General features: G+C 43.4%; 115 protein-coding genes, 4 tRNA genes and 1 rRNA gene (1 of these 120 running past the window's edge). 52 read left to right on the top strand and 68 right to left on the bottom strand.

Annotated features, from left to right (window positions below):
* Positions 1–130, bottom strand: partial view of a 50S ribosomal protein L40e gene (locus BM008_RS11705; RefSeq protein ID WP_091937207.1) — the 5' portion only. Its footprint begins 17 nt before the window's first position; 130 of the gene's 147 nt are visible here — the first part of the coding sequence; the start codon lies at positions 128–130; its stop codon lies beyond the left edge, outside the window.
* 216 nt (positions 131–346) lie between these two features.
* Here BM008_RS11705 and BM008_RS15130 point away from each other — a divergent pair, with 216 nt between their 5' ends.
* On the top strand, positions 347–1,018 hold the full coding sequence (locus BM008_RS15130) for a winged helix-turn-helix domain-containing protein (RefSeq protein WP_245748025.1): 672 nt from the start codon (positions 347–349) through the stop codon (positions 1,016–1,018).
* 125 nt (positions 1,019–1,143) lie between these two features.
* Here the strand turns inward: BM008_RS15130 and gatB are convergent, their stop codons facing one another.
* The 3 genes from gatB to gatC are packed head-to-tail and all read right to left on the bottom strand — an operon-like array spanning position 1,144 to position 4,284.
* Entirely contained in the window at positions 1,144–2,565 is a 1,422-nt protein-coding gene (gene gatB / locus BM008_RS11690; RefSeq protein WP_091937205.1) for an Asp-tRNA(Asn)/Glu-tRNA(Gln) amidotransferase subunit GatB, read from the bottom strand.
* Entirely contained in the window at positions 2,565–3,992 is a 1,428-nt protein-coding gene (gatA, locus tag BM008_RS11685) for an Asp-tRNA(Asn)/Glu-tRNA(Gln) amidotransferase subunit GatA (protein WP_091937203.1), read from the bottom strand. Before gatA ends, gatB begins: the two co-directional genes overlap by 1 nt.
* Before the next feature lie 10 nt (positions 3,993–4,002).
* Positions 4,003–4,284, bottom strand: a complete 282-nt coding sequence (gatC, locus tag BM008_RS11680; RefSeq protein ID WP_091937201.1) for an Asp-tRNA(Asn)/Glu-tRNA(Gln) amidotransferase subunit GatC — start codon at positions 4,282–4,284, stop codon at positions 4,003–4,005.
* 339 nt (positions 4,285–4,623) lie between these two features.
* Between gatC and BM008_RS11675 the strand changes: the two genes are divergently transcribed.
* From BM008_RS11675 to BM008_RS14945, 3 genes are all read left to right on the top strand, one after another.
* Positions 4,624–4,956, top strand: coding sequence for a YkvA family protein (locus BM008_RS11675; RefSeq protein ID WP_091937199.1), 333 nt, complete (start codon positions 4,624–4,626; stop codon positions 4,954–4,956).
* A 41-nt stretch (positions 4,957–4,997) separates the two neighbouring features.
* Entirely contained in the window at positions 4,998–5,675 is a 678-nt protein-coding gene (locus BM008_RS11670) for a class I SAM-dependent methyltransferase (protein WP_091937197.1), read from the top strand.
* A 506-nt stretch (positions 5,676–6,181) separates the two neighbouring features.
* Positions 6,182–7,372: a PEF-CTERM sorting domain-containing protein gene (locus BM008_RS14945; RefSeq protein WP_091937436.1), complete on the top strand. Its 1,191-nt coding sequence runs from the start codon at positions 6,182–6,184 to the stop codon at positions 7,370–7,372.
* Between the two features lie 171 nt (positions 7,373–7,543).
* On the opposite strand, the gene BM008_RS11660 is transcribed toward BM008_RS14945, so the two are convergent.
* Positions 7,544–8,425, bottom strand: coding sequence for a transglutaminase-like domain-containing protein (locus tag BM008_RS11660; RefSeq protein WP_091937194.1), 882 nt, complete (start codon positions 8,423–8,425; stop codon positions 7,544–7,546).
* Positions 8,426–8,920: 495 nt separating this feature from the next.
* Here BM008_RS11660 and BM008_RS11655 point away from each other — a divergent pair, with 495 nt between their 5' ends.
* The gene (locus BM008_RS11655; protein WP_091937192.1) at positions 8,921–9,514 is read left to right on the top strand and encodes a hypothetical protein; all 594 of its coding nucleotides are present in this window, start codon (positions 8,921–8,923) and stop codon (positions 9,512–9,514) included.
* Between the two features lie 422 nt (positions 9,515–9,936).
* Positions 9,937–11,763: a hypothetical protein gene (locus BM008_RS11650; protein ID WP_177188053.1), complete on the top strand. Its 1,827-nt coding sequence runs from the start codon at positions 9,937–9,939 to the stop codon at positions 11,761–11,763.
* A gap of 69 nt (positions 11,764–11,832) precedes the next feature.
* Here the strand turns inward: BM008_RS11650 and BM008_RS11645 are convergent, their stop codons facing one another.
* Together BM008_RS11645 and BM008_RS11640 are read right to left on the bottom strand one after the other, a co-directional pair.
* Entirely contained in the window at positions 11,833–12,411 is a 579-nt protein-coding gene (locus tag BM008_RS11645; protein WP_091937188.1) for a TetR/AcrR family transcriptional regulator, read from the bottom strand.
* A gap of 56 nt (positions 12,412–12,467) precedes the next feature.
* Positions 12,468–13,694, bottom strand: a complete 1,227-nt coding sequence (locus BM008_RS11640) for an aldo/keto reductase (RefSeq protein WP_091937185.1) — start codon at positions 13,692–13,694, stop codon at positions 12,468–12,470.
* Between the two features lie 296 nt (positions 13,695–13,990).
* Here BM008_RS11640 and BM008_RS11635 point away from each other — a divergent pair, with 296 nt between their 5' ends.
* The gene (locus tag BM008_RS11635; RefSeq protein ID WP_091937183.1) at positions 13,991–14,809 is read left to right on the top strand and encodes a nitroreductase family protein; all 819 of its coding nucleotides are present in this window, start codon (positions 13,991–13,993) and stop codon (positions 14,807–14,809) included.
* A gap of 109 nt (positions 14,810–14,918) precedes the next feature.
* Here BM008_RS11635 and fae read toward each other — a convergent pair whose 3' ends face one another.
* Positions 14,919–15,422 carry a formaldehyde-activating enzyme gene (gene fae / locus BM008_RS11630; protein ID WP_091937181.1) on the bottom strand — a complete coding sequence of 168 codons (504 nt, stop codon included), beginning with the start codon at positions 15,420–15,422 and terminating at the stop codon, positions 14,919–14,921.
* A 146-nt stretch (positions 15,423–15,568) separates the two neighbouring features.
* Between fae and BM008_RS11625 the strand changes: the two genes are divergently transcribed.
* Positions 15,569–15,946 (top strand): winged helix-turn-helix transcriptional regulator, encoded by a 378-nt coding sequence (locus tag BM008_RS11625; protein WP_091937179.1) that lies wholly within the window; start codon positions 15,569–15,571, stop codon positions 15,944–15,946.
* A gap of 66 nt (positions 15,947–16,012) precedes the next feature.
* Here BM008_RS11625 and BM008_RS11620 read toward each other — a convergent pair whose 3' ends face one another.
* From BM008_RS11620 to BM008_RS11560, 14 genes are all read right to left on the bottom strand, one after another.
* Positions 16,013–16,324 (bottom strand): hypothetical protein, encoded by a 312-nt coding sequence (locus BM008_RS11620; protein ID WP_091937177.1) that lies wholly within the window; start codon positions 16,322–16,324, stop codon positions 16,013–16,015.
* A 307-nt stretch (positions 16,325–16,631) separates the two neighbouring features.
* Complete coding sequence (locus tag BM008_RS11615) at positions 16,632–17,672, bottom strand: hypothetical protein (protein ID WP_091937174.1); 1,041 nt, start codon at positions 17,670–17,672, stop codon at positions 16,632–16,634.
* Positions 17,673–17,683: 11 nt separating this feature from the next.
* Positions 17,684–18,640, bottom strand: a complete 957-nt coding sequence (locus tag BM008_RS11610; protein ID WP_177188052.1) for a hypothetical protein — start codon at positions 18,638–18,640, stop codon at positions 17,684–17,686.
* A gap of 155 nt (positions 18,641–18,795) precedes the next feature.
* The gene (locus BM008_RS11605) at positions 18,796–19,911 is read right to left on the bottom strand and encodes a chymotrypsin family serine protease (protein WP_091937170.1); all 1,116 of its coding nucleotides are present in this window, start codon (positions 19,909–19,911) and stop codon (positions 18,796–18,798) included.
* A 138-nt stretch (positions 19,912–20,049) separates the two neighbouring features.
* Entirely contained in the window at positions 20,050–21,096 is a 1,047-nt protein-coding gene (locus BM008_RS11600; RefSeq protein ID WP_091937168.1) for a transglutaminase-like domain-containing protein, read from the bottom strand.
* A 151-nt stretch (positions 21,097–21,247) separates the two neighbouring features.
* Complete coding sequence (locus BM008_RS11595; protein WP_091937166.1) at positions 21,248–22,513, bottom strand: ABC transporter permease; 1,266 nt, start codon at positions 22,511–22,513, stop codon at positions 21,248–21,250.
* A 2-nt stretch (positions 22,514–22,515) separates the two neighbouring features.
* Positions 22,516–23,859, bottom strand: a complete 1,344-nt coding sequence (locus BM008_RS11590) for a COG1361 S-layer family protein (RefSeq protein WP_245748024.1) — start codon at positions 23,857–23,859, stop codon at positions 22,516–22,518.
* 25 nt (positions 23,860–23,884) lie between these two features.
* The gene (locus BM008_RS11585; protein WP_091937165.1) at positions 23,885–24,634 is read right to left on the bottom strand and encodes an ABC transporter ATP-binding protein; all 750 of its coding nucleotides are present in this window, start codon (positions 24,632–24,634) and stop codon (positions 23,885–23,887) included.
* Between the two features lie 105 nt (positions 24,635–24,739).
* A complete protein-coding gene (locus BM008_RS14940; protein WP_177188051.1) occupies positions 24,740–24,907 on the bottom strand; it encodes a hypothetical protein in 168 nt (55 codons plus the stop codon).
* Positions 24,908–25,335: 428 nt separating this feature from the next.
* Entirely contained in the window at positions 25,336–26,226 is an 891-nt protein-coding gene (locus BM008_RS15125) for a DUF7343 domain-containing protein (RefSeq protein ID WP_245748023.1), read from the bottom strand.
* Between the two features lie 23 nt (positions 26,227–26,249).
* Positions 26,250–27,155 (bottom strand): hypothetical protein, encoded by a 906-nt coding sequence (locus BM008_RS11575; protein WP_091937163.1) that lies wholly within the window; start codon positions 27,153–27,155, stop codon positions 26,250–26,252.
* A gap of 199 nt (positions 27,156–27,354) precedes the next feature.
* On the bottom strand, positions 27,355–27,552 hold the full coding sequence (locus tag BM008_RS11570) for a hypothetical protein (RefSeq protein WP_091937161.1): 198 nt from the start codon (positions 27,550–27,552) through the stop codon (positions 27,355–27,357).
* Positions 27,553–27,941: 389 nt separating this feature from the next.
* Positions 27,942–28,733 carry a DUF7343 domain-containing protein gene (locus tag BM008_RS11565; RefSeq protein WP_091937159.1) on the bottom strand — a complete coding sequence of 264 codons (792 nt, stop codon included), beginning with the start codon at positions 28,731–28,733 and terminating at the stop codon, positions 27,942–27,944.
* A 20-nt stretch (positions 28,734–28,753) separates the two neighbouring features.
* On the bottom strand, positions 28,754–29,662 hold the full coding sequence (locus tag BM008_RS11560) for a hypothetical protein (protein ID WP_091937157.1): 909 nt from the start codon (positions 29,660–29,662) through the stop codon (positions 28,754–28,756).
* Positions 29,663–30,355: 693 nt separating this feature from the next.
* Between BM008_RS11560 and BM008_RS11555 the strand changes: the two genes are divergently transcribed.
* The 5 genes from BM008_RS11555 (at position 30,356) to BM008_RS11535 (ending at position 34,845) form a co-directional block, all read left to right on the top strand.
* Positions 30,356–31,135 (top strand): hypothetical protein, encoded by a 780-nt coding sequence (locus tag BM008_RS11555; protein ID WP_091937155.1) that lies wholly within the window; start codon positions 30,356–30,358, stop codon positions 31,133–31,135.
* A gap of 115 nt (positions 31,136–31,250) precedes the next feature.
* Positions 31,251–31,856 (top strand): hypothetical protein, encoded by a 606-nt coding sequence (locus BM008_RS11550; RefSeq protein ID WP_091937152.1) that lies wholly within the window; start codon positions 31,251–31,253, stop codon positions 31,854–31,856.
* Positions 31,857–32,116: 260 nt separating this feature from the next.
* Positions 32,117–32,836: an NAD(P)-binding domain-containing protein gene (locus BM008_RS11545; RefSeq protein WP_091937150.1), complete on the top strand. Its 720-nt coding sequence runs from the start codon at positions 32,117–32,119 to the stop codon at positions 32,834–32,836.
* A gap of 173 nt (positions 32,837–33,009) precedes the next feature.
* Complete coding sequence (gene glnA, locus BM008_RS11540; RefSeq protein ID WP_091937148.1) at positions 33,010–34,338, top strand: type I glutamate--ammonia ligase; 1,329 nt, start codon at positions 33,010–33,012, stop codon at positions 34,336–34,338.
* Between the two features lie 3 nt (positions 34,339–34,341).
* The gene (locus BM008_RS11535) at positions 34,342–34,845 is read left to right on the top strand and encodes a GNAT family N-acetyltransferase (RefSeq protein ID WP_091937146.1); all 504 of its coding nucleotides are present in this window, start codon (positions 34,342–34,344) and stop codon (positions 34,843–34,845) included.
* 218 nt (positions 34,846–35,063) lie between these two features.
* On the opposite strand, the gene BM008_RS11530 is transcribed toward BM008_RS11535, so the two are convergent.
* The 5 genes from BM008_RS11530 to glnA (BM008_RS11510) form a co-directional block, all read right to left on the bottom strand.
* The gene (locus BM008_RS11530; RefSeq protein WP_091937432.1) at positions 35,064–36,086 is read right to left on the bottom strand and encodes a Coenzyme F420 hydrogenase/dehydrogenase, beta subunit C-terminal domain; all 1,023 of its coding nucleotides are present in this window, start codon (positions 36,084–36,086) and stop codon (positions 35,064–35,066) included.
* Positions 36,087–36,091: 5 nt separating this feature from the next.
* Complete coding sequence (locus tag BM008_RS11525; protein WP_091937144.1) at positions 36,092–36,835, bottom strand: GltB/FmdC/FwdC-like GXGXG domain-containing protein; 744 nt, start codon at positions 36,833–36,835, stop codon at positions 36,092–36,094.
* Positions 36,836–36,837: 2 nt separating this feature from the next.
* Positions 36,838–38,346, bottom strand: a complete 1,509-nt coding sequence (locus tag BM008_RS11520) for a glutamate synthase-related protein (RefSeq protein WP_091937142.1) — start codon at positions 38,344–38,346, stop codon at positions 36,838–36,840.
* On the bottom strand, positions 38,343–39,395 hold the full coding sequence (locus tag BM008_RS11515) for a class II glutamine amidotransferase (RefSeq protein WP_091937140.1): 1,053 nt from the start codon (positions 39,393–39,395) through the stop codon (positions 38,343–38,345). The genes BM008_RS11520 and BM008_RS11515 overlap by 4 nt, the downstream gene beginning before the upstream one ends.
* 208 nt (positions 39,396–39,603) lie before the next feature.
* Positions 39,604–40,944 carry a type I glutamate--ammonia ligase gene (glnA, locus tag BM008_RS11510; RefSeq protein WP_091937138.1) on the bottom strand — a complete coding sequence of 447 codons (1,341 nt, stop codon included), beginning with the start codon at positions 40,942–40,944 and terminating at the stop codon, positions 39,604–39,606.
* A 359-nt stretch (positions 40,945–41,303) separates the two neighbouring features.
* Here glnA (BM008_RS11510) and hdrC point away from each other — a divergent pair, with 359 nt between their 5' ends.
* From hdrC to BM008_RS11490, 4 genes are all read left to right on the top strand, one after another.
* Positions 41,304–41,825, top strand: coding sequence for a CoB--CoM heterodisulfide reductase subunit C (gene hdrC, locus BM008_RS11505; RefSeq protein WP_245748022.1), 522 nt, complete (start codon positions 41,304–41,306; stop codon positions 41,823–41,825).
* A complete protein-coding gene (hdrB, locus tag BM008_RS11500; protein WP_091937136.1) occupies positions 41,822–42,712 on the top strand; it encodes a CoB--CoM heterodisulfide reductase subunit B in 891 nt (296 codons plus the stop codon). The genes hdrC and hdrB overlap by 4 nt, the downstream gene beginning before the upstream one ends.
* Positions 42,713–42,848: 136 nt before the next feature.
* Positions 42,849–42,923: transfer RNA gene (locus BM008_RS11495), tRNA-Arg, on the top strand.
* A gap of 36 nt (positions 42,924–42,959) precedes the next feature.
* Positions 42,960–43,412, top strand: coding sequence for an N-acetyltransferase (locus tag BM008_RS11490; protein ID WP_342707577.1), 453 nt, complete (start codon positions 42,960–42,962; stop codon positions 43,410–43,412).
* Between the two features lie 18 nt (positions 43,413–43,430).
* On the opposite strand, the gene BM008_RS11485 is transcribed toward BM008_RS11490, so the two are convergent.
* Together BM008_RS11485 and BM008_RS11480 are read right to left on the bottom strand one after the other, a co-directional pair.
* Positions 43,431–43,868, bottom strand: coding sequence for a GNAT family N-acetyltransferase (locus tag BM008_RS11485; protein ID WP_091937134.1), 438 nt, complete (start codon positions 43,866–43,868; stop codon positions 43,431–43,433).
* On the bottom strand, positions 43,865–45,055 hold the full coding sequence (locus BM008_RS11480; RefSeq protein ID WP_091937132.1) for a M20 metallopeptidase family protein: 1,191 nt from the start codon (positions 45,053–45,055) through the stop codon (positions 43,865–43,867). The genes BM008_RS11485 and BM008_RS11480 overlap by 4 nt, the downstream gene beginning before the upstream one ends.
* Positions 45,056–45,254: 199 nt before the next feature.
* On the opposite strand from BM008_RS11480, the gene BM008_RS11475 reads away from it, so the two are divergent.
* Positions 45,255–46,196, top strand: a complete 942-nt coding sequence (locus BM008_RS11475; protein ID WP_091937131.1) for a nucleotidyltransferase domain-containing protein — start codon at positions 45,255–45,257, stop codon at positions 46,194–46,196.
* A gap of 54 nt (positions 46,197–46,250) precedes the next feature.
* On the opposite strand, the gene BM008_RS11470 is transcribed toward BM008_RS11475, so the two are convergent.
* Both BM008_RS11470 and mptA read right to left on the bottom strand, forming a co-directional pair.
* Positions 46,251–46,568 (bottom strand): DUF2098 domain-containing protein, encoded by a 318-nt coding sequence (locus BM008_RS11470; protein WP_091937129.1) that lies wholly within the window; start codon positions 46,566–46,568, stop codon positions 46,251–46,253.
* A gap of 57 nt (positions 46,569–46,625) precedes the next feature.
* Positions 46,626–47,582: a GTP cyclohydrolase MptA gene (gene mptA / locus BM008_RS11465; RefSeq protein WP_091937127.1), complete on the bottom strand. Its 957-nt coding sequence runs from the start codon at positions 47,580–47,582 to the stop codon at positions 46,626–46,628.
* Between the two features lie 430 nt (positions 47,583–48,012).
* On the opposite strand from mptA, the gene BM008_RS11460 reads away from it, so the two are divergent.
* Both BM008_RS11460 and argB read left to right on the top strand, forming a co-directional pair.
* Entirely contained in the window at positions 48,013–48,303 is a 291-nt protein-coding gene (locus BM008_RS11460; protein ID WP_091937125.1) for a non-histone chromosomal MC1 family protein, read from the top strand.
* A gap of 169 nt (positions 48,304–48,472) precedes the next feature.
* Positions 48,473–49,366, top strand: a complete 894-nt coding sequence (argB, locus tag BM008_RS11455) for an acetylglutamate kinase (RefSeq protein ID WP_091937123.1) — start codon at positions 48,473–48,475, stop codon at positions 49,364–49,366.
* 44 nt (positions 49,367–49,410) lie between these two features.
* On the opposite strand, the gene BM008_RS11450 is transcribed toward argB, so the two are convergent.
* Both BM008_RS11450 and guaA read right to left on the bottom strand, forming a co-directional pair.
* On the bottom strand, positions 49,411–50,451 hold the full coding sequence (locus BM008_RS11450) for an archaeosine biosynthesis radical SAM protein RaSEA (RefSeq protein ID WP_091937121.1): 1,041 nt from the start codon (positions 50,449–50,451) through the stop codon (positions 49,411–49,413).
* A 27-nt stretch (positions 50,452–50,478) separates the two neighbouring features.
* Entirely contained in the window at positions 50,479–51,393 is a 915-nt protein-coding gene (guaA, locus tag BM008_RS11445) for a glutamine-hydrolyzing GMP synthase (protein ID WP_091937119.1), read from the bottom strand.
* A 246-nt stretch (positions 51,394–51,639) separates the two neighbouring features.
* Between guaA and recQ the strand changes: the two genes are divergently transcribed.
* Positions 51,640–53,718 (top strand): DNA helicase RecQ, encoded by a 2,079-nt coding sequence (gene recQ / locus BM008_RS11440; protein WP_091937425.1) that lies wholly within the window; start codon positions 51,640–51,642, stop codon positions 53,716–53,718.
* 25 nt (positions 53,719–53,743) lie between these two features.
* On the opposite strand, the gene BM008_RS15240 is transcribed toward recQ, so the two are convergent.
* The 4 genes from BM008_RS15240 to hxlA all read right to left on the bottom strand — a co-directional run bounded on the left by BM008_RS15240 (position 53,744) and on the right by hxlA (position 56,730).
* Positions 53,744–53,869, bottom strand: coding sequence for a hypothetical protein (locus tag BM008_RS15240; protein WP_281246278.1), 126 nt, complete (start codon positions 53,867–53,869; stop codon positions 53,744–53,746).
* A gap of 88 nt (positions 53,870–53,957) precedes the next feature.
* Positions 53,958–54,497, bottom strand: coding sequence for a hypothetical protein (locus BM008_RS11435; protein ID WP_143072345.1), 540 nt, complete (start codon positions 54,495–54,497; stop codon positions 53,958–53,960).
* Positions 54,498–54,701: 204 nt separating this feature from the next.
* Positions 54,702–55,460, bottom strand: a complete 759-nt coding sequence (locus BM008_RS11430) for an A24 family peptidase C-terminal domain-containing protein (RefSeq protein WP_091937115.1) — start codon at positions 55,458–55,460, stop codon at positions 54,702–54,704.
* A 1-nt stretch (position 55,461) separates the two neighbouring features.
* Positions 55,462–56,730, bottom strand: a complete 1,269-nt coding sequence (hxlA, locus tag BM008_RS11425; RefSeq protein WP_342707579.1) for a 3-hexulose-6-phosphate synthase — start codon at positions 56,728–56,730, stop codon at positions 55,462–55,464.
* A 97-nt stretch (positions 56,731–56,827) separates the two neighbouring features.
* Between hxlA and BM008_RS11420 the strand changes: the two genes are divergently transcribed.
* The 3 genes from BM008_RS11420 to pyrI are packed head-to-tail and all read left to right on the top strand — an operon-like array spanning position 56,828 to position 58,727.
* Positions 56,828–57,274 carry a DUF5788 family protein gene (locus BM008_RS11420; RefSeq protein WP_091937111.1) on the top strand — a complete coding sequence of 149 codons (447 nt, stop codon included), beginning with the start codon at positions 56,828–56,830 and terminating at the stop codon, positions 57,272–57,274.
* 59 nt (positions 57,275–57,333) lie between these two features.
* Positions 57,334–58,260: an aspartate carbamoyltransferase gene (gene pyrB / locus BM008_RS11415; RefSeq protein ID WP_091937109.1), complete on the top strand. Its 927-nt coding sequence runs from the start codon at positions 57,334–57,336 to the stop codon at positions 58,258–58,260.
* Positions 58,257–58,727, top strand: a complete 471-nt coding sequence (gene pyrI / locus BM008_RS11410) for an aspartate carbamoyltransferase regulatory subunit (RefSeq protein WP_091937108.1) — start codon at positions 58,257–58,259, stop codon at positions 58,725–58,727. The genes pyrB and pyrI overlap by 4 nt, the downstream gene beginning before the upstream one ends.
* A 204-nt stretch (positions 58,728–58,931) precedes the next feature.
* Here pyrI and dapB read toward each other — a convergent pair whose 3' ends face one another.
* From dapB to BM008_RS11390, 4 genes are all read right to left on the bottom strand, one after another.
* On the bottom strand, positions 58,932–59,723 hold the full coding sequence (dapB, locus tag BM008_RS11405; RefSeq protein WP_091937106.1) for a 4-hydroxy-tetrahydrodipicolinate reductase: 792 nt from the start codon (positions 59,721–59,723) through the stop codon (positions 58,932–58,934).
* Positions 59,720–60,595 carry a 4-hydroxy-tetrahydrodipicolinate synthase gene (dapA, locus tag BM008_RS11400; RefSeq protein ID WP_091937104.1) on the bottom strand — a complete coding sequence of 292 codons (876 nt, stop codon included), beginning with the start codon at positions 60,593–60,595 and terminating at the stop codon, positions 59,720–59,722. The genes dapB and dapA overlap by 4 nt, the downstream gene beginning before the upstream one ends.
* 25 nt (positions 60,596–60,620) lie before the next feature.
* The gene (locus BM008_RS11395; RefSeq protein ID WP_091937102.1) at positions 60,621–60,815 is read right to left on the bottom strand and encodes a 30S ribosomal protein S17e; all 195 of its coding nucleotides are present in this window, start codon (positions 60,813–60,815) and stop codon (positions 60,621–60,623) included.
* A gap of 117 nt (positions 60,816–60,932) precedes the next feature.
* Positions 60,933–61,151, bottom strand: a complete 219-nt coding sequence (locus BM008_RS11390; RefSeq protein WP_342707576.1) for a hypothetical protein — start codon at positions 61,149–61,151, stop codon at positions 60,933–60,935.
* 188 nt (positions 61,152–61,339) lie between these two features.
* Here BM008_RS11390 and dinB point away from each other — a divergent pair, with 188 nt between their 5' ends.
* Positions 61,340–62,428 carry a DNA polymerase IV gene (gene dinB, locus BM008_RS11385; RefSeq protein WP_091937098.1) on the top strand — a complete coding sequence of 363 codons (1,089 nt, stop codon included), beginning with the start codon at positions 61,340–61,342 and terminating at the stop codon, positions 62,426–62,428.
* Between the two features lie 415 nt (positions 62,429–62,843).
* Positions 62,844–63,746: a pirin family protein gene (locus BM008_RS11380; protein WP_091937096.1), complete on the top strand. Its 903-nt coding sequence runs from the start codon at positions 62,844–62,846 to the stop codon at positions 63,744–63,746.
* A gap of 21 nt (positions 63,747–63,767) precedes the next feature.
* Here BM008_RS11380 and BM008_RS11375 read toward each other — a convergent pair whose 3' ends face one another.
* The 4 genes from BM008_RS11375 to BM008_RS11360 all read right to left on the bottom strand — a co-directional run bounded on the left by BM008_RS11375 (position 63,768) and on the right by BM008_RS11360 (position 66,660).
* Positions 63,768–64,514: a heparan-alpha-glucosaminide N-acetyltransferase gene (locus tag BM008_RS11375; RefSeq protein ID WP_091937094.1), complete on the bottom strand. Its 747-nt coding sequence runs from the start codon at positions 64,512–64,514 to the stop codon at positions 63,768–63,770.
* 24 nt (positions 64,515–64,538) lie between these two features.
* Positions 64,539–65,006, bottom strand: coding sequence for a Zn-ribbon domain-containing protein (locus tag BM008_RS11370; protein ID WP_091937092.1), 468 nt, complete (start codon positions 65,004–65,006; stop codon positions 64,539–64,541).
* Positions 65,007–65,080: 74 nt separating this feature from the next.
* Entirely contained in the window at positions 65,081–65,944 is an 864-nt protein-coding gene (mtnP, locus tag BM008_RS11365) for an S-methyl-5'-thioadenosine phosphorylase (protein WP_091937423.1), read from the bottom strand.
* 17 nt (positions 65,945–65,961) lie between these two features.
* Positions 65,962–66,660 (bottom strand): phosphoribosyltransferase, encoded by a 699-nt coding sequence (locus BM008_RS11360; protein ID WP_091937090.1) that lies wholly within the window; start codon positions 66,658–66,660, stop codon positions 65,962–65,964.
* Positions 66,661–66,838: 178 nt separating this feature from the next.
* Here BM008_RS11360 and BM008_RS11355 point away from each other — a divergent pair.
* The 4 genes from BM008_RS11355 to BM008_RS11340 all read left to right on the top strand — a co-directional run bounded on the left by BM008_RS11355 (position 66,839) and on the right by BM008_RS11340 (position 69,459).
* Positions 66,839–66,913: transfer RNA gene (locus BM008_RS11355), tRNA-Met, on the top strand.
* A gap of 123 nt (positions 66,914–67,036) precedes the next feature.
* Positions 67,037–67,111 (top strand) — tRNA-Met (locus BM008_RS11350).
* Positions 67,112–67,223: 112 nt separating this feature from the next.
* A complete protein-coding gene (locus BM008_RS11345) occupies positions 67,224–68,057 on the top strand; it encodes a DMT family transporter (protein ID WP_091937088.1) in 834 nt (277 codons plus the stop codon).
* Positions 68,058–68,139: 82 nt separating this feature from the next.
* The gene (locus BM008_RS11340; RefSeq protein ID WP_091937086.1) at positions 68,140–69,459 is read left to right on the top strand and encodes a signal recognition particle protein Srp54; all 1,320 of its coding nucleotides are present in this window, start codon (positions 68,140–68,142) and stop codon (positions 69,457–69,459) included.
* 33 nt (positions 69,460–69,492) lie between these two features.
* On the opposite strand, the gene BM008_RS11335 is transcribed toward BM008_RS11340, so the two are convergent.
* On the bottom strand, positions 69,493–70,062 hold the full coding sequence (locus BM008_RS11335) for a GMP synthase subunit A (RefSeq protein WP_091937084.1): 570 nt from the start codon (positions 70,060–70,062) through the stop codon (positions 69,493–69,495).
* Between the two features lie 267 nt (positions 70,063–70,329).
* On the opposite strand from BM008_RS11335, the gene BM008_RS11330 reads away from it, so the two are divergent.
* From BM008_RS11330 to BM008_RS11305, 6 genes are all read left to right on the top strand, one after another.
* Entirely contained in the window at positions 70,330–71,697 is a 1,368-nt protein-coding gene (locus BM008_RS11330; protein ID WP_091937082.1) for a DUF7125 family protein, read from the top strand.
* A gap of 159 nt (positions 71,698–71,856) precedes the next feature.
* Positions 71,857–72,654 carry a 2-amino-3,7-dideoxy-D-threo-hept-6-ulosonate synthase gene (locus BM008_RS11325; RefSeq protein WP_091937080.1) on the top strand — a complete coding sequence of 266 codons (798 nt, stop codon included), beginning with the start codon at positions 71,857–71,859 and terminating at the stop codon, positions 72,652–72,654.
* A gap of 35 nt (positions 72,655–72,689) precedes the next feature.
* Entirely contained in the window at positions 72,690–73,832 is a 1,143-nt protein-coding gene (locus BM008_RS11320) for a 3-dehydroquinate synthase II (RefSeq protein WP_091937078.1), read from the top strand.
* A 14-nt stretch (positions 73,833–73,846) separates the two neighbouring features.
* Positions 73,847–74,551 carry a type I 3-dehydroquinate dehydratase gene (gene aroD, locus BM008_RS11315; RefSeq protein WP_091937077.1) on the top strand — a complete coding sequence of 235 codons (705 nt, stop codon included), beginning with the start codon at positions 73,847–73,849 and terminating at the stop codon, positions 74,549–74,551.
* Complete coding sequence (aroE, locus tag BM008_RS11310) at positions 74,548–75,363, top strand: shikimate dehydrogenase (protein WP_091937075.1); 816 nt, start codon at positions 74,548–74,550, stop codon at positions 75,361–75,363. Before aroD ends, aroE begins: the two co-directional genes overlap by 4 nt.
* Positions 75,364–75,365: 2 nt before the next feature.
* Positions 75,366–76,697, top strand: a complete 1,332-nt coding sequence (locus BM008_RS11305) for a prephenate dehydrogenase (RefSeq protein WP_091937073.1) — start codon at positions 75,366–75,368, stop codon at positions 76,695–76,697.
* 39 nt (positions 76,698–76,736) lie between these two features.
* Here BM008_RS11305 and tpiA read toward each other — a convergent pair whose 3' ends face one another.
* The 3 genes from tpiA to BM008_RS11290 all read right to left on the bottom strand — a co-directional run bounded on the left by tpiA (position 76,737) and on the right by BM008_RS11290 (position 79,611).
* The gene (gene tpiA / locus BM008_RS11300) at positions 76,737–77,405 is read right to left on the bottom strand and encodes a triose-phosphate isomerase (protein ID WP_091937071.1); all 669 of its coding nucleotides are present in this window, start codon (positions 77,403–77,405) and stop codon (positions 76,737–76,739) included.
* Positions 77,406–77,593: 188 nt separating this feature from the next.
* Positions 77,594–78,772 (bottom strand): bifunctional 5,6,7,8-tetrahydromethanopterin hydro-lyase/3-hexulose-6-phosphate synthase, encoded by a 1,179-nt coding sequence (locus tag BM008_RS11295; RefSeq protein WP_091937069.1) that lies wholly within the window; start codon positions 78,770–78,772, stop codon positions 77,594–77,596.
* A gap of 227 nt (positions 78,773–78,999) precedes the next feature.
* Positions 79,000–79,611: an endonuclease III domain-containing protein gene (locus BM008_RS11290; protein ID WP_091937067.1), complete on the bottom strand. Its 612-nt coding sequence runs from the start codon at positions 79,609–79,611 to the stop codon at positions 79,000–79,002.
* 108 nt (positions 79,612–79,719) lie between these two features.
* On the opposite strand from BM008_RS11290, the gene BM008_RS11285 reads away from it, so the two are divergent.
* Positions 79,720–81,186: a DUF4139 domain-containing protein gene (locus tag BM008_RS11285; RefSeq protein ID WP_091937065.1), complete on the top strand. Its 1,467-nt coding sequence runs from the start codon at positions 79,720–79,722 to the stop codon at positions 81,184–81,186.
* A 6-nt stretch (positions 81,187–81,192) separates the two neighbouring features.
* Here the strand turns inward: BM008_RS11285 and BM008_RS11280 are convergent, their stop codons facing one another.
* The gene (locus BM008_RS11280; protein WP_091937063.1) at positions 81,193–83,484 is read right to left on the bottom strand and encodes a PAS domain S-box protein; all 2,292 of its coding nucleotides are present in this window, start codon (positions 83,482–83,484) and stop codon (positions 81,193–81,195) included.
* Between the two features lie 185 nt (positions 83,485–83,669).
* Between BM008_RS11280 and BM008_RS11275 the strand changes: the two genes are divergently transcribed.
* Positions 83,670–84,134 carry a YqaA family protein gene (locus tag BM008_RS11275; protein ID WP_091937061.1) on the top strand — a complete coding sequence of 155 codons (465 nt, stop codon included), beginning with the start codon at positions 83,670–83,672 and terminating at the stop codon, positions 84,132–84,134.
* Positions 84,135–84,277: 143 nt separating this feature from the next.
* Positions 84,278–84,478, top strand: coding sequence for a hypothetical protein (locus BM008_RS11270; protein ID WP_091937059.1), 201 nt, complete (start codon positions 84,278–84,280; stop codon positions 84,476–84,478).
* A gap of 168 nt (positions 84,479–84,646) precedes the next feature.
* Here the strand turns inward: BM008_RS11270 and BM008_RS11265 are convergent, their stop codons facing one another.
* Positions 84,647–86,599 (bottom strand): PAS domain-containing sensor histidine kinase, encoded by a 1,953-nt coding sequence (locus BM008_RS11265; RefSeq protein WP_143072344.1) that lies wholly within the window; start codon positions 86,597–86,599, stop codon positions 84,647–84,649.
* A 286-nt stretch (positions 86,600–86,885) separates the two neighbouring features.
* Complete coding sequence (locus BM008_RS11260) at positions 86,886–87,101, bottom strand: hypothetical protein (RefSeq protein WP_091937055.1); 216 nt, start codon at positions 87,099–87,101, stop codon at positions 86,886–86,888.
* A 234-nt stretch (positions 87,102–87,335) separates the two neighbouring features.
* Here BM008_RS11260 and BM008_RS11255 point away from each other — a divergent pair, with 234 nt between their 5' ends.
* The 4 genes from BM008_RS11255 to BM008_RS11240 all read left to right on the top strand — a co-directional run bounded on the left by BM008_RS11255 (position 87,336) and on the right by BM008_RS11240 (position 93,240).
* Positions 87,336–87,848: a deoxyuridine 5'-triphosphate nucleotidohydrolase gene (locus BM008_RS11255; protein ID WP_091937421.1), complete on the top strand. Its 513-nt coding sequence runs from the start codon at positions 87,336–87,338 to the stop codon at positions 87,846–87,848.
* A gap of 53 nt (positions 87,849–87,901) precedes the next feature.
* Positions 87,902–88,696, top strand: a complete 795-nt coding sequence (locus BM008_RS11250; RefSeq protein WP_091937053.1) for a 2-amino-3,7-dideoxy-D-threo-hept-6-ulosonate synthase — start codon at positions 87,902–87,904, stop codon at positions 88,694–88,696.
* A gap of 436 nt (positions 88,697–89,132) precedes the next feature.
* On the top strand, positions 89,133–90,881 hold the full coding sequence (gene glyS, locus BM008_RS11245; protein WP_091937051.1) for a glycine--tRNA ligase: 1,749 nt from the start codon (positions 89,133–89,135) through the stop codon (positions 90,879–90,881).
* 88 nt (positions 90,882–90,969) lie between these two features.
* Positions 90,970–93,240, top strand: a complete 2,271-nt coding sequence (locus BM008_RS11240; RefSeq protein WP_091937049.1) for a DEAD/DEAH box helicase — start codon at positions 90,970–90,972, stop codon at positions 93,238–93,240.
* 41 nt (positions 93,241–93,281) lie between these two features.
* On the opposite strand, the gene BM008_RS11235 is transcribed toward BM008_RS11240, so the two are convergent.
* Positions 93,282–93,752 carry an Sjogren's syndrome/scleroderma autoantigen 1 family protein gene (locus BM008_RS11235; protein ID WP_091937047.1) on the bottom strand — a complete coding sequence of 157 codons (471 nt, stop codon included), beginning with the start codon at positions 93,750–93,752 and terminating at the stop codon, positions 93,282–93,284.
* Between the two features lie 117 nt (positions 93,753–93,869).
* Between BM008_RS11235 and BM008_RS11230 the strand changes: the two genes are divergently transcribed.
* From BM008_RS11230 to BM008_RS11215, 4 genes are all read left to right on the top strand, one after another.
* Complete coding sequence (locus BM008_RS11230) at positions 93,870–94,136, top strand: stationary phase-response protein (protein WP_091937045.1); 267 nt, start codon at positions 93,870–93,872, stop codon at positions 94,134–94,136.
* A gap of 145 nt (positions 94,137–94,281) precedes the next feature.
* A complete protein-coding gene (locus BM008_RS11225; RefSeq protein ID WP_091937043.1) occupies positions 94,282–94,914 on the top strand; it encodes a translin family protein in 633 nt (210 codons plus the stop codon).
* A 63-nt stretch (positions 94,915–94,977) separates the two neighbouring features.
* Entirely contained in the window at positions 94,978–96,597 is a 1,620-nt protein-coding gene (sepS, locus tag BM008_RS11220; RefSeq protein ID WP_091937041.1) for an O-phosphoserine--tRNA ligase, read from the top strand.
* A gap of 206 nt (positions 96,598–96,803) precedes the next feature.
* Positions 96,804–97,433: a DUF169 domain-containing protein gene (locus tag BM008_RS11215; RefSeq protein ID WP_342707575.1), complete on the top strand. Its 630-nt coding sequence runs from the start codon at positions 96,804–96,806 to the stop codon at positions 97,431–97,433.
* A 9-nt stretch (positions 97,434–97,442) separates the two neighbouring features.
* Here BM008_RS11215 and BM008_RS11210 read toward each other — a convergent pair whose 3' ends face one another.
* Positions 97,443–97,832: a DUF473 domain-containing protein gene (locus BM008_RS11210; protein ID WP_091937039.1), complete on the bottom strand. Its 390-nt coding sequence runs from the start codon at positions 97,830–97,832 to the stop codon at positions 97,443–97,445.
* Positions 97,833–97,837: 5 nt separating this feature from the next.
* Entirely contained in the window at positions 97,838–98,584 is a 747-nt protein-coding gene (locus tag BM008_RS11205) for a proteasome assembly chaperone family protein (protein WP_091937037.1), read from the bottom strand.
* A 166-nt stretch (positions 98,585–98,750) separates the two neighbouring features.
* On the opposite strand from BM008_RS11205, the gene BM008_RS11200 reads away from it, so the two are divergent.
* On the top strand, positions 98,751–99,344 hold the full coding sequence (locus BM008_RS11200; protein ID WP_091937035.1) for a pyruvate kinase alpha/beta domain-containing protein: 594 nt from the start codon (positions 98,751–98,753) through the stop codon (positions 99,342–99,344).
* Positions 99,345–99,446: 102 nt separating this feature from the next.
* On the opposite strand, the gene BM008_RS11195 is transcribed toward BM008_RS11200, so the two are convergent.
* Together BM008_RS11195 and BM008_RS11190 are read right to left on the bottom strand one after the other, a co-directional pair.
* Complete coding sequence (locus tag BM008_RS11195) at positions 99,447–99,626, bottom strand: hypothetical protein (RefSeq protein ID WP_091937033.1); 180 nt, start codon at positions 99,624–99,626, stop codon at positions 99,447–99,449.
* A 31-nt stretch (positions 99,627–99,657) separates the two neighbouring features.
* Entirely contained in the window at positions 99,658–100,479 is an 822-nt protein-coding gene (locus BM008_RS11190) for a F420-dependent methylenetetrahydromethanopterin dehydrogenase (RefSeq protein ID WP_091937031.1), read from the bottom strand.
* A gap of 412 nt (positions 100,480–100,891) precedes the next feature.
* Here BM008_RS11190 and serB point away from each other — a divergent pair, with 412 nt between their 5' ends.
* Both serB and BM008_RS11180 read left to right on the top strand, forming a co-directional pair.
* A complete protein-coding gene (gene serB / locus BM008_RS11185) occupies positions 100,892–101,509 on the top strand; it encodes a phosphoserine phosphatase SerB (RefSeq protein WP_245748021.1) in 618 nt (205 codons plus the stop codon).
* Between the two features lie 70 nt (positions 101,510–101,579).
* The gene (locus BM008_RS11180) at positions 101,580–102,440 is read left to right on the top strand and encodes a coiled-coil protein (protein ID WP_091937028.1); all 861 of its coding nucleotides are present in this window, start codon (positions 101,580–101,582) and stop codon (positions 102,438–102,440) included.
* Between the two features lie 87 nt (positions 102,441–102,527).
* Here the strand turns inward: BM008_RS11180 and BM008_RS11175 are convergent, their stop codons facing one another.
* The 8 genes from BM008_RS11175 to tgtA all read right to left on the bottom strand — a co-directional run bounded on the left by BM008_RS11175 (position 102,528) and on the right by tgtA (position 111,316).
* Positions 102,528–103,673, bottom strand: a complete 1,146-nt coding sequence (locus BM008_RS11175) for a radical SAM/SPASM domain-containing protein (protein WP_091937026.1) — start codon at positions 103,671–103,673, stop codon at positions 102,528–102,530.
* A 3-nt stretch (positions 103,674–103,676) separates the two neighbouring features.
* The gene (locus BM008_RS11170; protein ID WP_091937024.1) at positions 103,677–104,834 is read right to left on the bottom strand and encodes an NAD(P)/FAD-dependent oxidoreductase; all 1,158 of its coding nucleotides are present in this window, start codon (positions 104,832–104,834) and stop codon (positions 103,677–103,679) included.
* A gap of 16 nt (positions 104,835–104,850) precedes the next feature.
* Positions 104,851–105,795 (bottom strand): UbiA family prenyltransferase, encoded by a 945-nt coding sequence (locus BM008_RS11165; protein WP_177188050.1) that lies wholly within the window; start codon positions 105,793–105,795, stop codon positions 104,851–104,853.
* Positions 105,796–105,930: 135 nt separating this feature from the next.
* The gene (locus BM008_RS11160) at positions 105,931–106,338 is read right to left on the bottom strand and encodes a SufE family protein (RefSeq protein ID WP_091937023.1); all 408 of its coding nucleotides are present in this window, start codon (positions 106,336–106,338) and stop codon (positions 105,931–105,933) included.
* A complete protein-coding gene (locus BM008_RS11155) occupies positions 106,335–107,546 on the bottom strand; it encodes an aminotransferase class V-fold PLP-dependent enzyme (RefSeq protein ID WP_245748020.1) in 1,212 nt (403 codons plus the stop codon). The genes BM008_RS11160 and BM008_RS11155 overlap by 4 nt, the downstream gene beginning before the upstream one ends.
* A complete protein-coding gene (egtD, locus tag BM008_RS11150; RefSeq protein WP_091937021.1) occupies positions 107,513–108,475 on the bottom strand; it encodes an L-histidine N(alpha)-methyltransferase in 963 nt (320 codons plus the stop codon). Before egtD ends, BM008_RS11155 begins: the two co-directional genes overlap by 34 nt.
* Positions 108,472–109,707 (bottom strand): rhodanese-like domain-containing protein, encoded by a 1,236-nt coding sequence (locus BM008_RS11145; protein ID WP_245748019.1) that lies wholly within the window; start codon positions 109,705–109,707, stop codon positions 108,472–108,474. The genes egtD and BM008_RS11145 overlap by 4 nt, the downstream gene beginning before the upstream one ends.
* A 142-nt stretch (positions 109,708–109,849) precedes the next feature.
* Positions 109,850–111,316 carry a tRNA guanosine(15) transglycosylase TgtA gene (gene tgtA / locus BM008_RS11140; RefSeq protein WP_091937017.1) on the bottom strand — a complete coding sequence of 489 codons (1,467 nt, stop codon included), beginning with the start codon at positions 111,314–111,316 and terminating at the stop codon, positions 109,850–109,852.
* A 146-nt stretch (positions 111,317–111,462) separates the two neighbouring features.
* On the opposite strand from tgtA, the gene BM008_RS11135 reads away from it, so the two are divergent.
* Together BM008_RS11135 and BM008_RS11130 are read left to right on the top strand one after the other, a co-directional pair.
* Positions 111,463–112,920 (top strand): TrkH family potassium uptake protein, encoded by a 1,458-nt coding sequence (locus tag BM008_RS11135; protein ID WP_091937015.1) that lies wholly within the window; start codon positions 111,463–111,465, stop codon positions 112,918–112,920.
* Positions 112,917–113,576 carry a potassium channel family protein gene (locus BM008_RS11130; protein ID WP_091937013.1) on the top strand — a complete coding sequence of 220 codons (660 nt, stop codon included), beginning with the start codon at positions 112,917–112,919 and terminating at the stop codon, positions 113,574–113,576. Before BM008_RS11135 ends, BM008_RS11130 begins: the two co-directional genes overlap by 4 nt.
* A 96-nt stretch (positions 113,577–113,672) precedes the next feature.
* Here the strand turns inward: BM008_RS11130 and BM008_RS11125 are convergent, their stop codons facing one another.
* The 3 genes from BM008_RS11125 to BM008_RS11115 all read right to left on the bottom strand — a co-directional run bounded on the left by BM008_RS11125 (position 113,673) and on the right by BM008_RS11115 (position 115,299).
* Positions 113,673–114,812: a hypothetical protein gene (locus tag BM008_RS11125; protein WP_091937011.1), complete on the bottom strand. Its 1,140-nt coding sequence runs from the start codon at positions 114,810–114,812 to the stop codon at positions 113,673–113,675.
* Positions 114,813–115,076: 264 nt separating this feature from the next.
* Positions 115,077–115,198: ribosomal RNA gene (gene rrf / locus BM008_RS11120) — 5S ribosomal RNA — on the bottom strand.
* A 29-nt stretch (positions 115,199–115,227) separates the two neighbouring features.
* Positions 115,228–115,299 (bottom strand) — tRNA-Cys (locus BM008_RS11115).
* Positions 115,300–115,343: the final 44 nt, after the last annotated feature.

The following is a 115,343-nucleotide window of genomic DNA, read 5'->3' as shown; positions in this document are numbered from 1 at the left end:
TGGATTTCATACGCAGGCCTTTGCTACCGCATTTCCTGCATCTTGTTGCACGTACTGCATTGCGTGCATTGCACTCCATACAGATCTTCTTGATCAGTATTCTGTTTTCAGCTTCTGGGAATCTTGCCATTATTTTCACCTAAATGATTGTAATATGTATTATTAGAATAATAGGCTGCTTACATGATGCTCAAAACATATAATTGTTTTGCCAAATCCATGCTCATTTTCACGTCCTATTGAATAATCCAGTCACTATCTTCTATGGTATAAACATTGTCATTCATCTAAGTTCATGCGGGACAAACTTTATAAGAAATATAATCATTAATAATGATTGATTGATATGAGCGATGATGATCAAATAAAGAGAAGACAGGAATGGTATGAGAAAGCAAAAAAAGAGGGGAAGCTCAACAGGGATCCTAAAGAGGACCATGATGCAAAACTGAAGACCCTGCAAAATCCTGTCAGAAGGAATATCATCAAAAGCCTTAATGAAAAGAAGATGACATTCGACGAGCTAAAGGCAGAGTTCGACCTTGATAACATGCCGCTGAAACTACATCTTGGAATGCTGGAGGATACTCTCTACATTGAAAAAGAAGATGAGAATACATATGTGATCACCCCACGTGGCGAGGAATACCTTGAGAGCATTGAAACCAAACCCGCATCAAAGGATGAAAAACTGGACGACCTGAAGAAAAGAAGGGACGAATGGTACGAGAAAGCAAAGAAAGAAGGCAAGCTCAAGAGAAACCCAACCGAGGACCACAGAGCAGGCCTGAAAGCCATGCAGAATCCTGTCCGCAGGCACATGCTTGAAGCTTTTGGTGAAGGGAAGATGAACTACGATGAGGTCAAGGAAAAGTTCGAACTGAATGATGTACAGACCAAACTGAATCTCGATATGCTCGAGGATACCCTATACATTGAGAAAGAGGGGGAGAGAACCTACGTAATCACTCCACGCGGTGAAGCATTCCTTGCGAATGTAGATGAACATCATCTGTAACCATGAAATGTTGTTGTGCTGATCACAATAATACCAATATCCACCTGAGTAGTAGATTTTAGTCAGATATAGAAAAAGATCGAAATGGGGTATAACCCCATTCTTTTTTAGTTTCAGTTCTTAATTCACTCATTGAGCTTTGCAAGCACTTTCTCTCTTGCTTCACGGGCGTCAGCTCTTCCCTTTGTTTTCTGCATGACCTTACCTACAATGAAGTTCAGGGATTTTTCCTTTCCTCCAAGATAATCTGCCACTGCTTCAGGGTTCTCAGCAATTGCCTCGTCCACTGCTGTTGCAACGATATCATCCTCTACCTTGAGAAGACCTTTCTTTTCGACGATCTCCTGTGGCTTGCCACCATCATCAAGGACTGTGCGTATGACATCAACAGCACTCTTTTCCGTGATCTTGTTAGCTGTTACAAGTTCGACAACAGCAACCATGTCCTCCACTGTGAAAGCATCAATGCTAAGTTCACGGTAGTTGAGCTCACCCTTGAGGATATCAGATACCCAGACAGCCGCATCCTTTGGATCGACCTTTTTTGCTACCTCTTCAAAGAAGTTAGCTACCTTTATCTCGGTGGTCAGTGCCCTTGCATGGGTCTCGCCAAGACTGTACTCCTCCATGAAACGTGCTCTCTTTGCATCAGGAAGTTCCGGCAGTGTCTCACGTACCTTTGGCACCCAGTCGGCAACTCGCATAGGTACAAGATCTGGCTCTGGGAAGTAACGGTAATCCTGTTCATCTTCCTTAGTACGCATGGAAATTGTCACACCTCTTGCCTCGTCGAAGTGCCTTGTTTCCATGACGATCTCTCCTCCACGTCTGATCTGGTTCTTCTGCCTCATGATCTCATAGAGCAGAGCCCTCTCGACACCCTTGAAGGATGATATGTTCTTGATCTCAACACGTTCGCCCCAGAATACGGAAACGTTCGCATCCGCTTTCATTGCACCTTCAAGATCACCATCGAACACGCCAAGATAATCAAGAATGCTTCTGAGCTTCTCAAGATAACGTCTTGCTTCCTTTGGGCTTCTCATATCAGGCTCACTGACGATCTCGATAAGTGTCATACCTGAACGGTTGTAGTTAATGAGCGTACCCTTGGACTTGTCAATGGTTCCCATGTGCTGCAACCTTGCAGGATCTTCTTCGATATGAGCACGGGTGATACCAACGTTATGTTCTCCATCCTCACCTTCGATGATGATCTTTCCCTCAGCTGCGATAGGATAATCGTACTGCGTTGTCTGGAAGTTCTTTGGAAGATCAGGATAGTAGTAATTCTTCCTGTGGAACTGGGTCTGCTCCACGATACTACAGTTAAGTGCAAGTCCTATCTTTATTGCAAATTCCACTGCCCTCTCGTTAAGAACTGGCAGTGAACCAGGAAGTCCCAGGCATATCGGACATACATGAGTGTTTGGTTCAGAGTCATGGTAGTCTGTGGAACAGCCACAGAACAGCTTTGTGTTAAGCTTGTTCAACTGAACGTGGACCTCAAGTCCGATCCTAATTCCGTCAGGGTTCTCGTAAACCATTATGCCACCTCCGGAGGTCTTCTGGTGTGATGATCGGTATTCTGCTCAAAGCTGTAAGCAGCTTTGATGATAGCATTCTCATCGAAGTGTTTACCTATTATCTGAAGTCCCACTGGCATATCACCTGAGAAGCCACATGGAACTGATATGGATGGTACACCTGCGAGGTTGATAGGTACTGTATTGACATCTGCCAGATACAGGGAAAGAGGATCATCTATCTTCTCACCGATCTTGAATGCAGGTGCAGGCATTGTTGGCGCCATGAGCACATCAACATTATCAAGTGCCCTGTCAAAGTCCTGTTTAACAAGAGTTCTGACCTTGAGTGCTTTCAGATAGTATTTGTCATGGTAACCTGCTGAAAGTGCATAGGTACCGAGCAATATCCTGCGTTTGACCTCTTCGCCAAAGCCTTGTGCACGGGTCCTTGATGCCATAACGTGCCAGTTCTCACCTTCTGCACGGTATCCGTATCTTGTACCGTCAAAGCGTGCAAGGTTCGATGATGCTTCGCTCATGGCTATAATATAATATGATGCAAGAGCATATTTTGTGTGTGGCATGGATACCTTCTCGTAAGTAGCTCCCATGTCCTCGAATTTAGATATCGCATCCCATACTGCCTTTTCGACCTTCTCATCGATACCCTCTCCGAAGTACTCTTCAGGCACACCGATCTTCAGTCCGTTCACATCGTCCTTCAGGGCATCGCTGTAAGTGTTCTCCCTGTTGATGGATGTGCTGTCCCTGCTGTCATATCCTGCTACAACGTCCATGATGGTTGCGATGTCTGCAACATTGGTTGCAAGAGGTCCGATCTGCTCCAGTGAGTTTGCATAAGAGATAAGTCCGTATCTTGAAATGCATCCGTAGGTTGGTTTAAGTCCAACCACACCACAGTATGCTGCCGGACACCTGACAGAACCACCTGTATCTGATCCAAGAGATACCGGCACTTCACCTGCTGCAACTACTGCTGCACTTCCACCGGATGAACCTCCCGGTACCCTGTCCATATCCCATGGGTTAAGTGTAGGTCCGTAGTAACTTGATTCGGTGGAAGTTCCCATGGCAAATTCGTCCATGTTGGTCTTTCCAAGAATTACCGCACCTGCTTCCCTGAGCCTTTCAATGACATGTGCATCGTATGGTGGCACATATCCCTGAAGTATCTTTGATGAACAAGTAGTGGAGAGTCCCTTTGTGGATATGTTCTCCTTGATCGCTATTGGTACACCTGCAAGAGGTCCTTCATGACCTTCAGAGTCGATCTCACGAGCTACATTGATAGCTTCGTCCCACATTGTTGTGAAACCGTTGATCTTGCTCTTGCCGATAGTCTCAATGTAAGAAGCAGTGACCTCTTCGGCTGAAGAGTCTGCAATTTTCTGTTTAATGCCTGAAATGTCTGTCCATGCTGCCATTTTGTACACCTCACATGATCCTTGGAGACTTGAAATTGCCTTCCTGTTTGTTCTCGGTGTTTGCCAGCACATCTTCCTGTGACATCGATTCGGTTACCTCGTCCTTCCTGAACACGTTAACAATGTCCGCAACGTGGTATGTTGGCTCTACGCCTTCGGTGTCGACCTCATCGAGCTGTCCGAAATAGTCCAGTACGGAGTTAAGCTTCTCTGCATAAGCATCGGATTCTTTTTCATCGATCTCGATACGTGCGAGCCAGCCTACGTGTTCTACTTCTTCTTTAGTGATCATCGTAAGTTCCTCTGATTTGAAATAGAGTATAGTTATAATATGTAATAATTTAAGTCTTAGAAAAGCAGGCGATTATATTAAAAATGTTGGTTAAGCAGTTCGTTCATGTCTGGCAGGATCGAGATATTATTTATCATGGGTCATGAATATACGGAGTGAGACCGAAGGGTCCGGCAAAGCCGGCGTTTTCCCACAAGAAGAAACAAGTGATCTGCATAATACCTTGTACTTTTGTCTCTGGAATTATATAATGCCAATTTCTAGTTCCGATCGATATATTAATTCTGAAAACTAATATTAGTTAATTAATTTCTGTAAAACAACCGGGAGCCAGATCAAGTGGGCATAATAACGTTCATCCTGAAAGCAATACTGAAGGAACGGTTCTACAAGCTGCAATTGCATACAAAGACATTATCCATTGCCAGCAAACGCTCCGACCTGCCGATCCATACAAGGTTGCTCGCAGCTTTTGTCACTATCTATATTCTTAGTCCCATTGACCTTATTCCGAGTTTTGTCCCTGTCATTGGCGTTATGGATGATATACTATTGATCCCCCTGGCATTGATACTTGCAATAAAGATGATCCCTAAGCCTATTATGAATGAGTGCAGGCATACGGCAGAATGTGAACTTTCTGCTAAGAGCTCACCAGGTTCTGCCTTATAAGACCATTTTTCGTCACCGATATCAAGGAGTACTGTGGGACCATGAATGAACATGAGAGAACGTGGATCGATGTGGTCGGCAAGGATATTCCTGCAACCATCGAACTTGACCCTGTCATCTTCAGGTACACAGATCCTGATGCCCGTATCCTTGATGTAGGATGTGCAACAGGTAAGGTGAGCATAGAACTAGCATCACATGAGTTTTCAGTCACAAGCATTGACATCAACCATGATGCTCTGAATATAACAGCAAAAGCTGCTACAGATAATGAACTCTCAACCCTCCCGTCATTTACAAGAGCTACAGCCGTTGCTCTCCCATTTTCAGATGAGAGTTTTGATGTAGTTATAATGCAGGCTTTTCTTACAGTAGTAGTCTCAAAAGAAGACCGCTCCCGCATCGTGCGTGAAGCCTGCCGCGTTCTTAAACCGGATGGTCATCTCTACATTGCAGATTTCGGACAGACATGGCATTCAGAGATCTATCGTGAACGTTATCTCAGGGATCTGCCGGTGACAAAGGAAGAGGGCTCATTTTTGGCTTATGATGAGAATACCGGCGAGGTTGCTTATACTGCTCATCACTTTACTGAGAAGGAACTGGTATTTCTGCTGATCAAGAATGGATTTGGGGTCGAGTTTTTCAAAAGGGATACTTTTGTGACGAGAACAGGGAATCGGGTCAATGGATTTGTGATCGTTGGGAAGAAAGTCTGAATTATGATGCCTGGTGTGATAGTGTCAAGTTTGCCAGATCATAGTTGCGCTAAATATTGTGCTTTTGTTACTGCGTTGTGCATCAAATGATATTAATTCGATAAAAATCCTTCAAAATGCCCTGACTACTTCTATATATTTTTAGTATTGCGTAATATAGTTCAGTAACTTTATTAAGTACATAATCTTTTTATTTTAAAAATACGCATATATTTTAATTTTTTTTGTATATACTCAATATAGATGAATATACTAGTACATAATTTTTATTAAAATCATATTTTATTTTACTGTATGATTATTATCAAAGACATAATTTCATGCACAATCGGTGCAATTATATATCAGGTTCATCCCTTTTTTATATAGGGAAAGTTTGAATGCCCTAAATTTAATTTTTGCATACGTGGGGTATGGAAGTGGGAAAAATTGCTACACATATAGCTTATGCTGTATATACACAAATTTCTTCGCCTCACTGATCGCAAAACCAAGAAAGAGGTGGTATGATGAATAGCAAGAAATTAAGATTCGGATCAACTATTACCACGATCCTGGTAATAGCTGTGTGTTTGTGTATGCTGGGTCAGTCAGCATCGGCCCTGCCAAGTTCTTCAAACGTTGCAATAATCGGAGGACCTACAGTGGTCAATGGAGGTACACTACCAACTACTGGTCCAACCTACGCTGCTTTTACATTCACAACTGTGGACCCTGCAACTGTCAATGCTGCGACCCTTGCACCATATGATACTGTTGTATTGAACATGGCAGGTAGTGTGGGGATGCTGTGTAACGCCAATGCTCTGAGCCCATCTCAGAAAGCAGACATCGTGGCTTTTGTTGGAAACGGGAACAAGCTCATAATCTATGACAGTGAATGTTCAGCGATCGATTATAGCTGGCTGCCATATCCATTCACAACAGCCAACCCTGGTGCACTTGGTGCAACTGGTACGCTTACCATAGTAGAGGAGAACACTTTGTCCACGGCCCTTCCAGGCCCATATTACATTGATGCAGCAACCCTTGCTTCAACTACGGATGCTGTTGGTGATATGAATGTCATGACAACCTACGATCCAAACTGGTGTCTTGATATGTCCGGTACAAATGCTATTGCAGCAACAGGCCCTGTTCATACATATGCAAAGTACCCTGCTGGAACTGATAATGGACTTATCATCTACAACGGACTTGATGTGGATTACATGGGATGGTCAATTACAGAGCTCGACCAGATCTGGCTCCAGGAACTGCAGCAGCCATTCAGCCCATCTAACCTCCCATGTGGTGTAACAGTAGTTGGTATTAGCCTTAGTCCGGCCTCTGATGTCAATCCTGTAGGCACACAGCACACAGTAACGGCAACAATTACTGATCTGCTTGGTACCCCTATACCCGGTATTGACGTAACATTCAATGTTACATCAGGACCTAATGCCGGGGAAAGTGGAATTGACACTACAGATGGAAGTGGAGAAGCAACATTTACCTACACAGGTGATGGCGGCGTTGGAACAGACCAGATCGTAGCTTCATTCTATGATTCACAAAGACAGACAACTGTTGAATCACAGACAGTTACTAAGGATTGGGAAGAAGGAGGAAACGGCGAGATCCCAGAATTCCCAACAATTGCAGTTCCGGTAATTGCAATAATTGGTCTGGCACTGTTCTTCCAGAGACGTAACTAAAAGTAAGGGATAACCTTACTTCTCTTTTTTTCTAATTTTATTTTTGAGATATCGGATGCACATGGCATTCAGCAGTTTACCGCGAACACTACATCAGAGACCTGCCGATGACAAAGGAAGAGGGTTCATTCTTTGCTTATGATGAGAAGACTGCCGAGAGAAGATGAAAGATCAATAGTAACTGGAAGGAACAGAATACCAATTATCAGGTGCGTTTCCTGTACCTGAACTTACATCAAGGCTGTATTCATTGTTATAATAATACCAGAGATATACCACAGAATAATTCTCATCCCGGAAGTGATCGAAGCCAATATCTTCGTAATTGTCAGGATAGACCACTTCCCCAAGGTCATCGTCATAGCGTGGACCTACTGTGGCATCCACAGGGAACCATTCCCCATCCTCGTAGACTTCGACCCATGCATGTCCGCCATTAACGTTACTGCTGGTCACCTGACCCATAACAACCCTTAAGGTATCTTCATCATATTCACCGGAGCCGATCAGTAACGATGCAAGAGTATTGGCCTGTTCGGTACAATCACTTACGATCTCACCTGGCACAGGGTTTGAATCGAAATCAGGAGTATCTTGCAGGAACTCCGCAGGAGTGAGCCAACCATCCGGCTGGTCGTTCAGGGTAGTATCAGACACCCATATCCATGAAATTGCAGTCTCATATATCTCATCTGTGTCATTAAGATCTTCTTCCTTAAGATAGTCCTGCACAGCATCAGCATATGGTGTTACATATTCCTGAACCCGTAAAACACCTGTCGTTTCAGGAGGATCCACCGGAATGAAATCTCTGATGTCTTTTTTGACAGCTATTTCCTGCTGTACCTGTGGAACCGGATCCATACTGATATTTTCAGAAAGATTTGAAGGAACAGCATTTATTGTATCTTCTAACCTCATAATGTATGAAATATTTTCCTTAAGAGAAACAGAAGAAAAAGATGTAGCTGGACCATCATCCTCATCAAATACAGCATAAACCGAGAACATCAGTATTGCTACCAGGAAAATAAGAAGTATCGATCTTTTCATAGTATTTAGCCCTATTTTGCCACATGAATTCTGTTTGGTATGTCACCTATAGTACTCTTCATTTTATATAATTTTAGTAGTCACCATAATAAATTAGTAACCAATAACTAAAATTGGTCATGTGAAGCGTTTTGCAGCTTCACATTCTACATCACCCATATCTGGAGGATTTCGGACACACATGGCATTTGCAGATTTGCCGTGAACGTTACATCAGAGACCCATCGGTAACAGAAGACTAGGGAAGTTGCTTACGTTGTCCACCATTTTACTGAGAAGGAGATTGTTTTTTTGCTAATCGATAATAGGTTCAGTTTTGATTTCTTCAAGTGGAGTGGATTTGTGACAAGGACTGTGAATCGGATGAATAGGTTTGTGATAGTGGGGAAGAATGTGTGGTCATTGATACTTTAATCTTAATTGCACCAGAATCCTTAAAAACAATGGATATTACCTAAATATATACTAAAAGTTTATGTTTGTGCAGGTGCAAAAATGATTTCTCTTTTTAAAAGCAAAGAACAGAAATTCTGGTCATGGTTCCAGAAGAACGAAGATAGATTACCGAATTTCGAACAGGGTCAAGAGGCAATTTTCAAGGAACTTCATTCCCAGATTATGCAGGTAAACAAAGATCTTGTTTTTGAATTTGGTCCAGTTGTTAATGGTAAAAGGGAGTTCATTTTAAGCGCAGGCGGAATTCTTTCGGTATTTCCTGATCTTGAAAAACTCTATTCAGCTGCGCCTCAACTGGATAAGTGGTCTGTTATTAAGTTCAGACCGAGAAGAGAACCATGCGATTTGGTGTATGGGGGAAAGAATGTCAAATTTGAAAATATCAATTATGTATTGATCAAAGACGAATCTCCTGACAAAGTAGGTATAGTTCTGTTCTTTAACGAGTTTAATGAAGCTGAATATGACCTCTGGCTGGGTGCAGGATTCCTGTTCCTCGATCAGGTTCTCGGTGAATATGATGTTGCCACAAAACTGGGAAATATACTGGTAACTTCTCCACAATCTGAGCACTTTTCAAATGCACGTCCTTTGAGAGAATTGACAGCTGATTTTGATAGCTATTTTCAGTGAATCTCTCTGAAAAATTACTAGAATAGGTGTTCACTCTTTCACAATACCATAAAGCACAAGCTCAATCTACTGCTCCAACACCTCACGCTGCACCTTTGGGTCACTTTCACGTGCAGCCATAAGAACAGGATCCATTAGTGCGAAGGAAACAATTGAACGTATAAGTTCCAGAGGATAGTCCCGGAGCAATCCTTATTATATTCCAATTAATCATACATTTCGTTTTTCAGAGATCTCAATAATCCATTCACATTTATAGTTTAAACATTGGCCATAATTTATATCTATTTTTAATAAAATATGCAATGTTATATGCAATCTGATAAAGAATAGATTTCTTTCTTTTTCTTTTCAGTGCTCTAAGCAAGCTTCTAATGTGGGGACCAATTATGAACCGGACGTTAAAAATCAGTCTTTTGATTATGTTATTCTTGGTGTCGATCATAGGTGTAGCCGGAACTTCGGCTGCATTAGAGGAACAAACAGTGAACTCTCTTGAGGTTTCAGATATAATTTCAATTTCCAACGTAACAGACATTTATTTTGATGAACTCGCCAGAGATGAGAATGTTTCTTATAACTACAGGTCTCTGCTTGAATGCTGGAATCCTGACGGCAGCAAGGTTCTGGTGCTGACAAGATACGCTCCATTAGGTGAGCCCGAACTGGATGCATTATATTTTTTGAACGCAGATGGTACTGAGCCCAGGGAGATCATAGCGACAAGAAATAACACAATGGAGCGGTCACTGGAATTAACAGCCAATGAACATTTCGAAATTGCCCGCTGGAACTCTGCAGGTGACCATTTTGCATTTTATGGAAATGTTGTTAATGTTAGTGATACTATGATGGTTGTAGGCGATGATACTTTTATAGGAGCTGCAGGGGTGAGTGTTGTCGGTATTGCTGATATCAATAGAAATTCAGTGGAAGTTATAGGTGTAAGGAACCTCTCCAATATTTCGATATGGAACTGGATCGATCATGAAAGAGAATTTGAATGGGAACCCAATGGAACGGATGCAATAATGATTCTCAATGGTGACATATGGGTGGTGCAGAAATATGATTCCTCTTCGAACCAAATTATCGACAGTGAAAAAGGTGTATCTGAATGTATGTGGAATCATAAAGGTGACCAGATCGCCTTCGTCGAAGATGGTCTCTGGACGACAGACAGGTATACTGGAGATGATCTGAAACAGCTTGCATCAAATGCAGACAGGCTCATTGGCTGGAGTCTGGATGATAGTATGATCTATTATTCGAGCTATGAGGATGAAAGCTGTTCACATTTTGTCGTGCAGCTGAATGACAGCAAAATAACAAAGATTAGTACCGGGAGTTTGAGTGATTATATGTCAATTGGTCCGGATGGAAGACTATTGTTCACGAACTCAACCTATCAAGATGGCAAGCTGATCTCTTCCTGTCTTAATATTGCGGATGCAGATGGTACACATATAAATATACTAGATGAGAATGCCTCTGAATACGCGTATCTGATATCAAAAGCTTCTTGGAGTCCCAAAGGCGATAAAATTGCAACTGCATTCAACATAATAGATGCCAATGGAAGTGAGAAACATGAGATCGTGCTTGGTGATACATTCTCATGGCATCCTTCTGGTGATTATATTGCATTTGAAGTTGATCATCCTGTAGGTGACATGTATGCCACCAAAGTATATGTTGCAAATTCAGATGGCAGTGGAGTCACTCAGGTATCTCCGGATGATAATTACAGCTATTCATTAAATGACTGGCTTCCTCATGGAAGTGTCTCAAATGACTGGAGTCCTGATGGAAGCAGGATGCTTATAAAACGAAACGGCCTGAACCATAGCTCGGAGGAATTGCTTGTTGTCAGATTCAGTGGATTTGATGAGATAATGTCTCTGGATTTTAAAGACTATACCACAGTTAGAAAGGATGTCCATATATCAGTCACGAGTATGTCACAACCTGTACAACATGCACTGATAACTCTGGATGGCAGGGAGATTGGTGTCACTGATGAAAATGGTTCCTTTACCTATTATATCATTGATGAACCGGGCACTCATATGCTGAATGCTTCAAAGGAAGGATATCTTGATTCTGGAAAAGAGTTGACAGTTTATGGTGATGCTTATTCCTCTGTGAAGGACGATGAGATTTCAGATCAAGTAGATGATACTGGAGGTTCAATGTCCACTATTCTAACTCCTATCTGGGATTGGTTGAATGGTATTACAGGGAATTGATCACTTCCCTCTTCTTTTTCTTTTAATGAGCACACAAGAAGTAATCTCTATCCTCTGATCGCGGATACATCATTCATTTACAATCCCATGAAGCACCAGCTCAATTGACTGCTTCAACACCTCGCGCTGTACCCTCGGGTCACTTTCACGTGCAGCCATAAGAACAGAATCCATTAGTGCGGAAGAAACAATTGAACGTATTAGTTCCGGAGGATAGTCCCGCAGCCATCCTTCTTTTATTCCTGTTCTTATCAGGTCGGTGAGAAATGCAAAGTTAGCGACTCCTTCTTCCTGGGCAGTAGAGGAGATGTATGGTGAATAGCAGAACTGCTGCATGAAATATATCTTCCGGGGATTATCGAGTCCCCAATCTGCGAGTGCATTGGATACATTATCAAGCTTTTCCCTGCAGCTATCTCCACAGCTGGCTGCATCTTCAAGCACTGATCCGGATTCTTTCTTTATTTCAAGATAAAGGGTGTCGATGAGTTCCTCTTTTGTCTTGAAATAATGGAAAAGCGTACCTGTGGCAACTCCTGCTTCCTTTGCGATCAGCGATGTGGGAGTGCCGTGAAACCCCCTATCTGTAAAGAGGATCAGGGACGCATCGAGGATCGTCTGTCTTTTGTTGCTCTGCTTCTCTGCCATGGAATCTCTTTTATTGTATCATTCTCTGTTATTTAAAATGTCCTTATGGCCCATTTTTAGCTTCTGTTTTTCAGCAGGCTGAATTGCCTTATCACAGGCAGGAAATTCCTCATTATCCTGGCGGTGAGCTTTGTCCTGGAGCTTTCGAACTGTGATTCCACTTCCTTGAGCTTTTCAGGTATGTCAATCTGCTGTGGGCATTTCTCCTTACATTTCCCGCAATTGACACAGAGCGAGGCAGACGAGTTCTTCCCCAGTACTCCCATCTGGTGCACAAGGTACCTGTATTGTGTGTCGTGGTCACTTATACCTTTGAATATTCGCTTGCTGTTGTAAAGGTCAAAGCATCCGGGGATATCCACGCCCACAGGACAGGGCATACAGTAATTGCATCCTGTGCAGGGAACTGCCATGAGATCTCTGTACTTTTCCGCTACTCGGTGCACTATATCCCGTTCTTTTTCTGTAAGTGAGTCAGGCTCTGCTTCGGATGCGGTGCGTATATTCTCATCAAGCTGGGACATCTCATTCATCCCTGAAAGGACGACAGTCACTTCTGGATGGTTCCATACCCACCTGAATGCCCATTCGGCAGGACTTCTTTTGACATCAGCCTCGTTCCATATGTCTTCGATTTCAGGCGGTACGTTCCTGACAAGATTCCCGCCACGGAGCGGTTCCATGACCATGACCGCAATATTCCTTTCGGCTGCATACTTCAAACCTTGAGTGCCTGCCTGATGATTCTCATCAAGGTAGTTGTACTGTATCAGGCACATGTCCCAGTCATAGGCACCGATGATCTCCTGGAATACCTCTGCTCTGTCATGAAATGAAAAACCGACATTCTTTATGCGTCCATCCTTCTTTGCCCTGTTAAGGAATTCCAGCACACCTTTATCCCTTATCTTTTTCCATCCACCTTCTGTCAGGGAATGGATTAGATAGTAGTCAATATGGTCGGTGTTCAGTCTTTTTAACTGGATCTCCAGGAACCTGTCCATATCGGTCTGGTCTTTGACAAGCCAGTGAGGCATTTTGGTAGCAAGCCTGATCTTTTCCCGGTATCCGCCAGATAGTGCTTCCCCAAGGAATACTTCACTCTTCTCATTATGGTATGGCCAGGCAGTGTCGACATAGTTCACTCCGTTGTCAATTGCATGGTGCAGAAGGGCTGTAGCTTTCTCATGATCAATGGTTCCGTCCTTTTCGGGAAGGCGCATGGCTCCCAGTCCCAACGCTGATAATTTGTCTCCTGTTTTGGGTACTTCTCTGTATTGCATAGTTATACTTCACTCTTTCAGCCACTAGACTGAGTAGTCAATCTATTAATCTATTTTAAAAGTATATAGTACTTTTGTAGATTCACCACATATTCAAGCTCATGACAATGTCCAGAGCTTGCTGGTGTGTATTCCAAAAGAAAAAGGTGTCTCTTATCTTTTGATATCTCATGACCTTGAAGTATTGATTCTGGGTTGTGTCAGGATTGCTTTTTTGGAGAAGGCAGGATTGTTAGGGTGAAAAATACTTAAAAGGAAAATGTATAATACCTTGAATAAATCAGGATTTAGTACTCATGACTCTTATTATTGTTGATAAAAACCTTTGCACAGGTTGTGGTATTTGCACAAAAGTATGTACAACGCGTATAATCGAGTTGGCTGAAGAATCAAATCTTCCACAGGTGCAGGAGGCAAACGTACTTCGCTGCATCAAATGCGGACACTGCGAGGTTTTCTGTCCTTCTCAGGCACTGCTTCTAAACCTGCTTCCGGATGAAAAAGTCATCCTGCCCGCCGGTGCCGGTGATATCTCTGCTGAAGATATAGATCTTTACCTTAAGAAACGCAGGTCAGTACGGCATTTTACAAAAGAACCCGTGCCACGGGAGAAGATCATGGAGATCCTCGACGTTGCCCGTTACGCTGCATCAGGAACCAATGGTCAGCCGGTTCAGTGGCTTGTTGTTCATGACCCGGAGAGAGTCCAGAAGATCGCAGGGCTCACGATCGAATGGATGAAGAGCCTTGTGAACACCCCTCACCCCATGAGTGGCTACGTACCTTCACTGATCGCAGCATGGGAGAGTGGAAATGATGTTATTTGTAGGGATGCTCCTCATTTGCTTTTCGCACACATTCCCGAAGATAGTCCGATCGCGCCTGTTGATGCCATAATTGCCCTCACCCACTTTGACATCACAGCACCTGCATATGGGATAGGCACTTGCTGGGCAGGCTTTGTTGCTGCTGCTGCCACATCCTATGAGCCACTTCAGCAAGAGCTCGGCTTGCCTGAAGGAAGAAAAACTGCTTATGCAATATTGTTCGGGAATCAAAAATATGAGATATACGGCATCCCCCGCAGAAAACCACTTGAAGTTATGTGGCAGTGATATTATCTTGAAATTATCCCCAATGCATTGAAAAGAACTTCTATTCCACAAATCGAACTGAGGATACAAAAAGAAGTAAGTCCTGCAATCATCTTGCAGGATAGTTCATTTAAGCAAATGGATGTGCTGCACTGTCCTTTTTAGCAAGTGCATCATCTACGGTAGGAGTTCCATCAACAGCACGCTTAATTGCAAGTTTTGTTGCTTCGTAGTTGAACTCGTAGATCTTGTCCTTGTCCTCTGCATCCCATTCGATGAACACTGATACAATGATCAGGAGATCTTCAGCTTCTTCTTTTGGAATAACTCCTTCTTCTACACTGTCCATCACAGCTTTTGCAATGGATGCCTGAGCAGGACCGAACATCAAGGAAGCCTGAGCTGCATTCTTCATTGTCACTTTGTTCACAAGTAATGTTGCAGGTTTTGGTGTAACATTTGGTTCAAGTACAGCAAGTAAAGGAGAGTGTCCCTGCCTTGGCATTGCAAGGGAATTCATAAATGCAGTTTCAACAGCACTTCCTTTTCTTCCGATCACAAGGTCTATGTGAGCAACTTCCGGTCCTTCACCAACCAGGGCTTCGCCTATCAGACTATTTACTATTTTTGTCATATGATAACCTCAATTTGAACTTTTCAGAAATGCCTGCATGATCTGAGTGTGCAGGACATTTCTACTGTTCATGATTTTCAATCCGATACATATCAGGAGAACACGTAAATACTTATTCTAACCATTTGGTAACCTGGTGAGATATCATGGGAGACCTGGAACACAGCCCTATAGACAGAGCAATAAAACTAATAAGCAAAAAATGGACGCTCAACATCATCAGGGATATGTTCTGTGGAAAGAAACAATTCAATGAGTTCCTGAAATGCAACCCGAACCTTAGCAGCAAAGTGCTGTCCGGGAAATTACGCCAACTTGAACAGGACGGGTTAATAGAGAAGATCATTGTATCCAAGACACCCGTGACTATAGAGTATCACCTGACCGGAAAAGGCAGGAACCTGAACAAGGTCCTTTATGAGCTTTCAGGATTTGCCTACAAGGAATGTGCGGACGAGTCTACTCCAACATGCACAGAACATAGCTATGAGCTGACCAAAGAACTGTTGAAGATAGATGATTGAAAAGAGATTCTCATCCTTAAAAAACAGATAGAAAATATTATGTCACGAAAACAGGAACACACGATATTAGATAGTCCCCTGCAACAAAGCTACTAAGGCAACGATCACAAAGACAACAAATGTAACTACCATTGCCGTAATGGCTCTTTTTTCATCTTTAGTATTCAAGTTCCGGGTATTTGGATCAGCTATAAGCAGTACCCATATTGGAAGGCTTAATGATATCATCCAGCCTAAATATCTTCCAGCTTCATAACTTATCATGCCAGTGGCATTAGCAGCAATCAGTGCAATGAATAACCAGCCAACGGCAAGAAAGGATGTTATTACTATTTTCTTGTTGATAGAAGGTAGCCACGATAAAGTAGGAGTTGACATTGGATATTAATTTAAATTATAACTATAAAATATTACCTGCATATTAACTCTGTTTCACAACAAATGGTTTCCATTTGGTCATCTAATGTAGATGTCAGATAGCAGTAAAAAAGAAAGAAGAGAGGAGAAGAAAAAGTGATTCAGTAACTGGATGGTGCATCATCCCAGTTATCCGGAGCATCACCTGTTCCAGAACTTGCATCAATGAAGTATTCTTTTGTAATAGTACTCTCGACCACTAAAGAATCCTCATTATGAGATTCTGATACAGCTATTACTGAGAACGTATCATCCTGCAGGAGATCCCTCAGTCCTTCTCTGTTTTAGTGAACCGGGATATTATCGACATACAAAGAATGAGCATGATAGAAGTGAAACCCGGTGTAGTGTGCGTATTTGATTCAGAGGACTCATCTATAGTGGAATTATCTTTAAGAGCGTATTTTCCATTTTCATCGATATAGACAGCATCTTTGTCTACATCAATATAAGTTCCATTTTCATCTTTTATAGTAACCAGACCACTATCACTAGTAGAATCGTCTGTTTCCAGGTCTATTTCTTCTTCATGTTCCCACATAAACACAGCAGGAACATCATTCACTCCCTCTTCTTGAGCTGCTTCATCTATTGTCTTGTATATTTCATCGATCACAGAATCATTTACTCTTTCCGGAGTGGCTGAATCAAGACCTACTTTCAAATAGCCATCAATATACGTCCCGAAACTACTCACGGGACCACCGGATGACACAAAATAATTGTCAATCTTGTCATTAGCACGACTACAATGGACTAGCAGATCGGTCCAGTCTCTTTTCTCAGTTGCATCTGTGATTATAGGCATGGTACCCCTGGCAGCTACAAACTCAGAACTATTTGCAGCTTTTTCAAACATCTCGTAACCGTAATCAGGCAATGCCATATCTTCTTCATCTTCATCCCACAAGAAAACTACCGGAACATCATTTATTCCACAGTTTTCTTCACAATAAGATCCAATATTCTGGTACATTTCATCGATTCTTGAATCGTTGATCTGTCCCTTATAAGCAGAACCAACATACACATTTAATATATTATTTCCCACTCCAATGTTATTAATGGAGCTGTCAAATTCAGAATAAGACGGACCAACTTTCTTTATAATATTTAGCCAGCAATCTCTTAATGCATTTTTCCATTCCTGATCAATAGTATCAGGTACGTTTCCTCTACTGGCGATATAGTGGGAGTCTTCTGCAAACTCTTCAAATACATCAGTTGCAGCACTTGCAAAACCTATTGATGTAGACAACAATGCTAATGCTAGCAAAAACAATATTCTATATTTGTACCATTTCCACATGCAATTTCCTCTTATTTTCTAAATCTTGCCAGTATAAGAATGCACATGACAAGCATAACGGAGGTGAAACCTGGCGTGGTTTGTGAAGATTCCTCATTGTCTGACACATTGGTATCTTCAGAATGATATTCTATTGGAGGTTCACCTATTGCCATTTCATCGATCTGTGGCACTTCCTCCCATACAAATACAACCGGAATATCAGTAATGCCTACTTCTTCATAGTGATTATAAACAATCTGGTAAATTTCATTAATAGAAGAATCATTCACTCTTTCTGGAGTATCTTTGTTGACTCCTACTTTTACATATCCTCCATATCTTTGGAAACTATAAGATATAAGAAGCGGTCCTTTCTGAGAAGTAAAATATGGACTTAACTCCTTGATGGAGCCTGCTTCAAAAACGTCATCTGTCCATTGCAATCTTTCATTTTCATCTGAAAATGTCGGTACGTTTCCTCGAGAAGCTACAAAGCTTGAACTGTTTTTTGCATTCTCAAATGCATCTGAATCATATACCATTATCAGGTCTTCCTCATCTTCTGCCCACATGAAAACAACAGGAACATTACCTACACCCACATTTTCTTCACAATAGGTTTCTATTTTCTGATACATCTGATCAATTCTTGAATCATTTACTTCTCCTTTGTAGGCAGAGCCCAAATACACGATTAATAATTCGCTGTTAGATCCAACGCTTTTTATCGACTTATCAAATTTGTAATAAGATGGTCCTGTGAGATTCAGCCAGCAATCTCTAATTGCATTCTTCCATTCCTGGTCAATAGTATCTGGTAGATTTCCTTTATATCCTATAAAATGAGAATCATTTCTAAACTCTTCTAAATATGAGTTATGACTATCGATTGATTCATTGTATTCGGCACTTGCGAATATGGGTATCAATGTATTCACAAGTATTATCAATATCAGTATTATTCTAATTCTTATTGTCCGATTCATTGCTCTTTAATCCTTTAATAATGCTTTATTATTCTTGATTAATGATGGTGCTATTTCCCATGTAGTAGTGAGTTTTTACTGAACAATTATATATTTAAAAAAAGAAAGCTGACAAATTAGAGATCACTAATTTGTCATTACTTTAAAATATCTGTTTAATATAAGGGAGTTATACCTAAATCTGCAATCACTCCGCTTATAGGGGAAAAGTATGTAGCTGTTCCTTGATGTCCCCAATGTACACCTACAATTTTAACTCCTCCTAGTGTCTTTTGGAATATGGGTGCACCACTATCGCCCCCATCAGCCTCATAATCAGCAGAGAACTGATAATAAAGATCCTGATCAAAGTACGGGTTATATTGAGTAATATAATCATCTGTTACGTATCCATAGTTTGTTTCAGACGTAATGCCTGAGATGTATACCTTTGCTCCTTGGCTAGTATCTCCATAACCAGTTACATCTTTTAGTACGTCGGTGTCCGCATAATATATGTCATCTGCAACATTGATATTAGTTGCTTCTACCCAAGCAGCATCTGCAAAGTAGGGGTCATAATAAGTAACTTCTCCGACTTGTACGTTGGTGTAATACTGTGCAATGAATGCACCAATACCTCCAGCGTCATCGACTGAATGTGCAGTCATCACAAATCCTTCGTTACCGTTGCTGTCTTCTGCAGCAAAGGATAGTGTTGAAGAATACCATAGATTATCATCTGTACTTCTATGTTTTAGTGCAATTCCTCCAACTAAATCACCTGAATAAACGGTTCGTGAGTCAAGAGTGGCTTCTTTATTTGTTCTATATACAATTGGAACATCATACAAGCCAATTTCTTTTGCATTTTTAGTAATCGTGTCGTATATATCATTCATGACAGATTTGTCTACTAAATCAATAGATTCCTCATCGAATTCTACAAAAATATATCCCTCATAGTTAGTTCCAAAACCGAGAAGAGGCCCACCATGTGATTTCATATAAGGTAGAAGATCTTCTTTAGAATTATTGATGCAAGGTCGGATAGTGGCTAACCAATCAACTTTTTCTTTATCGTCTGTAATTTCAGGTACAGTTCCCCAAGTTGCAATAATATTTGAATCTTGATTTAGTAATTCAAATGAATCCGGACCATAGTCTGGTAAGTAGTATTCGCCTTCAAACAACTCATATTTATCTGAATCAGTAGATTCAGCTCCCACAGTTCCTATGAGCATGATTGATACAACAAGCATACTAAGGAATATTTTGAAAATTTCTTTCATTTTATTCACTCCACATGCTAAAGTTTACTTACTTTAACACACATGCGTTTATACCCAGTCTAAAAAAGATATACAACCATATAAAAATAACTAACATCCAGAAGAATTATTTAATAAAATAAAAAAAGAAGAAAATACTCAGTTATAACTGGACGGTACATCGTCCCAGTTATCCGGAGCATCTCCTGTTCCTGAGCTTGCATCAATGAAATATTCATTGTTGTAATAGTACCATACTTCGACCACTGAGTAATCCTCATCCAGGAAATAATCAAAGTCTATATCCTCATAGTCATCAGGATAGATCACTTCTTCCTCGTCATCGTCGTAGTAAGGACCAACTGTAGCATCCACAGGGAACCATTCATCATCCTCATAGACCTCTACCCATGCATGTCCACCGGCGCTGCCATCGAAGTTCACAATACCTATGGCAACCCTTACATCGCTCTCGTCATATTCACCGGAGCCTATAAGCAGTGATGCCAGAGTATTGGCCTGATCCTCACAGTCACTTACGATCTCACCAGGAACCGGGTTTGAATCGTAATCCGGGGTTTCCTCAAGGAACTCGGTCGGGGTCAGCCATTCTTCCTGCTTGCCGATCAGGGTTATATCAGATACCCATATCCATTCGACTGCAGCCTCGTATATCTCATCTTCATCATCAAGGTCCTCATCATCAAGATAATCCTGAACCGCATCTGCGTATGGAGTTACATATTCCTGGAATTCAGAGATATCTGTTACAGAGAAAGTGTTCTCTTTAAGGAAATCTCTCAGTTCTTCCCTGTCAGTCATTTCCTGTTGCATCCTTGGGACAGGCCCAATGGGAACATTCTGGGCAGGCAAATTTGAAGGAGCTGTATTCATTTCTCCCTGCTGTCCCTGTTGTCTCATATTCTGCATATCGTTCTGTTGTAGGACTTGTGGTGTCTGCATGTTCTGAGCATTCTGCATTTGACCCTGACCAAAGCCTAATCTCTGGGCCATATTGGAACTCAGGAATTGCTGGCTGGCTGTAAAGGCCATCTGCTGAGCTTTTGCTCTCATGTTACCTGAAACACCATCCTCGATCAGAGAGGAAGAAAAAGATATATTCGCATCATCATTCCCATCGGCCACTGTATATGCCGAGAACATCAGTATCAATGCCATTATAGTAGACAGTACCAATTTTGTCATCGCATTTCACCTTATTTATTCTATACGATCCTCTATTCAATTGATCATCTTCCACCCACTTATTCTAAAGATAAAGGGATCATATGAAGCACTCCCACAGCTTCACATGAAACCTGCCAATTCCTTTCAGGAGAGGAATTTCGTTCGTTCTTTATTCGTATCTCAATGCATCCACTGGTCTCATCTTTGAAGCATTGTATGCCGGGATGATACCTGACAGCACTCCTATGAACACCGCAATGGCAATACCCATCACCATCAGAGATGGAGCAACGGTCATACCCATGGATGAACGTGTCATGGAAATTCCCAGATACGGCATCAACGACGTCAATGCAAGACTTAGCAATATACCAAGCACGCCTCCTACAAAGCCCACAAGTGCCGAGTTGAACAGGAATATCATGAGAATATCTCCGTTCTTAGCACCGATAGCCTTCATCGTACCGATCTCCTTGGTTTTCTCCATTACTGATGTAAGCATCGTATTTGCAATACCCACAGAACCCACAAGAAGTGAAACTCCTGCTATGGCTCCCAGGAATATTGTCATGGATTCCATCATCTCACTGGCAGATTCTGCCTGTGAAAGTGAATCTGAAACAGAGAAGTCCCTGTCATCTTCGTCCATGATACCTCTGGATAACATCAGACGTTCTTCGACATCTTCAACGACCGTTTCAACATAGTCGGTATCCGATGCCTTTACGACAATGGTATCGTAAACATCATCTTCTGCGTCTTCTACGATCTCGACTGCTGAATCTATCGGCATGATGATCGCGTTGTCACTTTCGTCCTCTGCCAGTATACCTACTACCCTGTATGATTTGCCTTCGATGGTCAACACACGGTTCAGGCCTACTTCATCATCAAACATATCGTGAGCTATACCATAACCTATAACCACAACGTTAGTGTCAGAGGCATCCAGCAATCTGCCGGATTCCAGTTCATAGGTTACTGTGTACTGCCAGACCTGTGGGTCAACTCCTGTCACTGAAAGATCCGCAGTCTCACCCATGAAATACACTTCCAGATCACTGCCGGATATCTGTCCATAGATGTAATCTATATTGTCAACCGCTTTTAGGGCCTGTATGTCCTTTTTGGTCAACTCAGGATCATCGTCATCAGAGGATGAAGAAGAACTTGAGGATCCACCTGAGCCTGGCGGACCTCCTCCTCCTCCTGGCCCTCCCATTGATGCATGGGAATAACCAGGAGTTACCTGGATCAATGTAAGGTCCATATCAGCAAATTGTTCTTCCATATCAGCAGACATACTGTCACTTAGTGCCATAATGGTGACAACTGATCCAACACCGATGACGATACCTATTATAGTGAGCCAGCTTCTGATCTTACTGTGGACCAGGATGTTAGTAGCGAGCTTAATATAGGTGCTTCGTCTCATTTTTAGTCCTTCTTCAATATTTTAGCCTTGAGATTTCTTAGCTCAACGTTAAGTGGAACATAGTTGCCTTCTTTGATCATCTTCTTCTTTCTGTAATTGAGTCCTACAACTACGACTACAAGTGCAACTGCACCGTACAACAGATAGCTGTTAGATGATGAGCTCTGACCTGGTCCGCCGGACATGTCTCCCATTGTGCCACCAGTCAATTCCTCGATCTGAACAGCCTTTTCCACGGTGTGTCTCTGACCTGCAGAGTCTGTGTATTCAATGTTGACAAGAAGTTCGGTCTTTGCTTCCATTTCTTCCTGCATGGCTTCCATGTCCTCTTCTGTCATCTCGGAAGGCTCTGCATCTGCTGTACCAGATGAACCTTCATCCATTGATGGCATTGAACTTGTCTGGCTTATTGAGAATGATGTGATAGTGTAATCGCCCTTCTCAAGGTTACCGACGATCGTAGAGGTACTTCCTGTAGCTTCAAAATTGTCCTGTTCAGGTATTGATACTTTCACAGAGTAAGCCTCATTATTACCTACATTCGCAAGGGACAGAGAAACCTCTCCTTCGTCACTTTCTGAGTAGCTCAGATCAAAGTCAGTGGTTCCTCCAACAAACATTCCAGCTTTGGTTTCTATCAAAGTTGTGTTGGAATTATAATCCTGGAACTCAAGTGTGATATCAAGTTGATATAATCCGGGATCTGCATCTACATCAGCCATTACAGAGTATACTACTGCGACTGATTCATCGACATCCAGAGAAGTTATGTACTTGGTGTTAGAGGAATATACAGGTAAGATCGTACCGGTTGATTCTTCCCATGAGACCGCCATGTTCTGTAGTGGTGATGAACCTGTATTGGTTATGACAAACTCAAGAGGTTCTACAGTTGCAACATCAATGCTGGAATCACTTATTGTGACGATCTGAGCATATTCCTTACCCTGTACTTCAACTTCAAGGGTTGTTACGGAGCTAGAGTCAGACTCACTGTCCTTTACAATAACATCTATGTCATAAGTTCCATCTGAAACATCAGAATCTACTTTTAACTTGAATTTTACAGTTGTTGCATCTTCCTCATCCTGACGAGCTTCCATGTAGGATATCGTCTTTGTCAGTGACTGTCCGGAGACCTGACTGAAAGGATAATCAGCATCTATACTTACAACGACATCAGAGAGGTCATTGCTTCCTTCGTTCTGGAGACTGAGAGTTAATTCTACGGTCTCACCAGGCCTTGCAGGATACGGACTCTGGGTCATCAGATCCACATTCACCCCTGATGCACCTGCATTCAAGCCTGCTGCTGCATTGGTTATTGGCAGCAGTAGTATTAACATTAATATCAATAATTTTCTCATATTATCACATTGCTTCACGCTTTATTATCTCTATATTATCGACCATTCCATCTTTGATATGAACCACACGATCTGCATATTTGGTTAGTTCCGGATCGTGGGTGATCATTATGATAGTTTTACCTTCCTTTTGGTGAAGGTTACTTAAGAATTCAAGAATGTAATTTCCTGTTTCACTGTCCAGATTACCTGTTGGTTCGTCCGCAAGGATGACCTTGGGATCAACTGCCAAAGATCTTGCGATCGCAACTCTTTGCCTCTGTCCACCAGACAATTGTGAAGGAAGATTGTATTTTTTATCACCGAGAGAGACTATATCGAGTAGTTGTTCTGCTCTCTTCCATGAATGATCGGGATCAGCTTCCTGAAATTCAAGAGGAAGCATTACGTTTTCTATTGTGTTCAGTGTCGGTAGCAGATTGAATGTCTGAAAAATGAAACCAATTAATTGACCTCTTATCTGGGCAAGCTCTGATTCCTTCATCTGAGCGATGTCCCTGTTGTTCAGTTCTACAACACCTTTGCTTGGTATGTCAAGACATCCAAGAAGGTTCATCATTGTACTCTTGCCACTTCCACTGGGTCCAAGTATTACTACGAACTCGCCATGGAGGATCTCCAGGTCAACGCCCTTCAATGCTGCAAACTCGACATCTCCCATTTTGTATATCTTCCATACGTCGGTCAGACGCATGAGAGTGTCAGGTCCGTCCCCTGCAAGTTCCTGTTCTACATTAGTGTGATTCTCGTCCATAATTCACCTCAATGATATTCCCCGGATAATTTGAATTCGTTTTTTATAGGCCGGTATTATATATATACTGGCTTATTGCGCCTATGAATAACTCATCTAACAACATCAACCCAGTCGGGATATGTGTGACAGACGGTTCATCTGTTCAGGACTCAATTTTCCTTCCAGAGCTGAAACAATGGAGATCGAACCTGATCTGCTTTCAGACGTCCTTTGCATGCTGCGAACCAGTGTTCCAACATATTTCTTCTTTGTATCGTTAATATCTGTCATTTTTTCTCCTCCTGTTTCGGATAAGAGACACCTGGTGGATAGGAAACAGGTGTCCCTTATACGAAGGGTTGGTTGTTGGTACATTGGTGACACCGGGCTGGATGTGGTTGGGGGTTGGTGCCACCAATTGGGTGGTACCTGTCAGAGCAGTAGTGCCGACAGGCAATTCCCTAATTCGTAGTTTTAAATAAAAGGATACTTATTATGAAAAGGCATAAAATAAGCCACAATTAAAAAATAAAGCTTTATAGAGACTTAAATAGTTATAAAATACCACATAAGTATCTTAAAAGCTTATTATCTAATTAATAGCAGAGATATCTTAAAAATAAAAGTCCATAAATAATATCCAAATAAAAAGATAGTTGCTCCTATTGACAAATAATTACTCTGTTAAACTTCGAAAAATAGAGATCAATAATAAAGGATCATTCATCAGGTTCCACAAGGAACAGAACATTCCCACGACCCTTCTTGAACTTCTGTATCTTGCCCCTCTTCTCAAGATCAAGCAGCATCAGGCTTACTTTTCCCTCGGAGTATTTGAGACGTTTACGCATGTCCTTCTGGGTCATCCTTCCACCCTGCGACTTAAGGATGTCAAGGATCTCCTGAAGATCAGCAGGCACCGGTTCATCTGAAGGTACCGGAGCAGGGGCAGGTTCTTCCTTTGTAATAGGCTCTGCAACAGGAACAAGGGGTTCAGATACCTCATCGAGAACCTCCTCTATTACTGACTCATCCTGAGGCTCTTCCTTTGAAGTAGCAGGAAGCTTTTCTGTAACTTCTGGTGTCACCGGTGGATGGGACATTGGTTTTGCCTTCCTGGAAGCAGCAGGAGCTTGTGGCCTTTGCTTCATCTGAAGTGCAAGAATAGCAAGAAGAACGACAACAACCAGCAATGCACCGATAATTAATGGATTACGGTCCTCTGTTGTAGAGGATGTAACATCCTCTGATGTAGTTGTAGCCGTTGTATTAACGGAACTGGAATACGAAGGCAAGAGTAAAATATCCAGAACATAGCTGCCTTCATCCGAGACAGTGATAAGGTCATCTGCATAATACGTAAGCTGATCATCCTCATAATAACTTGCAGTTATCTGATATGTGCCATTGGGCAATTCAAAGGAATAAACACCGTATTTTGCTACCATTGATTGTGCGGGGGTAGAGTTCACTGCTACAATTGCATTGTCCAGTGGTTCGAACGTACTCCATTCATAGGCTACGCCATGTACAGTTGCAATATCTGCCGCTGCAACTCCTGAGAACATCAGGATCATGGCAATAGGAACAATGATGGATATTAGTTTCATTTCACACAACCTGGTCCATTATATCAGTTATTATCAAATATTGGCCCTGCCCAGACATTTTCGTTTCCATCGGAAGAAACACCATCTAAATAGTAGGTCCCATTTCCGATCAGTTCAGCCTCACCTGTACCGGACACTGATATTTCCATATCTTCAGCCATGACTGCAATAGAGAATGCTGAACCGGACAAGGATACATTACCTGTGACCCCTACATATGAATACGTATTTTGGGGCTTAATAAGAGTTCCACTGGGAGCTCTGTCAGGCATAGCTTCCTGATCAAATTCATATTCCATATCTATCAGAAGGTCTCCTGAAAAGTCAACTGCAGAGAACTTGCCTGTTGAAATGAAAATACTGGCATCAAGGTCGCCAGACAATATAGCAATACCACTTCCTTGAGCTACCAGAACATCATTGTCACCAATAGGAACTGGCCCGGGAAGATGTGCCTTTATGATACCGAATATTGGCTTTAGCTCATCGTTTGCACGAATAATACTTTCCCTTGAGAGTTCAAGGTATTTCTGCCTGTCTGCTTCCGAAGAGGAACTTTCAGCCATTGTTATGTAGTCCCTTGCCTCAGCAACGAGAGCAGAGTAATTTGAAGCCTTCTGTTCAAGTTCAGAAACATCCTTACCTTCCTCATTCAGGCGAGCTATAACATCGGCAAGACGTAACACTATCTCTTCTGACTCTTCTATATTATTTTCAAGGAAAGTATCCACATCCGCAGATGGACCGGATACTATTGGAATTACAAGGATCTGCCCTTCATGTGGGCCTCTTGTATCAAGATGAGGAAAAATATCATTATGCTTATCCCTTTCATCAGGATATTGGGGCATATCCTCAGAACCCACCATGCCGGAAATAACAACAAGCAGCATGAGGAAGATCAATAATATAAGAGGCATACTTTTCATTGACGATCACATCTGAATAGATACATGATAAATATATCAGGTTCAAGACAGATTAACAGATATTAATGTATCTTAAACGTTTTCTTTGATTTAATGATATCAAATAATATATAAATTCATGCCTCTGATAATGATGAGAAGAGTTATTCAATGCTAATTTCACCGTATTGGTCACTGCCCATAGGACAAATTGGACCAATTACCATTTAAAATCAGTTTTAGAACATAACAATTTATTTCCAGAAGCTTCTGATAACTGCTCAATTTGCCCCGGGTCGAGTTTCCTGACAAGACCTGATGCAACATATAAGTTACTGGGACATAGTGCCTGAGACCGGATCGCTTCCTGAAGTCTTGAATCAATGAATTGTTTTAAAGAATCCCTTATATTTTCCATATTCTCACCTGTATCGATCAAGAGATGCCCAGGATAGGTTGGGCATCCCTTAAGCGAGAGGGGGTTGTTGGTACAGTGGTGGCACCTTAGGCTGGATGTGGTTGGGGGTTTAGGTGCCACCTAAGTGGGGTGGTACCCGTCAGAGCAGTATGACCGACGGGCAATTCACTAATTCGCTATTTCAAATAAAAGGATACTTACAGAAAAATAGATAAAGAATAGACTAAAACGATGAATGAAGCTTTATATTAGACATAATTCCTAAAAAAGAGCACATATTAATCTTTAAAACTTATTAAAGGCATTAAAACTTAATATATCTAAAAATATACCGTATTATCCGGTTTAAAATATACAGCATGAAAATAACTCGCAACCGGAGGTAGATGTCACTCATCTAGAAGAAAAATAATATTGCTCCGACCTTTTCTGGTCTTCCTTATCATACCACAATTCTCAAGCCCAAGTAGCATAACACTGACCTTACCTTCAGAATAGGTCAATAACTTACGAAGGTCCTTTTGTGTCATGGTCCCTCCATGAGACCTTATAATATCAATGATCTCCTGCTGCTCAGAGGACAATAGTAATTCACACTGCATTTCGTAAGCAACATCTGGAGTAATAGGATGATACCCCATTTCATGCATATCATCAGATGTCACCCCAGATGCAGAAGATACAAGGCATCCATCATTTGCCTTTTCTTCAACTGTATCCGAGGGCCTTTTTCTAAATTCATGCATCAATGAGATCAAAAGAATAAGGACAACTGAAAATGAGAATATGTAAAGATGGGTGAACGAGATATCATTCTGGTGGACAGCGGAAGTATCACTTACAGTATCCTGATAAACAGGCACAAGCAACATATCAACTACATAGTTACCTTCATCGGACACAGTGATAACCTCATCTCCATAGTATGAGAGACGATCATCCTCATAAGAACTGGCAGTAATGAGATATGTGCCATTTGGAAGGTCAAAGGAATATATACCATATTTTGCAACCATAGATTGCATAGGAGTAGAATTTACCTCGATCACAATGTTATCGAGTGGCTCGAACGTGTTCCATTCATATGCGACCCCATGGACAGTGGCAGTGCCCTCAGCAGCAGCAATATATGGAAAAAATAGAAGAATAGTAACGCAACCTGCATAATATGCCAGTCTCATGCCACATTACCATCGGATCATCATTTCATTTCAAATATAGATGGGATCCAGATACCTTCCTCTTGCGAACTGGAATTCTCAAGTGAATAGGTACCGTTACCGAACAGTTCAGCTTCACCTGTACCCTCCACAATGAGGGACAGATCATTGCCCATTACAGCTACAGTGATCAGTGAACCAGATACTGTCACATTACCACTTGCATCATTATATGATACCATATTGTGTGGTGACTCCTGAGAATCTGGAATTACTACTTGATCAGGCATTGTTTCATAGCTTGAAAGCTGATCTGCGTCGACCATCAGGTCACCTGAAAAATCAACTATCGAGAACTTGCCTTCAGACAGACCAAGGTCAACATCAATGTCACCTGAAAGTATCACGATACCATCACCTTCAAGAGTAAGGGTCTGATCCTCTGACAGTTCTACTGGTCCTGGAAGATATGAATGGATTATGTTGAATATATCCTTTAGTTCCTTATCAGCCAGAATTATCTTGTCCCTCGACATTGCAAGGTATTTTATCTCATCTGAACTGGATGATGAAGCATCTGCTTTGGAAAGGTAATCATTTGACTCAGATACAAGTGAAGCGTAATCATTTATCATCTGTTCCAGTTCCTGTACATCGTTCCCATCTCTTTCAAGAGCAGCAACTGTAACTTCCAGGCGCTCTACCATCTCAGTCGATTTTGCAATGTTCTCGCTCAGAAAGACCTTTTCATCCTTTGAGATATCGAGGTCGGACTGTGTTGGAGAAGGCTTGTCATCTGAGATATCTTTCTCACTTATATAGCTAGAGTACTGGGACAGGATGTCGTGTTGTTTTCCATGGACATCGGAATGCCTCACCTGATCCGCCATACCGGATATCAGTACGATCGCCACAAGGAACCCTATCAGTACAAGTGGTAGCTTTTTCATTATATATCACCTCACTCCGGGTGTTCCCATATAGCTTGACATATTATTGAAAATGAACATATTACATGCACCTTACGTTTTTATTACAAACCCAGAAAAGAGAGATTTAAATATAAACATACTTAGGGATAAGCCATTTTTCTGGCAAATAAAAAATAGATATAAATGGCTTTCAAACTTTATGAAGCTTTTTTAATGATTAAAATGATTAACAGAAGTATAAAAGCAAATAAAAGTTCTAAATAACTACGATATCAACTTTATTGTCTAATATAAACAGAAATAAGGCAAATTCAAAGTGATATTTTTACCGGCCAGAACCGCAATGTCAGAGAACTCCATAGTACGTATGGACCGATACCACCTGTACCTTATTGAACAGATAACTGATACGGGGATCTACCATATGAACATGTACAGAATTACTTGACCTTGGAGATCAGGTATGAGATAATCCATAAATGTCACATGAAAATAAGAGTATGATAGACTGTAATACCACATTTAAGGATTTCAAAGATTTCATCAGCAAATAAACCTTTATTGAAGTTTTATTTTTTAATTTGAAGCCATAATATCATCTTTTTTTGTTAAGTATGCTTATATTAAAGTCTGATAATCTTGGAATTGTCAGAGAGCGCTGACCAATATACCAGTGTGACCTGACTGAGAAAATAATGATGGAGAAAATGAATGAAACACAGATTCATGAAAGTTCTGGCCTGTCTTTCATTAGTAGTAATGGTACTTGGTGCTGTGACACCCGGTGCCCTTGCTGATGATGCAGGAACCACAGAAGATGCGAAAGAATTTGGTGATCATCCGATGATGCATGGGCCAAAGGGTGACCCGGGAATGAGCGATGACGGAACCATAGAAGCAATGGAGTTCGATTCAGAAGAAGAAGAACTGGCATTCTTTATAGAAAAGGGAACCGAGTCTATCAATAATAGGATCGAAATGCTTCAGGAGATGCTTGACAATATCGATGAGATAGAGGATGAGAACATCACAGAAGAAACGATCGAAGAAGAAATATCTGAACTTGAAGCACTTCTTGATGAGATAGAGAATGTAACTACAATGGATGAGCTCAAAGAGATCATGCAGGAAACAAGAGGATCCATGTCGGACATGAAGGGTGACAGACCTGAAATGGAGGAGATGGTATTCGATTCAGATGAAGAAGAGATGGCATTCCTTGTAGAAAGGGAAACAGAATCTATCAACAAGAAGATCGAAATGCTCAGTGAGATGCTTGAGAACATCGATGAGATAGAGGATGAGAACATCACAGAAGAGATCATCGAAGAGCAGATAACCAACCTTGAAACTTTGCTTGAGGACATCGAGAATGTAACAACACTTGATGAGCTCAAGGAGATACTGGAAGAGTACAGAGAAAGCAACCCTCAACCACGCGGACACAGAGGAGAGCACAGACCAGGGAGTGAGGGATCCGGGGAAGAGTGAACACAGAGTAGGCAACAGAGAGTTTCTGTAAACTATCCAATACCACCAACCACGAGATAGGATGATACATCCTATCTCACAAAACCTTGCTTACCGATTTTTAAGGAGATATATTATGAGAAGAGAGATCACGATATCATTCGCATTATTAATGATACTGTTCAGCACTGCAATACCAGGCGTTTATGCCCTGGAGGATGATAGCGGCATGGATATGCCTGAAATGAATGCTGACCAGATGAAAGAGATGACACTCGAAATGATCGAGAACAATATAGATTCACTGACCTCCCTGCAGTCAGAACTTGAAGATGAGGACGTACTTGATTCTGTTGACAGTCTTCTCGACCAGATGGAGACCTGGAAAACAGAACTTGAAGATACTGACGACGAAGATGAGATAACAGCGATCATGGAAGAGTTCAGAAGTTCAATGGAAGAAGCACCTGAAGAGGTTCGTGAAGCAATGATGCAGAACGGCCAGATGGAAGGAGAAGCTCGGGGCCCAATGGACGGGAACGGTACCATGATGGAAGGCAGCGAAGATATGCAGCCACATGAAGGCGACTTCCAGGGAAATGGAACTACGAACGGTGAAGCTCCCATGGACAGGACCACCGACAATGACGACACGACCCAGGTATCAGATGATACAAGTTCATCTGAAGAAAGTACAGGACTCCTTAGCAGTCTTATCAATATGATCAAAGGACTCTTTTGAGCCTTTGGACATTCACATTGACCCCTCCGGTCAAGCGGGCCAGAGCACACTGGTCCGCATCCTCTCTTTTACATATTATCAGCTCACTGGCAGCAGATAAATACTCCTTATTGCCATAGTAGATAAAAGGAGTTACTTTTTATACCATGACAATGATTAACACAGTCAAATATAACGTCAGCCACGGACGGAATATAATACCAAAAACGTTAACATACAATAGATTATCATAATCATCCTCACAGAGCAGGAGAAATGTCATGAAGATAGCAATACTTGGAGGCACAGGCAATATAGGCAAAGGCTTTGCACTTCGATGGGGCCAGAAACATGAGATCATCATCGGATCCCGAGATATTGATAAAGCCGAAGCTGTAGCTGCAGAATACAACGAAGTACTTGAGACACATGGATACAAACCGGTGATAACAGGTACTGATAACAGGACAGCTGCCGAAAAAGCCGAGATAATAGTTGTTGCTATCAGGTACAATCAACTCGCACCTGTTATGGAACTGATATATCCGGTGATCAGTGACAAAGTAGTTATCAGTGTAGTTGTTCCAATGGAAAAGAATTCATGTTACATCAGTCCCGGCAGCAACTATCCAAGAACACCTATCGAGAGTGAGGAATTCAATACCGAGTATTTCTGTTTCTCAATACCTGAAGCGGGAAGTGCAGCTCAGGAAATATTCACAATGATACCAGAGAGCACAGAGCTTGTTGCTGCTTTCCATACAGTTCCTGCTAAGAAGCTGGCGGATCTTGATATGGAACTGGATTATGACATAGGGGTCTGCGGCAACTCAATGCATTCCAAGGAACTGGTTTTCGGTCTTGTCAGGGACATATCCAACATGAGACCACTTGATATCGGACCTCTGGAAACTGCTGGTATGGTCGAATCCCTTACACCATTGTTGATCAATGTGGCTGCAAGGAATAAGATGAGAGACGTAAGTCTCAAGTTCATCTGACCTCAGGCCTAATTTTTTATTTCATACTTTTTTGATCGATCTAATTTTTGTTATTGACATTTTGATGATTTATCTTTATTTTTATAGCAAGCTTTAATTGCATGAACTTAGATAGCCTAAAATAATTTTGCATTTTCTGTGCAGAATATAGAGGAAGAATAGCAGGCGATCTAATGATAATATGCAATAAGGAAGACGTTATCAAAGCCATTGAAACCAATAACGTAAAATTCATACGTTTGCAGTTTACGGATATACAGGGAGTGGTCAAGGATGTTGAGATCCCGGTCACACAGATAGAAAAGGCCCTGACAACAGGAATATCCTTTGACGGATCATCCATAGAAGGGTTCGTGAGGATCGATGAATCTGATATGGTATTAAAACCGGATATCAGAACATTTGCGATACTCCCATGGAGCAAGGACAAAGGTGGTGTTGCAAGACTGATATGCGACATACACATGCCGGACGGAAGACAGTTCGAAGCGGACCCACGTTACGTCCTTAAGAAGGTCATGAAAGAAGCGGAAGAGATGGGATATACACTTAATGTGGGTCCTGAACTGGAATTCTTCCTTTTCGAAAAGGTAGATGGTAAAGCCACGACAACACCACATGACTACGGAAGATACTTCGAGTTCGCCCCCACTGACCTTGCAGAGGACATCAGAAGAGATATCGTCCTGACATTAACCGATCTTAATTTCGATATAGAGGCATCTCACCATGAAGTTGCTTTCGGACAGCATGAGATCGATTTCAAATACGGAGATGCACTGGCAACAGCAGATAATGTCATGACATTCAAATATGTCACAAGGACCATTGCAAAGCTTTACGGCCTGCATGCGACCTTCATGCCAAAACCCATTGCTGTTGAGAACGGTTCCGGAATGCACATTAACCTTTCACTTTCCAGAGGAGAGGAGAATGCATTCTATGATCCTGAAGCAGATATGGAAATAAGTGAGACTGCAAAACAGTTCATAGCCGGTGTATTAAAACACATCAAAGCTATTTCATGCATTTCAAATCCACTGGTTAACTCCTATAAGCGACTCATACCAGGATATGAGGCTCCGGTCTACATCACATGGTCAGGTGCAAACCGAAGCTCTCTGATACGTATACCTTCTGCAAGAGGAAAGAGCACAAGAGTGGAATTAAGAAGTCCTGATCCATCCTGCAATCCATACATAACCTTCGCAGCGATACTTGCTGCCGGACTTGATGGAATAAAGAACGGACTAGAACCGGGAAGGATAATGGACTACAATGTCTTCGACCTTAGCAAAAAGGAGCGTATCGAACGTGGGATCGATACACTGCCAGCGACCATCAGTGAAAGTGCTGACCATCTGGAGAACGATGAACTCCTCAAAGATACACTTGGAGAACATGTCCACGATAATATACTGAGGCTTGCAAGGGCAGAGTGGGATGCATACAGGACCCAGGTACATGACTGGGAGATACAGCGTTATCTGAATACCATTTGAGACATGAGTACGGAGTTCACTATAAAAGAAGCTAAAGGAACAGACTATCTACATGTGAAGAGATTCATTGAACTTGTAGATACAGATTTTTATCCTCCCCTGAGTGAAAGGGGAGGAGGAATCTCTGAGAGGATGCAGAGAGATCTTGATACACCTGAAGCTAATTATCTTATTGCCAGGTTAAGCGAACCAGATTCATCTGACCCTCTTTGTGGAATTATAGGAATGATCGGATGCACCAGGAACTGGAAAGGTAAGGACACTGCTTATGTGAATTTCCTTGCCACACATCCCGATCACAGAGGTCACGGAATTAGCAAAGAACTTACGATCAGGTATGAGAAATTACTGGCAGAACAGGGTATAAGACAAATATATCTTTGCACCTGGTCAAGTAACCCTGCTGCAATTAAGTTCTATGAAGACAGGGGATATTACGCATACTCGATAGTCCTTAATGATAGAGGAAACGGCGTTGATACTATATATTACAAAAAGAAAATTTAGTTAACTGTTATGCAAAACAATAATATATGATCAGAGTCTGGATTAGAGGGCTCTTCCTCAAATATCACTATCATAGCGGGATGAACTGAAGGATCCAATTCCTGAAGAAAGACCGCTTTGATTGAAAAAAGACAGGACACGAATGCCTATTACATGGTTAGGAAGAATAGAGGAAGTGGATAGGCACCGTGTCCATAAATATGATATTTCGTTTTTATTTACTCCTCTGGCATTCTTTCAAGCTTCTTTTTAGAGAGCTTTTCGATCAATTCCAGATTCACATCATTTTCAATTGACAACTTTCCATTGCTTACTGCACTGTTGACGAACTGTTTTCCGACAGGGTCGCGTATGATAAGGGTCGTGTATCCCTTTGCGCTTCCAATGGAACCTGCTGATACGTCTGCATCCAGAGCTGTGAGATCGGTACAGATATGACATCCAGGACGTACACAATCCTCTACATCTTTGAGTGAGATGACGGTCATGCTTCCATCCTTTAATGTGATCTCAAGTTTACCTTTTACATCAAAGTGGATGATGTCAAGAGGATCGATCTGACGCTCAGTGATGAGTTTGTCCTGCACAAGTTTCTCGTAGTCAAATGTCTCTGTACAGAAAAGTCCAACCACAAGGCGGATGTTCTTTCTGAACGGACGCAGAAGGTCAAGATCACTTGTTCGCATCTGTTTCATTGCCTGGGTGACACATGGAACACCTACAACTGCTATGTTGGTGAACTTGCGTGTCATGACAGCTTCCTTAAGTGATGCTACAAGTGGGACCCACCAGTTGTAACGGCTTCCTGCCTGATGAACAAGCACTTCAGAAGAGGTAATTACAGCAGATGATGGTCTGAGTGTCCATGGATCTTCCACAACAGTAACAACTGCATCGATCATGCCCTCATCAAGAGCATTGGTAAGTATTGCTGTCACAGCACCACCGCTCTGTTTTCTTGGAACATTCATATCTGCTTTTGCAGTTACGATCTCAATGTATTCTCCAAGAACATCAGATGATGGTTTTTCATTTCTTGGGCATACTTCATAGCATGCACCACAAGGAACTCCATCATTTACATCCTTACAGTAGCCACTGTTGAGAGGATGAGTGGAGTCCTCACCTAATTCAAAGTAAATAGCATCTGCCGGGCATACAGCTACACATGCACCACATGCTGCACATTTATCTGTTTCCCAGATCTCTGCTTTTAGATCAAGATAATTCTTACCTGCCATTATGATCACTCCCATGTGTATTTGCCTGCAAATGGTCTGGCGCTTGCAGGGATAATTCTTGAATAGTTCGTGTCTAAGAAGGGAGTTGGATCTATATCGAACCTACCACAGAACTCTTCTATCAAAGGAGATAGCCTTACCAGATCATCATCGGTAAACTCGACCTTCTTGGCTCCGACACCAAGCAGCTTATCATCCACATCGCCTCTTATGACGATCTCGCCACCGTGTATACCACTACCGATACCACGGTCCTCTACTGCTGGTTCATGACCAATGCCCAGAACAAGGATAATTCCGCCTGCCATATACTCGCCAAGGAACGCATGGGATGTACCGCCTATTGCAAGTATAGGACGTTTGCCCTCATACTCCTTCATGTGGATCCCGCCACGATAGCCGATGTTACCTTCTACGAAGACCTTTCCTCCACGCATACTGTGTGCAACTGCATCTCCAGCACTGCCGTGGATTATCAGTGATCCCCTGTCCATTGTGTTTCCAGGAGCATGTTCTGCATTTCCGAATACTTCGCATTCAGGACCGCTCATGAACATTCCGAGGTCTCCACCAGGAACACCATTGATGGTGATCTTTGCGTCGCCTCTTACTCCATTTCCAATGAAACGCTGTCCAAGGACATTATTGAGCACTATTTCCTTTACACCGGAAGCCACTGCTTCGCGGATCATTTTGTTCAATGGAGAATAGTGCATACCCTTTACATCTATAACCAAAGGTTCTGCCATCTTCAGGCCCCCATTGATTCAATTTGAAGTACATCAAGTAATCCCTGGTCAAGCATGTACCCTCTCAGACGTTCACGGTTGCCACGGAGACTCTCAATACTGTTAAGACCTGCTGCACCCATGAGCTCGCTCAGTTCAAGCGTCCAGCCATGAATAAGATTTGCAACATTCTCAGCACCGACATCAGAATCGATACGACTTACCAGTTCAGGCCTCTGGGTTGCGATACCCCATGGACAGAGCCCACGGTAGCAGTTACCACAGACACGGCATCCAAGTGCTATCAGTGCAGCGGTTCCTATGTAAATTGCATCAGCACCAAGTGCTATGGACTTTGCAAGGTCACCACTGTTGCGTATTCCTCCACTAGCTATAATGGATACTTCGTTCCTGATACCCTGGTCATTGAGCTTCTGGTCAACTGCAGCAATTGCTGCCTCGATCGGAATACCTACATTGTCCCTGAATACCTTTGGTGCAGCACCTGTACCACCCTTGAAACCGTCAATAACAACAGCATCAGCAGATGATTTTGCTATACCCGCAGCAATTGCAGCCACATTGTGTACTGCAGCGATCTTCACAAAGACAGGCTTCTCCCAGTTTGTGGCTTCCTTAAGACTGCGCACAAGCTGAGCAAGGTCTTCAATACTGTAAATATCATGATGAGGTGCAGGACTGATAGCATCTGAGCCCAGTGGGATCATACGGGTGCAGGATACATCTGCACACACTTTTTCTCCTGGAAGGTGGCCGCCAATACCTGGCTTTGCGCCCTGTCCTACCTTGATCTCAATAGCTGCACCGCGTTCCAGATAGTCGATATCGACACCGAAACGTCCTGATGCGATCTGGACTATTGAATGGTCCTGATATGGATAGATCGCCTCGTGCATTCCTCCCTCTCCAGTTCCCATGAATGTTCCGGTCTTTGCTACTGCCTTTGCAATACTGAGCTGTGCAGGAAGACTGATAGCACCATAGCTCATGTGACCTATCATGATAGGAGTGTCAAGTTTGAGATTAGGACTAAGTTTTGTCTTAAGATCAATGTCACCATTGTTCTTTGTAAATTCGAGTTTTGAAGGCTTCTTTCCAATGTATGTCCTCAGCTCCATTGGTTCTCTTAGAGGATCGATACTTGGATTTGTTACCTGACATGCATCAAGTAACAGCCTGTCAAATATAATTGGATAATCAACTGAATTGCCCATTCCCGCAAGGATGATCTTTCCTGTACGTGCCTGGTTAATGACATCTTCACGTGCCTCTACGGTCCATAGTGGGTGACTGCGATAATCCACAGGTCTTTCCTTAAGATTTATGGCATCCCTTGGACACATGGAAATACAACGGTGGCATGCAGTACACTTGCGTGAATCGATGAGGATCTTATCATCCTCTATACGATAAACACCATAGGAACAGTTGTCGACACAGCGCATACACTTCATACACTGGTCGCGGTCAATACTTATCTTGTATTTGAGTGGGACACTTCCGAGGCTCATTCTATAACCCTCCCTATGACAGGCTCGCCTGCCCGTGGCATGTAAATCGACTCTACATCAGGGTCCATTGTACGAATGGCTGCTTCTTCACTTGATATGTAAAGACGTGGTCCGTTCTCTCCTACTATGAGAGGACGCAGCTTTATCCTGTCTGTGAATCCAACGATCCCGTCCTTAGTTGCGACAACTATCGCAAAAGGACCATTCATCAGAGCAGAGCCGTATGTCAAACGCATTGTGCGCATGAACTCCTCTTCCTTCTCAGGCATCTGGTCAATAACATCCCAGAAAGGTGGAGCCAGTGCTTCTACAACCATCTCTGGTGGCATACCGTGCCTTCTTCCAAGAAGGTCGAACAGATATGCTACTACTTCAGTGTCAGTTAACATTGTACACTGATAACCGTGGCCTTCCACATAGCGACGGTTGGTTCCGTATGAGGTGATCTCACCATTGTGCACAACTGACCAGTCAAGTAGATTGAATGGGTGAGCTCCGCCCCACCATCCTGCTGTATTGGTTGGATAACGGTTGTGTGCAAGCCATATGTAACCCTTGTAATCCTCGATCCTGAAGAAGTTCGCTACATCCTCTGGCCATCCTGATGCCTTGAATACACCGAGATTGATACCTGATGAGAATACCAGTGCACCTTCCACATTTCCATTTATGTCCATCACAAGTTGCTTGACGTTATCATCGTCAGGGTTTGTGGTGCCCACCTTTTGGTCAGCAAATGGTTTAAAGAAATATCTCCAGGATATGTGTTCCTTCTTGAGACCTGGTTGCTCATATGTAGGGATCTCTTCCTGATGGATTATCTTTCCCCACTGTTTTAGTATTTCGTCAACCCTGGTCTTTGGTTCTAACAAATTATCAAAAAATACGTGGATAGCGTAGCAATCTGCATAATCAGGATATATGCCATAGGCTACGTATCCTGCGCCTTCTCCACTTCCTCTTTCATCCATCAGACTCAGGGCTTCCTTTATGCTGGAGCCATCCATTCTGGCCATGGTCCGATCGATTACGCCTATAATTCCGCACATGTTGATCACTATAAGTATTTAGTCTTGGGGCTATGAGATAGTATTTACCCAATATGAATTTAACCATGCAAAAATTCATTCAGGAAAAGCCCGGGTTCTCGTGAACAACCTCTATTCACGTTTTAACAGCCAAAAAAACGCTGTTTAGCTGAAATGATGTTGAAATGTATGAATTTGAAATATAAAGTGAAAGTAAGGGGAATTCCCCTTACAGTATGCTAAGGTATGTGTCAAGTTCCCACTGGTGAACCTGTGCCTTGTAGTCATCCCACTGAGCCTTCTTAGCCTCAATGTAGTTCTCAAAGACGTGTTCTCCAACAACACCCTTGATGAACTCACTTTCAGACATAAGGTCGATAGCTTCCTTAAGGTTGCCTGGGAGTGACTCAATTCCTCTTTCTTTCCTGTCTTCTTCAGAAAGCTTGAAGATGTTAACATCAGTTGATGCTGGTGCTTCCATTCCCTTCTCAATACCGTCAAGACCTGCACTGAGCATTGCAGAGAATGCAAGGTATGGGTTACATGCTGGGTCTGGGCATCTGAGCTCTACCCTTGTACCCTTTCCTCTTGATGCAGGGATCCTGATAAGGGAACTGCGGTTTGATGCAGACCATGTACAATAGATAGGTGCCTCATATCCAGGTACGAGCCTCTTGTATGAGTTGACTATTGAGTTTGTAATAGCAGCGAACTCACGAACGTGTGTGAGGAGACCTGCAATGTACTGCTTTGCAGTTGTTGAGAGCTGGTCAGGTGTGCTTGGGTCGTAGAATGCATTCTCTCCGTCCTTCATGAGGGACTGGTTGGAGTGCATACCTGAACCATTTACACCAAAGAGTGGTTTTGGCATGAATGTTGCGTAGTAGCCCATGTGTGCTGCAATGGACTTTACAACATATTTGAATGTTACAATGTTGTCACAGGTGGTAAGTACATCACCGAATCTGAAGTTGATCTCGTGCTGTGATGGAGCTACCTCGTGGTGGGATGCTTCGATCTTGAATCCCATTTCTTCGAGAGCGAAATCGATCGCCCTTCTGACATCCTGTGCTTTGTCAAGAGGTGCAAAGTCAAAGTATCCACCCATATCGGTTAGATTTGTGGTTGGGTGACCTTTCTCATCAAGTTCGAAAAGGAAGAACTCAAGCTCTGGGCCGATGTTCATTGTGTATCCCATTTCTGCTGCCTTTGCAATGGACTGCTTAAGGACATATCTTGGGTCGCCTTCGAATGGCTGGCCATTTGGTCTGTATACATCACCAATGATACGTGCAACAGCGCCTTCCTTTGGTCTCCATGGGAGTAGCCTGAAGGTGGTTGGGTCTGGCATAAGGATCATGTCGGACTCTTCGATTCTTGTGAATCCCTCGATGGATGAACCATCGAACATTACACCGTTCTCAAATGCACCCTCGAGATCTTCTGCAGGGATCGCCCAGCTTTTGATCATACCCATGGTGTCGGTGAATTGGATTCTTATGAATTTAACATCGTTCTCGGTTACAGCCTGTAACACGTCTTCCTTTGTTACTGGATTTGCGTTTGCCATTTTGAATACTCCTCTATTCACTAAGGGGTGTGGTATCCCATTACCTATCAAGCTTTATATATAGTTTTCTAATTTTGATGGATAGACACACCCACTTCCCAAAAGAGAATAAACAGCTTAGATAATTAACATTTGCCACCAAAATGATATAAAATTAGGAAAAAACAGGATTATGAATAATCCCTCCCAACATCTTCAAAATTTATAATTTGACACCAATAAATAAATGACATATATTACAAAGGCTTAAAGATGAAGAAGAAGGACACTTATGTCTAATGTTGCCGCAACTTCATAAGAATGATTGTGGACAATTCAGGATCATTAAAAAATAGCGATGACAGGTAACGAGATCATATATGATGTACACTGACCAGGAAACCACCCTTGACAACCTGAAAAGAGTTTCTGCCGAAGCACTCAGATGTATGCAATGCGGGATCTGCAGTAGTAGCTGCCCTTCAGGAAGGCATACCAGCCTGAACATACGAAAACTCGTGAAGATAGCAGGCAAGACCACTGACATCCTTAGCAATGAAGAGCTCTGGATGTGCACCACCTGTTATAATTGCCAGGAAAGGTGCCCCAGAGATATAGATATAGTAGACATACTGCTGGACATACGTGCCATATCCGTAAAGAACGGAAGGATCCATCCTGAGCACAGAAATATCTGCATGATGTTGATAGAACACGGACATGCGGTCCCAATAAATGAAGAGATCAGGAAGAAAAGGACAACTATAGGGCTAGAGGAGTTCCCGGAGACCGTACACAAATATAAGGACGGACTGAAAGAGGTCAAGGACCTGCTTGCATCCTGTGGTTTTGAGGAACTAATAATACAGACAGAACAAACTGAAAAGGATGGCAATATATGAAGGGACTATCACTCTTTCTGGGATGTGTTGTGCCAAACCGATACCCTGGCATTGAAATGGCAACCAAATTATGCCTAGCTAAACTTGATATCGACTGCGTAGACCTGGAAAGTGCTTCCTGCTGCCCTGCACCGGGAGTGTTTCGCTCATTCGACAGAACCACATGGCTTACACTGGCAAGCCGTAACATAGTACTGTCTGAACAAAAGGAGAGAGACATGCTCACTATCTGCAACGGTTGCTTCAGTACACTTGAAGATGCCAACCGTAGTATAAAGCATGACGAGGGATCGAAAGAAGAGGTTAACAAACACCTCCGGAAGATAGGCAGGGAAATAAAAGGAGACATTGATGTCCGGCATATTATTGAATACCTTTATCAGGAACATGGTCCTGAAAAGATAGCTTCGTTCGTTGAAAAGCAACTGGACATCAGGGTCGCGGTCCACTACGGTTGCCACCTCATAAAACCAACAAAGGACAGAGAACTGGGCAACTTTGAAAGACCCGCTTTCTTTGATGAACTGGTCACTGCACTTGGGGCAACTAGTGTTGATTACCCCGACAAGATGGCATGCTGCGGAGCAGGCGGAGGAGTACGCTCTGCTATGAAGGAGAAGTCCCTTGGAATGACCAGAGCAAAGCTTTCCAGGATCGAGGAGACAGGAGTGGATTGCATAGTCAACTCATGTCCATTCTGCCACATGCAACTGGATGCCGGCCAGACCGAGATAAAAGAGATGAACGGACCGGATTTCAACATACCTGTCCTGCATTATACTCAGCTTCTAGGACTTGCGCTGGGATTCCCGCCAGAGATGCTCGGAATTGATACGGACATTGAGAAGAACAGAACATTGACAGACCTCCTGGATCAGCAGAATTGATCCTTAAAGGTCTTTTTCCAATATAAATATGAGAATAGCTGCATTTTTGCAGAGGTATTAACAGAAATTACCGACAAGAAAGCTTTTCACCAATAACTTTAAGATATTGAATGTTATTACGTGAGTAGCACAACATGAGCGTGTGGCCTAGTCAGGATATGGCGGCAGCCTCCTAAGCTGCAAGCCGGGGGTTCAAATCCCTTCACGCTCGCTATTTCTCTTTTTAACAATTTCCGGAGATCGATAATTGATAATAAGAAAGGCTAATGTCAATGATATACCAGGGATAAAGAGTATCATAGACCACTATGCAAAGATCGAGAAGATGCTTCCGCGTTCATTGAGCGAACTATATGAATTCACACGCAGTTTCTATGTATGCGAGAAGGACGGCGAGATAATCGGATGCTGTGCACTTCAGGTTAGCTGGGAGGATATGGCAGAGGTAATGTCCTTCGCGGTCAGACCGGAGTACAGAGAGAAGGGCATTGGAACAGACCTCATCAAAGCCTGCCTTAAAGAAGCAAAGGACCTTGGTATCAACAACGTATTCACCCTGACCTACGCAGTTCCATTCTTTGAGAAACAGGGATTTGAGATAATTGACAAGCAATTGCTCCCTCATAAAGTATGGAGCGGATGTATAAAGTGTCCCAAGTTCCCTAATTGTGATGAAGTCGCCATGATGAAGAAGATATGAGACCACATATCATCCCCATCAAAGGACCTTTTCAAAATAAATTACCCCATTCTCTTCTTTTACGATCCTGAAGCCATTATTCAGATAAATTGAAATGGCCCTTTCAAGTGTGTGGTCGGTCTTGAGCCTGATACAAGAGAAGTTCTTTTTTGCATGCTCAAGAGCTTTACCGAACATTGCTGAGCCGATCCCTTTTCCACGACATTCGTTTTTAACATAAAGCCTTTTGATCTCACAGACACCGGAAACAAGGCCCTTTACAGCAGATGTCCCGACAACACTGCCATCATGAAGGTACATGAAAAAAGCCCCGCCTTTTTTAGAATATCTCCTCCCAATGTCATCAAGATCAGAATCCTTCAATGGATCATACTCAAAACCTTCACCTGCAAGAACGTCAAGTACGAAGGACTTTGCAGCAGATGCATATTCAGGAGAGAATGGAACAATGCTCATTCAAGATATGCTCCCGGACCTTTCAGGAAATCCACAGCTATAGAATAAAGCATGTCAACTCCCATAACAAGAATATCTTCATCTATATCGAAGCTTGAAGAATGATTTCCCTCTACGATACCTTTCTCAACATTCCGTGTCCCTATGACCATATACACACCAGGGACCTCCTGCAGATAATAGGCGAAATCCTCAGCACCGAATATCGGTTCAACATGTGTGTTCACTTTTTCGAACTTGTTTTTCAATAATCTGGATGCAGAGCCTGTGAAAACAGGATCATTGAAAAGGACAGGATAGCCGCGCTCTATATTAAGATCATATGAGGGAACTCCTTCAATGCCTTCGACAGAATAGGAATCCATCAGCGAATCGAGGATCGATGACATTGTCCCCTCTATTACATCAATATCACCATCATCGAATGTTCTGAAACTCCCTACAAGCTCAACCTCATCAGGAGACCTGTTGAACTGACCTGCTGCATTTATGGTACCAAAACCCAGTACGTGATCAGAAGGAGATACCTTTTGAGATACCAGTGGGTTGAGGGAAGATATGAACTCTGACATGACAAGGATCGGATCGATACACATATCAGGTGTCGAATGATGACCACCCTTCCCAGTGATATTTACGGTGAAGCGATTTGAATTGGCCATGAAAGGACCTGCAAGTATGTTAATGGTACCTACATCCACATCCCCGAATATATGAAGACCGATGATAGCATCCACACCCTCAAGACCACCTTCCTCTATTACCCTGACCGCACCCCCCGGAGGTATTTCTTCAGCAGGCTGGAAGATGAACCTTACCGACCCACAGAACTCCCTGCGCCTTTCCTTTATAAGTCGGGCAACTCCAAGAACGATAGCCATGTGACCGTCATGACCACATGCATGCATAACACCAGGTTTCTGTGAAATGTAATCCTCATTGAACTTTGTCAGAGACTCGTGTGCCGAAAGTGCATCCGTATCGGAACGTATGGCAATACATGGCCCGGGACCTCCGCCCCTTACCTCTGCGATAACTCCTGTATCTGCGATCTTCCTGCATTCTATCCCCAACCCTTCCAGAATAGAAATGATACGTGCCTGTGTCCCATATTCATGAAAACTCAGTTCAGGGTTGCGATGGAACTCACGCCGGATATCCCGTACCCAATTTTCAAATGATAACAATCATTTCACCTTGCAGCCTTTAATAAGCATAATAAGAACATGCTATTGTAAATATAATACCAATGCCAGAATACCAATAACACGTGTGCCGGACAGAACATTATCAGCACTATTTTTATGTAAAATGGCAGTTTACCTGTACAAATAATTACCGGCAAGCCATCAGAGAACTGCCGGATCAGCATCAGGAAGGCTAAACATGATAAAAACCAGACTCAGGGATTTCCTTGTTACAAAAGATGATTGGATCTTTGCAGTTTCCGATTATTTTCATCCGCATGGCATCAGGTCAACAATGAGATACGTGCCTGATGAGAATGGCGAGCGCGAACTTAACGGCAAACGCTACAAGAAATATGATTTTGATGTGGCTTTTGACTTCATGCGCCAGAACCGCCCTGAATGGGTAGAGGATGTCCACGTGGTGCCTGAGGACCAGATTAAGAAAGTACTCCCGCCCAACAGCGCCATTGAAGGACTGTACAACACAGACAGCAGAGTAAAGACCGTGGTAGATGTACTTGAGAAGGCAGGGATCCCAAGGGACATGATGGGCGTTACCGGTTCACTCCTCCCGGGACTTCAAAATGAAGGATCTGACATCGATTTTGTTGTATATGGAAAAGAATGGTTCATTGCAAGGGATGCCATTGCAAAAGCAAAGGCAGAGCCAGGACCCATAGAAGATATCGACATGAAGATGTGGGAAAAGATATACAACAAACGTATACCTGAGATATCATTCGAAGAGTTCATCCTTCATGAGAAGAGAAAAGGTAACCGTGGAATGGTTGAAGGAACATATTTCGATCTGCTCTTTGTACGTGACTGGGAACAGATAAAGGAACCAACTCTCAGAGGAGAGGATATCGGGACCATGAAAATAGAAGCAAAGGTCACAAATGCAGATCTTGCCTTTGATAGCCCTTCGGTATACAAAGTAGAACATGATGAGATAGACCATGTACTCTCCTATACTCACACCTACGCAGGACAGGCGCTTCCCGGAGAGATAATTGAAGCTCAGGGAGTTGTAGAACAGGTCGGAGACATAAAAAGACTCGTAGTGGGAACTTCCAGAGAACCAAAAGGAGAATGGATCCGCTCACTCACATTACTTGAAAAAGAAGGCTATATCTAAGTAATAACTTAACTTATTCTTTTTTTAAAAAGTTAAATATAGGCAGCTAGGCGGTTAGCCGCCGCCTGTAACCTGTCCGATGTCATATCCTGCTTCATCATCTGTAACATAGGTGCGCATATAGGATTCCGCATCCTCTGCAGATGTGCGAAGGGCCATCTCTTCCTTAAGATCACTTTCGTCAGCAGAGACAAGTGTTTCAGGTTTGTAGAAAAGCCCGTTACTGTCCAGCAGTACCCAGATACCGTCCTCATCCTCTTTGATATCGATGACACGGCCTACAGTGCCTGTGCTTATATACCTGACAACAGACCCCTTTTCGATAGGGTTGCCATCCATACCCAGAGCTTCGATCGTTACTGGCTCATCCATGACATAACTCCTGTTATTTCACTTCTGATGATTATATTGATCCGAACAGATTAATAGTTAAGCATCCTGTGAGATCTCAAGACGAAGATCACCAAGGCTTGCAATCCTTTCAGCAAAGGCATTGTGCCTGTGGATACTTTCCTCATTGATCTGCTTGATGGTAACAACTGCGGAATCAGGAAGATGTTCAAAGTCCTTGACAACATTCTTTGCCATTGTCCTTACACAGTCCTCTACGAACTTAGGATTATTGTGTGCGGTCTGGACCACCATTGCCTCATCTGAGCGCTTGAGGAGCTCAAATACACTGGAACTCATGGATTTCTCAATGATCTCAATGATAGTTTCAAGAGATACAAAGACATTGCCAACAACCTCAATAGAGATTATACCGCGTCCACGCTGGTTGTGAGTTGCCATTGGAACTCTGTGGAGGAATTCTGCAATGTGCTTGTCATCCACACCTATCTTTTCCAGTTCCTTCCTTGCGTTATCCCTCATGATCTCCTGTGCGCATGGGCATGCGGTCATTCCCACCACTTCTGCACCGATGAGCTTCTTGACGATCATGTTCTCGACATCCTCACGCATTGCGATCGCTTCAGCGAATATCTCAACGACTTCCTGGCACTCCATCTTTGTGGAAGGTGACTCCCTCTTGACGACATACTCGCTTTTGAGGATAACCTCTGCACGAGTTGCATATTCGTGGCGTTTCAGGAGACTCTGGGCAACATCGCTGCACAGTTGTTCGATCTCATATACAGGCATGTTGACAGCCTTTTCGAGTACCTCATCCACTGCCTCGAAGTTACGTGACAGATTAGCACCTTTCAGATGGGAAGGAAGGTCTACAAATATATCAAAAGTACAGATGAGGATGATCGGACGCTTGTCCCCCCTCTTGATCTGAACGAGTTTTTTGACATTGGTAACACCGACACGTGTCAGGTTAATAGGTATCTGCGGCTTGTTTGCCTGTATATCTGGTAGTTTAACAACAGGGACTTCCATTATAATAACCTCTAGAATTCAAAAGGTGATGAACCATTCAATAATGGCATCTAGTAATTATATCATGCTGAAAGGGAGTCATCACATGTAAATGTTGTGTTAAATAACTACAAAGATAAAACAAAACAAAGTATACATATAAGGAGATACAATGCGTAAATACAGTATCATATGCCACTAGAACCGCATATATAGTGCCATATAATAAATCAAGTTAACTTGACATGTTGCCACATGCCGCTCTCCGACATCAGGAGACAAAATGCAAATAATATAATAAATCATCCATATTGAGTATCAAATGTGGCCACAAATTGTGATATATCCTACAAAACAAGAACAAAAGACAACATTAAAAGAAAAATATATATACCTTATATACTAAATACGAATACCAGTGGTAATCGCATAATGATTACGAGGTGACATCATGTCTGAAGCAAGAAATTTTGTGTTAAGAGACAAGAAAGGAAATGAACACGGGGTATTCACAGGGAAACAGCCAAGACAGGCTGCTCTCAAAGTGGCAAACAGGAGTAAAGGAACAAAATCAAAGCCAGAGGAGATAAGACTCCGCGAGCGTGGAACCAAGAAGGTACACGTATTCAAAGGCTGGAAAGAAAAGGTTGCAGCACCTAAGAACAAGCCTGACTGGATGCCTGACAAGATCAATAAGCCTTTTGTAAAGAAGGTTGGCATTGAAAAGCTTGAAAAAGTCTGAATTTCATAAAGGACCCATCAAATGGGTCTTTTTGTTTTGTATCTGTTTTTCATCATTACTATTTACTGCACCTGAAATAACTTTTAAATCAATTGAGCATATTAACTAGTAGCTCCGGGCATCTAACCGAACAGATCACCGGACAATAGATCAACCGCAGGTATATATCATGACACTGAATCGCGAGAATGTGCTTATCGAGGCTTTACCATACATAAGAGAGTTCCATGACTCAATAATGGTGATCAAGGTCGGAGGCCATGCAATGGTCAATCCGGAAGTTATGAGTGACATCATGCAGGATGTCGTTCTCCTGAGATTTGTAGGGATACATCCCATCATAGTCCATGGTGGCGGCCCTGAAATATCAGAGAAGATGAAGCGCATGGGCAAAGAGTCCCAATTCGTAGGTGGCCTTCGTGTAACAGACGATGAGACACTTGAGATCGCGCGCATGGTCCTTGTAGGTAACATCAACACAGAGATAGTTGCCCTTCTCGGAAAACATGGTGCTAAAGGAGTAGGGCTTTCCGGGAAGGATGGAAAGACGATCATAGCAAAGAAAAAGCCATCTCAGAAGGTCATGATAGAGAACGTTGAGCACGAGGTAGATCTTGGATGGGTCGGCGATACAGAGATAATCAACACTGAGCTGATCAACATACTGATCAGGGAAGATTACATTCCAGTGATATCCCCGATAGCCATGGACATCAATGGGAAAGCACTCAACATCAACGCAGATACCGTAGCTGGCGATCTGGCAGCAGCATTAAAGGCCAAGAAGCTCATCCTCATGACCGATGTACCCGGACTTCTGAGAGATATCAATGACAGGAGCTCACGCATCTCAAGAGTACCTATCGATGAGATAGAAGATATGGTAGACAGCGGACTTATATCAGGCGGAATGATCCCCAAGATGAGAAGTGCCTCCATATCAGTCACAAGCGGTGTCGAGAAGATACATATCATAGACGGAAGCGTATCCCATTCAATATTACTGGAACTGTTCACAGATACCGGAATAGGCACAATGGTCTATAAAAAAGAAGATGAGTGAGAACTCATCTCAAAATTGATATTAACTTAAATTTAATTGTTCTATTAGTCAAGGATAGGACTGCCAAAGGTCAGGTCATCAAGTTCCAGAACCTGTTCCCACAGATCCTTACAGTCACATGACAGACGTTCAAGGCATGAAAGGTCCTGTGTAAGTGAGAACAAACGGATGGCATCTGCCACTGCATGGCTGCATTCTCTGCAGTTACGCGGTCCTCTTTTAGAACCAGCACCAACCGGATCGGACGTGATGATCATGTCCGGGAACTCCTTCTTTGTCCTTTGCAATATATCCACTATGCTCCAGAGCCATGGCGGACGATATTGTTTTCTGTCCCACAGATACTCTACGTAAGTACCGCGCTGGACATTACACAGGTTGATAGAGAACGTATCTGTATACGGTGCTGCATCGCGCACGGTCTTCACAATATCTTCCAGTGCTTCCTTCTCTGACAAAAATAGCGGCTTCAGCATCAGATATGATTTTACTGTTGCGCCATTGTTCCTTGCCGCAGTTGCGGCATCTGTGAAGTGCTTGAATGTGAACCCTTTATTGATGGAACGCTTGCGGATCTCATCAGAACTTGTCTCAAGACCCATTGCAACTTCAAAAGCAGTGTTCTGAAGGACATTCACACAATCCCTGACATTTTCCTCTGTCACGAACTCAGGGCGGGTCTCAGCAAGTACCTTAACGATACGCTCATCAGCATCAAGCTCTGAAAGTATCCTGTGCCTAACTTCAAGAGGGATCTCCCTTATATCAAGGAAACTACCTGAGGTGAAGATCTTGACCATGAACTTCTCGAACCCGGATGCTTTGCGCATTGCATTTGTAAGCTGAGCCATCAGGTCATCATCAGATGGTTCGGTCTGAGCACTGTCATAGACATAGCCGCACATGGTACAGCCGCCTGCCTTACCCCACCAGCATCCGGATGTTTTGAAGATGATGGTTATGGTGTCTATCTCTTCAGTACCCAGAAGGTCCTTACCGGTCCATGCTGCCGCAGGCCGGTCGGTAGGAGAGGGTTTTATCCTTTGGCGTTCACGAATATCAAGAACTGCTTTGTTAAGTGACATCTGCCTTGCTCTGAATTTAATTAAAGATCATTCGAACTCTATCGTTGCAGGTGGCTTAGGTGTGACATCATACAGGACCCTTGCAACAGATGGGATCTCTGCTGTGATCCTTGACTCGATCTTCCTGAGAACACTCCATGGAAGTTCCATTGCCTCTGCGGTCATACCATCCCTTGAACCTACTGCCCTTACAGCAACGATCCAGCCATGTACCCTGACATCGCCTTTGACACCGGTTCCTTTACCGACGATCGCAGCAAATGTCTGCCATGGTTTGAACTGCTCTACAAGCTCTTCCTCAACGATAGCATTAGCTTCCCTTACGGCATCCACAAGTTCCTCAGTTACCTCGCCTACGATCCTAACTGAAAGTCCAGGACCCGGGAAAGGCATCCTCTCTGATATCTCGTGTGGGAGCTCGAGTGCACGGGCAACCTCACGGACCTCGTCCTTGTACAGGTCCTCTATTGGCTCTACTATTGACTTGAAATCCATTACAGAAGGAAGACCACCTACGTTGTGGTGTGACTTGATGCCACCTTCGGATTCGATCCTGTCAGGATAGATGGTTCCCTGGATAAGGTACTCTGCTTTCAGAAGCTTTGCCTCTTCCTCAAAAACACGTATGAAAGCCTCGCCGACAGCCTTACGCTTCTCTTCAGGATCATCGATACCTGCGAGTGCTGAAAGGAAACGGTCCTTTGCATCCACTACTTCGAGGTTCATGTCGGAGAAGATCTCCTTTATCCTCTCGGTCTCGCCCTTACGCATGAGACCTGTGTCGATGTATATAGGCGTCAGTTTGTCACCAATTGCACGGTGCGCGAGGATAGCACATACTGAACTGTCCACACCTCCTGAAAGTGCGATGATAGCAGGACCATCTATCTGCTCTTTTATCTTATCTATTGCCTTAGGAATGAATTTGTCTACTTTTACCATGAATGAGAACTCCAAATATGAGATTATTATTAGGGATTTTACCCTGAGATAGTATTTCGTACATATTAATGCTCGCCCGGACATAAGAGCCTTGCCGGAGAAATATAATAAGGATATATGGACACAATAGCATCAAATACAGAACAGAAAGCAGGAAAGACATGGTTACGAATACTTTCACCCTGCATACATGACAATTAAATACTCCGGCAAGATATATGCATGAAAAACAAGTATGGTCTAAAGATGCACGACACGCTCCGGAAGTACTTTGGTTATTCTGAATTTCGTCCCCTCCAAGAGGACATAATAAATGACGTGCTAAACGACCGGGATACGTTTGTGCTGATGCCCACTGGTGGCGGTAAATCTCTTTGTTACCAACTCCCTGCCCTTCTTAAGGATGGCATCACGATCGTTGTATCACCCCTTATATCCCTCATGAAGGACCAGGTGGACAGCCTGCGGGAGAACGGTGTTGATGCCGCATACCTGAACAGTACTCTGAAACCTGCCGAATCAAAGCGGATATATGATGAGTTGAAAAGAGGCGAGATAAAACTCCTCTATGTTGCTCCTGAAAGGTTGGTAATGTCCAGTACGATCACTCTTCTGAAAGGTCTTAATGTATGTCTTTTCGCGATCGATGAAAGCCACTGTATATCAGAATGGGGGCATGATTTCAGGCCGGAGTATCGCAAGCTCAACATGTTGAAGAAAAAGTTCCCGAAAGTACCCATTATTGCACTTACGGCAACTGCCACACCGAAAGTAAGGGAAGATACAATTCAGCAGCTTGGGATCAAGGATTGCACAACATATGTTGCAAGTTTCAACCGTAAGAATCTGTTCTATCGCATCAGGGCAAAGAAGGACACCTATCATACTATGCTGAAATACCTGAGAAAGAAGAAAGGTGAGAGCGGCATAATCTACTGCCAGAGCCGCAGGACAGTGGACAGCCTTGCCACTAAGCTCAGGAAGGACGGGTTCAATGCATTACCTTACCATGCAGGGCTCACCGACCAGCAAAGAGCAAAGAACCAGGAAATGTTCATCAAGGACAGGACGGACATCATCGTTGCAACCATAGCGTTTGGAATGGGAATAGACAAACCCAATGTCCGTTTTGTTGTTCATTATGACCTACCTAAGAACCTCGAAGGATACTACCAGGAGACTGGAAGAGGAGGAAGGGACGGACTGGAATGTGAATGCGTACTTTTCTTCAGCCGTGGTGACAAATATAAGATAGAGTATTTCATCAAACAGAAAGGCAAGAAGGAAGAAAGGGACATCGCCCTGAAACAGCTCAATGACATGGTGGATTACTGTGAGAGCAACACCTGCCGCCGCAAGGTCCTTCTTGGATATTTCGGAGAAGAGGTTTTAGAAGATAATTGTGGGAAATGCGATGTATGCCTCCAGCCACGCATGGAAGTGGATGGAACACCTGAGGCCAGGGTGATGATAAATTGCATAAGGGAACTTGACCAGAGATTTGGAATGAACCATGTCATCGATGTGCTCACAGGCAGCAGAGCCAAGAAGATCACCGATAAGAAGCACCATCTTCTCAGAAACTACGGCCAGGGAGACATGCACACTAAAGATGCCTGGCTGGAGATGGCAAGGGAAATGGTCCGACAGGACGTTATCAAAGTTGAAGGTGCCCGTTATCCTTTGCTTAAACTGAACAGGAAGAGCGACGAGGTTCTAGATGGTAAAAGGATGGTGACCTTCACAAGATCGATCGATGAAGAATGTCAGGAAGACTATGAACCGGTTACAACATCCTCTTTCAAAGAAGAGTCTTTCGAATCACCTTCGGTCGTTCACAGGAAGATCAGCGATGACCCTGACAGAGCCCTGTTCGACAAATTGAAGGAACTACGTGTGAACCTTGCCCAGATGCAGGATGTGCCACCATACATAGTATTCGCTGATACCAGTCTTCGCCAGATGGCTGCCCGAAGACCAAAGACAAGGGAAGAGCTTCTGAAGATAACAGGTGTCGGAGAGTATAAGCTCAAAAAATACGGGGACAGGTTCCTCAAAGAGATAGCAGAGTATTTGGAGACACTGGAACCACAGCCTGCAAGCCGTGAACAAGCTGCACCCAAAAAAGCTCCTGCTAAAAAGAAAAGCGTTGCAAAAAATTCAGGAGCCATTGGCTCAAAACCAGCCCTTAAGAAAGAGATAGTACTGAGAGCACTGGATGAACTCGAAGATGACCTCATCAGAAGTATAAAAGATAAACTAGGTGGAACATATACTGATGATGAAATAAAAGAAGTATATAAGTCACTTATCAAAAATAAATGATAAATGACCGCTGTCCAAAAGACAATTATTCACAGGTATCCAGCAGGTGCCTCTTAGGGCGGACCCTCTGGTCCCCGGCATGAATAGGGTTTACCTTTGCTTCTTTGTCGTCGTCATCATGCTTTTTGCTATCTGGTTTCTTTTCTACCATTGACCCATCTCCAATTAATAGTTTATAATTAGAGATATTAAAATCTAATGAAGGGATTTGACTCTGTATGAAATATCAGAGCAAACTGTCAGATAGCTCCTGAATACAGGGAAGTCATACCAGTAGAATTACCACTGAGCATAATTATGCATTCTTCCCCATCGATAATAGTTGTTCCAAAAAGCTTGCTACGCCCATCTTCAAGGAATGAACCTTCCAAGATCAAGTTTCTATTGTCATCCACCAGATCAACCTTTGTTGCATACACTTCTCTATCATCCATAGACCACCAAACAATACCATAAGTTGCTTCACCAGATAGTTTTACAATCTCTTTTTGCTCAGCAAGGAAAATTGTACCTTCAAGAACAATGTAATTATTCTCATCAATTGTCCCGGAGAGATCAATGGCGGCAGGTTCCTCTGAGACAGGTTTGGAACGAACTGGTGGCTGTGTAATTACCTGCGATGCATAAGGAATATACACATATCCGGACATAACTGTAGTAACACGTTTTAACTCAGTATCCGGAACCGGATCATTTGTATAGACATAGCCAGAAGAGATGAATGAAATAAAAATTAAGCTCAACAATAGTAAGATCAATATGATCTTTGATTTTTGCATAAATAACTCCTATTTGGCCTTGCTCCGCCAAGTTCTAAAAGGATATACATCCACATCAACAGTCTAATAAAATAACTGCATTTGATAATTAAATTATGGCCATGTTCTCCAACTGATATTTTCAAAAAGCATACATATAACCGAAATGAATTGTCTTGACAAATTAAATAATATCTTGAAAGAAACAAAAAAGAAATAAGCAATTCACATCAACATGAATTGCATCGTTATGTAGAATATAAGGTCCCCGAATATCACTGCTGTAAGAAAACCCGCAGTAATAGGTATCATGAAAGGAAGACCAGGAGTTAGCCATACCCCATCTTTCACTTTACCCTCTTTCTGGAATGTCTTTAGTTCTGAGATCACATCGGATGTAAGCTCTGTTCCTGACCTTCTGAACCTGAACTCGACACCAGTTTTTGTCCTGCTATAGGAATCGATCATACGGAAATGCCCTTTTTCTAATTTTGATATCGGAGTAATGTAGCCGATGAACATATAGTATGGCCGTTTCAGGGATTCAGAGGGATTCTTTATCAGATTGTAAAAGAAGAGCCCCAGAGGAACTATCACTGTGAGGATCACAGAGTTTCCGAACACGCTGAATGCAAAGATATCAATGAAAGGCACCCCGTTCAACGGAAATAATGTTGAACCTACAGAGATCACAGGGAATGTCGGAATTATAAGCGATATGACCATGAGGACCTTGGCATCGGCACCACCGAAGGCTCCGAGCTGAAAGAGCACATATACGAAAGCGAAAATGAACAGGAAAGTAAGTACATTACGTATGAGATACGGTACACCATAGGTCACGAGGTCGTGCATAATGAAGATAAAACCAACACCGAACATCAATACCCATACTTCATTGGCAACGCGGCGTGTCTTGATGTCTGCGTAACATGCATAGAGCAAAAATGGCATGCATGCCAGAACTTTTAGTATTTCGATCATATCAGTGTTTCTCCCATTTTTTAAGTTGCATGACCTCTGACAGGGTCGAACCCCTGCGGATCTCCTCGAAAAGGCGTAGTTCGGTCTTTTCGACCTCCTTTGAGCGTCGTGCGATCTCATAGGCCCTTTCTTTTGGTATTACAACAACACCATTGTCATCTCCCACAATGTAATCACCAGGTCTTACGGTCTGGTTACCACATATTATCTCAGAGTTTATTTCGCCAAACCCTTTTGGTTCACCTGCATTAGGTACATAACATGTTGCAAAAACAGGCAGATCCATAGTTCTGATATCATCGATATCCCTGACAGCACCGTCTATAACGACACCTGCCACACCTTTGTTCAAAGCGCTCAGTGTTGCAAGTCCACCCCATGGAGCCACATGTCTGCTGCCATTATAAATGACAATGACATCGCCTTCTTTTGCCTCATCTATTGCCTCCACGGCCTTTGCCCAGTCACCTTTGAATGTCTGGACAGTTACCGCAGTACCTATCATCCTCTTTCCCGGAAGCATTGAAGAGATATCCTGCATAGCTCCTTTACGATGCATAGCATCGGATATGTTCGCAGTCGATATGCCTTCGAGTATGCTGCGGATCTCCGCATCAATGGACCTTTTCACTACAGGTGCACTGGAGGGGGAATCCACACTTTCCCTTATCACCTTTGCTGATGCTGTCACATCTGATGAACGGACTATGTTACCGCCAACTATCACAATGTCAGCACCCGCAGATACGGCATCCGAACATGAGCCTGAATCCAGACCACCTGCTATGGCAACCGGAATATTCACTTTATTGACGATCTGCTTCATCAATGCAAGTGAGTCCTGACCTGTCATCTGCTGATCGATCCCTGCATGAACATTGATGTAATCGACACCAAGGGATTCCAGTTCCGCACTACGGGAAACAGGTTCATTGGCAGATATCAGGTCTGCCATTATTCTCACACCATATTTCTTTGCGGCACGGACTGCCTCCTGAATTGTAGAATCATCTGCACTGGCAAGTATTACAATGATATCGGCACCGGCCTTAGCACCCATTTCAACTTCCATGGCACCAGTGTCTGCTATCTTCATATCTGCGACTATGGTCCTGTCAGGAAAGCTTTCCCTGAGCTTTCTTATGACGTTCATCCCCTCACTTTTTATCAGAGGGGTTCCGGCCTCAAGCCAGTCGGCACCACCTTCGATGGATTCCTTTGCTATCTGTATCGCCCTGTCCGTTTCTACAAGATCAAGAGCTACCTGAATGATTGGTCTTATACGATCACCTTTGCATGTACTTACACTACTAAAATACTTGAAAACCTATAAATTTAATCACGAGAAAGTCATAACTGTGGGTCAAATGGAAGAGAATAACGAGATATCTGAGCAGGAAAGACAAAGATTGCTCAACAGACTGCATAAAAGTCTGTTCTGGGTCGGAGAAGCTATACCCCGAAAAGTGAGGATAGAAGGAAATGATGTCGACCTTCATGAGATAGTATGGGAGATAGTCAACAGACCCAAACTTGATGAAAAAGATATTGACGATATAGACCTGTTCCTGGAAATGCTCTGCGAGAAAGAAAAGGAGTATGAGGAACGACTTGAGACAGAGCCTTTGAGCTGTGAGCAGGCAAAGGTCCTCTTTGATAAAGCAGCAGGTGTCAGAAGGGCAATGATGGACCTTAAGGAACTCACAACCCCATCTAAAAGAAAAGCTATTTTCAAGGACCGCCACATATGCAAAGATGTTGACACAGAAAAATGGGATGAGCTTTCCGAAACCATCAAGAAAAATGGATGTTGAGACAAATATGGTCCAGTATCAGGGAAATATTATATTCCATGCAATGCCTTTAGTAGTCGATGAAATTCAAGGATAATCACATCATTTCAAAAAAGGACTTTTCCAGGGAAATGATCGACCACATCCTCAATGCTGCTGAAAAGATGGAACCTATAGCACGCGGGGAACAGAGGTCTGACCTGCTTTCCGGGAAGATCCTTGCTATACTCTTTTTTGAACCAAGCACAAGAACAAGGATGTCCTTTGAGACAGCGATGTTGAGACTTGGCGGAGATGTACTGAACCTGGGATCGATCGATGCCAGTTCTATAGCAAAGGGAGAGACACTGGCAGATACCATTCGAGTCGTTGATGGATATGTAGATGCTATTGTGCTACGTCACCCTAAAGAAGGTGCAGCCCTGCTTGCGTCAGAGTTCTCCAGCGTACCAATACTAAATGCAGGAGATGGTGCAGGCCAGCATCCCACACAAACGCTCCTTGATCTCTACACGATCAAACGTGAGAGCCACCTTGAAGGACTGAAGATCGCCCTGGCAGGTGATCTGAAATATGGAAGGACCGTCCACTCACTATGTTATGCATTATCACTCTACGGAGCACAGATCACCCTGATCTCACCTAAGGAACTTCGCATGCCTGAAGAGATAATTAATGATATTACAGCAAAAGGAGCGAAGATAACAGAGTGCGATTCAATTGAAGAGGCCATATCTGATGTGGATGTTCTCTATATGACCCGCATACAGAAGGAAAGATTCCCGGACCCTGCTGAATACCACAAGGTTGCTAACAAATTGAAGATCACACCGGAAACACTAAAGAATGCAAAACAGGAGTTGAAGATAATGCATCCACTTCCAAGGGTGAACGAGATAGATACCAGGATAGATGATACTCCGCATGCATGCTACTTCAAACAGGCATTCTACGGAGTACCGGTCAGAATGGCACTTCTTGGACTTGTACTGGGGGCGATCGAATGAGCGATATAGAGACAGAGCTCAGGGTCCGCAGGATAGAGAACGGTACAGTTATAGACCACATAACAGCAGGCAAGGCACTGAATGTCCTGAAGATACTGGGATTGCCGGATTCCTCACATGGAGTTGTGAGCGTACTGATAAATTCCTATGGAAAATATGGGAAAAAAGATGTTGTCAAGATCGAGAACCGTGAACTTAAGGGTGAAGAGGTTGACAGGATCGCGCTTATCGCGCCAAATGCCACGATCAACATCATACGTAATTTCAACGTTACCAGAAAGAATAAGGTACAGATCCCCTCTTTTGTTGAAGGTGTTGTCGGATGTATCAATCCAAATTGCATATCTAACAGCAACGAACCTATAACATCCAAATTCAAAGTGACCACTGAAGATACCGGTCTTAAACTAAGATGTTCCTACTGTGGAAGAGTGATCTCAGAGAATATTGCAGAGCAATTGCTCTAAGCATCAAAAAAATAAAAAGGAAGAAACGTTTTTGGAGGTGGTAACAATGGCACAGATAACACATATGCTACAAACACAAATATATTGTGGCAAATATATAAAATCCATGTTCATTGAAACTGCCTCAATTCACAATGTTGTGTACACATAAAAGTAGAACTACGCCACAAATGAACATGTAGGGTCTAAAAAAAAGGTTTGGCTTTATAGCCCGAGAATATCCTGCATTGTATAAAGACCTGGATCTGCATTACCGATCCATGCGGCTGCCTTTACTGCACCGCCTGCGAATGCCTGTCTTGAATGTGCCTGGTGTTTTATCTCGATCCTTTCACCATCACCGGCGAAAAGAACTGTATGGTCACCTACAATGTCACCGCCACGAACTGCATGTATACCTATTTCTTTACCACGTGGAGCAAGACCTTCACGTCCGTAGACATATTCCTTGCCACCAAGAGCCTCGCTGATAACCTCAGCTGCACCCTTTGCAGTACCGCTTGGAGCATCCTTCTTCTGATTATGATGAGCTTCAATTATCTCGATATCAGTGTCACCGAGATACTTTGCAGCTTCTTTGAGTATCCTGAAGAAGACATTCACACCAACTGAATAGTTAGGGGAGATTATCCCTGATACTCCGTTCTCGAGAATTGAATCCTCGATCGCCTTTTTCTGTTCAGCTGTAAGACCGGTTGTACCTATAACAAGATCGACTCCGCTTGCTGCTGCCCTTGGAGCATTCACCGCTGTTGCGTTAGCAATTGTAAAATCGATCAGTACCTGAGTACCTGACTCTTTAAGGACCGGCTCCATATCATCGACATGGGATAATGGTACGTTCAAAGTACCGATCTGAGCTACCTCGCCGACATCCTTTCCGATATTAACAAGATCGAATGCTGATGTGAGACAGACATCTTCGGACCTGAGTATATTGTCAATGATGAGCCTGCCCATCCTTCCTGAAGCACCTGTTACTCCAACATTTATCATGCTATGCACCCCAGCTTGCGAAGAGCATTCTCCAGTGTAACACTGTTCTCTTCACTCAAAGGTGCAAGTGGAAGTCTCATGGTTCCGCCTGAAAGTCCTATAAGCTCTACTGCACGCTTTACAGGAATTGGATTGGTCTCTGTGAACAATGCACGTATAAGCGGGGATACTTCGAAATGGATCCTTCTTGCAGTCTCAAGGTCGCCTTCTTTTACAGCGTCATACATCTTGACCATCATTTCAGGAACGATGTTAGCAACTACAGAAATAACTCCTGCGCCGCCCATGGCAAGTATAGGGAATGTTAGTCCGTCCTCGCCTGAGAGAACCTCAAAGTCCTCATCCACGGTTTCCTCAAGGATCTGTGATAACTTAGCAAGATTGCCGCTTGCTTCCTTCACAGCAACTATGTTATCCACTTTAGAAAGCTCTACAATAACTTCCAGAGGCATGTCCTGTCCAGTACGGGAAGGAACATTATATAATATGATAGGTATGTCCGTAGACTCCGCTATCTTTTTAAAATGAGCTACCAGACCTTCATTGTTAGGTTTGGTATAATATGGGGATATTATGAGAGCGCCATCAGCTCCCGCATCCGCTGCGTGTTTAGTGAGCTCGACCGCTTCAGCCGTGTTGTTAGAACCTGTACCGGCAATGACAGGAACCTTCGCACAATCGATACAAAGGTTGATCAGTTCTTTATGCTCCCCTGTTGACAGGGTTGCAGATTCACCGGTCGTACCACAGACAACAACTCCGGAAACGCCACCTTCCTCAACAAAATTGACAATATTCTTAAAACTTTCTTTGTCAATTGAACCGTCATTTGAGAATGGCGTTACAAGAGCAGGTAAAACTCCTTCGAACATGGGAACAGCCCCCTCTCCAGAACTCTTACTCTCTTGGTCTGTGTGTCATCTTCCTTGTAACATAACCTGCTACACGGTTTCTGATAACCTTACTCTCTATTGTTGTGTACTTTGTTACAAGGTGCTTGTTGACGTCGAAGTCTGTTGTAAATACGTCACCGTGGTTCTCTGCTAAGCGAATTGCAATTCTCTTGATGTTTGTTTGTCTAATATTTCCCATGATAATTCTCCATTATGATATTCATTATAAGATGAAACTCTATAATAGTGCTGTTCGGGTATAATAAATACCCTTACATTTATACCTTTTGGATTACTGGAACTGCACCTGAAGTCATTATTGTATATCAGTCTTTCCCAGTAGACGGTCCATGGTATTAGCATCTTCGAAAACACGCTCTCTGGGACCTTTTTGATTGATGAACAGAGCGATCAGGACCAACAGGAGTCCGAAGCTCATGTTGATGTAGGTCACAAAGATCCCAACAAGGACGATAGTCGATGCAATGATTCCTTTGATAACTCCTTTTCGATAGGAAAGGAATCCTGTCCTCATATAAATGCGTATATCCCTCAAAGTGAGAAATAGAACAACAACATACGCCAACATGGCAATATATTCATACATACCTGCACCTTCACTCCTTCATCCGATAGTTGTTCAAGGTCAGTATCTTATATCAGAGTTCCGCAGACAACAAGCAGGCATAATTAGATAAATCCCCGAATATACATAGTGATCAAATGAAAAACTCGATCAGGGAAAGGATCACACTGCATCTTGACATGGATAGTTTTTACTCTTCCGTAGAGGTAAGGGACAGACCTGAACTTGAAGGCATGCCAGTGGTGGTGGGTTCTGACCCAAAGGGCGGCAGCGGAAGAGGAGTTGTCAGCACCTGCTCCTACGAGGCGAGGGAATTCGGACTACACTCCGGCATGCCAATATCAAAAGCATACAGACTGTGTCCCAATGCTGCATATCTCAAGGTGAACATGAAGCTCTACAAGCAGGTTTCCTCTGAGATCATGAACACCATACGTATCTTTGCTGACAAATTCCAACAGGTCAGCGTTGACGAGGCCTATCTCGACATAGGTGATTCGATCGATGATTATAGATCGGCCACACTACTTGCAAATAAGATCAAAAGCGAGGTCAAACGCCTCCACGGACTAACATGTTCCATTGGTGTTGCACCCAACAAGGTAATTGCAAAGATAGCTTCGGACTTCAACAAACCTGATGGGCTGACTGTGGTCAGGCCCGAGAACGTACAGGAGTTCCTGTTCCCCCTGCACATATCAAAGATACCAGGGATCGGTAAAAAGACACAGCCTATTCTCAAAGAGATGGGAATAGAGAACGTAGGACAGCTTGCAACCTGTGATGTCCAGCTTTTGATAGCAAAGTTCGGAAAATTTGGCGTGGTCATGCATCAGCTTGCAAATGGGATCGACATGCGGGAGGTAAAAGAGCGGGAAGAAGTGAAGTCCGTGAGCACAGAGGACACTTTTGATGAGGATATTTCCGACCCAAAAAGCATCGAGAAAGCCTTCATAGACCTCACAGAGAAAGTGCATTCAGCCATGATGAAGAAGCGATTCCGGTTCAGGACAGTGACTATAAAAGTTCGTTTTGAAGATTTCAGGACGTATACGCGGGCAAAGACACTTAACACAGCCACTACCGATAAAGATGCTATTCAGAGAACAGCACTCACCCTTATGGAAGAGTTCACTGGAAAAGGAAGGTTCAGGCTACTTGGAGTTGGAGTTACAAAGCTCGAGAAGATAGATGAGAGACAGACTTTTTTGAGTGATTTTCTTTGATCTTGCGGCTCTGTAGATATCCTGTCAATTCCAGTTTTGAAGTCAACACCTATTAATTCCGAATAAAACCAATTATTTTCAATTAGTGGAAATGGAACATGCCGCCTAAGGCGGATGGTCGTACTGTTCTTTGCTCCTAAATGATATTTTGCAGATACCATAAACACAAGGATACGATGGACAATAGTTTTGCTAATCGGAAGTCATGAGTAACTTCAACCATCCCGAAGGGTCCGGCGAAGCCGGCAAGATCCGAAAAGATGAAAATAATTGATTTGTTTGTTGATTGCCTTAAATTTATCTCTGTATTCAAATTAGGACCCTACAGAACCGATCTTGCAGGCATAATTACACAACTGCACCTCCACTAAAAATGTTTAATACCACCTGAAGACAATATTTCCATGGGAGAATTATGGGAAATATTAGAAAGATACGCAAGATACTGAAGAGTATGCCAACTGTAGAAGGTGCAGGAGTACACCTAAAGAGAGCATTTGGATTCAACCACGTACCGGAACTTGATCCATTCCTGTTGCTGGACGATTTTCATTCGAATGACCCGAAGAAATACATCATGGGTTTCCCCTGGCACCCTCACAGAGGAATGGAGACCATAACATACGTCCTTCAGGGAGATGTGGAACACGGAGACAGCATGGGCAATAAAGGAGCCACCGGTCCAGGGGACGTTCAATGGATGACCGCAGGCAGCGGTATTATCCACCAGGAAATGCCAAAAGGCGATGCTGACAAGAACCTGTGGGGATTCCAGTTATGGGCAAACCTGCCTGCCTCCCATAAAATGATGGACCCACGCTACCAGGAAGTGAAGAGCAGCCAGATCCCTGAGATAAGCATAGAGAACGGTACACGAATAAAGATCATCTGCGGCAATATAGATGGAGTCCAGGGACCTGTGAAGGACATAGTCACAGACCCGGAATACTTCGACATAACAATACCTGAAAATACCGTTTTTGAATATCCCACAAAACCCGGCTACACCGTACTGGCATACGTGATAGAAGGAGATGGATGTTTCGACCCCGAGAACGACCAGTATTCATACGAAGTTGATGGAGCAAAGTATTTCGACCTTGAAACCGGCTCATCCACCGGAAAAGAGAATCTGGTCATGTTCGATGACGGCGATAAGATAGTTGTCAGAGCCGGCAAAGATGGCGTCCGATTCCTGCTGATGACCGGAAAGCCAATAGGAGAGCCGGTCGCTTGGTATGGACCCATTGTCATGAACACTCAGGAAGAATTGCAGCAGGCCTTTGAGGATTACAGGAACGGGACTTTTGTGAAGTGAACTGGCAAAGCCGTAATCCCATTATATATACATCAATAGTAGCAGCGTCCCAACGATCACAGGCTGGTGAACCAGATAGATCAGCAATGATCTCTTCCCCAGATAGCCAAGCAATCTCACAGCCACATTTCCCTCACAATCACACATCCTGAAACTGCGTTTGTGATCTGGATACAGGCTATTCCCTGTGAAGATACCCAGAAGGACGAGCCCGAACCAGGGAATCAGTGGGAAGTAATCGAGAGTATAGAAGCTATAGGGTTTGATACCAAGCCAGAGGAGCCATGGAAAACCTGCATAGGCATTATCCATAAAGATACCTGCTAGCAGGAAAGCAAGACCAATAACGAGGTTCAATTTCCTGTATCTCAAAAATGGATATGCAAGGATAATAGAAGCACCTATCAGGTGCAGTATCCCAAAATATATTGTTCCTTGTTCAAGGAAAGTAGCTGTGACAACTGTAATAACAAGACCCCAGCCAAAGATACCTGCACCTCTTTTGAGATCATGGATGATCTTGTCCTGGTTATCAATTGAAAGCGCTTTTGCTCTTGAGTAGCTCAGCGTAAGAGATACCCCTACAAGGAAGATGAACATAATAGCAGCACTTCTGCCGATAACAAGCAACAGACCGGAATGTGTATCGAACTCACGGATACCTAGAAAATCAAGATCAAAAAAGAAATGGTATATTACCATCAGAAGGATAGCGATACCGCGGAAGGCGTCAACTTCAAAGAACCGTTCTTTTGGAATTTTATCCATTGCCTGTCCCGGAAAAGAGAAGTATCACTTTTTCTTCTTTTTCTTATCTTTTTTATCTTTATTGTCCTTGAAAACAGAACCAAGATGCAGAGCATATGCACCATCCTCTTTGATGGCCATGACGATCTCCTTGCGGTCAAGCAGGGAATCAAGGTTAAGCTCATACGAACCGGGACCAAGGATACGTACGGATTCTACCCTCTCACCATCTTCTTCAGTGACACTGGGCTTCTTTTCTTCAACACCAAGGATATCATCGATCTCACGAATAATAGGCTCGGACGAATCATCATCTGTCTTCTCATGCGAGGTCTCATCGATGATGTGTTCTTCCCCTGTCTCAGTAGTCTCAGCATCTTCAGAAGCAGGTTTCTCAACTTCCTCATCTTTTACGTAGAGGAACTTGTTCCAGCCACAATTAGGGCATCCGCTCAATATTACTGAAGCACCGTCTATAAAGATAGATTCGCATCGTGTGCACTTATGAGGCATTGGTCCACCGAATTAAATAAGCATCATGATATATTAAAACACTTGCGATAAGCCTGTAATTGATAGCAGGCTCATCACTCCTCAAGATACCTTCCGATCAAAGGATCAAGACGTTTCTTTGTCTCATATGGGATCATGGACTGAGCTGTGGTAATAGCACCCATGAGGGCATCCTTACACATACAGTTCTGCTCAAGGCTCAACTTATCCAGAGTTGATATGATAATATCCTTCACAGCAGCCTCGTTCTTCATTGCATTCTCAATGATAGCTTCGATGGTGACATCTTCCTCGTGCCATACGTCGTAGTCTGTAACTGTGGCTATCATGGAATAGCAGATCTCAGCTTCACGAGCAAGCTTTGCCTCAGGGATAGCGGTCATACCAATAATATCAAAACCAAGGGACTGATACACACGGGACTCTGCACGTGTTGAGAACTGCGGACCTTCCATACAGACATAGGTCCCACCTTCCTTGACACTGTAACCCTTTGAATTAGCAACATCAACTATGGCCTTTGAGGTCTCCGGACAGAACGGGTCTGCAAATCCCATGTGGACCACAATACCGTCCTCAAAGAATGTAGATGGTCTGGACTTTGTACGATCATATATCTGATCTGGAATGACAATATCCAGTGGCTTGAACTCTTCCTTCAGACTACCCACAGCAGATGCTGCGATTATACGTTTGACACCAAGCTTCTTGAGAGCAAAGATGTTTGCCCTTGAATTCAGTTCAGATGGAGATATCCTGTGTCCCACACCATGTCTTGGAAGGAAACATACGGTCATACCTCCATGCTCACCTATTGTAATGGAATCAGATGGTTTTCCAAAAGGAGTATCGATGTCCACATCACGGACATTATCCAGCAGAGCTGCATCATAGATGCCACTGCCGCCAATTATTGCAATATCAGCTTTTTCCTGCATATTATCACTTATCCAGATCAAGCGAGTTTCCAGTACTGCTTCCCATCCTCATTCACAGAGCATACTATACCTCTGCGATGCATCTCTTCCAGAACTTCAGGAAGCCTGCCAGGCTGAGCTATTTCAAATGCGAATGAATCAAGTGAATGATACATGTAGAGACCGTGCCTGATAGAAGCGATATCCCAGAGCTCCTTATCTTCTTTGGTCATTAGTGTTGAGATCAGGTCGGTCATATCCTCGATGAAGTTCCATGGGAAGACCACCCATGCCCACTCTTCAAGACGTTCGCCACAGTAATCTGGATCATATTCTGATGAATCAAGGTACTGGAGAGAAGCAGTCCTTACTTCCTGTGGAGCCTGCTCGTTCACATATTCAATTGAGTGCATGAGACTCTTACCGGTGTCTGCAATATCATCAACGATAAGGATCTTCTTTCCTGCAACTGCATTGTCAGCAAGAGGGTACTTGATCATAGGCTCATCACCTGCAAGTGCAGTTCCAAGATAGTGCTCGATCTTCAGACTGGTAAGATCATCAAGACCAAGGAAATCACATAATACACGTCCTGCGAACCAGCCACCCCTTGCAAGAGCAACTATCATATCAGGTTCGTATCCTGAAGCTTTTACTTCATTTGCAACTTCCCTGCACAGGTCATAGATATAATCCCAGTTCGTGACAACACATTTGAATTTATCAGGTAAGGCCATTTATCGTCTCTCCAATACAAATATAAACAGATGAATCACTATATTTAGAGAGATAACAGATATATTTTTGCCATAATTAATTTTGCCTATGGCGAAAATACCCCATTGTACGCAACCTTTATGTACAATTAAATCGTTCATGGGGGAGTACCCTTCCAAAATCAATAGCAATCTCCGAAGCGGGGTGGGGTAGCCAGGAGATCCCGACGGGCTCATAACCCGTAGACCGATAGTTCGAATCTATCCCCCGCTACTAATTCTAACATTAATATCTTGATCAATTATCAATTAGTGTGTTAGAGACGTATTTTGGAAATATACATATAGTATACAAACATAGAATGATTATCTTTTCAAATTAAACTTCGATCCCTGAAGCGGGGTGGGGTAGCCAGGAGATCCCGACGGGCTCATAACCCGTAGACCGATAGTTCGAATCTATCCCCCGCTACTTTTCTAATTTTATATCGATCATGAGTTATGCATATTGATACTGCCTGAATGGCAATGTTATTAATATTATTACCAGCTACAGTTTTCAAACGATCGAAGAGTGATGTCAGATGGAACCATCTATTATAATGTATGGACTTGCTGCAGCACTTTGCTGGGGAGCTGCAGATTTTAGCGGCGGTTTTGCCACAAAAAGGAATAAGGTCCTGATAGTTGCCATCGTATCCCAGACCATCGGTCTGATATTGCTTACTGCATCAGCAATTACTTTTTCCGAAAGCATCCCACCAACGACAGATATATTGTGGGGTGCATCTGCAGGACTTGCCGGAGGAATGGGACTTCTTGCACTGTACTATGCCTTATCCATAGAGAAGATGGGGGTCGTAGCACCGGTAACAGCCGTGATCAGTGCCCTTGTACCCATGTCCTTCGGGATGATAACAGAAGGACTGCCACCCACAAGCAAGCTCATAGGTTTTCTTTTTGCATTCATAGGAGTATGGCTCATCTCCAGAGACGAAGACAGTCCGAAGATAGAACTGCAAAAGCTCAAACTCCCGTTCCTGGCAGGAACAGGATTCGGTACTTTCATGATACTTATCGATCAGGTGCAGGCAGAGGGAATATACTGGCCGCTTGTAGGAGCCAGAGTAGCAAGCATCTCAGCATTCATTATCGCAGCCTGGTATATGAAACAGCTAAAGATAAGCGGGATCAGATACTTCCCACTCATACTTCTTGCCGGAGTGCTTGATACAGGAGGAAATGTATTCTACGTACTTGCAGCAAAGGCAGGAAGACTGGACATTGCTGCCATTCTTACCTCACTATACCCGGCCATAACCATACTCCTCGCATGGGCGCTCATGAAGGAAAGACTAAAGAGCAGACAATGGGCAGGAGTTATCTCTGTTATGCTGGCCGTGATACTGATATCCTGAAAGTGTACATTTCACAACAGAATTAAATATGAACTCCCCATTTAATACAACAAAAGAGAGAACTGAATAGGATGATCCTTAAATGGTAATGGATAAACTTGGGAATTCCCTGCAGGATGCCCTTAAAAAAATAGTGAAATCAGGACGCATCGATGAACGTACCGTAAACGAGGTAGTCAAAGATATCCAGAGAGCTTTGCTGCAGTCTGACGTTAACGTCAAACTGGTCATGCAAATGTCAAAGCAGATCAAAGAGCGTGCACTTAAAGAAGAAGTGCCTTCTGGAATGAGCCCCAGAGAACACGTTATAAGGATAGTCTACCAGGAACTTATCAATATAATCGGGAAGAGCACAGACATTCCCCTCAAACCACAGACCATCATGATGATAGGTCTGCAGGGTAGCGGTAAAACCACAACCACATCAAAACTTGCACGTTATTTCCAGAGAAAAGGACTGAAGCCAGCTGTAGTCTGTGCTGACACGTTCAGACCAGGAGCATATCAACAGCTCAGTACCCTCTGTACAAAGCTCAACGTTGCATTCTATGGAGAGGAAGGTAACCCTGATGCAGTAGGGATCGTGGAAAGAGGTCTCAAAGAGCTTCAAAAGAACGACGTACTCATCGTGGATACAGCAGGTCGCCACTCACTTGAAGGAGATCTCATCAAGGAAATGGAAGACATACACAGTGTGGCAAAACCTGATTACAAGTTGCTTGTACTTGATGGTGCTATTGGACAGCAGGCAAGCGAACAGGCACGTGCATTCAATGATTCCATAGGAATATCAGGTGTTGTAATATCCAAGCTCGACGGTACAGCAAAGGGTGGTGGTGCACTATCCGCAGTATCCGAGACAAACTCATCTATCGCATTCATTGGTGTTGGAGAGACACCGGAAGACCTTGAGAGGTTCGAACCGGACAGGTTCATCTCAAGACTCCTTGGAATGGGTGACATCAAGAGCCTTATAGAAAAGGCAGAGGAAGCCCTTGGAGAAGAGGACTTTGACATGGAAGCAATGCTCCGTGGCAGGTTCACGCTCAAGGACATGTACAAGCAACTTGAGAGCCTGAACAAGATGGGACCAATGAAGCAGATCATGCAGATGTTACCACTTGGCGGAATGGGTGCCAAGATACCTGAAGATGCATACCAGGTCACAGGTGACAAGCTCAGCCGTTATAGAGTTCTTATGGATTCCATGACGGAAGAAGAGATGCTCAACCCAAGGACCATTGGCAGCTCCCGTATCAAAAGGATCGCCAGAGGATCAGGGTCAAGTCCTGAAGATGTCAGGGAACTTTTGAAATATCATAAAATGATGCAGACCGCCATGAAAGGATTCCGTGGTGGAAAGTTCAATATGCAAAAAATGATGAAGAAAATGGGAATGTGAGACCAGCAGGTTTCACATAGAAGAATGCGAGACCTAATAGGTCTCACATATCTCGAAGAAATTAGTTAAAAGCTGTTCTCCTTTTTCGGTGTGTGCAACCTCAGGATGCCACTGCACACCAAATATCGGCCTGTCAATATGCCTCATTGCCTCATATTCACAGATGTTGGATCTTGCAAGCTGTATGAAATCCTCAGGAAGAGTTATAACCTCATCAGCGTGTGAAGCCCACACGGAGGTCTTAGGACCAAGTCCTTTTAGGATCTCATCCTCATCAACGATCTCAACTTCGATGTCTGCATAGCCACCTGCCATACCAGATGCCACTTCACCGCCAAATGTCTTGGCAATGACCTGATGACCAAGGCAGATACCAAGGATCGGAATATCGATGCTTTCCACATATTCAGCACATATACCTGCACGGTCCATTGTAGGTCCGCCACTAAGGATGATGCCATCCGGCTCTTCATTAAGTATGTCATCCACAGGTGTGGTGTTGGCAACTATCTTCGTATCCATATCCAGATCCCTTACTGCACGATGGATAAGATGACAGAACTGCCCATAGTTATTGATAACAAGGATCTTTAATTCTCTCATAGATCTTTCCTTTTATAGATTTGTTCGCGTATTTGTATATGATACTGCCCTAATAGTAATTAACCATATAAGAGGGTTTCATACTCATATTGTTCCATTACAATTATTTGTTCAAATGCTACTAAATAAAATACTTGTTATATCTGTTAATGAATAATGTTAAGTAAAAGTACAAACAAAACTAACTAAGGGAGAGGAAATTACATATAAATCCTGAGCGTAAGTGCTCTCCTTACATCCATATCACTTATTGGACGAGGTACTACATTGGAAAACAGATCAACGGGAATACCCGGTTTTGACGAGATACTCGGAGGAGGTCTTACTGCACCATCCACAACCCTGATCGCAGGTAACCCCGGGAGCGGAAGGACGATCCTCGGGATCCAGAGCTTATGCGAAGCTGTCAAGAACGGAGAGAAAGCACTTTACATCTGCATCACCACAAAATCTGAAAATGGTGTTAGAGAAGGACTTTCGAATTACAGTTTCTACGAAGAAGGGCTGGACATACGTGTATTCAACATTAGTTCCGTTGAAAGGGACCCACTGACAATGCTAGTTGAGCTTGGGAATGTTGTTGCTTCCCTTAAACCAGACCGTATACTTGTAGACTCGGTCACACCAATTGGATTCGGCTTCCCTGAAGCTGAAAGAAGAAGGTTCATCTATTCCCTCAGTTCTGCAATAGGAGAATGGAATGCCATAGTCTACCTTACAGGAACAATGGCAGAAGCCGATGTCTGGAGGTCTGTGATCAGCGATGTGGTAGAAGGAATAGTCTATCTCTCACAGAACATCCAGAGAAGAGGAAGCAGGCGTTCGATAAAGATAATGAAGATGAACAACTCCGACTACATGGAAGGAGAACACACCTTTGACATATCGAGTGAAGGCATCGCGATATATCCCAGGATCAATGCCCTGAACCTCGACCATACATCAGAACTGAAACGGATCGATGCAGGGATAACAAAATTCAACGAACTGAGCCGTGGAGGACTCTTCGAACTATCATCCACATTGATAGCAGGGAACACAGGTACGGGAAAGACATCCTTTGGGCTACACTTCATAGTGTATGGTGCAATGAACGGAGAGCCAGGGATAATAAGCAGTTTTGAGGATAATCCCACAGAACTGAGACGTTACGCTGCAAGCATTGGACTTGAACTCGAGGAACTTGAACAGAAAAACCTTATCAGGATCATATACACCCCACCTTCTGATATCAATTCCTGCAAACACACAGTAGAGCTCAGGAAGAATATCGAGGAGATAGGGGCAAAAAGAGTGCTCCTTGATGATATATCAGGATTTGACTACGTATTTGAAGAACCTGTTGCTAAAAGAGAACATATCGCCAATCTCCTGCGTTTTTTCAAGAACATGGGACTTACATCGATGCTCATAAGCGGGAACAGGGCTGCAGGCAACAATGTACTTGTGGCAGAGATACCAGTATCCTCCCTTGCAGATGTGTTGATACTCCTCAAACATGCCGAGATCGATAAGGAGATCAGGAAGACCATGTCCATCCTTAAGATGCATGGTAGTGACCATGAGAAACATCTTATCGGATATGACATAACTTCTGAAGGGATACAGATCGGCGAGTTCCTGAAAGATATCTGATACACCCTCCCTCTTTTTTCACTTTAGTAAGCTGCACAAAAAACTTTAAATAATAAACCGTGCTACTATGTCACATAGTAACACAGATAGTATAAATACAGTAATGTACATTAAAATACATTACTGCACAATTATTAACTTAACAGAAGGCTAAAGCAAATGTCAGATATTGGAAAGAAGATACGCATAGAAAGAATAATGCACAGAGACAGCAGGAACATTGTAATAATCCCTATGGACCACGGAATATCAGATGGACCTATCAAGGGCCTTATCGATGTTGCAGACACCATCAATAAGGTTGCAGAAGGCGGAGCAGATGCTGTTCTTATGCAGAAAGGAATCGTTACCCACGGACACAGAGGATACGGACACGATGTAGGGCTCATAGTTCACATGAGTGCATCGACCATCCTTGGGCCTGACCCAAATAACAAGGTACAAGTGTGCTCTGTTGAAGAAGTAATGAAAATGGGAGCAGATGCTGTATCCATTCATGTGAACGTTGGTTCAGAGACCGAATCGGACCAGCTCCAGAAACTTGGAAGCGTATCCGAGGAATGCAACTACTGGGGAATGCCACTTCTTGCAATGATGTACCCACGTGGTAAGGACATCAGTAACCCACATGACGCTGAACTTATAGGCCATGTTGCCAGAGTAGGTGCTGAACTCGGAGCAGATGTCGTAAAGACACTTTACACCGGTGATGTTGATACATTCAAGGATGTTGTTCAGGGATGTCCTGTACCAATAGTTATCGCTGGCGGACCAAAGACCAATACTGACGAGGAATTCCTTCAGATGATCGAGGGTGCAATGGAAGGCGGAGCAAGAGGTGTTGCAATTGGAAGGAACGTGTTCCAGCACGAGAACCCTACAAAAATTACAAGAGCAATAACAGAGATAGTGCACCATAAAAAGTCAGTAGAAGAAGCACTGGAAATGCTGAAATAAGGTCAGTTACTCCTCTGTGCTGCGGACGTGCTCATATGAATAATAAAATGATATGGATCAAAGCCGATGAAGGCAACTGGGATGAACGCAAGGCTATAATCACAACCGGAATGGAATCCGGAGTTGACGCCATACTGGTAGATGCTGCCGATGTCGGTAAAGTGAAGGAACTTGGAAAAACCAAGGTAGCTGCCTTTGCTTCAACTGATGTTGAGGATGCAGAGATAATCGTTGTTGGTAAAGGAGGAGAAGGAGACGGTACAAAGCCATTGCCACCAGATTACGCAGGATCCCTCGATATCACAACAGCTCTTCGTCTGAAAGAGAAGGGATTAAAGGTCGCAGGCTACGTCATCATTCGCAACAAGGACTATGAGAACTTTGCAGCAGAGATGGGAAGTGTCTGTGATTATCTTATCACCATAGGTACTGACTGGCAGGTCATTCCTCTTGAGAATCTCATTGCAGGATTGCAGAAGAAGGATGTAAAGCTCTTTTCCGGTGTCCAGAACTCAGAGCAGGCAAAGCTTGCATTCGAGACCATGGAACACGGTACCGATGGCGTAATGCTTGACACAAAGGACCTGAGCCAGATAAAGAAGACAGCCGAGGTCGCTGAAAGTGCAGGCGTCACAAGTCTTGACATAAAAACAGCCGTAGTCACAAATGTCGAATCCATCGGCATGGGCGACAGGGTCTGTGTGGACACATGCAACCTCATGGTAAAAGGCGAAGGAATGCTTGTAGGTTCACAGGCTAATGGAATGTTCCTTGTGCACTCAGAATCAGAGGAAAGTCCATACGTGGCTTCCCGGCCATTCAGAGTGAATGCAGGTGCAGTACATGCTTACATAAAGGTAGGAGAGAAGACACGCTACCTTTCAGAGCTCAAAGCCGGCGACCAGGTCACAATAGTTGACGGTGACGGAAAGCAGAGAACTGGTGTTGTCGGTCGGGTAAAGATCGAAAGAAGACCGCTTATCCTTGTGGAAGCTGACCTTGATGGCAAGATCATCAAGAACATACTGCAGAACGCAGAGACCATCAAGCTCGTCACAAAGGACAAGGAACCAATAGCAGTGACAGACATAAAGGTCGGCGACGAGATACTTGTCTACTCAGAGGATATTGGCCGTCACTTCGGTATGAAGATCGAAGAGACCATTATCGAGAAGTGACCGGAGAGTTGCTCATGGTTAAGATAGGTACTTTTGACCTTGACATGCGACCTGCTATCGTTTCAGTGATAGACGATGACCCCGCTGAGAATGCAAAGGCTGCAAACTGGCTGGGTGCGAACGTCCTTGAGCTGAGACTTGATCTTCTCAATTTCTCAGACCTTGAAGAGGCTAAGAAGACCATTGACAGGATCAAAGCGAATACCAGCCTTCCGTGTATTGCAACCAATAGATTACAATCTGATGGCGGCAAGTGGGAAGGTTCAGAAGATGACAGGATCAAACTTCTGATCGACATCATGCCTTACGTGGAAGCAGTTGACATAGAACTTAGCGCAGATGAAGATCAGCGTAACATGGTCATCGCAGCAGCAAAAGCAGCAGGAGTGACAGTTATTGTTTCTGCTCATGATTTTGACGGAACCCCTTCTGTCGAGATAATGAAAAAGATACTTGACAGCGCACACGAAGCTGGTGGCGATATCGCAAAACTTGCAGTCATGGCAAAGTCAAAACAGGATGTACTGGACGTATTGCAGGCAACCGCCGATATGGAAAAACCAGTATGCACCATTGCAATGGGAGAGATCGGCAAACATAGCCGCATCGTTGCACCATGTTACGGTTCACGTCTTACATACGGAGCAATAGCACAGGCAGTTGCACCCGGACAGATAAAGATACACGAACTAAAGTCAGCTCTGGAGATACTCTTTTGAGAACAGTTTTTGGCGTATTCGGTGACCCGATAGCACATTCAAAGTCCCCTGACATGCACAATGCAGCTTTCAGGGAACTTGACATGGAATGCACATACCATGCATTCAGGGTCAGCCCCGAGAACCTGAGGGATGCACTCCTTGGAGCAAAAGCAATGGGTTTTGGTGGTGTGAACCTCACCGTTCCGCTGAAACAGGAAGCATTGAAGATAGTGGATGCAGACCCACTTGCAGAAGGTATCGGTGCAGTGAACACCGTTGACTTCAAGGACGGCATGGTCGGTTACAATACTGACGGACTTGGTGCTAAACGCAGCCTTGAGGAAAAAGGAGTGAAGATAGATGGTTCCAATGTACTGATAGTAGGTGCAGGCGGAGCTTCAAGAGCTATCGCATTCCAGTTCGCAAAGGATGGAGCGGACATCACCATAGCCAACAGGACCGAAGAGAAAGCTGTTGAGCTTGCAGCCGGCGTGTCGGCAGTTGGCAGTGCCAGAGGTTGCGGACTTGACAATATTAGAGAACTGATAGCTGACAGTGATATACTCATCAATTGCACTACCCTCGGAATGCATCCAAAGACCGAGGGAACGATAGCAACAGCAGAGGACATGCACTCAGACCTTACTGTATTCGATATAGTGTACAACCCTCTGGAAACCACCCTCCTGAAAGAAGCAAAGAAAGCCGGTGCTAAAGCTGTCACCGGAGAGATGATGCTTGTCTACCAGGGTGCAGAGGCATTTAAGATCTGGACTGGCGTTGAGCCACCGATCGATGTTATGAAAAAAGCAGTTTTGGAGGGCTTCTGAGTTTGAAGGTCCTTATCATAGGCGGTACCGGCGAGATGGGACAGTGGTTCACTCCCTTTTTTAAGAACCACGGTTACGATGTTGTTGTCTGGGGCAGCAGCGGGAAAATTGAGGTTGCAGAGCGAATGGGAGTTGAGTTCGCCAGTGACCTTGATGCTGCAATTAGCACCAGCGACATTGTTATCGTAACAGTACCTATCAATATAACCGAGAGGGTCATCAGTGAGACTGCCCCTAAAATGAAGAGTGGAAGCCTGCTTATGGATTTCACATCACTTAAGGTCGGACCCACCGAGGCCATGAAGAAGTATGCTCCCGAAGGTGTGGAGATACTCGGTACCCACCCTATGTTCGGACCATCTATTCCAAGTCTGCACGGCCAGATATTCATTCTAACACCCATCGAAGGACGATGTGATAAATGGTTCCCGATCATGCACTCACTTTTTGAGGACAACGGCGCACACATCGAAGTTATCACCCCAGCAGAGCACGACAGGTTCGTTTCCGTTGTGCAGGGACTTACACACTTCGCATACATCACCATAGGAACCACCTTTGATGCCCTTGATTTCAGCGTGAACGAATCAAGAAGGTTCATGAGCCCGGTCTACGACATCATGCTTGATTTCGTTGGCAGGATAATCGGACAGAACCCATACCTCTACGCATACATCCAGATGGAGAACCCGGAAGTTCTCAAAGTTCATGATGCTTTCATGAATCAATGCAGCGAGATGTCCTCAATTGTCAGGAAAAAGGATGTTGAAGCCTTCACCAACAAAATGAAAGAGGCAGCAGTACATTTCGGAGATACTGCATCTGCACTTCGCCGCTCTGACAAGCTCATAAACTCAAAGATCGCTGAATTCGACAAGTTGCTGGATTCCATAGGACAGGAGATCGGTGTCAGACACATCTATTCAGGGATAGTCCATACTGGAATTGTCGAGAAAGTGACACCAAGAGATGTTGTTCTCGAATGTGGAAGCAGGATGATATCACTTAAAATAGAGAACATCCGTTTGCTGGATGAAGAGAAGATGCATGAGTGGAAACTCGACAACCTCGAACACCATCTAAGAGATATATCTGTACTTATCCCCGAGGGAGCTAATGCAGATGTTATCATGGAGCTTGTTTCCTGTAATGATGACATCGTTTCAATTGAGATCATTGACAGGTATGATGGCATTAAAGGTACTGAAAGGCTGAGTGTTACTTTCCGCGTGATGATCATGGGCGATCTTGAAGCTGAAAAGGTGCATCAGGAAGTGGAGAGGCAGCTTAAGGGCATTGGTTGCACTATTCGAGGAGAAGAGCAACTAATATGAAATCCCAAATGGTTTTTACTTATTTTAAAAAAAGAATAATCAGACCTTGCTTACAAGGTCTTCAAGTGCTGCTTTAGGATTAGCAGCTTTCACGATACCTGATGCCAGCAGAACGCCAACTGAACCAAGTTCAAGAGCTGCTGCAAGGTCTTCACCTTTTGAGATTCCTGCACCGCAGAGAACCTGTACTGCAGGGTTGATCCTCTTTACTGCATCAACTGAACCTGTGACTACTCCAGGGTCTGCTTTTGATACAGGGATGCCGGAGCCGATAAGCTCTGGCGGTTCTACTGCAACATAATCTGGACCGAGTGCTGCTGCTGCCGCTGAAGTTGCAACGTTGTTGGTGCAGACTATTGTTTTGAGAGCTGCGTTCTTTGCAGTTGTGATGGATGCATCGATGTTCGCAAGTGTGAGACGGCATTCGGAGTGGTTGATAAGGGTTCCAACTGCGCCTGCGTCTTTGATGGACTGGACGAATGCATGTCCTGTAAAGCTGCCTGCTCCGACCGGATCAAGACTCTGTGAGTAGACCGGCAGGTCAACCTGTGATGCAACGCGGTATATATCACAGAACTGTGGTGCAACACCAATTTCAATTCCGCTGTCATCTGCAACTTCTTTACATGCCTGTGCAACCTTTACGGCGCCTTCGCCTGTGCCCTCAAGGTATGTTTTGAGGTTAAGGACAATTAGTGTAGAACTCAATTAAATCTCTCCAATGATCATATGAATATCAGTATGCGCATCTTGTACGCAGCAATAGAGATGTAACTCCAACTATAAATATAAACGTGGGAGAATCTTGGGAGAAACGTAGGGAATAGTGAGAAGAGGTGAAAAGTGAGACTAAAAGTTAAGAAAAAAGAAGATAAGAGTGTGGAAATCCCACACGCTTAGAAGTCGGTCATAACTCTGAACTGGTCGATCTCAGGGTTGTTAAGACCTTCAATGAATTTCTCTGCGACCTGCCTTACATCCTTTGCGTTGGTGATAGCTCTTCCAACTACAAGGACATCTGCGCCTGCCTTAAGTGCAGCTGGCATAGTGTCGATACGTACACCACCAGCGACTGCCACCAGGATCTTTGGTGAGAGTGCCTTGATGTCGTCGATGTTGCCCCATGCGTGCTCTGTTTCCTCGATGTCAATTCCACGGTGGAGTTCAACTACATCAGGAAGTACATCGAGCTGCTTGAGTACTGCTACTGGGTCGTCACAGTTGAGTGTGTCCATGATAGCATAGATACCTGTCTTGTGAGCTTCCTCGATCGCCTTGTTAAGGGTTGCTACTGGTGCGAGTGCGGAGACAACAATTGCGTCTGCAGTTGCGTCAGCTACCATACGTGCCTCGAGGTTTCCTGTGTCCAGGGTCTTAAGGTCAGCAACTATGAATGCATCAGGACGGATCTCTCTGAGCTTGCTGATCACGTCAACACCATAGCGTTTGATAAGAGGTGTACCTGCTTCAAGAATAACGTGGTCGCTCTTAGGGATCTGCTTAACGATGTTCTGGATAACAGGAAGGTTTGGATTGTCAAGTGCAACCTGAAGGTATGGTGGGTTCCAGAGTCTGGATACCTTGAATCCCATGATAGCGTGACCCATTCTGTCCTTCTCCTTGAGTACTGTGTCAATGTCAGGGAAGCCATCTACTGCGCGCTTTACTGCCAATTTTGTAGCTCCGTAGTTGTATCTGTAGATCCTGTTGTAGTCAGTTGCCTCAGGGTGGATAAAGACACTTGCAACAACAACGATATCCTCAACATCGAGGTCACCGAATGCGCCTTCTTCAAGAGCATCTGCAACAGCCTTTGCAACAGCAGCCTGTGCAGGACCGAATATCTGGGATGCCTGGTCCATGTTCTTTACTGTTACCTTTGGCACGATAAGTGTTGCAGGTTTTGTTGGAAGGTTTGGACGGACAACTGAAAGCAGAGGTGTATGACCTGCTGAAAGCTGTGTTAATCCGTTTGCGAATGCCTGACCTACAGGACCGTCTTTGTTTCCGATCATAAGGTCAACGTGTGCGAGTTCTGGTGCCTCGCCGATTAATGCTTCTCCGATTAGTAACATGATTCTCACTCGTATAGATAGTGGATAAATAACTCATCCGTAGTTCGTAATTGCCTATAGTTTCTTAATTAAGCAATTATACTATTTATAACTATGAAATTTATCGACTCTCGTGCAAACCAGCGCTTTATATATTAGAGTTATGGCATGGTTCACGAGATTTCTGCTTTATATAGAATATATCAATAAATACTTTGTTGAAACTCCCATTTTTAGTTTGATGATGGTCAGATGATCTTAGGACAGATGTCATCCATAATACACTCATTACATTTTGGACCCACCGGCCTGCATACATTCTGTCCGAACAGCACCATGAGTCCGTTAATGTCCTTCCAGTCCTCTTTTGAGAGTACCTTCTCAAGCTCTTTCTCGGTCTCATCCGGCTCCGAGGTCTCAACCAGACCCATACGATTGGAGATCCTATGTACATGAGTATCCACTGCGATAACATCCTGCTCGAAACCATAACCAAGCACACAGTTAGCAGTCTTTCGACCAACTCCGGGAAGTTTCAGAAGTTCATCCATACTATCTGGAACAACTCCATCGTAGTCCTGTAGAATGATACGGGAAATATCAAGTATACGCTGCGCCTTCACCCTGTAGAAGCCCACATTCCTGATAAGCTCCTGTAACTCATCAACATCTGCTTGCGCCATTTCCTCAACCGTGCCGAACACACTGAAAAGTTTCTGGCTCGTTGGAATTGTCACATCATCACGTGTGCGCTGGGACAGCACAGTGGAGATCAGAAGATAGAAAGGGTCCTTATTGATGTGGAAATATCCACCAGGATACAATTCCCTGAGGCGTGCGACTACATCTTCGGCATACATGGAGTAATGATCGGACTCGAAATATAAAGTCCTTTTCAGAACTCCTGCCCCTACATTTATTTGATATTTGTCAAAATTTATTAATAATACATACTTCTTTCTTAAATTATGCATTCAAAGAAAATATTTTACATAGCCATGCTGATATTACTTGTCACAGCAGCAAGTGCACTCCTGCAAAGCGGAAAAGAGACTTCATACGACAATGAGATCAACCATATATCACATTCAACGGTCGCAACAAAAACAAACTCAATAGCATCGTTCTTTGAGATAGCATCTGCAGATGAAATGAGTGAGGATACAGAACTTACCGTATATAACCAGAATATTGCTCTTGTAAAAGATAAAAGGAACATAGACCTTAGAACAGGGATAAACCTGGTCGAGTTCGTGGATGTCGCTTCAGGCATAGATGCCACATCCGTAACTTTCGAGGATACCGAGAACCCGGATACTTTTGTCATTGAACAGAACTACCAGTATGACCTGGTCAGTAGCAGCAAGCTTCTGGACAAATACCTGGATGAAGAGATAATAGTCACCGATATGGAAGGGATAACATATAGCGGAAAACTGCTCAGCCATTCAGAGAACATTGTCCTCAAGACCAATGATGGAATTGTTACCCTCTCTGAAGTATCAAAGATAGAATATCCGGATGCTGCCGGACTACTCACAAAACCGACCCTCGTGTGGCAAGTATACTCTTCTGTTGACGGGGAAAGGGACGTACTCACCACCTATCTTACAGATGGTATCAACTGGAAAGCAAACTACATTGTCAAAATAAATGAAGATGACACAGAAGCAAACCTGGACGGATGGGTCACTGTTGACAATAAGGCCGGAACGACTTTTGAAAATGCAAAATTGAAACTGGTTGCAGGAGATATAAATCAGGTCAGCCAAGCATCCTACAAGATATATGATGGATATGAATCCATGGAAGTTGAAACTTTTGCAGGTTTCTTTGCAGACCTGTCGGTAGCTGAGGAATCTCTTTTTGATTATCACCTGTACACACTGGAAAGAACCACGACACTGAATAACAATGAAGTAAAGCAAATAGCTCTGCTGTCATCTGATGAGATACCGGTAAAGAAGAAATATCTGTATGAGAACGAAGATAAGATCAAAGTTATACTTGAGATCAACAATTCAGAAGAGAACGATCTTGGTACACCCCTTCCAAAAGGAGTTGTCAGGGTATACAAATCAGATTCTCAGGGGCAACTTCAATTCCTGGGAGAAGATGAAATAGATCACACACCAAAAGATGAAGAAGTTGAGATACTGGTAGGAAATGCATTTGATATCACCGGAGACAGAAGACAGAGCTATTACAAAAGAACAGGAGATACCTCGGAGAAAAGAACTTTTGTTATTGAACTGAAGAATCACAAGGAAGAAAGCGTAGAGATCAATGTGATAGAAACTTTCAGAGGAGATTGGGAAATTCTGAGTTCATCAGATAGCTTCACCGAAATTGACTCATCAACCATTGAATTTAAGGTCAAAGTACCAGCAGACGGTGAGAAAAAGATAACATACTCCGTGGAAACAGAATATTAAAGCGGTTTATGACCTGAATATAGGGAACCTGACATGAACCGTGGTTCCCTTACCTTCATCGCTCTCAACCCATATCTCCCCATTGTGTATCTCGGCTATGGTCTTACTGACATATAGTCCAAGGCCGCTTCCACCATACCTTCTGGACATGGAACCATCCACCTGATAGAAACGCCTGAAGATATTGGGAAGTTCATGTTTGGGTATTCCTATCCCGGAGTCAGTTACGGTTATATGGACCTTATCATCTTCAGAAAAAGCGCTTATAAGGACCTCAGAGCCAGACTGGCTGAATTTGATCGCATTGTCTATAATTGCCCTGAACAGGTAAGGCATATACTCTACATCACCTTTTATCAAAGGCAGATCATCCTCAATGTCGATCAGAAGGATAAGTGCCTTATCCTGTGACTGGAACTTGAAATAATCGATGACTTTGTTAAGGCTGTCCACCACCCTGATCGGATCCAGCCTGTAATGGACCTTACCGGATTTTACAATGCTCATGTATATCAGCGAGTCCATGAGGAAGCTAAGATGATCATATTTATCCAGAACCGTCTTCATGGCATTCTTCTGCCTGGAGTTAAGTGGACCCAGCACCTCATCATGAACTAGCTCACTGTAACCTTTTATAGAGATAAGAGGGGTCTTGAGCTCATGGCTCAGGTTAGAGATGAACTCATCCTTCATCCGGTCAAGGGATTTGAGTTCCTCATTCTTTTTAGCCAATTCTTCAGTATAATGATCGATCTCTTCTTCAGCCCTCTTCCTCTCCGAAATGTCACGGGAAACGCCAAGGAAGAACTGGAAGTTGCCTTCATCATCATATACAGGATTGGCAACTGTTTCGGTCCACACACGATGACCGTCCTTGTGATACTGCTCTATCTCAAATTTCTCAGAATAATTACCAGCTCCTGCTTCCAATTTCTCGTAGAAACGAGCTATTGCCCCTATTACCGTGTTCTTGTGTTCAGGAGGGAATATCTCATCGAATGTCTGTTCGGCAACTTCATCAGGAGTATAGCCACGTAGCTTGAAAACAGAAGGACTGGTATAGTTGAACCTGCCACTTTTATCTAGTGTCCATATCACATCATTGGCATTCTCGGCCAGCAGGCGGAACTTCTGTTCACTTTCCTTTAACACCTTCTCTGAGTTCTTGCGTTCGCTTACATCCCTTACATTGCTCAGAAGAGCGCTAATACCATTGTATTCGATCACCCTGACACCCATTTCAACAGGTATAAGGGTCCCATCCTTTTTCATGTAGGTGATCTCAAAGCGGTTGCATTTATCGTCCATCACATCTGCAACCTTTTCATCACATGTGCCATAGCTAGCAGGTGCCACGAGGTCATGTCTGGACATCTTGAGCAATTCATCCTCTTTATACCCAAGCATATCAAATGCAACTGAATTAACATCGATTATATTGCAGTCGGTATCAAAAATGATGATCGCATCAGCAGCATTCTCAAAAAGTATCCTGAACTTCTCTTCCGAAGCCTTCAGACGCATGGTAGCCATTCTTTCTTCGGTCACATCTGATCCGGAACTAAGGGTCCCTATGATATTGCCATCACTGTCCCTCATATAGGCATTGTTCCAGTGGATTATCCGTTTCTCACCATTCTTGGTAAGAACACTGTTCTCGAAGACAGACACCTCATCAATATTGCCCTTTACGACATTGCTGAATACAGATGATACACCATCCCGGTCCTCCGGAGGAACAATATCTCTGACCCAGTTCTTGCCGATGAGTTCTGATTCCTCATAACCAAGTACATGGCAGCACTTCTTATTTGCAAGTTTGACCGTTCCATCGCTATCGAAGGCAACGATCATACAACCGGATATATCAAGATAATCCTGTGCACGGTCCCTTTCGGATATTAGTTCATCATAAAGTTCCTTGCTATTCAAAAGTGTCTTCACACGAGTTATAACCTCGATCCGGTCAATGGGTTTAACAAGGAATTCATCAGCTCCTGCTTCAAGTCCCATTATCCGGTCATCCCTGGAAGAAAGAGCCGTGATCATTACTACCTGGATGAATTGTGTTGAACGTGATGATTTTATCCTGCGGCACACTTCATAACCGTCGATCCCAGGCATCATTATATCAAGAAGAACAAGATCCACTTCCTCCATGCCTATGATAGAAAGAGCATCTTCTCCACTATAGGCCTTGAGGATCTTATAGTCCTTTGATAGAAATGTCTCTAGAAGCTTGACATTGAGGGGATCATCATCAACTATCAATATTGAATGTGCAGGTTTTTTTTCCATGGTTAGATTAACCTTGTATATGATACGAGTAAACTATTGGTAAGATATAGAGGTCATACCGTATTAGTAGGGTACACCGGTAGAGGGAGACCGTTGCACATCAAATATACATCATATTAATATATAAATTTATGAGCACATTAACAAGATCAATTGAAGAACAGTTTTGAACAAGAGACTTAAAAATGATAGAACTTTTCACAGGATTCATAGAGGAACATGCATTTACAGGCCTGTTCATAGCAAGTTTTCTGGCCTCCACTATATTTCCACTTGGTTCAGAGGCCTTTGTTATATTGCTTATAAGCAAAGGTTTTGACCCCCTGTCCATAATCATGGTAGCGTCCATTGGCAATTATCTGGGAGCCTGTACTACATATTATATTGGGATACGAGGACGCACCGATGTGATCGAAAGATATTTCTCAATATCAAAAGAGCAACTTGAGAGAACAGATAGATTGTTCTCAAAATATGGTGCATTCCTCCTGATATTCACATGGTTACCTCTAATAGGCGATGCCATTGCAGCAACAGGAGGAGTTCTTAAGCTGGATTTCAAAATATTCTCATTTTATGTGTTCATTGGAAAACTTGCAAGATATGTTACAATCACATATATTACAATGAGTACAATGGTATTTTTTTAGTAACGATGTTATCAGATTTCTATTTTTAATTCATAATTGTTCAAACAATTAAAGCAAGAAGGAAAAATTATATATACCCTACACGAGCATATAAATAAATATATATTACCAAAGATAGCTAAACCTTTTTTAAAGGGATGAAAATGGCACAACTAGAAATCGATGAAAAGACACTAAAGAAAAACTCTTTGCTCATACCTGCCGCAGTTATCCTTGGAACTCTGCTGGCAATCATCGCATATACGTATCTGCCGCCTACAACTGCGCTAATAAGTATATTCGTAGGAACTATCGTTGTAGCATTGATAACCTATGTTGTACTAAAAAAAAAGTACAACCAATGACACAGTAGAAAGAGCAACTACAGATACACAGATCCAGTAGCCAATTCTATCCTATCCTTTAAAGGCTGTTGGCCTAGCTTGTCATGGCGTTGCAACTTCACCCGGCAGAGATCGGGTGTTGCAATATCCCCCATCTTAAAAGGCCTGTGTATTACATAACTAATTAATTTATTCTTCAGCCGTTCTTTCCAGATCCAGTCCCAAAGGCATTGAGAAATAGAATGTGCTACCCTCGCCAACCTTGCTATCAACCCATATTCTTCCATCATGAAGTTCAACGAACTTCTTTACAAGAGCAAGACCAAGACCTGTTCCTGCATACTCATCAGCAACATAGGACCTTAGTTGTTCAAATGGATGGAAAAGTTTGTCCTGATCCTCTTTAGAGAGACCAATTCCCGTATCCTTTACACTTACCACCAGGAAATTATCCGAACATTGTGCCTTAATAAGTACAGAACCTTTCTCAGGAGTGAACTTGATAGCATTACTTGCAAGGTTGTAGAGGATCTGCTTGAACTTTGTTCTGTCCGCGTTTACAGAAACAACGTCTGCATCGACATCTACCCCGATATTGATACGTTTATTCCTGGCTAAAGGAGACAACAACGTCTGAACCTCATTGACCGCAACACCAGCATGGAAAACCTCATATTGGAGTTCCATTTTTCCTGCTTCGACCTTTGACAGGTCCAACACATCATTGATAAGTTTCAATAAATGCTTTCCAGCATCTGCAATATGTTTTACATATCCAGCTTGCTTTTCCTCAAGACTCCCAAATGTTTCATCGAGAAGAACATCTGAGAAACCTATAACAGATGTAAGTGGAGTACGAAGTTCATGGCTCATAGTGGCCAGGAACTCATCCTTGCTCCTGTTAGCAGCTTCTGCGAGCATCTTTGCATGGAGCAGAGAATCTTCGGCCTTCTTGCGTTCAGTAATGTCCTCAATAGTACCTATGACCATATTCTTCTCATTACTATATTCCGCAACAACATGGACATCACGAATAGCCCCATCATTCGCTCTTTTTATCTTGAACTGAACATCATAGGTTGCATCATCCTCGATAAGAGCTCGCATGGACTCATTAAGATATGAGCGATATTCCGGCAATGCTATAGACTGTACTTCAGAAATTAAATAGCGTCCACCATCCAGACCATACCCATAGATTATCCTTGCCTCTTCTGAAGCATCTGCATCACCATTTTTAAGATCAAAGCTCCAGCTTCCAATATGCCCTATCTTTTGTGCGGTCCTCAATTGCATTTCCCTTGTCATCAATTCATCTTCGGCCTTCTTACGGTCCGTGATGTCATGAATTACCGAATATAGAAGATCTCTCGAATTGGCAATAACCGGGCTGCTGTACACTTCCACATCACGGACATTACCATCTGCAAGTCTATGTTTAAAAAGGAAATAATTCCTCTTTTCACTTACCGCATTCTGCATCTCATCTGATATCTTTTCAACGGAAAGAGTGTTGATCTCATGAATTTTCATACGAGTGATCACTTCCAGTGGCCAGCCATAGAAATCACAAGCTGCAACATTTGCATCGATTATATCAAAATTCACAGGATCGATCACAAGCATGATCGCTTTATTGTCTTTGAAAAGAGAATGATATAGGTCACCTTTGCCCGAAAAGAAACAGTCAGAACTTTCTGGATCAGGAGTGTTCTCCAGGATAAATACGAAGAAAGGTTCGGGATGGTCCACATATGTTGAACTCACCTTCATTTCAAGGAGGGCACCATCCTTTGTACGATGAACTACATCAAAACACCCTTTCTTTTGAGATATGATATCAAGAAGACCGTTGTCTTTTTTTTCTAAAAGAGTACCATCATCGAGATCTGATAAGGACATGCACAGAAGTTCTTCCCTGGAGTATCCGCTTGCCATGCTATATGCACCGTTTACGTCCAGAATTTTCCCATGGAGAGAGATACGGAGATAACCATTGACAAAGGAAGCATTACTGCCTGCATGAGCACTGGCATCTATGACCGGTCCGCAAGATGCATCTGACAGCATGTGCTCACCTGATACATCATCATACATGGACATATCATCAAGATAACTGGAATTATTACGAATTTCTTCCACCTACGCCATCAACCCCTGCACCCTTACTCCAATACACAATTTCAGCCTTCGGCTATTCCGAAAGGATAAAACGGCCAATAGAAAGACCACAGTATCATTAAATACTCCGAATATATTTTCCCCATTGTTAATGGTACATGATCATAATAAAGTGTTTCTGTCTGCACAGATCAAAGTGTTTCTGTTTGCACATATAATTATTTAGTGTCGTAAAAATAGTAGACCAAGATAAAAAAAGAGATGCATAAGACCAAAAAAATAAGCAAAAAAGAAGAGGAACCGATGATCAGTCCTCTATACTAAAATGCCATTGACACCCATCTGAGGTATTGTCATGTGCCTTTGGCATGAAGTCATCCTTGTAATGAGGAAGGTCTGCACTTACATATTTTGGAAAAACAAGAGAGATCTCTTTCTGGTAAGTGTTTCCATCGGGGTTTAAACTGACCCTGAACAACATTTCAGGCCTGCTCCCATACTTTACAAGATCCGTGCTACTCATATCATTCACTCCTATTAATTTACCTCTATTCTGTATTCGTCACGAATTTACAAACCCACCCCATATACAATATCAGGGAGGTGGGGTTGAAACCGCTCCAAACTCACCATACCATACATGCACAATAACACATATAAACTAATTGGTTTACAATAATATGCATTAATGCTAACATTGGCTTCCGGTATTTATTGCATGCCAAACAAATATATCAGATCAGAAAGACCTACAACCATGACCCTTCTATCAAGGAACGAGCTCAAAGCACTGATCAACAGTGAAACACCACTTGTAGAGAATACGATCGATACAGAGACACAACTACAGCCCAACAGCGTTGAACTCACCCTCAAAGGCATTGAGATGTATGACAGTGCAGGTGCAGTTGATTTTGATAACAGTGAAAGAGAGACTCCATCAACTGAACCAATAGAGTTCGATGACAACGGATGGGCACACCTTGACCAGGGAGTATACAAGATCACGTTCAATGAGATCGTCAACATCCCACTGGACCTTGCTGCCATAGCAAGACCAAGATCCACATTACTTAGATGCGGAGCGAACATAGGGACCGCCGTATGGGACTCAGGATACAGGGGAAGAAGCGAATCAATGCTTGTAGTACACAACCCTCACGGATTCAGACTTAAAAAAGATGCACGTGTCATGCAATTATTGTTCTTTGACCTTCACAGCGAGCTTACAGAAGGTTACTGTGGCAAATACCAGCATGAGAATCTGTGACACAGTGACCCGTTCACGTTAGGATTATCTACAATAAAAGCAATGATGCGAACATGAGTGAAATTGGCAAATCTGTCAGGATGGAAAGGATCTTCGACCGTACCACAGGTAATGCAATTATCATACCAATGGACCATGGGGTCGGAGCAGGACCGATAAAAGGAATTATAGACCTCCCAACTGCCGTTAACAAAGTTGCAGATGGCGGCGCGAATGCAGTTCTCGGACATATGGGACTTCCAAAGCACGGCCACCGTGGATACGGAAGGGATGTAGGACTCATCATTCACCTCTCAGCTTCAACATCACTTGGACCTGATCCAAACCACAAAGTTATCGTCACAGATATCGAAGAGGCTATCAAGGTCGGTGCAGATGCAGTATCTATCCACGTGAACGTGGGTGCAGATGATGAGGCAGAAATGCTTCAGGATATGGGATATGTAGCACGCAAGTGTGATGAATGGGGCATGCCACTTCTTGCTATGATGTACCCAAGAGGTCCAAAGGTCACTTCCGAACACGATGTTGAATATGTAAAGCACGCAGCAAGGATCGGTGCAGAGCTTGGTGCAGATATTGTTAAGACGAATTACACAGGTGACATTGACACTTTCAAAGAAGTAGTTGCAGGATGTCCAGTACCAGTTGTTATCGCAGGTGGTCCAAGAATGGACACTGAGAGAGAGCTCCTTGAAATGATCCATGATTCACTTGAAGCAGGTGGAAAAGGCGTAGCAATTGGAAGGAATGTATTCCAGTCAGACGACCCTACAAAGCTAGTCTCACACATCTCAAAGATCGCACACAAGGGAATGACTGCAGAAGAAGCACTCAATTCAGACTAATATTATATATAGAATAGATCTCCAGTGGAAATTAGGGGGTTTTGTCTAAACCCCACACACTCTTTTTTTTAAGTATACTATGTGAATATGAACAAAAGGCTGAATAGCTACGGCAATGGAATAATAGAGGTTTACCTGATCGGCCATTGATATTTATAGAAAAAGAATTCGATAGGAAGAGCAAGGTCAGTGTTGAAATGACCAATTGAATCATATAAGATGGTGGTACGATATGATATGATTTGATTGAGATTCGACCTTGCTCAACATACAAAATGTATGAACATGGATATAACCATAATGAAAGTGTTTCTCTCAAACAACTACATATATTGGCATTTTATGAACATGTGATGATAGAAGTACTTTCGTTACTATTAAATGTAATGGGCATATCGATGGATTCATAAAAATTCGTATATTCAGAGGATCATCTATGGATAAATATGAACAAGTTATAGAACTGGCCAAACGCCGGGGATTCTTATGGAACTCTTTTGAGCTTTATGGAGGTACCGCAGGATTTTACGATTACGGACCTCTCGGAAGTACATTGAAACGCAGAATAGAGCAGATCTGGCGTGAGACCTATGTCGTCCAGGAAGGTTACATGGAGATAGAGGCACCTACCATAGGGATAGAAGAGGTTTTCGTGGCATCAGGTCACGTAGGTGGTTTCTCAGATCCGCTCTGTGAATGTAAGAACTGTGGTGAAGCTTTCAGGGCAGATCACCTCGTAGAAAAATACGTAGCAATAGCAGATACTCTTAGTGACGAAGAACTTGACAGGGTCATCAAAGAGAACGAAGTGAAGTGCCCCGAATGTGAAGGCGACCTCGGAGAGACCTATGAGTTCAACCTCATGTTCAAGACTAACATCGGACCGGGAACAGGCAGACAGGGATACATGCGTCCTGAGACCGCACAGGGAATGTTCGTGGACTTCCTCAGACTTGCACGTTTCTATCGTGAAAAGCTTCCATTCGGTGCAACCCAGATAGGTAAATCATACCGTAATGAGATCTCACCAAGACAGGGTGTTATCAGACTCAGAGAGTTCACCCAGGCAGAGGCTGAGATATTCATCGACCCGAATGACAAGAAGCATGCAAACTTCAGCAGGTTCGCTGATACTGTGGTCAACCTCTACTCGGATGAGGCACAGGAAAGGCAAGAGATCGAGCAGATGACCCTTGGTGAAGCGGTCGAGAAAGGCACCATTGCCCATGAGTTCCTGGCATACCAGATAGGACTCACGAACCACTTCCTCCAGCGTGTTGGGATTGCAGCTGACAAACTAAGATTCAGACAGCACATGAAGGATGAGATGGCACACTACGCGATCGATTGCTGGGATGCTGAGATCGAGACAGACAGGTTCGGCTGGGTCGAGGTTGTCGGTATCGCAGACAGGACAGACTATGACCTGAAAGCACATGCAAGTGTCAGCAAGACCGAGCTCTCCATCTACAGAGAATACAGCGAGCCTAAGATGGTCACACAGTTCGTGGTCAAACCAAATATGGGCAAGCTTGGACCACTGTTCAAGGGCAAGGCAAAAGCGGTTGCAGATGCATTGAAGGCACTTGGACAGGAAGAACTTGAACAGGAGAACATCACAGTCACTGTTGATGGTGAAGAGTTCACAGTTCCGGGAGAGATAGTAGAGTTTGCAGAAGAGACCGTGAAGATCAGCGGTGAGAACATCATACCTCACGTTATCGAGCCATCATACGGTATCGACAGGATATTCTACTCAACAATGGAACATGCCTTTGAAGAGGAAATGGTCACCGGAAAGGAAGAATCTGATGAGGAAGATGCAAGGATAGTCATGAGACTCAGAAAGGAGGTAGCACCAGTACAGGTAGCGATCCTTCCACTTCTCACAAGAGAAGAACTCATCAACCCTGCGAGGAGCATCGAGGCCCAGTTAAAGCAGAAAGGCCTGCTGGTGTCCTATGATGATTCAGGTACCATCGGAAGAAGATACAGAAGGAACGATGAGATAGGAACACCATATTCCGTTACCATCGACTACGATACACTTGAGGACAACACCGTCACCATAAGGGACAGGGACAGCATGAAACAGATCCGCGCCCCAATGGATGGCATCGCAGACCTGCTCCATGAGCTTATCTACATGAACAGGGATTTTGAGAGTGCTGGAAAAGCACTCTGATCTCTTTTTTTAAATAATACTTTCACCCTGCTTAGCTCAGGTTTAAAAGTCTGAAGGGTGTATATATGGCAAACTAAGAGCCATAGACATGCCGGAATTCATAAAACACCCATTGATAAAAGCAGATTCCGTTGAGCAGAGGCTATATCAACTTGACCTGGCAGGCAAAGCACTTGACACATCTACTTTAGTAGTACTGCCCACGGGACTTGGCAAGACCATCATCTCGCTTCTTGTAATGGCATCAAGGCTGGAGAAATACGGCGGCAAGGTCATGGTACTCTCACCAACCAAACCACTGGTTGAACAACACGCTTCTTTTTTTAGAAATGTATTCAACCTCCCTGAAGAGGAGGTACTCACGTTCACAGGCAGCATCAGTCCAGATAAAAGGGCAGAGATGTGGAAACAAGGAAAAGTGATAGTTTCCACCCCGCAGGTGATCGAGAACGATATACTAACAAAGAGGATCAGCCTTGAGGACGTTACCCACATAACCTTTGATGAATCTCACAGGGCAGTTGGAAATTATGCTTACACCTACATTGCAGAGAAGTATTTTGAAACTGCAAAGAATCCCCTGTGTCTGGGAATTACCGCAAGTCCCGGGAGTTCCGATGAAAAGATAGCAGAAGTATGCCAGTCGCTACACATTGAATCGGTTGCTGTGAAAACTGAGTCTGACAAAGATGTGATACCATATATCCACAAGAAGGAGATCGAATGGAAGCGCATCACCCTGCCTGATGGGATGAAAGAGATAAAGGACCTTCTTAACAAGGTCCTTGAAGACAGATACAAGAAGCTCACAGAGCTTGGTTATCCCATCTACAACCAGAGATATGTCTCAAAAAAGGACCTTCTGGGATTACAGGCAAAGCTTCAGGGAGAATTGAGAGGTGGCATCCCGGAACCTTCTGTTTACAGCGCCATATCCATTCTTGCAGAGATAATGAAAGTAAATCATGCAGTAGAGATAACAGAGACACAGGGTATCGAGTCGCTGCGCATGTATATGGAAAGGCTGGACAATGAGGCATATTCCAAAAGTGGTAGTAAAGCATCAAAGCGTCTTGCTGAGGACCTATACATCAGACAGGTCGTCAGACGCCTGAAGGACTGTGATATTGAGCACCCTAAACTGGAATACGTGAAGAAGATAGTTCTTGGAGAGCTTGACGGAAAGCCGCATTCAAGGGTCATCGTATTCGCAAACTATCGTGACACGGCCGAGATGATCACAAACGAGCTTGCAGAGGTTGAAGGCATAAGACCGATACGTTTTGTTGGCCAGGCATCTAAATACAAGGATAAGGGGCTCACACAAAAACAGCAGGTAGAGATCATCGAGCAGTTCAAGGCTGGAGACTACAATGTACTTGTAGCAACCTCAGTTGCAGAAGAGGGACTGGATATCCCGTCAACTGACCTCGTTCTTTTCTACGAGCCGATCCCTTCTGAGATAAGAAGTATCCAGAGAAAAGGCAGGACAGGAAGAAAACACGAAGGTCGCGTGGTGGTGCTTGTAACAAAAGACACCCGTGATGAAGCCTATTACTGGAGCAGCCTTTCAAGAGAAAGGAAGATGCAGAGCAATATGAAAGAGCTTCAGGCATCCATGCCGGCGGTTAAGAACAATTCCATTACAGAGGAATTCGTATCTGAAACATCTGGTGAGGAACAAAAAAAGCTGTTCGAGTATGGCAACGATAGTGACAAGATAAGCATCGTTGTCGACCAGAGAGAGATACGCAGTTCAGTTGCCCGGAACCTTGACAGGAATGGAGCAGATATCATCGTTAAGACACTGGAGGTGGGAGATTACATCCTCAGTGACCGTATCGCCGTTGAAAGGAAAGAGACCCAGGACTTTGTGAGCTCACTCATCGAACAGAAACTTTTCGAACAGATATCGAACCTCTCCCGAGCCTATGAAAAACCTGTGCTGATAATTGAAGGAGAAAGCCTGTTCAATTGCAGAGGCATGAGCCCTAATGCCATTCATGGTGCAATATCCTCGATAGCCATTGATTTTGGAGTATCCATATTCTACACCCGTGATGCAGAGGACACAGCCTCCCTGTTGATGCAGATAGCTAAGAGGGAACAGGTGGATGAGAAGAGAGAGATAAATATGCATGGGCGAAAGGCTGCGCCAATGTTACCGCAACAACAGGAATACATCGTCTCTTCGATATCAGATATCGGTCCAAAGGCAGCACGCAATCTGCTACTACATTTCGGCTCTGTTGAAAATGTCATGAAAGCCAGCTACGAGGAACTGCTCGAGGTCGACAATATAGGCCCTAAGACAGCAGCGAAAATAAGAGAGATAGTTGGTAGCGAATACAAGAATTGAATATGAGAATTGTGGAGTGGATGTTCCCATCCACACCCGACCTATTGCCTCATTTTAGCAATTATATCCATGCTGCGATCGATAAGGTCCAGATACTCATCGACCCTTCGGGGATCGGTCTCAGCCTGCATCTCACGAGCCATGCTTGTCATCTTGCTGATAATAAGGGACTCGAGCTCTGAAAGTGAACCCTGGACCAATGGTCTGTCAGGAACTGTTGCGGGAGTTGCCCTGACAGGTGAAGGAACGGTTCCAGGACTTGCCGCAACTGGCACTTCTTTTTCTTTTGCAGGAGAACGTTCATCCACAGAAGATCTGGATGGAACTGCAGGAGAAGCTGCCTGAGCAGGAGAACGAGGGTCTCTAATATCTTCACAAACAGGGCATAGTACACGACCCTGATAGCGGAAGAGTGGAGCACCACAATTGCCACAATGTTGTGCAAGCATAGTGCCACCGATCTCAAGCATTTTAGATATCTTCTTTATAGTATCATCATCTGTATTTGACATATTATCTCCTTTTTCTCAAAAGCTATATACCAATGAAAGTCTTTTTATAGAATATAATTATTTAGGAATAAATTGAGCAACCCTATTTTGATTTTAAGCTTATCAAGGTGATCCTACATGTCAAATTTTGAACAAGTCATTGAAGAATGCAAACAGAAATTGGAATATATCGCAAACGATAATTCAGTACCTAGGAATATAAGGCGTTCTGCAAATGAAATCCTGGAAACATTAAGCAAAAAGGATGAACCACTCTTCCTGAGAACATCATCCAGCATATCCATTCTTGAAGATATCAGTAACGACCCTAACATCCCTGTCCACACAAGGACACTCATATGGGATGTTGCAAGCCAGCTCGAGACCATCCCGGTCGATGAGTAAAGAGCCGAACAAATACATTTTGTTCGTTCTTTAACCTTTTTTTACATACAACATTTACAGAATCTCATTTTTACATACCTTCACGTTTTAGCTATGCTTTTGAAAAACTGTTTATACAAAGCGGCAAATGAACTAAAGGATTGCAATGATCAATAACATATCCTGTGGTATCAAGAACAACTTCGAACAAAAAGACAAAGCCAGAGAAGGAGCTCTGGCAATATCCAGAGATGTTGTACGCAACTGCAGAGCAGCGATGTACAGGATACACAACAGAGACCCTGTCAAAGCACTCCAGATGATAGGAGAAGCAGGAGAAATGCTCCAGAGGATCGATGAACTGCTCCAGGGTCATCCTGACGTATATTTCTCAGGGTTCCTGGAACATGCGCAGCAGGAATATGTTGAGTGCATAGTAGTGCATCACATACTTAATGCAGAGGATGGAGCAATATTACCCGGCCCTGAAGTGTTGAAGGTCAGCGATATAGCATACCTGAACGGACTTGGTGATGTCAGCGGAGAGCTCAGAAGACATACACTGGACCTCATCAGAAAAGGCGTCCCGGAGGAAGGAGAAACATACCTCCAGTTGATGGAAGAGATCCATAACTGCCTTATGATGTTCGACTATCCCGATGCTATGACACACGGACTCAGGCACAAGACCGATGTGACAAGGTCGATCATTGAGAAGACCCGGGGAGACCTTACCAATGCCATACGTCAGCAACAGCTGGAAAAGGCTATGAAAGAGTTCGAAGAACGGATCAATTAGTTCACTTAGCGACATTAACATTGGAATTTACAATATTTCTTACTAATAATACGAGGAAAATACATGAAATTCGATCCTGATGATATTAAAAAAGCAGCGAATGAGGATTTTGATGCTGCATGGAACAAGGGAAAGGACTACATCAGTGAGACAAAACTGAATGACCAGTACCCACACATGACCATCAAATATGGTAAGCCACACCCTGTTTATGACACCATATCCAAGCTCCGTGACGCATACATGAGAATGGGATTCGAGGAAATGATGAACCCGCTCATAGTTGATGAGAGAGAGGTTCACAAGCAGTTCGGCCATGAGGCACTGGCGGTCCTTGACAGATGTTTCTATCTTGCAGGCCTCCCACGTCCTAACGTAGGCATCTCTGACGAACGTATTGCCAACATAAGGGAAATACTCGGTGATATCGATGATGAGGCAATAGAGACCATCAGGAAGGTCCTTCACGCATACAAGAAGGGAGATGTTGAAGGAGATGACCTCGTACAGGAGATCGCTGCAGGAATAGGAATATCAGACTCACTCATCGTTGAGATGATCGATCAGGTCTTCCCTGAGTTCAAAGAACTCATTCCACAGGCGATCAAGAAAACCCTGCGAAGCCACATGACATCAGGCTGGTTCATCAGTCTTGCATCAGTTATCGAGCGTGCTGAACCACCTTTCAATTTCTTCTCCATTGACCGCTGTTTCAGAAGAGAACAGGACGAGGATGCTGCACGTCTTATGACATACTACTCAGCATCATGTGTGATCATGGATGAGAATGTGACCGTAGACCACGGAATGGCAGTGGCTCAGGGATTATTATCACAGTTCGGTTTTGAGAAGTTCATGTTCAGACCGGATGACAAGCGCAGCAAGTACTACGTGCCTGATACACAGATAGAGGTATTTGCCTACCACCCTAACCTTGTGGGCTCCAATACGAAATACTCCGATGGCTGGATAGAGATAGCGACCTTTGGAATATACTCACCTACAGCACTTTCACAGTACGAGATACCATATCCTGTGATGAATCTCGGACTTGGCGTTGAAAGGCTCGCAATGATCCTCCACGACGCAACAGATATCCGCTCACTGACATATCCACAGATCGCACAGTACTCCGAGTGGAAGATGACCGATAATGAGCTTGCAAAGAATGTACGGGTAGCAAATGTTCCGGAGACCGCAGAAGGCATGGATATCGTAAAGGCGATCACCGCAATATGCGAAGAGCATTCAGCAACCCCAAGCCCATGCGAGTTCCCTGCATGGGAAGGAACGATCAACGGAAAAGTCGTAAAGGTATCAGTTATCGAACCTGAGGAAGAGACAAAGCTCTGTGGACCTGCCGTGTTCAACGAAGTAGTTGCATACGAGAATGATATACTTGGAGTACCTGACAACAAGAAATGGAAGAAAGTTCTTGAGAACCACTCTGCAAGAACTGGTGTCAGATTCCTTGATGCATTCGCCTGCCAGGCAGCAAAGGACATAGAAGATGCTGTTACAAACGGAGAGAGCGAAGTTGAGATAAGAGTAAGGATCGTGAAGGTCCCTTCAGAGATCAACATCCGCCTTGAACCACTTGCACAGCGTTTTATCACAAGCAACAAGAAGAAGATAGACATCCGTGGACCGGTCTTCACCACAGTGAGAGCAACTATTGAATAAGAGCGGGCCGGACCACCGGTTCGACCCCTCTTCACATACACCGGAGGGATTGTGATCCCTCCGGAACAAGGCCATCCAAAAGCTCAGTATTGAGGATGGCTTTGGTGTGAAGATACTTGATCTGTTTTTTGAGAGCTTGGCACAAGCCTGATATTATAACATTCTATCATTGAGATATTGACCACCACACACCAGCAGGAAATGAAATGATGAACTCACACAGATACCCCAATATCGAAGCGCTGATGGATGAAGGCGAGCCTGTATGCATCACACTGTGCCAGGATGAAGGTAAAACCTCAGATAGTCTCTACTGTGAGCTGATACATCTGGCAAGACATGGTGATTCTTTCCTTATAGAGGACCAGAGGTGCAGACCTGGAAAATTCGTTCTTGGTGTCAGTGAGAACAGTCCTGCAGACTACTATCTGAAGTCCAACAGATACATGGACAAGGAAACAGCAGAGAGAGCTGTGAGCTCACTTCCAAGGATACAGAGAGAATACAGGTCATTGAAGATAGAACCTCTTGGAATGAACAATGAGAAGTTCGATGTGCTCTTACTTTACCTCAAGCCTGAAAGTGCCATGAAGATAATACAGGCATATGCGTATCATCACGGAGAAGGGATAACATCAAGGTCCATTGGTGCAGCATCAATATGCGGAGATTGTACTGCAAGACCTCTCCATGAAGGCATAGGAATATCCTATGGATGCAAAGGTTCGAGAAAACATAGCGGATATGCCAATGGAGAAGTACCCATAGGTATTGGCTTCGAATTGTTAAAAGAAATAGAAGAGGGACTGAACAATATCCCTGCAACATTCGATTGAGAACTATAATTACCGTGCGTGATAGAGTGGGATCTCTTCGGCTTCCACCGTTGTGACCTCACCAATAGTATTGTTCAGCACTTTACGTACTCGAGCAACACATTTCGGGTCGAGCTGCAACCTGAGAGTTGTTGTCTCACGTTCCTCATAGTAAAGCTCATTGCTCTGCATCATACGATGAGTTGACACCTGATGCCTGAGTACCTTTGTAATTATACCCATGCTACCGCCAGTGACATCTTCAGGACTAGTATGGGTCAGAAATAACATATCACCAACATTCAGGCGTAGAGCTGCGAAAAAATTATGAGGGCTGCGGATCTCGATCGTCAAGAGCTTGCTCTGCCTCAATTCTGAGACGACACGTTCAGATATTCCTGTCAAAGCAACATATTCCACGTTAATCACCCATACATTGGGAACTCTTTCCTTGCCCCGGTTGGCTGTTCTGTTGTCCTTACATCTTCTGCAAGCCTCTGCATCTCAACCTCGATCTTCTCAGCCTGCTCAATGAGACCTTCAGTGTTGATGCCATATTCATAGAGAAGATTAAGTACATCGATCACCACTGCTGCAGCTCTTGGATCAGGATTCTGGCTCATGGTGGAACCAAGAAGACTTATTGCAGGCATCTCACGTACAAGACATTCTCCCATTATGCTGCCGGATATACCGGAAATGGTACCCATCTGGAAAAGCTCTACCTTATCCTTGATCCTCTCAAGCATGTCCATGTTGGTTGCAGCACCAAATACCTTGTTCTCCTCGCTCATGGTCGCAATGCCTGCCAGAGAGACGATCTCTTTGGCATTGATGGATTTCGCCCATGTCAGAAGGGCTTTGCTTATATCGTAAGCTACCACCGGATTGATAGGAATGTCCGAAACCACCATCACCATTTTGTGCTCTGTACTTTCGTAGATACGCACAGGCATGTTTATGAGCCCTTCATAGAGAACTGCAATTGGAGGAAAGTGCCGTGAGTCAATGGAACCTATATATTCCATTTTCAATTCATCGATTATCTGCTGGCTTGCAATGTTACCCACCAGACCTATTCCAGGAAAACCCTCGATCAATACTGGATTTTCGGATTGTACCTCTGTTGTAATGATCTTTACATTGTTATCATCATAATCTGTTTCAGCCAAACGATCACCTCATGAAATATAACTTGCCAAACTCCCTTATATTAATATAACTGCCGTCTTATAGATAAGCGCATCGTTTGCCACGATAAATTAAACTTATATGCAATAAGCAGAGCAATTGTTTACTCTTAAATTACATATCAAGATCAAAATTAAAGGTGAGAATATGGATAAGACGATCACGTACTTCGACGATGTCGGAAAAGCAAATACAGAAGAGGTTATGAAATTATCTGCAAAGAGAGCTGCAGAACTTGGGATCAAACACGTGGTACTTGCAAGCACAAGCGGTGAGACAGCACTCATAGCTGCAGAGGCGTTCAAGGACCAGGATGTAAAGATCATAGCAATGACCCACCAGTACGGACTGAAAGAACCTGGAGAATGGGAGGTCGATGAGGACAAGCTTGCAAAGCTCAATGAACTTGGCGTTGTAATGACCACACAGTCCCATATGTTCTCTGGTGTAGAACGTGCCATCCAGAAGCGTATTGGTGGTGCAAGCCGTGCAGATGTTATCTCCGACACACTCCGCGCAGTATTTGGAAAGGGCTTCAAGGTCGCGCTTGAATGTGTAATGATGGCAGCAGATTCAGGCCACATCCCTGTATCCGCAGATACAGAGATAATCGCAATTGGCGGGACAAGACAGGGAGCTGATGTATCTGTTGTGGTCAGACCTGCACATTCCTTTGATTTCTTTGCCATGCAGGTAAGGGAAATTATAGCAATGCCAAGAGCTAAGGAAGAGCCAAAATAAGACAATACGACCAGAAAAGACAACAAATAACCATAATATGCCGGATCTCCGGCCTATTATCCTATTTTATTGTATCCGAGTTCTTTGATTAATGATCGCAGATCACTTTTGCTCTTTTGATCCGGATGGATCAGATGCATCTTCATCGTCTGCAGAGCCATTGCTCTTAGCTGCTTTTTCCATAGAGTTCATGACAATATAGCTCTTGAGAAAATAAGCTGTGAAAAGAACAAATGCAACGAATAAAGCAATACCGATCAGTATCGCAGAAAGAGTATCCATAAAAAAGAAAATAGAAGTACCTTAGAGGTACTTACTGTGGCTTCTCGTAGAGAGCTGTCTTGGTCATCAGGTGGCCCTTCTTTGCGTGTGGCTGTCTGAAGACACTGTCGTTTGCTTTCTCGATCTCTCTTGCTTCGATAGCCAGCTGTGCTGCTGCGCGCATCATCTCGTGACCTGCTGCAGTTGTGAGGGTGACCTGCTCGATCTCCTTCATCATGAAGCATGCTGGGAAGTTGATCTTTGCGACCATATCAGCCATGTGCAGAGCTGCGAGACCCTTTGCCTTTGCGTATGGGTTGTTGAAACCTGCTCTCTCGATGCACTTCTCTGGCTTTGCGAGGATGTGTGGAAGTTCGAGTTCCTTACCTTCGTCTGCCATTGCAGCGACCTTGTCAAGCTCTTCCTGAATGAGTCTTACAACACCACAGGTTGAAAGGACCTTCATTGCGTCTGAGTTGAATGAAGCCATCTCTACAGGGTCAAGGAATTCGGTCTTTGCGCCGATAAGTGGGTCTACGGTCATGATGATGTAACCGAATCCTGCTTCCTCGAGTGCTGCACGGTCGTCCTTCTTTGTTGGACCGTCTGAGATGACGATACATGGAACGTCCTTGTATATCTCACGAGCTGCGGTTGGACCTGGTGCGCTTGAATTTGGGCTGATCATTACGTAGAAGTCAGCATCGAATTTCTTGAGTTCTTCTGTTGCTGCTGCTTCGTCTTTGCCCATTTTAGGACCGGTTCCGAAAGAACGAACGGTAATTCCTTCTCTTGCTGCGATCTCGTCCTGTACGAGGTCGACCACCTGGCTCATGCCTAAGTTACCTAGCTTTATGAATCCAATCTTTGCCATGTAAAATCACAGTAGTGCAATGTGCAGTGTAGCATATATTACTTTTGGAATGAGCCCGCTAGAATCCAAAAATGAGAAAATATACCAAAAGTGAAGTGAAAAATGAGAAAATATGATAGCGCCGCTCAACCTTACATGAAAAGTACTCGCTGCCGCACAGATACAGTAACATATAGCGCAAATATCCAAGATATCTTGATGATAATATTCGATTCTTTAATTCCTTACGCAACTTTCAGAAAATAGCACTGGTGTGAAACGTTCCTACCCGAAAACCTTAAAAGCAATGTAACGTATCTCACATCAATCTCGGCACTTAAATACTGTTTCAATACGGGATTCAAATTCCAGGTTTGATGAAGTGAATCGTACCAGCAATAATTCTGATAGAGTAAAGTTAGTGGTTTTTGATATGGACAGCACGCTTATCGATGCTGAGACCATTGACCAGCTAGCGCATGCCGCCGGAGTGGGAGACGAAGTGGCCGCTATCACTGAAAGAGCAATGCACGGAGAATTAGATTTTTCCGAAGCGCTTCTGGAAAGAGTTAGGCTGCTTAAAGGGCTTTCACTGGAAAAGGCACATGATGCACTTGACAGGATGCCTTTTATGCCCGGTGCGAAAGAACTGGTCTCTTACCTGAGATCCCGAGGATACAAGACTGCCATGATCTCCGGAGGATTCACCATAGCTGCAGAGCGTGTTGGTGAAACACTTGGAATGGATCATGTAGTGTCAAATGAGCTTCTTACAGACAATGGACATCTCACAGGAGAGGTCATAGGTCCCCTTAGAGATCAGGGTTCCAAGGAACACGTTCTTGAAGGGATCGCAAGCAAGTATGGGATCAAACCAAATGAATGTATAGTGGTTGGTGACGGCGCCAATGACATATGTATATTCAAAATGGCAAGGTATGCAATAGCATTCAATTCCAAACCGATCCTTCGCGAGTTTGCAGACATTGTCATAACTGAGAAGAACCTAGAAGCAGTTATACCGGTCATCCAGTCTCTGGATTCGGAATAATGCCAAGTATCGTGCATTAGAAATGCATGAAATGCCAGCTTTTTTGCTGGACCGGGAGGACAATAAGGAAATGATCAAAGAACTTAATGACAAGAAGACTGAGCTCAAAGCACAGTCCGAAGAATACAAGACAAAACGTAACGAGCTTAACGCAGAAGCAAGTGCACTTGCATCAAAGCGTAATGAGCTGAACAAGAAGACCAAGGACCTTATCAACGAAGCTCAGGAATACAAAGTACTCCGTGACGAGAACAATGAGAAGGTAAAGGAAAACAAGGCACTCCGTGACGAGGTCAACAACAAGGCAAACGACATATTTGCTAAGATAGACCAGATACGCAATGAGAACAACCTTGGCGGTCCTTCGATCAAAGACATACGCAAAGAGATCGACAGGCTTGAATTCGCACAGCAGACAGAAGTACTCACAACCAACAAGGAAAGAGAACTGGTTAACAAGATCACTGAACTCCAGAAGCAGTATGTTGTAAAGAAGCAGCAGCTTGAAGGAAATGAAGAGCTTAAGAACCTGCTTACAGATGCACAGGCTATCAGGGATGAAGCTTCAGAGTTCCATAATACACTTTCAGAATTTGCACAGAAAGCCCAGGAATATCATGACAAGATGATAACCACCTTCAAAGAGGCTGACAAAGTACGTGCAGAATCAGATTCAGCTCATAAAGAATTCGTTCAATTCCAGGAAAAGGCTGATGAACAGCACAAGCTATTCATAGCAGCGCAGAAAGAGATCCGCGATATCGATAAAGAACTCCGCAAGCTCAAGAGAGGAGACGTCGATGGAAAGAAGGAAGCTGCAAGAGCAGACGCACGCAAGGATGCAGAAGACATCATGGACAAGTTCAAGTCCGGCGAAAAGCTCACCATGGAAAACCTAATGGCGATCCAGAGATCAGGTTTCCTGAAATAATCAAATCAAAATTCAGAGGGTGGTTTTCACCCTCATTCAACTGTTTTTTTATAAACTAAAATTAGGACCAATAAGTGCATAACGCAGTTATTGTTCAAGTTTAAGGTGGATCTTTCTAAACTCAGTATCCCTCATAAGACATGGACCTGAGTTGAAAACAGGATCTTTGTATATCTTCTTCCATATAGCTGCCAGTTTCTCATAATGGATATTACCATATGGTTTTGGCATACATGCACATGGCAGAACATCTCCTTCAGGAGTGACATGGAGCCATTTCCTTCCTGCAAAACATCCCATTTTCCTGATTATCTGAGGTATAGGGAACACGCGGGGACCTTCGCCAGTAGAAGTACGTTCTACGAAATCATCGAACTTCTTCAGACCTTCGGGTGAAACTACCTCTTTCTCATGTTCCTGCCATCTTCCGGTAGGGACTATCTCATAGAAAGAGAGCTCATGTACACCAAGCTCTGTTGCAAGTTCATAGAAATCATCGAGCTCATCAACATTCCTCGGAGAAAGGACAACATAGATACCAACAAGAAGACCTGCATCAAGACCACATTTTATGGCATTGACAGCTTCCTTGAAGACTCCCGGCCTTCCACGCATATGATCATGACCTTCCTCGTTAGCACTATCAAGACTTATACTGAGCATTGAAAGACCTGCTCTTTTGAGACTCTGTGCACGTTCAGGGGTCATTCCCACACCAGAGGTGAAAAGACCTGGAATTGCCTTTGACTGGTCAACATAGCTTATCAGGTCCTCAAGCCCATCATACAACAAAGGCTCACCACCATCGAAGATGATAAGTGTGGTACCCATGTCCTGTGTCTGATCTATGACACTCTTCACAGCTTCAGGGTCGAGCTTTGCCTTGTTCTTAGTGTCCGGCAGGGCGCAGTGAAGGCACCTGTTAGGACATTCCTCTGTGATAGAGATGGTTATCTGCTCTGGAATGAACTTACCCCTCATAGCACTCATCTGGCTTGATACAAGCCTGTCAAATGCCTTGCTGGGGATAGGAGGCATCCATGTGGAATAGATGAGTTTATCATTTTCAACCTTTGATGGTTTCGTATCATCGAATATCTCCATCATATCCGAAACAAAAGAACCCATGACCGAAGATGCGATACCTGAGGTCTTCATCTTCACCCGATCGTTCTCGATCTGGGCATATACTTTGAACAATGGGTTCCGGTAAAAGTAATATTTCTTATTCATGGTTCATTTCGACCTGAATGCAGCTCTGTATGAAAGGATCGAAGAAGGATTGTTCTTCAGTATCATCTTTGATACTTGCAATGCCTGATTGAAAGGACTTCCGCTAAGTACCTTCAGGTCTTCACCTTCAAAGACCTCCATCATACCATCGATCTCCTTATCGGTCATTTTCCTGAGAGTTTCCATAGCGAACCTTCCAAGATAGTATTCTGTCCTGTAGGCATCGTTCCAGACCCTTCTGTACTCTGACAGTGACCTCTTAGAGGTGTCACCTTTCTTTATCGCATCTGCTGCGACATCGCCACACATCTGTCCTGCATGCATTCCATATCCAATACCAGACTGTGCTGCAGAACCTCCTACGATTATGACACCATCGGCCACGATCTCCCCGGGAATAGCAACTATGGGGTCACCCCCTGTGGACTTACTGATTATCTTAACCTCATCGAGCCCTTTCAGTGCCTTGAACTTCTCAAGCCATGCATCAAAGAAATCCGAGACATCCATTCCGTGCCTTCGTACATACATACCGAGAGTTGCCCTGTTACCGCCACATGGTGAATATGTGGATTTCCATCCTGGTGCATGATTACCCACATAATATTCGAAAAGGTCAGGTTCACCGATGCCTTCTGCCTCGATCTCAGCTTCCAGTGACCAGGCAATATCCTGTGGATGTTTGATAGGTTTCATTCCCAGAAGAGCACTTATCTTGGAATTGATACCATCGGAGACAATAACGAGTTTGCACTTTGCCTTGCCTTTGGAAGTGCTGACTATGAAACCGCCATCTTTCCTGAGAACATTTAGAACATCTATGCCGAAGCGAACATCCACACCTGCTTCCTTTGCCTGCTCGATGTAGAACTCATCGAACTTCTTACGGTCAAGGAAATAAGCATCGCCCTCGAAGATAACGTTCTTGCCAGAGGGTGCTATGATGTAGGCACCTTTGAGGTTCTTGATGACATAGCTCTGGTCCACTTCCTCTCCTGTACGGTCGAACATTCCTTTAAAGAATGTGTTGGCAGGGTGTGTTGGTACACCTGCAGCTTCCTTTTTGTCAAGAAGTATGACCTTGCAGCCTTTTCTTGATGCGTTCCTTGCTGCCATTACTCCTGCAGGGGAAGCTCCTATTACAATGATATCTGCATCCATGTTGAACCTCGTGAAGTTACCATAAGATACCGGAATATGCCGGTACGAGTATGCAAAGTATTACGTCAAGTATGAGAGAACCGAACATCAGGCCCCTATATCTGGAGCCCTGAAGGAACAGTTGTCCTCCACGTTGTTCTGTTGGGTTCTTTATAAAATCAAATGATTGGATAAGCATCCAGCCGCCTGCAAGCAGTGCACCTGCGAAGTATATAGGACCTATCTTTGCAGTGATCCCAATGGCTATGGAAGCTATAATTCCTACTGCCCACATGAAGGTCACAAATTTTGATGTTGCCGGAATACCGAATGTTACCGGAAATGTCGGTGCACCTCTTGCTCTGTCGCCTTCTACATCCCTTGCCACACCAGATAGTGTGAATCCCCAATCAGTGAAACACATCATAAGACCGAGGAAGATCGCAGGAAGCGGAAGGATAGAACCGTAGGAAGGTTCTTTGAGAATTCCGGCAGGGTCGAAAGCCAGCCAGATCCCAATTGGTACAAGTCCGTAAGCAATTCCCACAGGTACAAAACTAAGGAAGGTCATTCTCTTTGCGAGCTTTGAGTATACACTGATAGTTACTACAGCGATGACCAGAACAACGAATGATTCAGGATTTAGGTAAAGGGCTGCCGCACTGGCTATAAGGAAAAGTAGACCTGCGTACTTCAGTGCCTGATCCCTGCTGAGCTTGTTAGATACAAGTGGACGGTCCGGCAGGTTGATCGTGTCTATATCGACATCACAGCAGTCATTGAACACATAGGAACTTGTGATCGCTGCATAGCCTCCGATAACGGCTATTATGAACAGTATAGGATCTGGCAGTACCCCTATCGTGAGGTAAGAGGCCAATAAAGCACTTGCTGCAGGGAGAGCAAGATCCATATCCGCTATCTCCGGCCTCAACATTTCCAGATAGGGATTTCTCGTTTTTGAACCTGAAGTGGAAACCAAGTATATCACCAATAGATTATAGGTTCTAATCCCCGGTATTGTATATTAGTATTAGGGTTGTGCGCTAAAATCAACCCGGTTTCGGTTTTTAAAAAGAGAATTATCATTGAAGATAATTTTTACATATGCAGTACTCTAAGAAGCTTCCCCCTCCGCGATCTCCCTTATCCTCTTAATAATAGAGGCCAGGCCATTGGCCCTTGCAGGGGATAAGTTCGACTTCAGACCGACCTCTTCAATGAAATACAGATCAGTGTCAAGTATCTCCTGAGGATAGCGGTCGTTGAGCACTCTGAGTACAAGATATGTGATGCCTTTGGTTATCATTGCATCACTGTCGAACTCGAAGAGCAGTCTGCCGTTTTTAGTGTAGCTTCTGACCCATACTTTTGACTGGCAACCACTTATCGCGTTCTCTTCGGTCCTGAACTCTTCAGCCATGCTCCCGGCCTTTCTGGCAGAATTGATCAGAAGTTCATACTTATCGAACCACTCAAGCCCGTCGAACTCTTTTATGATCTCATCCTGAATGGGGTCGCTCATGAATACATCATCCTCACTTTTTCTATGCCTTCAATAAGCATGTCGGCATCTTCCTTTGTATTGTACATTGCAAAACTTGCCCTCACAGTGCCTTCAACACCCAATATCCTCATCAGTGGCTGAGCGCAGTGATGACCTGTCCTTACAGCGATTCCCATCTTATCCATTATCAGGCCTGCATCGTAATGATGGATCCCATCAAGGTTGAACGAAATAGCACCGCACATCTCATTCGTGTTTCCGTAAACGGCTACATCATCCATTTCCAGAAGCCTTTTCCTTGCATATGAATAGACCTCATTCTCATGCCTTTTGATATTGTCCATCCCTATTCTCTGCATATAATCGATGGCTGCACCAATGCTTATAGCTCCTGCAATATCAGGAGTTCCTGCTTCATATCGTAAAGGAGGATCCAGGTATGTCGTTCTTTCAATGGTCACTTTATCGACCATACCACCACCACCTCTTGCTGGCACCAGGTCTCTGAAACGCTCACCTGTATAAAGCACACCTACACCAGTGGATGCATACATCTTATGACCGGAGAAGGCAAGGAGATCACAACCTATATCCCTTACATCGATCGGCATATGCTGTATTGACTGGGCTGCATCCACAAGAACAGGAACATCATGTTCCTTTGCAATGCTGCAGATGGCTTTGATATCATTCACCGAACCAAGTACATTGGAAGCATGGCTGATAGCTACCAATTTCGTCCTGTCCGATATTTCAATGGAATCTATAAGCACATTGAGATCGTCATCCATAGGGATCACCTTTAATGTCGCTCCTGCCATCTGCCATGGAACGATATTTGAATGATGTTCCACACCCGTTACAATGACCTCATTTCCCCTCAAAGATGGCTCCAGGGACCGTGCCACCTGATTTATGGAATCTGTCGTACCTGCAGTGAATGCCACCTCTGCAGGATCACTGGCACCGATGAACTCACTGACCTTTTTCCTTGCATGCTCATACTTTTCACTTGAGACCTCGCTCAGGTAATGAACTCCCCTGTGGATATTACTATTATCGGACCTGTAGTACTCAGAAATAGCATCGATCACGCAGTTAGGTTTCTGGCTCGTTGCTGCGTTATCAAGATAGACCAGTCTTTTTCCATATACTTCTTTTTCAAGTATAGGAAAATCCTTTTTGACATCCATCATCTTTTCACCATTTCCACAAGTGAGAACCATTTTTTCTCATCAGTGAAGATCTCCTCCACATCAAGTCCACCGGCATCTGCCAGTTTCACGATATCATCAACGGAATATTTATGGGAATTCTCAGTATGGATCATCTCACCTTTTTCAATGATGATATGTTCATCCAACTCTGGTATCGTGATCTCCAGGTCCCTCTTTGCTCTCAGATGCATCTCTATCCGTGAATATTCCCTATTGAAAAAAGCAACATGTTCAAAATCAGCAGGGTTGATATCGGTTCCAAGATGGTCGTTAGTGACGTTCAGTATATTCCTGTTGAATTCAGCCGTGACACCCTGGTCATCATTATATGCCTTTTCAATGACACTGATATCCTTGACCATATCCATCCCAAGGATCAGCCGGTCATTTACATTCATGACCTCCCCAAGGTTTTCCATGAACTCCATTGACCTTGCATCACTGAGATTTCCAATTGTACTGCCAAAGAAACAGAAGAACCTTTTTCTGTTTCCGGGAATCTTCTCCATATGCTCAAGGAAGTCAGCTGTGATCCCATGTATCTTTATTTCAGGATATTTTTCATGGAGATTACATGCAGACTTCTCAATGGCCTCTTTGCATACATCAACCGGATAATAGGTCATTGTTGCACGGACATCTTCTGGTACTTCATCAAGGAAGACGGATATCTTTGAGCAGTCGCCACTCCCAAGCTCCACAATATCGCAGTTCTTAAGGTCCTGTTCCAATTTCCGGGCGGTCGAAGCAAGAAGTGGTATCTCTATCATGGGAGGGTAGTATTCCTCCAACTGTGTTATCTGCTCGAACAGCTCCGAACCACGATGGTCATAGAAGAACACGGAAGGGATCGTTTTTGGATCGGACCTCAATCCGGCCAACAGTTTATCCTTTACGGAACTTTCCCCGGTACGAGGCATGAGATCTTCAATTATCATTGCTCAGGCACCCCGGTCTCAAATGGAAGGTCATTATTACTCCATTCGAACCAGCCACCATCATAGACAGCTGCCTTGTCCCACCCCATAAGCCATGCGTTGAAGAAAGCCTCGCTGCCTCTCCAACCGGTCCCGCAGTAGAAGGCATTGTGAGTATCAGGAGTAATGCCTATCTTCTCCCAGCTTTCCATGACCTCATGATATTCACGCATGGTGTGGTCAAGATTCCTGTAGTTCTCCATGTGATACGCATCTGATCCACAGTCACCAAAGACCGAGCCTGGTATACGGCCTTTTTTCTCAATATAATTATAACCGCTTACCTCCCCGATATATTCCCTCCAGCTTCTGACACTCACCAGATTCTTATCAGGAGCTGCCAGAATAGCTTTTGCACCTTCCAGATCAACAGCTATCCCCGGATTTTGAGGGATATCAACACCAAAAGAGACACGAAAGTTGCTTACCGGAACTTTGGTAATATCATAGCCCGAATCAAGCCAGGACTGAAGACCTCCGTTAAGGATACGAACATCCTTTACACCAGCATAGAGCATTATGAAAGCACATCTCATTGCCCCCAGATGACCTGCACTGCTTCCTGGAAACGGGTCGTCATTGTTCGGAAAGGAGAATCTCCCGTAAACGATCACAGTAGAATCATGAGTTATACCTGCTTTTTCCAGAGTTTCCTTCAGTTCCTCAGGAGACCGACGGTTCCATGTTTCTGTGGATTCAAGAGAATTGGTATCCATAGATATTGCTCCTGGAATATGGCCTTCTTCATAATCGGAGGGATTCCTGTAGTGAGCATGACATAGGACAAATCTGTCATTGTCATATTCAGGAGCATTGTTCGTGGTGATCAACTGGTTCAGCCAGTCTGCTGAAACAAGCTGCCTGTATCTTTCAAGATCATCCATTGGATAATCTTTTTCCACCCATTCTGAAAAAGAGTTGAGAACAGAGACATCAGGATAGCCAGCCCTCTCAAATTGCCTGGCAACTTCCTCTGCCCTGGCCCGGTCATAACCATAGATCACCAAAGGATCATCAGGAAGAATATTTTTGTTCCTTACTATCTCGATCCAGTCAATATAATGTAACCACTTGTAAGGCAACAATCTGGCACCTTTTATGTGCCCGCCTTTTGCCTCCCCATTCTCCTTCCATCCATTATAAGCATCAACAGACCGTATATCGATCAATTGATATTTATCTATATTTTCCAATAGCTCATCAGTAAAAATAACTCCCATAAAATTACATTAGTTTTACACTTAAAAGATATTCGGTGCAGAAATTTCCAAATGTCTTTATTTTAAAATGAAAATGTCCCTGACATATAGTCAGGGTAACATGAAATAAAAATGATCAGTCGCTCTTTGGTGGAACAACTGTAAAGTTATCCATCGCTGCGAGTTTCTCAACCAGAGGATGCTCGAACGTGTCTTTCATAAGGAAAGTATAGGTTGCATCAGGGTTTAGCTCCACAAGCTTGATGGTGTTCTGATAAGCGGTCTCAAGTGATTCATAGTCAGGGGTCCTTACAACCTCTGCATTGAATGGATAGACCTCTGCAAGTTCCTGCGGATAGGAACCAAATGGCGGCTTGAACATCAGGACATTGTCATACTCTTTGTCTATTTTCGTAGGGTATGCTCTTATTAACACAGAACCTTCGATCGTTAGTCTTTCAAGCTGTTTATTGAAGCGCAGTACTTCAGGTCTCTTTGAGGATTCAGGTCCGCAGTAGAATAAGGTGGACTTGGATGAAGGGTCACACTCTTCCAGCCATTCGGAATATGTGTACATCTGTTTCAGTGCTTCCAGCATTCTTGGATGGGAACGGCAACGCTGTTCCACAAGCTCCAGAAGATTACCTTCCCATATAGCCTGCTTTACCTCACGCATCTCCTCAAATGTCACATAGAGGTTGTGCCTTGCAAGAAGATCGGTACAATTATGTGCCTTTTTCAGTTCTTCTGCTGTGTGAGCTATACATACAGGACAGGAACATGGTAGATACTTCAGTTTATCCACATGATAAGTACCCCTTGAAGTAATGTAGCGCCTGTCCTTTGCATAAAGTGCATAGGCTGCAGAGTCAAAGAGATCACATCCCAGAGCAACTGCAAGTGCGAACATCATTGGGTGTCCTGCACCGAAGAGATGTACTGGTGCTACCGGGTCAAGACCTTTCTTTGCAGATGCAATAACATCAACAAGGTCTGCATAGCGATAAGATTCCATTAATGGAACAACAGCACCGAATGGATAGACATCAAAACCAACATCTGAAAGCTCACGGGCACATTCCTCACGGAGGTCTTTGTAAGTTGCACCCTGTACAGGACCTGCCAGAAGCATGCCATCTTTTACAAGTTCCCTTGCAGCTTTCAGACGGCCTATAGTGATATCCATATCCTCCTTTGCTTTCTCATAGGAGACATCAGGATGTGTAGGGATATCCAGAGGAACACCGATATCTGTACCGATCTTTTGCTGGAAATCGATGATCATCTCGTTGGTAACCTCTACCTCACCATAGACTGATAACTGGAACGAACCGGAATCGGTCATTATGGGACCGTCAAAATCGAGCAATGCATGCAAACCGTCTTTCAGTGCCTTTTCCCTTAGTTCATCTTTACGGTAGATGATGTATGAATTAGTGATAAGTATCTCAGCACCAAAATCCCTCATCTCAGAGGGTTTTATGGTCTGGAGATTTGGATTGATAACAGGCATTACAGTAGGGGTCTCTACCACTCCGTGGGGAGTGGTCAGCTTACCGATACGCCCTGCTGCATCCTTATGGATTATATCGAATTGTGACATGAGCCAGTAGATGAGGTTAAGATATATTTAAGCTTCCTCCCGGGAAAACAAGGAAGAATATCTAAAGACAAAATAAGGGAAGGTCAAAGGGTCATTCACTATGTTGCACGATATAATTTATAATGTTTCAGTGAGCATTATTAGATATGTACGAGCTGCATACCCCTGTTGACACAAAGGCTGTGGCCAAGTACATGGGATATTATCTCATAGCTTTTACATTCGTGCTTATCGTACCAATGATAGCTGCACTTTTATTTTCCAACATTGAAGCTGCAATATATTATGGAGCTACCGCTGTTGCAGCGTTCGGTCTCGGATCAATAATATACAGAACCTTACCGGAGTATGAACTGGAAACAAAAGAAGCACTTGTTATCGTGGCCCTTGTGTTCCCTGTCTCTGCATTTCTCAGTGCTATACCAATGTCACTCTCAACTGGAATGACGTTATTCGACGCTTATTTTGAAAGTGTGTCAGCAGTGACAACTACCGGACTCAGTGTTGCGCCTGCTGATGTTGGACCGGTCTTCCTGTTCGCCCGTTCGTGGGGTCAGTGGGTCGGTGGAATAGGAATAATCCTTGTTGTGCTTTCAGTATTGATAAGCCCGGGAACAACAGCATACCGGATATACAAGGCCAATTATGGAGACATGAAGATCAAACCAACTGTTATATCCACAACACGAACACTTGGTAAGGTGTACATTGTCATAACATTAGTATCGATAATACTGCTACTTCTCAGCGGCATGTCACTCTTTGATTCAATATGTCATGCATTCTGCTGTGTTTCAACAGGTGGGTTCTCAACACAGGCCTCTAGCATTGGTGCGTATCAAGGGAATCTCATACCTGCTGCCATCAGCATATCGTGCCTTCTGGGTGCAGTGAGTTTCGTACTGTATCCATATCTGTTGAAAAAGCCGGAGAAGTTCTTCAGGAACAAGGAACTGAGATATTTTCTGGCACTTATCGCTATTGGTTCGGTCTTGTTTGCCTTTACGCTTTCAAAGGAGAACTTTGGATATAATGTCATCAAAGACAACCTTTTCCAGATAATATCCGCGGTCACAACTGCTGGTTTCTCTACATTTGACCTGTCCATATTATCAGAAGCATCGAAAGCTGTATTGATATTCATGATGTGGATAGGTGGGAATATGGGTTCAACTGCAGGAGGAATTAAGGTTTTCAGGGTTCTTCTGCTTTTTAAGGTGGTCCACAATGTCCTTCTAAGATTGTTCCTTCCAAAAGAGAACATTACTCCAATGAAGATAGAGGAACATGTAATAGAAAGTGATGAGATATACAACCTTGTGACCTTCATGTTACTTTATACTTTGATACTGGTCGTCTCAGCATTCATTTTCATGCTTCACGGAATTGATACAAGCAGCTCAGTGTTCGAGGTATCCAGCGCATTGAGCACTGTGGGTCTTTCGGCAGGGACTACAAGTGCTGCAATGCCATTTGTACTGAAAGCAGTATTGATAATAGACATGTTGTTCGGAAGGATCGAAATAATACCATTGATATTGATATTCATGCCTGGAACATGGTTCAAAAGGAAACGGACAAATAAGAGGATGGTGAAAATATGAGAGTTATCATAGTAGGTGCAGGTTCACTTGGAATACAGCTCACAAAGAACATGATAGAACAGGGAAGAGAGGTAATACTTATAGAGAAGGATGAGGCAATAGCTAAAGAGCTGGCAGAGACACTGGATTGTACAGTGATAAATGCGGAGGGGACAAGACCTGACATCCTTGAAAAAGCAGACCTTTCCAATGCCGATGCAATAGTTGCCTGTACGAGCAATGATCAGAACAATATTCTCATAGGATTGATCGCCAGGGATGCAAAGGTGGGTAAGATCATTCTCAAGATTGATGATAAACAGTTCATGGACGTTGCCAATAAACTTGGATTCTATTATATGATAAATCCATCAAGCATATCGTCCAGGTACATATCGGACGTGATAAGAGGAATAAATACGATCGAACTAAGTAATCTGGTCCGCTCCAATGTTCGTTTTATGGGCGTTATTATCACAGAAGATGTCATCAATATGAAACTATCAGAGATATCGCTGCCTGAAGATAGTGCATTCATAGGACTTTACCGTAAGAATGAATTCATCCTTGCAGAAAAAGACCCTAAGTTGAGGGAAAAAGATGAGGTAATAATTGTTACAAACGCAGATCTAATAAAGGATGTACATGAGGCACTAGGAAGAAAGAACGAAAATTGAGAAATTCAGGGAGGAAGGTGCCCTGAATTAAAACAAAACCTATTGGTCTAGAAAGACTCATTTATTTGTCATAAAACAATACCATTCGGTCAATTATCATTTTTCTACAACGTTCATTATATCTGCAAGTTCAAGACCTTCACTACCAATATCTGAGAGCTGACTGAAAATTTCTGCTTTTGCGATATATTTTTCTGTTCGGGTTTCATCCGGACGCTCGATCTTAATTGTGATCTCTTCCTTATTATAGCCTTTATCGAGACATTCATTGATCAAGTCACCATACTTTGAAGCGATGATCTTAAGGCAATCAAATACTCGGTTCTCAGATATTGCATCTTTACCGTCGATCAAAACCTTAGAAAGTACACGAGACTGAACAGCCACTAAAAAATATTGCTTCATTTTTTTTATAAGAAGCAGGACTTCTTCTTCTTCCAGAGATTGGACCAATTCCTCATCAACAGTTATGTCATGATCATTATGGAATATCATGAAGGTATTTTCATCAGCAACTATTCTGAAGACATGCTCGGAATCATCATCCTTTAGTAGGGCTTCAAGGTGTTCGTCACCATCATATTCCATGGAAATAATGCGGTGATCGGATAGATCCATGTTCTTCACCTTATTTTCCCGATGTAATAAGCCGCCTGAAACCCATATAGGTACATGGAATTTTTTATAAAAATGCTCTACTTTCAGCGAGGTTGAATTAAGATCCAAATCAAACCAGTATTCCATGTTCTCAGCAAATGAGATCTGCTTTCCACGGATACTTCCGTCTTCCTGTTCAAGTATATATGTGTCTGTTGAATTATAGATCGTGCCTTCAAAGAAAGAGTTTAGAAGAGACATAATTTTAGTGCTTAACTGATCAAGTTCAAAATCTGCGGTTTTCACATTATCTTCAAGCTTTTTTCCAAGTTCTGTTTTTCTCTTGGAACAAATAGAAGATATTGATGCGACCGACTCATCTATCACACCGGTAATATCAATTCCTTCAATATTTTTGTTTAGTTCCTGTATCGCTTTTGTGATACCGGTTTCAAACCCATCAAGGGCTTTGACCTCATTTTCAAACGATATAGTACCTTTTTTCTTCTCTTCATTGAGAAGACGGGATGCTTTCTCAAGTGGATGTACCTCTTTAGATAATTTAATAAATTCCTGTATATCCTTTATGAAGTCCCGTTGAATAGGCAATTCTGTAGAATCCTGAAATGTATATTTCATATAATTAACCCCATTTTACATGGGATGTCTATGGATAAATACTATTGTAAGTAATAAAGTGAATATTTTGAATGATGTATCTAAAAGTACGCCAAACTCACTGAGAACATGTCTATTTCAGATTTTACAAATGAATTAGGGAAAATATCTGAAAGAATACCGACTAAAAAGTAGAGTCTATGCAAAAGATAAAAACTACAAATTCAAAGCTCTTGATATTAAAAGTTGTAATCCAGAAAAAGAATAGATAAGGTTAAATGAGTGAGATGGCAGCGATCCAGAGTTCCCGAAGACTCTCGTACTTCAGTACAGTAAGGAACGCTGGCAGGCTTATCTTCTGTGTTCGGTATGGGTACAGGAATTGCCCTGCCGCTATGGCCGCCAAACTCACTCAAATGAATGTTGATGAAAGTAAAGCCAAGGTCCGGATTCGAACCGGAATGGAATCGCTCTGCAGGCGATTGCGTAGCCGCTCCGCCACCTTGGCAATGAGCGATTCACAAATGAATCCATTACATTTATACTTTACTT

Origin of the sequence: Methanolobus profundi, assembly GCF_900114835.1 — an archaeon.
Classification (GTDB): domain Archaea; phylum Halobacteriota; class Methanosarcinia; order Methanosarcinales; family Methanosarcinaceae; genus Methanolobus; species Methanolobus profundi.
Note: the sequence above shows the minus strand (reverse complement) of the source record. Positions and strands in the feature narration are given on the sequence as shown.

Bases quoted from the DNA above. Each gene is read 5' to 3' on its own strand.
- BM008_RS15130 (WP_245748025.1), top strand. From the start codon at position 347: ATGAGCGATGATGATCAAATAAAGAGAAGACAGGAATGGTATGAGAAA.
- gatB (WP_091937205.1), bottom strand. From the start codon at position 2,565: ATGGTTTACGAGAACCCTGACGGAATTAGGATCGGACTTGAGGTCCAC.
- gatA (WP_091937203.1), bottom strand. From the start codon at position 3,992: ATGGCAGCATGGACAGACATTTCAGGCATTAAACAGAAAATTGCAGAC.
- gatC (WP_091937201.1), bottom strand. From the start codon at position 4,284: ATGATCACTAAAGAAGAAGTAGAACACGTAGGCTGGCTCGCACGTATC.
- BM008_RS11670 (WP_091937197.1), top strand. From the start codon at position 4,998: ATGAATGAACATGAGAGAACGTGGATCGATGTGGTCGGCAAGGATATT.
- BM008_RS14945 (WP_091937436.1), top strand. From the start codon at position 6,182: ATGATGAATAGCAAGAAATTAAGATTCGGATCAACTATTACCACGATC.
- BM008_RS11660 (WP_091937194.1), bottom strand. From the start codon at position 8,425: ATGAAAAGATCGATACTTCTTATTTTCCTGGTAGCAATACTGATGTTC.
- BM008_RS11655 (WP_091937192.1), top strand. From the start codon at position 8,921: ATGATTTCTCTTTTTAAAAGCAAAGAACAGAAATTCTGGTCATGGTTC.
- BM008_RS11650 (WP_177188053.1), top strand. From the start codon at position 9,937: ATGTTATTCTTGGTGTCGATCATAGGTGTAGCCGGAACTTCGGCTGCA.
- BM008_RS11645 (WP_091937188.1), bottom strand. From the start codon at position 12,411: ATGGCAGAGAAGCAGAGCAACAAAAGACAGACGATCCTCGATGCGTCC.
- BM008_RS11640 (WP_091937185.1), bottom strand. From the start codon at position 13,694: ATGCAATACAGAGAAGTACCCAAAACAGGAGACAAATTATCAGCGTTG.
- BM008_RS11635 (WP_091937183.1), top strand. From the start codon at position 13,991: ATGACTCTTATTATTGTTGATAAAAACCTTTGCACAGGTTGTGGTATT.
- fae (WP_091937181.1), bottom strand. From the start codon at position 15,422: ATGACAAAAATAGTAAATAGTCTGATAGGCGAAGCCCTGGTTGGTGAA.
- BM008_RS11625 (WP_091937179.1), top strand. From the start codon at position 15,569: ATGGGAGACCTGGAACACAGCCCTATAGACAGAGCAATAAAACTAATA.
- BM008_RS11620 (WP_091937177.1), bottom strand. From the start codon at position 16,324: ATGTCAACTCCTACTTTATCGTGGCTACCTTCTATCAACAAGAAAATA.
- BM008_RS11615 (WP_091937174.1), bottom strand. From the start codon at position 17,672: ATGTGGAAATGGTACAAATATAGAATATTGTTTTTGCTAGCATTAGCA.
- BM008_RS11610 (WP_177188052.1), bottom strand. From the start codon at position 18,640: ATGAATCGGACAATAAGAATTAGAATAATACTGATATTGATAATACTT.
- BM008_RS11605 (WP_091937170.1), bottom strand. From the start codon at position 19,911: ATGAAAGAAATTTTCAAAATATTCCTTAGTATGCTTGTTGTATCAATC.
- BM008_RS11600 (WP_091937168.1), bottom strand. From the start codon at position 21,096: ATGACAAAATTGGTACTGTCTACTATAATGGCATTGATACTGATGTTC.
- BM008_RS11595 (WP_091937166.1), bottom strand. From the start codon at position 22,513: ATGAGACGAAGCACCTATATTAAGCTCGCTACTAACATCCTGGTCCAC.
- BM008_RS11590 (WP_245748024.1), bottom strand. From the start codon at position 23,859: ATGTTAATACTACTGCTGCCAATAACCAATGCAGCAGCAGGCTTGAAT.
- BM008_RS11585 (WP_091937165.1), bottom strand. From the start codon at position 24,634: ATGGACGAGAATCACACTAATGTAGAACAGGAACTTGCAGGGGACGGA.
- BM008_RS14940 (WP_177188051.1), bottom strand. From the start codon at position 24,907: ATGACAGATATTAACGATACAAAGAAGAAATATGTTGGAACACTGGTT.
- BM008_RS15125 (WP_245748023.1), bottom strand. From the start codon at position 26,226: ATGAAACTAATATCCATCATTGTTCCTATTGCCATGATCCTGATGTTC.
- BM008_RS11575 (WP_091937163.1), bottom strand. From the start codon at position 27,155: ATGAAAAGTATGCCTCTTATATTATTGATCTTCCTCATGCTGCTTGTT.
- BM008_RS11570 (WP_091937161.1), bottom strand. From the start codon at position 27,552: ATGGAAAATATAAGGGATTCTTTAAAACAATTCATTGATTCAAGACTT.
- BM008_RS11565 (WP_091937159.1), bottom strand. From the start codon at position 28,733: ATGAGACTGGCATATTATGCAGGTTGCGTTACTATTCTTCTATTTTTT.
- BM008_RS11560 (WP_091937157.1), bottom strand. From the start codon at position 29,662: ATGAAAAAGCTACCACTTGTACTGATAGGGTTCCTTGTGGCGATCGTA.
- BM008_RS11555 (WP_091937155.1), top strand. From the start codon at position 30,356: ATGAAACACAGATTCATGAAAGTTCTGGCCTGTCTTTCATTAGTAGTA.
- BM008_RS11550 (WP_091937152.1), top strand. From the start codon at position 31,251: ATGAGAAGAGAGATCACGATATCATTCGCATTATTAATGATACTGTTC.
- BM008_RS11545 (WP_091937150.1), top strand. From the start codon at position 32,117: ATGAAGATAGCAATACTTGGAGGCACAGGCAATATAGGCAAAGGCTTT.
- glnA (WP_091937148.1), top strand. From the start codon at position 33,010: ATGATAATATGCAATAAGGAAGACGTTATCAAAGCCATTGAAACCAAT.
- BM008_RS11535 (WP_091937146.1), top strand. From the start codon at position 34,342: ATGAGTACGGAGTTCACTATAAAAGAAGCTAAAGGAACAGACTATCTA.
- BM008_RS11530 (WP_091937432.1), bottom strand. From the start codon at position 36,086: ATGGCAGGTAAGAATTATCTTGATCTAAAAGCAGAGATCTGGGAAACA.
- BM008_RS11525 (WP_091937144.1), bottom strand. From the start codon at position 36,835: ATGGCAGAACCTTTGGTTATAGATGTAAAGGGTATGCACTATTCTCCA.
- BM008_RS11520 (WP_091937142.1), bottom strand. From the start codon at position 38,346: ATGAGCCTCGGAAGTGTCCCACTCAAATACAAGATAAGTATTGACCGC.
- BM008_RS11515 (WP_091937140.1), bottom strand. From the start codon at position 39,395: ATGTGCGGAATTATAGGCGTAATCGATCGGACCATGGCCAGAATGGAT.
- glnA (WP_091937138.1), bottom strand. From the start codon at position 40,944: ATGGCAAACGCAAATCCAGTAACAAAGGAAGACGTGTTACAGGCTGTA.
- hdrC (WP_245748022.1), top strand. From the start codon at position 41,304: ATGATGTACACTGACCAGGAAACCACCCTTGACAACCTGAAAAGAGTT.
- hdrB (WP_091937136.1), top strand. From the start codon at position 41,822: ATGAAGGGACTATCACTCTTTCTGGGATGTGTTGTGCCAAACCGATAC.
- BM008_RS11485 (WP_091937134.1), bottom strand. From the start codon at position 43,868: ATGAGCATTGTTCCATTCTCTCCTGAATATGCATCTGCTGCAAAGTCC.
- BM008_RS11475 (WP_091937131.1), top strand. From the start codon at position 45,255: ATGATAAAAACCAGACTCAGGGATTTCCTTGTTACAAAAGATGATTGG.
- BM008_RS11470 (WP_091937129.1), bottom strand. From the start codon at position 46,568: ATGGATGAGCCAGTAACGATCGAAGCTCTGGGTATGGATGGCAACCCT.
- mptA (WP_091937127.1), bottom strand. From the start codon at position 47,582: ATGGAAGTCCCTGTTGTTAAACTACCAGATATACAGGCAAACAAGCCG.
- BM008_RS11460 (WP_091937125.1), top strand. From the start codon at position 48,013: ATGTCTGAAGCAAGAAATTTTGTGTTAAGAGACAAGAAAGGAAATGAA.
- argB (WP_091937123.1), top strand. From the start codon at position 48,473: ATGACACTGAATCGCGAGAATGTGCTTATCGAGGCTTTACCATACATA.
- BM008_RS11450 (WP_091937121.1), bottom strand. From the start codon at position 50,451: ATGTCACTTAACAAAGCAGTTCTTGATATTCGTGAACGCCAAAGGATA.
- guaA (WP_091937119.1), bottom strand. From the start codon at position 51,393: ATGGTAAAAGTAGACAAATTCATTCCTAAGGCAATAGATAAGATAAAA.
- recQ (WP_091937425.1), top strand. From the start codon at position 51,640: ATGCACGACACGCTCCGGAAGTACTTTGGTTATTCTGAATTTCGTCCC.
- BM008_RS15240 (WP_281246278.1), bottom strand. From the start codon at position 53,869: ATGGTAGAAAAGAAACCAGATAGCAAAAAGCATGATGACGACGACAAA.
- BM008_RS11435 (WP_143072345.1), bottom strand. From the start codon at position 54,497: ATGCAAAAATCAAAGATCATATTGATCTTACTATTGTTGAGCTTAATT.
- BM008_RS11430 (WP_091937115.1), bottom strand. From the start codon at position 55,460: ATGATCGAAATACTAAAAGTTCTGGCATGCATGCCATTTTTGCTCTAT.
- BM008_RS11420 (WP_091937111.1), top strand. From the start codon at position 56,828: ATGGAAGAGAATAACGAGATATCTGAGCAGGAAAGACAAAGATTGCTC.
- pyrB (WP_091937109.1), top strand. From the start codon at position 57,334: ATGAAATTCAAGGATAATCACATCATTTCAAAAAAGGACTTTTCCAGG.
- pyrI (WP_091937108.1), top strand. From the start codon at position 58,257: ATGAGCGATATAGAGACAGAGCTCAGGGTCCGCAGGATAGAGAACGGT.
- dapB (WP_091937106.1), bottom strand. From the start codon at position 59,723: ATGATAAATGTTGGAGTAACAGGTGCTTCAGGAAGGATGGGCAGGCTC.
- dapA (WP_091937104.1), bottom strand. From the start codon at position 60,595: ATGTTCGAAGGAGTTTTACCTGCTCTTGTAACGCCATTCTCAAATGAC.
- BM008_RS11395 (WP_091937102.1), bottom strand. From the start codon at position 60,815: ATGGGAAATATTAGACAAACAAACATCAAGAGAATTGCAATTCGCTTA.
- BM008_RS11390 (WP_342707576.1), bottom strand. From the start codon at position 61,151: ATGAGGACAGGATTCCTTTCCTATCGAAAAGGAGTTATCAAAGGAATC.
- dinB (WP_091937098.1), top strand. From the start codon at position 61,340: ATGAAAAACTCGATCAGGGAAAGGATCACACTGCATCTTGACATGGAT.
- BM008_RS11380 (WP_091937096.1), top strand. From the start codon at position 62,844: ATGGGAAATATTAGAAAGATACGCAAGATACTGAAGAGTATGCCAACT.
- BM008_RS11375 (WP_091937094.1), bottom strand. From the start codon at position 64,514: ATGGATAAAATTCCAAAAGAACGGTTCTTTGAAGTTGACGCCTTCCGC.
- BM008_RS11370 (WP_091937092.1), bottom strand. From the start codon at position 65,006: ATGCCTCATAAGTGCACACGATGCGAATCTATCTTTATAGACGGTGCT.
- mtnP (WP_091937423.1), bottom strand. From the start codon at position 65,944: ATGCAGGAAAAAGCTGATATTGCAATAATTGGCGGCAGTGGCATCTAT.
- BM008_RS11360 (WP_091937090.1), bottom strand. From the start codon at position 66,660: ATGGCCTTACCTGATAAATTCAAATGTGTTGTCACGAACTGGGATTAT.
- BM008_RS11345 (WP_091937088.1), top strand. From the start codon at position 67,224: ATGGAACCATCTATTATAATGTATGGACTTGCTGCAGCACTTTGCTGG.
- BM008_RS11340 (WP_091937086.1), top strand. From the start codon at position 68,140: ATGGTAATGGATAAACTTGGGAATTCCCTGCAGGATGCCCTTAAAAAA.
- BM008_RS11335 (WP_091937084.1), bottom strand. From the start codon at position 70,062: ATGAGAGAATTAAAGATCCTTGTTATCAATAACTATGGGCAGTTCTGT.
- BM008_RS11325 (WP_091937080.1), top strand. From the start codon at position 71,857: ATGTCAGATATTGGAAAGAAGATACGCATAGAAAGAATAATGCACAGA.
- BM008_RS11320 (WP_091937078.1), top strand. From the start codon at position 72,690: ATGAATAATAAAATGATATGGATCAAAGCCGATGAAGGCAACTGGGAT.
- aroD (WP_091937077.1), top strand. From the start codon at position 73,847: ATGGTTAAGATAGGTACTTTTGACCTTGACATGCGACCTGCTATCGTT.
- BM008_RS11295 (WP_091937069.1), bottom strand. From the start codon at position 78,772: ATGTTACTAATCGGAGAAGCATTAATCGGCGAGGCACCAGAACTCGCA.
- BM008_RS11290 (WP_091937067.1), bottom strand. From the start codon at position 79,611: ATGTATGCCGAAGATGTAGTCGCACGCCTCAGGGAATTGTATCCTGGT.
- BM008_RS11285 (WP_091937065.1), top strand. From the start codon at position 79,720: ATGCATTCAAAGAAAATATTTTACATAGCCATGCTGATATTACTTGTC.
- BM008_RS11280 (WP_091937063.1), bottom strand. From the start codon at position 83,484: ATGGAAAAAAAACCTGCACATTCAATATTGATAGTTGATGATGATCCC.
- BM008_RS11275 (WP_091937061.1), top strand. From the start codon at position 83,670: ATGATAGAACTTTTCACAGGATTCATAGAGGAACATGCATTTACAGGC.
- BM008_RS11270 (WP_091937059.1), top strand. From the start codon at position 84,278: ATGGCACAACTAGAAATCGATGAAAAGACACTAAAGAAAAACTCTTTG.
- BM008_RS11260 (WP_091937055.1), bottom strand. From the start codon at position 87,101: ATGAGTAGCACGGATCTTGTAAAGTATGGGAGCAGGCCTGAAATGTTG.
- BM008_RS11255 (WP_091937421.1), top strand. From the start codon at position 87,336: ATGACCCTTCTATCAAGGAACGAGCTCAAAGCACTGATCAACAGTGAA.
- BM008_RS11250 (WP_091937053.1), top strand. From the start codon at position 87,902: ATGAGTGAAATTGGCAAATCTGTCAGGATGGAAAGGATCTTCGACCGT.
- glyS (WP_091937051.1), top strand. From the start codon at position 89,133: ATGGATAAATATGAACAAGTTATAGAACTGGCCAAACGCCGGGGATTC.
- BM008_RS11240 (WP_091937049.1), top strand. From the start codon at position 90,970: ATGCCGGAATTCATAAAACACCCATTGATAAAAGCAGATTCCGTTGAG.
- BM008_RS11235 (WP_091937047.1), bottom strand. From the start codon at position 93,752: ATGTCAAATACAGATGATGATACTATAAAGAAGATATCTAAAATGCTT.
- BM008_RS11230 (WP_091937045.1), top strand. From the start codon at position 93,870: ATGTCAAATTTTGAACAAGTCATTGAAGAATGCAAACAGAAATTGGAA.
- BM008_RS11225 (WP_091937043.1), top strand. From the start codon at position 94,282: ATGATCAATAACATATCCTGTGGTATCAAGAACAACTTCGAACAAAAA.
- sepS (WP_091937041.1), top strand. From the start codon at position 94,978: ATGAAATTCGATCCTGATGATATTAAAAAAGCAGCGAATGAGGATTTT.
- BM008_RS11215 (WP_342707575.1), top strand. From the start codon at position 96,804: ATGATGAACTCACACAGATACCCCAATATCGAAGCGCTGATGGATGAA.
- BM008_RS11200 (WP_091937035.1), top strand. From the start codon at position 98,751: ATGGATAAGACGATCACGTACTTCGACGATGTCGGAAAAGCAAATACA.
- BM008_RS11195 (WP_091937033.1), bottom strand. From the start codon at position 99,626: ATGGATACTCTTTCTGCGATACTGATCGGTATTGCTTTATTCGTTGCA.
- BM008_RS11190 (WP_091937031.1), bottom strand. From the start codon at position 100,479: ATGGCAAAGATTGGATTCATAAAGCTAGGTAACTTAGGCATGAGCCAG.
- serB (WP_245748021.1), top strand. From the start codon at position 100,892: ATGGACAGCACGCTTATCGATGCTGAGACCATTGACCAGCTAGCGCAT.
- BM008_RS11180 (WP_091937028.1), top strand. From the start codon at position 101,580: ATGATCAAAGAACTTAATGACAAGAAGACTGAGCTCAAAGCACAGTCC.
- BM008_RS11175 (WP_091937026.1), bottom strand. From the start codon at position 103,673: ATGAATAAGAAATATTACTTTTACCGGAACCCATTGTTCAAAGTATAT.
- BM008_RS11170 (WP_091937024.1), bottom strand. From the start codon at position 104,834: ATGGATGCAGATATCATTGTAATAGGAGCTTCCCCTGCAGGAGTAATG.
- BM008_RS11160 (WP_091937023.1), bottom strand. From the start codon at position 106,338: ATGAGCGACCCCATTCAGGATGAGATCATAAAAGAGTTCGACGGGCTT.
- BM008_RS11155 (WP_245748020.1), bottom strand. From the start codon at position 107,546: ATGGTTCTCACTTGTGGAAATGGTGAAAAGATGATGGATGTCAAAAAG.
- egtD (WP_091937021.1), bottom strand. From the start codon at position 108,475: ATGATAATTGAAGATCTCATGCCTCGTACCGGGGAAAGTTCCGTAAAG.
- tgtA (WP_091937017.1), bottom strand. From the start codon at position 111,316: ATGTCACAATTCGATATAATCCATAAGGATGCAGCAGGGCGTATCGGT.
- BM008_RS11135 (WP_091937015.1), top strand. From the start codon at position 111,463: ATGTACGAGCTGCATACCCCTGTTGACACAAAGGCTGTGGCCAAGTAC.
- BM008_RS11130 (WP_091937013.1), top strand. From the start codon at position 112,917: ATGAGAGTTATCATAGTAGGTGCAGGTTCACTTGGAATACAGCTCACA.
- BM008_RS11125 (WP_091937011.1), bottom strand. From the start codon at position 114,812: ATGAAATATACATTTCAGGATTCTACAGAATTGCCTATTCAACGGGAC.